Source organism: Streptomyces sp. NBC_01116 (assembly GCF_041435495.1).
Classification (GTDB): Bacteria; Actinomycetota; Actinomycetes; order Streptomycetales; family Streptomycetaceae; genus Streptomyces.
Genome location: NZ_CP108644.1, coordinates 6232707 through 6344382, shown reverse-complemented (window position 1 = coordinate 6344382; position 111676 = coordinate 6232707). Strand labels below are relative to the sequence as shown.

The following is a 111676-nucleotide window of genomic DNA, read 5'->3' as shown; positions in this document are numbered from 1 at the left end:
ACGAACTGAACCGCCGGGAGTTCCTTCTCGGAGGTACGGGGACGGGATCCCTCCCGGGGGCTCAGGGGTGCGTGGCGAGGCGGGCGGCCAGGGCGTCGAAGAAGGCCTCCCAGCCGTCCTCCGCCGCCGCGTACTGCTCGGGGGTGAGGTGGCCGCCGCGCTGCTGGAAGGCCAGCTCGGTGGTCCCGTCGCCGAGATCGCTGAAGGTGACGGTGAGGACCTCGCCCTCGGCGTCCTCCGGCGCGGAGGCGTCCTTCAGGGTGAGGACGAGCCCGTCGGGCTCGCTCACCTCGCGGTAGACCCCGCCGAAGGGCATCTCCACGCCCGGCATCACGATGACCAGGCTCCACGCCCCGCCGGGCCGCACGTCCATCGCCACCCGGTCCAGGGGCACCTCCGCCTCACCTCCGTACCAGGCGGCGAAGTCCTCCGGTGAGGTCCAGGCGGCGAAGACGCGCCGCTGAGGGGCGTGCAGGACGCGGGTGAGGTCGATGCCCTCGCGGGTGCCACCGGTCATGATCACGGTCCTTGTCCGATCCGGCCGTCCGCGCCGCCGGAGCGCCGGGCGCGGGGGTGTCCGCCTCCAGCTTGCCCGGCCCGCGGCCCGCCTGCCACGCCGGTCAGGGGGCCAGCAGTCCCGCGAGGGTGTCGTACGTCCTCTCCCACCCCCAGGCCTCGCGGACCCACGCCCGGCCCTTCTCCCCCATCGCCCGCGACCCCGCCCGGTCCCGCAGCAGCTCCACCAGCCGGTCCGCGACGGCGGCGACGTCCCGCCCGTCGACCACGTGTCCCGTCTCCCCGTCCCGTACGGTGTCCGGCGCGCCGCCCGAGTCGCCGACGAGGACCGGCAGCCCGGCGGCGGCCGCCTCCAGGAAGACGATGCCCAGCCCCTCCACCTCCAGGCCCCGTCTGCGGGTGCGGCACGGCATGGCGAAGACGTCGCAGGCCGCGTAGTGCTCCGGCATCGCCGTGTGCGGCTGCCCGCCGGCCAGGACCACCGCGTCCGCGACCCCGGTGTCCGCGGCGAGCCGGCGCAGGGTCCGGGCGTGGGGTCCGTCGCCGGTCAGCAGGAGCACGGCGTCGGGTACCGCGCGCCGCACGGCGGGCAGGGCGCGGATCAGGGTGTCCTGGCCCTTGCGGGGGACGAGCCGCGCCGCGCAGAGGATCACGGGCCGCCCGCCCAGGCCGTACCGCTCACGGACGCCGCCCGCCGGAGGGCGCAGGCCGCCCCGCGCCCCGGACCGCTCGACATCGCAGGCCTCCTCCCGTACGGCCTCGCGCGCCCCCTCCCGTACGCGGAACGCCTCCGCGTCCACCCCCGGGGCCAGGCGCACCATGCGGCGGGCGGCGGCCGGGCCCAGTGCGGCGGCGATGGGGGCGCGGGTCGCCTCGCCCAGGTAGGTCACGGTGTCGGTGCGGTCACCGATCCGCCGGAGCAGGGTCCGGGCTCCGGGCGTGCGGGCCCACCACACCTCGTGCCCGTGCGTCGTGGCCACGGCCCGCCGCACCCCGCTCTCCCGGCGCAGCCGGTCCGCCAGCAGCCCGAGCGGTGCGGCGGCCCCGAACCAGACGCTGTCGCAGCCGTGGTGGCGGGCGATCTCCACCGCGCGGGCGGCGACGCGCGGGACCGGGAGCAGGGTGCGGGCCGGATCGCGGACCACGGGGTGGGGCAGGGCGGCGTCATGGGCGGCCGCCCCGGGTTCGGCGGAGGTGTAGACGACGACGGAGTCCGTGGGGAACCGGCTGGTCATGGCGTGGGCGAAGGTCTCGATGCCGCCCTGGCGCGGCGGGAAGTCGTTGGTCACCACGAGGGTGCGGCGGCGCGTCATCGGGAGCCCTGCTTCCGTACGCGTACGCGTGCGAGTGCGCGCACGGGGTCGACGACGCGTTCGCGCACCCGCTCACGTACGCGGTGGGAGTGGGCGGGCGGCTGCCGGGCGAGGGCCCAGGCCGCGAGGACCACCGGGTGCACCAGATAGCCGAACCGGCTCGCGGGCATGAACGCGATGGCCAGGAGCAGTCCGAGCGCGAGCCGCGCGGCGGCGGCGGACGCCGTCGCCGGGGGCCGGACGAGCAGGGAGACGGCGAGGAGCAGGGCGCTCACCCCGAGCAGCAGGAGCGCCAGGGTCCGGCCGCCGGGGACGTGGGTGGCGAGCAGATGGCCGGGGAGCGGGCTGGCGGCGGACGAGACGGCTCCGGTGAGCCCGAGGGGGAAGTCGACGACATGGGCCCGGAAGGCTCCCGGGTCGCGCAGGGCTGCGGGCAGGACGAGCACGGCGGCGGTGAACAGGGCGACGAGCCCGCAGCGCAGGGCGGCGCGACTCCGCAGGCGGCCGTCGCCCCCGGGGGCCGTGGCGAGCAGCGCGAGGGCCACCGGTACCGCCGGCCACGCGGTCCACTTGAGGGCGGCGGCCAGACCGAGCGCCAGTCCGGCCGCGCCCGCCCGCCCCTGCCCCGCACGAGCCAGCCCCAGGCACATCAGCCCGGCCACCGGCAGATCGACCCCGCCGACCGCGAGCGGCAGCGCCACCAGGGGGCAGGCGGCGAGCCACCGGGGCGCCTCCACGCGGGCCGCCGCCGGGAGGGCGAGGGCGAACGCGCCGAGGAAGGCGGCGCCCATCCACAGCCGGGGGTCGGTGAACACCCCGGGCCCGGCCACCGCCTCCGGTATCCCGAAGACCGCCATGCCGGGGAGATACGGGTTGAAGTCCTCGGGCACGGTGGGCCGTTCGCGATAGGGCGTGCCCTCGGAGAGCAGGAGCCCCGCCGAACGGGCGACGACGTCGACCTCCAACTGCGCCCGGTCCACGGCGAGAAGCACCAGCAGGGGCAGCAGCACCGCGCCGGTGACGGCGACCGCGCCGGCCGTACGGGGGCTCCGCCCGCGCGCCGCGAGCACCGCGGCGGCCGTGTAGCCGAGGGCCGCGGCGGCTCCCCAGACCCGGTGCGGGCCGAGCGAGGAGAAGGTCCCGAGCGCCAGGGCGGTGGCCGCGCAGAACGTCCACCAGGCCGCGTCGCCGGGCAGCGCGGAACGGTCCCGGTGCAGGTCGGAAGGGGTGGAGAGCGCGAAAGTGGCCATGCGTCCGAGGCTAGGAACGGGTCGTTCGCGGAACGTCACACCACCGTCCGGTCCCTGGGGTCAACCCGTGGCATGAGACGGCATCGCGAACTCCACCCCTGCTCCGATGCGCCGGCCCCACGGTTGGCGAAGAATCTCCGTATGACGCGCACCGTCCCGCCGGACCGCCCGGCCACCGCCACCGACGCCACGGCCGACGCCACGGCCATCGCCGCCGACGCCCGGCCCGTGGACCGGTCCGTCCGGCGACGGCTGCGGCACTGGACGGCGGAGCCCGCGTACGCCTGGCTGACCGGAGGAGCGCTGACGCTCTTCGCGGTCGTGGAGCTGGCCGTCGTACCGGGCTCGGCGATCACGGCCTTCGGGGTGCTGGTCTGCACGGCCTCGCTGACCCTGCGGGCGACGCGGCCCGCCGTGGGCTTCCTGACCGTGGGCGCGGCCCTCCTCAGCTTCGCGACCGACGGCAACATGGCGTACGCGACCATCGCCGGGTCCCTGATCGGCTGCTACACGCTCGGGCGGCACCGGGTGCAGCACCCGGCGGTGCTCGTGCCGGTCGGTTCGCTGGCCGCGCTCGCCGTCAATCTGGTGCACATCGACCGGTGGGCGCGGGACGGCTCCCCGGGGCTGCCCGCGCTCCAGGGCACCGACCGGTTCAGTCTGGGGCTGTACGCCGAGACGCTGGTGCTGACGGTGATGATCCTGGGTGCGGTGAGCACGGGTGACGCGGTGCGGGCGCGGGAGGAGACCCGGCACACCCGGGCCGCCGCGCAGTCCCGGCTGCTGGCGATGGAGCGGCGGCAGGCGGCCGAGGCGGAACGGGCCGCGATCGCCAGGGAGTTGCATGACATGATCGCGCACTCGGTGTCGGTGATCGCGGTGCGGGCCGAGAGCGCCACGTACACGACGCCGGGCCTCCCGCCCTCGGCGCGGGACGCCTTCCAGGAGATCGCGGGCACGGCGCGGTCCTCCATGGCGGAGCTGCGGCGGCTGCTCGGAGTGCTGCGGACGGGCGACGGCCCCGAAGCGGCGCCGCTCACCGCCCCGCAGCCCTCGCTGGCCGGTCTCGACGACCTCCTCGACCAGCACCGGGCGGCGGGCGGTGCGGCCGAGCTGCGGGTCACCGGCGAGCGGGCCCCGCTGCCCGCGTCCTGGGAGCTGTCGGCGTACCGGATCGTCCAGGAGGCGCTGACGAACGCCCGACGCCATGCGCCGGGTGCGCACACGATCGTGGAACTCCGCTACCGGCCGGGCCTGTTGACGGTCCGCGCGACGGACGACGGGCCGGGCCCCGATCCCTCCGGCGGCTCCGGACGGCCGGGGCACGGCCTGGTGGGCATGGCCGAGCGGGCCGCGCTGCTGGGCGGCGGACTCACCACCGGCCGGGGCCCGGCCGGCGGCTTTCTCGTGGAGGCGGAACTTCCGTGGTGATCCGGGTGCTGGTGGCCGACGACCAGGCCGTCGTGCGGACGGCGTTCGCCGGCCTGCTGAACACGCAGGACGACATCGAGGTGGTCGGGGAGGCGGAGGACGGCGAGCAGGCCGTGCTCAGGGCGGCCGAACTGCGTCCCGATGTGGCGCTGTTGGACATCCGCATGCCCAGGCTCAGCGGCATCGACGCGGCGCGCGTCATCGTCGCCGCGTCGGGCGGGACGACCAGGGCGCTGATGCTGACGACGTTCGGCCTGGACGAGTACGTGTACGACGCGCTCACCGCCGGGGCCAGCGGCTTCCTGCTCAAGGACGCCACCTTCCCCGAACTGCTGCACGCGGTACGGGTGGTGGCGGACGGCCACGCCCTGCTGGCTCCCGAGATCACCGGGCGGCTCATCGCGGAGTTCACCCGGCAGCGGGTCAGCGCTCCCCCGCCGCGCTCGATCGACGGGCTGACCGCGCGCGAGGCGGAGGTGCTCGTCCTGATCGCCCGGGGCCTGTCCAACGCGGACATCGCCGCCCGGCTGACCATCACCGACCACACGGTGAAGACCCACATCAACCGGCTGTTCGCGAAGATGGACCTGCGGGACCGGGCCCAGGCGGTCATCCTGGCGTACGAACTGGGGCTGGTGGTGGCGGGGGCCCAGGCTCCCTGAGCCCTCAGGAGGCGTCCGCCCCGGGACCGTCCGCCCCGGCCGCCAGCACCACCGTCTCCGCCGCGTCGAAGCGGACGCCCACGACCGCGCCCTCGTCCGGGGTGTCCCGCAGGGCGCACTCGGCCTCCAGCACCGGCGCGTTCTCGGGCGTCAGGCGTACGGTCACGTGGTTCCCCCGGAAGGTGCGGACGCCGACCGTGCAGCGCAGGCCGTCCTCGGGGGCGCCGATCAGGACGCCGGCGGGCCGGACCAGCAGATCCACCTCGCCCTGCGGGGAGCCCTCGGGCACCGGGACCTTGCCCCAGGCGGTGGCGGCGGCCCGGCCGGTCACGGTCGCCCCGGTGACGTTGTCGAAGCCGAGGAAGCGGGCGACGAACGCCGAGGCGGGGCGCTGCCAGACGTCCAGCGGACCGCCCTCCTGCGCGATCCGGCCGTCCCGCATCACGACGACCCGGTCGGCGAGCGCGAACGCCTCGCCCTGGTCGTGCGTGACGGCCAGCACGGTGGTGCCCAACTCCTGGAACAGGGTGCGCAGTTCGACGACGAGCCGTTCGCGGAGGCTGCGGTCGAGCTGGCCGAGCGGCTCGTCCAGCATCAGGAGCTTCGGGCGCGGGGCCAGGGCGCGGGCCAGGGCGACGCGCTGCTGCTCACCGCCGGACAGTGCGGCGACCGCGCGGCGTTCGGCCCCGGGCAGGCCGACCAGCTCCAGCAGCTCCCGGACCCGGTGCTCGGCCTCGGCCCGCCCGACGCCGTGCATCCGGAGCCCGAAGGCGACGTTGGCGCCGACGTCCCGGTGCGGGAAGAGCTGGTGGTCCTGGAACATCAGGCCGAGGCCGCGCCGGTGCACCGGGACACCGCCCTGGTCCTGCCCGGCCAGCAGGACCCGGCCGCCGTCCATGGGCTGGAGTCCGGCGACGGCCCGGAGCAGGGTGGACTTCCCGCTGCCGCTGGGGCCGAGCAGGCAGACGATCCGGTGGTCGGCGACCTCCAGGTCGACCGCGTCCAGCGCCGTCCGCCTCCCGAACCGCACGGTGGCTTCCCGCAAGCTCAGCATGTCGTTCAGAACTCCCCGGATCGGTCGGTGCGGATACGTTCGAGGAGCAGCAGCGACACCGCGCACACCAGCATGAGAATCGTGCTGAGGGCCATCGCCTGCCCGTAGTTGAGCTCCCCGGACCGGCCCAGCAGCCGGGCGACGGCGACCGGCAGGGTCGGGTTGTCGGGTCGTGCGATGAAGACCGTCGCGCCGAACTCCCCGAGGGAGACGGCGAAGGCGAAGCCCGCAGCGACCAGCACCGCCCGCCGCACCAGCGGCAGATCGACCTCCCGCCAGGCCCGCAACGGGGAGGCCCCCAGCACGGCGGCGGCCTCCCGCAGCCGGTCGTCGACCGCGCGCAGCACCGGCAGCATGGTGCGTACGACGAAGGGGACGCCGACCAGCGCCTGCGCCAGCGGGACCAGGATCCAGGAGGTACGCAGGTCGAGCGGCGGCTCGTCCAGGGTGATCAGGAAGCCGAAGCCGACGGTGACGGCGGAGACCCCGAGCGGCAGCATCAGCAGCGCGTCGAAGCCGCGGACCAGCGGCCCGGCCCGCCGGGTCAGGGCCGCCGCCGCGAGCCCGCCGACGACGAGGGCGATGAGCGTCGCGACGAGCGCGTACCGCAGGGAGTTGCCGACGGCCTCCAGCGGCGGGACCAGGAAGGTGGAGGAGCCGCCGGACCCGGCCGACTGGAGGGCCTCGTAGTAGCCGAAGCCGTAACCCCCGGGCCCGTCGAAGGACCGTTCCACCAGCACACCGAGCGGCAGCAGGATCAGCAACAGTGCCGTGAGCAGTACGCCGCCGAGCAGCGCCCACTGTCCGGCTCCGCGCGGCCGGCGGGAGGTCTGCGCCGGGTCGACGAGCTTCAGCGCCCGCTCCCGGCGGCGTACGGTCACGGCGTGCACGGCGAGGATCGCACCGACCGCGGCGAACTGCACCAGGGTCAGCACGGCCGCCGTCGGCAGGTCCAGCAGCTGCGCGGTCTGCCGGTAGACCTCCACCTCCAGGGTGGCGTACGCGGGTCCGCCGAGGATCTGCACGACGCCGAAGGAGGTGAAGGTGAAGAGGAAGACCATCAGCGCGGCGGCGGCGACGGCCGGGGCGAGCGCGGGCAGCGTCACCCGGCGGAAGGCGGCGAACCGCCCGGCCCCCAGCACCCGCGCGGCCTCCTCCTGCCGCGGGTCCAGCTGGGACCAGAGCCCGCCCACCGTCCGCACGACCACCGCGTAGTTGAAGAAGACGTGGGCCAGCAGGATCGCCCACACGGTGGTGTCGAGGCGGACGCCCCACAGCTCGTCGAGGAGCCCGCCGCGCCCGAGCAGCGCCAGGAACGCGGTGCCGACGACGACGGTGGGCAGCACGAAGGGCACGGTGACGACCGCCCTCAGAACCTGCTTGCCGGGAAAGTCGAACCGGGCGAAGACATACGCCCCGGGCAGGGCGATCAGCAGGGTGAGGGCGGTCGAGGCGAGGGCCTGCCAGGTGGTGAACCAGAGCACGTCGAGGATGTCCGGGCGGGCCAGCACCTCGCCGATCCGCCCGAACTGCCAGTCGCCCCCCGCCTTGAGCCCGCGACCGACGATGGCGGTCACGGGATAGGCGAAGAACACCGCGAAGAACACCACCGGCACGGCCATCAGGCCGAGCCGCAGCGCTGCCCCGCGCCGCCCGGCCCCGCGTCGGGTCCGGGCGGCCTCGGCGGTCTTCGCCCCGGGGTCTACTTCAGGACCAGCGACTGCCACGACTGGATCCACTGCTCACGGTTGGCGGTGATCTTCTCGGGCGCGACGGTGGGAGGCGTGTCGATCCTCTCGCCGAACTTCGTGAACAGCTCGGGCAGGGCCGCGCCCTTCACGACCGGGTTCACGAACATGTTCAGCGGCATGTCCTCCTGGAACGTCTTGCTGATCATGAAGTCCAGCAGCGCCTTGCCGCCCGCCTCGTTCTTCGCCCCGGTCAGCAGCCCGGCGTACTCGGTCTGCCGGAAGCACGTTCCGGTGGCGACCCCGGTGGGGGCCTCCTTCGGCTGCGGGTCGGCGTAGAGCACCTCGACGGGCGGACTGGAGGCGTAGCTGACGACGAGCGGCCGGTCGGCGCCTGTCTTCTTGCCGCCCGCGGACCCGGAGAACTCCTCGTTGTACGCCTGCTCCCAGCCGTCGACGACCTTGACGCCGTTGGCCTTCAGCTTCTTCCAGTACGCCTCGTAGCCGTCCTCTCCCTCCGCGGCGATGGTGCCGAGCAGGAAGCCGAGACCGGGCGAGGAGCTCGCGGCGTTCTCGGTGACGAGGAGGTTCTTGTACGCGGGCTTGAGCAGGTCCTGGAAGGTCTTCGGCGGCGCGAGCTTCTTCTCGGCGAAGTACTTCTTGTCGTAGTTGACGCAGATGTCGCCGGTGTCGACGGGCGTGACACGGTGTTTCTCGTCCGTCTGCGTGTCCGCCGCGACCGTGTCCAGGCCCTTGGCCTCGTACGCGGTGAACAGGCCGTTGTCGAGGGCGCGGGAGAGCAGGGTGTTGTCGACGCCGAAGAAGACGTCGCCGCGCGGGGAGCCCTTGGTCAGGATCTCCTGGTTGAGCGCGGCCCCGGCGTCGCCGCTCTTGAGGATCTCGACCTTGTAGCCGGTCTCCTTCGTGAACGCCTTCAGCACCTTGTCCGAGACGTTGAAGGAGTCGTGGCTGACCAGGGTCACGGTCCTGGAGCCGGGGCCCTTGGACTCCCCGGAGCCGGCGGAACCGTCGTCGCCGCAGCCCGCGAGCACGGTGACGCCGAGCGCGGCGGCGAGCGCTGCCGCCGCGTACTTCGTGGTGGTGTTCATGTGATTCCTCCTGGAGGTGACCAGGAAGAGACGCGGCCCCGCCCGCTGTCCGGCGAACCGGAAGCGGGCAGGGCGCAACAGCTTGAGTAAGGTCCGAACTTCCTACCCGGAATGACCCGGGCGAGGTTCAGAGGGTCTGCGGCCAACCTGTCCTTGGTGCCGCACTCTCAGCGCTGTGGCGCTCCCCTGTCGGAATATGAAGTTGATTTCGGGCCCAGGCTACACCGGCGGTTTCCGGCCGCCCGTCCGACCTGGGCCCTGGCCCGAAAGGACCTAGCGCTCGGAGGCCGCCAGCTGCCCGCAGGCCCCGTCGATCTCCTGACCGCGGGTGTCGCGGACGGTGACGGGCACGCCGTGGGCCGCGATGGCCTCGACGAACGCCTTCTCGTCCTCGGGCCGCGAAGCGGTCCACTTGGAGCCGGGCGTGGGGTTCAGCGGGATCAGGTTGACGTGCACCCGCTTGCCCTTGAGCAGCCGGCCGAGCCGGTCGCCGCGCCAGGCCTGGTCGTTGATGTCCCGGATCAGGGCGTACTCGATGGAGATCCGGCGGCCGGACTTCTCGGCGTACTCCCAGGCGGCGTCCAGCACCTCGCGGACGTTCCACCGGGTGTTGACGGGGACCAGGGTGTCGCGCAGCTCGTCGTCCGGGGCGTGCAGCGAGACGGCGAGGCGGCACTTGAAGCCCTCGTCGGCGAAGCGCAGCATGGCCGGGACGAGGCCCACGGTGGAGACGGTGATCCCGCGCTGCGAGAGGCCGAGACCGTCCGGCTCCGGGTCGGTGAGACGGCGGATCGCGCCGACCACCCGGTTGTAGTTGGCGAGCGGCTCGCCCATGCCCATGAAGACGATGTTGGACAGCCGCGCGGGTCCGCCGGGCACCTCGCCGTCGCGCAGGGCGCGCATGCCGTCGACGATCTGGTGCACGATCTCGGCGGTCGACAGATTGCGGTCGAGGCCGGCCTGCCCGGTGGCGCAGAACGGGCAGTTCATTCCGCAGCCGGCCTGCGAGGAGATGCACATCGTGACGCGGTCGGGGTAGCGCATCAGGACGGACTCGACGAGCGTCCCGTCGTGCAGCTTCCACAGGGTCTTGCGCGTGGTGTCGTCGTCGCAGCTGATGTGCCGCATCACGGACATCAGGTCGGGGAACAGCGCCTCGGCGAGCTTGTCCCGCGATCCGGCCGGGATGTTCGTCCACTCGGCCGGGTCGTGCGCGTACCGCGCGAAGTAGTGCTGCGAGAGCTGCTGGGCGCGGAACGGCTTCTCACCGGTCGCGGCGACCGCTTCCTTGCGCTCGGCGGGCGTGAGGTCGGCGATGTGCCGCGGCGGCTTCTTGGATCCGCGGGGCGCGACGAAAGTGAGTTCTCCGGGCTTAGGCATGGTTCATCCAGTGTCGCAGACAGACGGGTGAGGGCCCGCCGCCCTGTGGACGACGGACCCTCACTCGTGAAACGTGCAGGTGGGACAGGGTGCGGGGATGCCGAAGCGGTCAGCCGGAGCCGACGAACAGCACCAGCAGCAGCCAGACGACCGGCGCGGTCGGCAGGAGCGAGTCCAGCCGGTCCATGATGCCGCCGTGGCCGGGGAGCAGGGTGCCCATGTCCTTGATCCCGAGGTCCCGCTTGATCATGGACTCGCCCAGATCCCCGAGGGTGGCGCTGGCCGCGACCGCGAGGCCGAGCAGCAGGCCCTGCCACCAGGCGCCGCCGTCGATCAGGAACTCCATGCACAGGGCGCCAGCGACCATCGCGAAGGCGACCGCTCCGAACAGGCCCTCGCGGGTCTTGCCGGGGCTGATGCGCGGGGCGAGCTTGTGCGTGCCGAAGCGCCAGCCGACCGCGTACGCCCCGGTGTCGCTGACCACCGTGAGGATCAGGAAGGTCAGGACCCGCCACGATCCGTCGTCCGCCGTCAGCATCAGGGCGACGAAGGTGGCCAGGAACGGTACGTAGAACGCCGCGAAGACCCCGGCGGTGACGTCCTTGAGATAGCCGTCCGGCGGCTCGGTCATCCGCCAGACGAGCACCGCGAGGGCGGTCAGCGCCATCGCGATCCAGGCGCCCTCGGGCCCGCGCGCGTAACCCGCGACGACCATCGCCGCTCCGCCGACGGCCAGCGGCACCAGGGGCGCCTCGATGCCCTTGCGCTCCTGGAGGCGCGAGGTCAGCTCCCAGAGGCCGACGACGACCGCGGCCACTATCACGCCGATGAAAGCGGCCTTCACGATGAACAGCGAGACGCCGATGACGGCGCCGAGACCCACGGCCACCCCTATGGCGGCGCGCAGATCACGCCCCGCGTGCTTCTTCTGCGGCGGGGGCGGCAGCGGGGTGGACATGGGCTCCTGCGGCTTCTCGTCACGGAACAGGGGGCCGCTGACGTGAGCGGCATCCCTGTCCCGGTCCTCGCGGCTCTGTGCGTCTCTACCTGCGTCGGGAACGTCCGGCACGTTGGGCATGGGCCGAGTCTGCTGGGCGCCATGCACATCGTGGGCCGGACCCGCCGGGGCCGCCCTCATCTCGGGCGTGCCCCAGTAACCGGCTCCTTGCGGGGCACCCCAGGAAGAGTCGTTCATCAGACTTCGAGCAGCTCGGCTTCCTTGTGCTTGAGCAGCTCGTCGACCTGCGCGACGTACTTCGCGGTGGTGTCGTCGAGCTCCTTCTCCGCGCGACGCACCTCGTCCTCGCCGGACTCCTTGTCCTTGACGAGCTTGTCGAGGGTCTCCTTGGCCTTGCGGCGGATGGAGCGGATCGAGATCTTGGAGTCCTCGGCCTTGGTCTTGGCGACCTTGATGTACTCCTTGCGGCGGTCCTGGGTGAGCTCGGGGAACGTCACCCGGATGATATTGCCGTCGTTGCTCGGGTTGACGCCGAGGTCGGAGTCGCGGATCGCCTGCTCGATGTTGCGCAGCGCGGTCTTGTCGAACGGCGTCACGACGGCCATCCGCGCCTCGGGAACCGAGAACGAGGCCAGCTGGTTGATCGGGGTCAGCGCGCCGTAGTAGTCGGCGACGATCTTGTTGAACATCGCCGGGTGCGCGCGGCCGGTACGGATCGCGGCGAAGTCCTCTTTCGCGACGACAACGGCCTTCTCCATCTTCTCCTCGGCCTCGAGGAGGATTTCTTCGATCACCACGTGCTCCTGCGTGTCTTGGGTGGGCCCGGCGTCGTCATCGCCTGGCCCTGCGGGTCCTGCGTCGCGTCCTCACCTGCACGGTGTCCGACCGGCAGGCCGTTGTCCATCCTGGGGGGCCGTCAGGCCCGGGTGCTCTCGTCGCTCACGAGCGTGCCGATCTTCTCACCCTTGACCGCGCGAGCGATATTGCCCTCGGTCGTCAGCTCGAAGACGAGGATCGGGAGCTGGTTGTCACGGCAGAGCGTGATGGCGGTGGCGTCCGCGATCTTCAGATTGCGGGCGATCACCTCGCCGTACTCCAGCGCGTCGAACTTCACCGCGTCGGGGTTGGTCTTCGGGTCGGAGTCGTAGACCCCGTCCACGCCGTTCTTCCCCATGAGCAGCGCCTCGGCGTCGATCTCCAGGGCGCGCTGCGCGGCGGTGGTGTCGGTGGAGAAGTACGGCATGCCCATACCGGCGCCGAAGATCACCACGCGCCCCTTCTCCAGGTGCCGCACGGCGCGGAGCGGGATGTACGGCTCGGCGACCTGGCCCATGGTGATGGCGGTCTGGACGCGCGAGTCGATGCCCTCCTTCTCCAGGAAGTCCTGGAGCGCCAGGCAGTTCATGACGGTGCCGAGCATGCCCATGTAGTCGGACCGGGCCCGGTCCATGCCGCGCTGCTGGAGCTCGGCGCCGCGGAAGAAGTTGCCTCCTCCGATGACGACCGCGATCTGGGCTCCGTCGCGTACGACGGCGGCGATCTCGCGGGCGATGGTGTGCACGACGTCGGGGTCGACGCCGAGACCGCCGCCGCCGGCGAATGCCTCACCGGAGAGCTTCAGCATGAAGCGCCCGGAACCCTTGTCGTCGTCGCGCTGGTCGTCGGCCTGAATGGCGTCCGCGCCCTTGTCCATGGAAATTCTCCTCGTGCACATACGAAGAAGGCCATTGCCGGTGGGTCTGGTGTCCCTACAGCGGCAATGGCCTCCTCGTCAGATCTGCGGTCGTCCGGCGTGGGTGCGGCCGTCGACTGCACCAGACCCTATCGGGTCCGGCGCTGTTCGCCCGGACGGACTCAGATGCCGACCTTGATGCGCGAGAAGCGCTTCAGGGTGACACCGGCCTCGTCCAGGACCTTCTGGACCGACTTCTTGGCGTCCAGCGCGTACGGCTGGCCCAGGAGGGTGGCCTCCTTGAAGAAGCCGTTGACCCGACCCTCGACGATCTTCGGGAGCGCGGCCTCGGGCTTGCCCTCGGCGCGCGTGGTCTCCTCGGCGACGCGGCGCTCGGCCTCGACGACCTCGGCCGGGACGTCCTCGCGGGACAGGTACTTCGGGGCGAACGCGGCGATGTGCTGCGCGATGCCCTTGGCCAGCTCGGCGTCGGCCTTGTCCAGCTCGACCAGAACACCGATCTGCGGGGGCAGGTCGGGCATGGTGCGGTGCATGTACACACCGACGTAGGCGCCGGTGAACTGCGCGAAGCGGTCCAGCACGATCTTCTCGCCGAGGTTGGCGTTGGCCTCGTCGACGAACGCCTGGACGGTCTTGCCGGCCTCGATCTCGGAGGCGAGGAGCGCCTCGATGCCGGCCGGGGAGGTCGCGGCGACGTGAGCGGCGAGGGTGTTGGCGACGGCCTGGAACTTCTCGCCCTTGGCGACGAAGTCCGTCTCGCACTTCAGCTCGAGGAGGACGCCGGACGTCTGGTCCTCGGAGATGAGGGAGACGACGGCACCGTTCTCGGCAGAGCGGCCCTCGCGCTTGGCGACGCCCTTCTGACCCTTGATACGGAGCGCCTCGACGGCCTTGTCGACGTTGCCGTCGGCCTCGTCGAGCGCCTTCTTGCAGTCCATCATGCCGGCGCCGGTGAGCTCGCGGAGCTTCTTGACGTCAGCGGCGGTGTAGTTCGCCATGAGTCTGTATGTCTCTCTCGAAGTCTGAAAGATCTACGGGTGAACGGCGGGGGCGACGCTTGTGGCGTCGGCCCCCGCCGTCAGCAGCCGTGACGGGTGTCAGGCCTGCTCGGCGTCCGCGTCGGCGGCCGGAGCCTCGACAGCGGCCTCGGCCTCGGCGACGGCCTCGGCCGGCTTCTCGGCGTCGGCGACCTTCTCGGTCTCGGCGGAGGACTGGACCTCGGCGGCAGCCGCGGTCTCGTCCTTCTTGTCGTCCTCGAGCAGGTCGCGCTCCCACTCGGCGAGGGGCTCGCCGGCGGCCTTCTCGCCCGGCTTCGAGTCACCGGTGGCGGCACCGGAGCGGGCGATGAGGCCCTCGGCGACGGCGTCGGCGATCACGCGGGTGAGCAGGGTGACGGAGCGGATCGCGTCGTCGTTGCCCGGAATCTTGTAGTCGACCTCGTCGGGGTCGCAGTTGGTGTCGAGGATCGCGACGACCGGGATGTGGAGCTTGCGCGCCTCACCGACGGCGATGTGCTCCTTCTTGGTGTCGACGATCCAGACGGCGCTGGGCACCTTCTGCATCTCGCGGATACCACCGAGGGTCTTCTCCAGCTTGGCCTTCTCGCGCGAGAGGACCAGGAGCTCCTTCTTGGTGAGGCCGGAGGCGGCCACGTCCTCGAAGTCGATGAGCTCAAGCTCCTTCAGACGCTGAAGGCGCTTGTAGACGGTGGAGAAGTTGGTGAGCATGCCACCGAGCCAACGCTGGTTGACGTACGGCATGCCGACGCGCGTCGCCTGCTCGGCGATGGCCTCCTGGGCCTGCTTCTTCGTACCCACGAACATGATGGAGCCGCCGTGGGCGACGGTCTCCTTGACGAACTCGTAGGCGCGGTCGATGTACGACAGCGACTGGAGCAGGTCGATGATGTAGATGCCGTTGCGCTCGGTGAAGATGAAGCGCTTCATCTTCGGGTTCCAGCGACGGGTCTGGTGACCGAAGTGGACGCCGCTTTCCAGCAGCTCCCGCATCGTGACGACGGCCATGGCCGTACTCCTTGAGGTGCTCGGTTATCGCGACCGCAGGTTTGCGCTCGCGCCTGACGCCCCGACGCGCCGTGCCACGAGGGACCGAGGAGCGCGGCCACCTCCGAGAAGAGGGAGGTGGCGGGGCGTGCGAAGTCGACCCGGTGACCCGGATCGCCGTAAGAAGTGTACGGGACCGGTCGGGTGCCTGGTGACGGCGATGTCCACGACCGGGTGACGGCGGCACCCCGGCCGGTGGCGATGAGGTCCCCGGCCGGGTGGCCGCGTTATCCACAACCAGCGGGTGGTCCACAGAAACGGTCCGCGATCCCCGGAATCCCGGACTCCGGGCCATCGTGGCGGCATGCGCCATCAGCCCGGCCGACGCCGCTCCCCCGCCCGCCGCACCCCGTTCCTGCTGCTCCTGGTTCTCCTGCTGTACGTGCTGCTCCCGGCCGCGCGCCCGGCCCCGGGCGGACCGGCTGTGCCCGCCGCCGCTGTGGCGTCCTCGCCGGGAGCGGGTGCCGCCACAGACGGCAGCACGGACGGCGGTGCCCGGAGCTGGCCGCTGACGGGGAGGCCCCCGGTGTTACGGGGATGGGAGCCGCCCGCCGGTCCGTACGGGCCCGGACATCGCGGCGTGGACCTCGCGGCGCGGCCGGGCGCCCGGGTACTGGCGGCGGCCGACGGCCGGGTGTCGTTCGCGGGGCGGGTGGCGGGGCGCGGGGTGGTCGCCGTCGAGGTGGCCGGCAGCGGCTCGCCGCCGCTGCGCACCACCTACGAACCGGTGCGGGTGCTGGTCGAGGAGGACGCGAGCGCCCGGGCCGGGCAGCCGGTGGGGGTGCTGGAGGAAGGGCCGTTCCACTGCGCGGGGGGCTGTCTGCACTGGGGGCTGCGACGCGGGGACGCCTATCTGGACCCGCTCTCCCTGCTGCCGCCCTCACTGCTGCGGAGAGGCCCCTCGCGGCTGCTGCCGGTGTTCGGGGTGCCGGAGCCGGACGCCGTCCGGGTCAGCCGCTCACACCGCGCAGGACCATCGCGACGACGGTGTCCGCGATGACGCCCGGCTCCTCCGCGACGCCGAGTTCGATCCGGCGCACGGCGGCGTCGACCGAACCCTGCATGAGCATGGCGGCCAGCCTCGGCTCTGTGTGGCCGAGGTCGCCGAGCGCTTCGACGATCATGGCGATCAGCCCGCCGTGCGCGGCCCTGATCTTCTCCCGGGCGCCCGCGTCCAGCTCGCTCGCGGAGATCGCGACGACCGCGCGGTGGCGGCGGTCCCCGACGAGGTCGAGCTGTCGGCGCACATACGCCTCGATCTTCGCCTCGGGCGTCTCGGCGCCCTGCATGGCGTTCTCGACCTCGGCCGCCCAGACGGGGAAGTCGACGGCGCACAGCTCCTCGACGACGGCGGCACGGGAGCGGAAGTACTCGTACACGGAGGACCGGGCAAGGCCCGTGCGCTCGGCGAGCGCGGGGAAGGTCAGCGCCTCCGTACCGCCCTCGGACAGCAGGGAGCGCGCGGCGTCCAGGAGGGCGCCGCGCTGCATGGTCCGGTGCTCGGCCACGGAGGCCGCTCGAATCCTGGGCACGCCTCCACTCTACGGCGGCAGGCGTACGGGGGAAGGGCACGGCCGCCGATCGGACGGCCGGGAGTGCGGCAAAGGGGACGTCAGCGGCCCGCGTCGGCCAGCTTCGCCCGGAGCTGGAGCACGGACTTGGTGTGGATCTGACTGACCCGGCTCTCGGTCACCCCGAGGACGTTGCCGATCTCCGCGAGGGTGAGCCCCTCGTAGTAGTAGAGGGTCACGACGGTCTTCTCGCGGTCGGGCAGGGTGTTGATGGCCCGCGCGAGCAGTCTTCTCAGCTCCCGGTCCTCGGCGACCTCCACCGGATTGTCGGCGGCGGTGTCCTCCAGGGTGTCCATCAGGCTCAGCCGGTCGCCGCCCTCGCCGCCGACGTGCAGCAACTCCTCCAGAGCGACCACGTTCGCCAGCGACAACTGGCTGAAAACCGCGTGCAGTTCCTCCAGCGCGATGCCCATCTCCGAGGCGACCTCGGCCTCCGACGGTGTACGCCGGAACTGCGCCTCCAGCGTGGCGTACGCGCGCTCCACGTTCCGCGCCTTCTGCCGGACGGACCGCGGGATCCAGTCCAGGGCCCGGAGTTCGTCGATCATCGCACCGCGGATCCTGGTGATCGCGTACGTCTCGAACTTGATGGCCCGTTCGATGTCGAACTTCTCGATGGCGTCGATCAGTCCGAAGACGCCGGAGGAGACGAAGTCGGCCTGCTCGACGTTGGACGGCAGCCCCACGCTCACCCGGCCCGCGACGTACTTCACGAGCGGCGAGTAGTGCAGGATCAGCTGCTCCCGCAGCCGCTCGTCGCCCGTGGTCTTGTAGGAACGCCACAACTCGTCGAGGGAGGAGGGGGCGGGAGGGCGCACAGTGCCACGCGCAACCGGTGGTACTGCCGCGCGGTCAGACCCGGAGGTGTGCTGGGGCATGTGGTGCCTTGAGCCGTTCTGCCGTGAAGTGCTGGGGGACGTGTGTCTGGGGCGGAATCCTTGTGAGCGTAGCGTGACTATGACGTCGCGGTCCGCGCAGGACGGGAGATCCCTGCCGCCTGATCGCGTGCCGCCGCTCACGCCGTACACGCCCGCCGGGAGCCGGGGCCGACGCCGTGGGCGCGGGCCCCGAACAGGTCACCGATCGATCGTGCGAGGTCATCGGCCTTACCTTTTCACCCGAATGCTCCAGGTCAAGTACCGCCTCGCCGCGCGTCGTCGTTGCGTGCCGACGAATGCGTCAACCGCCAGCTGTCGCCTTCCCGTTCGACGAACCCCAGTGAGTGCAGTTCGTACAGTCGACCGAGCGTCTCATCGGCGGACGTCCCCGCGGTGCGGGCGAGGTCACGGGGGTGGGCGACGCCGTGGTAAGGAAGCGCGTCGAGGACCCGCGCGGCGACCGCGTCCAGGTGGTCCCGGGGCAGCACCGGACCGCGGCGGACCGGCGGGAGGTCGCCGATGTCCCCGACCAGCTCGACGACTTCGTCCGCGTCGGTGACGAGCACGCCCTCGCCGCGCAACAGCTCGTGGACCCCTGCCGACAGGCCGCTGGTGGCGGGGCCGGGGACTCCCATCGCGAAGCGGCCGAGCCGTTGCGCCTGGCGGGCGGTGACCAGCGAACCGCTGCGGTATTCGGCCTCGACCACGACCGTCCCCCTGGTCAGGGCGGCGATGACGCGGTTGCGCAGGATGAATCGGCTGCGGGTGGGATGGGAGGACGGGGGCAACTCGGCCACGATGAGCCCTTGTTGTGCCATCCGCCCGAGCAACTCGGCGTGCCCGCGCGGGTAGGGGACGTCGACACCGCAGGCCAGCACCGCCGTCGTCGCGCCGCCCGCCGCCAACGCGCCGCGGTGGGCGGCCCCGTCCACCCCGAACGCCGCGCCCGACACCACCACCCAGCCCCGCTCGGCGAGCCCGGAGCCGAGGGCAGCCGCCATGTGCGCCCCGTACGGTGTGCAGGCCCGCGCGCCGACCACCGCGACCGAGCGCAGGGACCAGAGCCGCAGATCGGGCCGCCCCCGCACCCAGAGCCCGACCGGCCGCGCGTCGCCCAGGTCGTCCAGCTGACTCGGCCACTCCCGGTCCCCCGGACAGACGAAGCGCCCGCCCGCCCCGGCGACCGCGGCCAGGTCCCGCGCCGGCTCCACGGCGGCGGCACGCAGCCGGTAGCCCCCGAGCCGTGCGGCGGTCATCCCGGGCAGCTTCTCGGCGGATCCGTCCTCGACGGTGAGCCGCCGCAGCAGTTCTACGGCACCGGTCCGCCGGAGCCAGCGCCCGGCGCGCTCGTCCCCCGGCTCCAGCACCCGGGTCAGCGCGGCCCTGGCCAGCCGCTCCGCGGACCTGTCCCGGCTCGGGTCCGGGCCCGCCTCCTGGCCGACGTCGCGGTCCCAGCCGTCGCCGTGATCGACGTCGCGGTCCCGGTCCTCGCCGTGATCGACGTCGCGGTCCCGGTCCTCGCCGTGATCGACGTCGCGGTCCCGGCCTTCGTCGCGGCCGGGGACGCGGCCCGCTCCCTGCCGCCGCTCCCCCGTCAGCCCGGTCACCGCTGCCCCGTCCCCATCGGCACCCCGCGCTGGATGCCCGTCCGCAGCTCCAGGGCGACCGCCACGTCGGAGGCGTCCGGGCGGTCGGCGCCCCGTAGGTCCGCCACGGTCCACGCCACCCGCAGCACCCGGTCCAGTCCTCTGGCCGTGAGGTTCCCCCGCTCCAGGTCCCGCTCCGCGGCCGCCAGCGCTCCCGGGGCCACGAGCAGCCGGGTCCGCAGTTCGTGGCCCGGCACCTCGCTGTTCGTGGTCCACGGGGTGCCGGCCAGCCGCTCGGCCGCTCGCGCCCTGGCCTCCCGCACCCGTGCGGCGACGGTCGCCGTCGACTCACCGCGGCCGCCCTGCCCCAGGAGGCCCGCACGGTCGACCGGCTCCACCTCGACCCGCAGGTCCACCCGGTCGAGGAGAGGCCCGGACAGGCGCGCCTGATAGCGGCGGACGACCGAGGGCGGGCACTCGCAGCCCGCCCCGGTGAGGGTGTGCCGGCCGCAGGGGCACGGATTGGCGGCCAGCACCATCAGGAAGCGGGCCGGCAGCCGCACCACCCCGGCGGCCCGCGCGACCACCACATGGCCCGACTCCAGCGGCTGCCGCAGCGCGTCGAGGGCCTTGCCCGAGAACTCGGGGGCCTCGTCCAGGAAGAGCACCCCGCGGTGGGCCAGGGAGACCGCCCCGGGCCTCGGCATCCCGTTGCCGCCGCCGACCAGGGACTGCATGGTCGCCGAGTGGTGCGGGGCGCAGTAGGGCGCCCGGGCGACGAGCGGTTCACCCGGGGGGAGGATGCCCGCCACGGAGTGGACCGCCGTCACTTCGAGGGATTCCTGCCGGGTCAACGGCGGCAGGATCGACGACAGCCGCTCGGCCAGCATGGTCTTGCCGGCGCCCGGCGGGCCCGAGAACAGCAGGTGGTGTCCCCCGGCAGCGGCCACCTCCAGGGCCTGGCGCGGGCGCGGCTGCCCGGCGACGTCCGCCAGGTCCGGCCGGTGCCCGTCGCCCCGCCCGGCGGCCGGGGCGAGCCCCGTACCGAGGCCCGTGCCGGGGATCATCAGCCCGGCCAGCATGGCGTCCGGGCGTCCCTGGCCCTCGACCGGTTCCTCGGGCACCGGCTCGTCGCACAGGACGGCGATGAGCTGGCGCAGACTCCGGACGCCGAGGACCGACACCCCCGGCACCAGGGCCGCCTCCCCGGCCGTCTGTTCGGGGACGACCACCTGTTCGTACCCCGCTTCGGCCGCCGCGAGGACCGCGGGCAGCACGCCCCGTACCGGACGCACCCGGCCGTCCAGACCCAGCTCGCCGATCATCACCATGTCGGCGATCGTGGCCGGGTCGATCCGCTCCGCCGCGCCGAGGACCGCACACGCCACGGCGAGGTCGAACCCCGAACCGCTCTTCGGCACGGAGGCCGGGGAGAGCCCGACCGTGAGCTTCTTCTGCGGCCACTCGGCACCGGAGTTGACCACGGCGGCCCGCACCCGGTCCCGGCTCTCGATCAGGCTCTTGTCCGGCAGTCCGACCAGGGTGAAGGCCGCCACGCCCGGCTCCAGGTCCGCCTGGACCTCCACCACCACGCCCTCGACGCCGACCAGCGCCACGGAACACGCTCGCGCGAAGCCCATCAGGACACCCCCCGGGCGTGCTCCGTGACCGGGGCTCCGCGCCGGGGCACGATCACCCCGATCAGGTCAATGCGGACCCCTCCGGGCGGTGGCCCGCCGTGCCGGTCGAGCCAGATCTCGGCGAGCCGTCGCAGCCGGTCCGCCTTGGCCGGGCCGACCGCCGCCATGGGGTGCTCGAACCCCGGCGACCTGCGCGTCTTCACCTCGCAGAAGACCAGGGCGTCGCCGTCCCTGGCCACGATGTCGATCTCTCCGGCGCGACAGCGCCAGTTGCGCTCGACCACCGTCATCCCGGCTTCGGCCAGCAGTCGCGCCGCCAGGTCCTCGCCGTACCGCCCGAGTGCCCCCCGTGCGTTCATATCGGCACCACCTCCGGCACCGACTGTGCCCCGGCCCGCCCCAGGATGTGGATCTTGGTGGACAACTCCGCGGATGTGGAAAACCCGGCCACCCACACGGGTGACCGGGTCGTTCCTGCGACGCGCGTATCGGGGCCCGGCACCGGGCGGCGCGGGGTCAGCCTCCCGGAAGTTCCAGATCGCTCTTGTTGAGCTCTTCGATGTTGACGTCCTTGAAGGTCAGCACGCGGACCTGCTTGACGAACCTCGCGGGCCGGTACATGTCCCAGACCCAGGCGTCCGCCATGGACACCTCGAAGAAGACCTCACCCTGGACGGAGTGCACCTGCATCTCGTAGTCGTTGGTGAGGTAGAAGCGCCGTTCGGTCTCGATCACATATTTGAACAGACCGACGACATCGCGGTACTCCCGGTAGAGCTTCAGCTCCATCTCGGTCTCGTACTTCTCGAGGTCCTCGGCGCTCATGGCATGTTTCCCCTTCAGCCGTGCGTGCCCCCATTGTGCGTCAGCCTCCGGCGCCCCTGGACGATTAGACGATTTCGGGGGCCAGAACCAGCGGATCGCGCGGGGGACCCTCGTCGAGAAGCCTGCGGAGCAGCTCGGCGAGTCTGGTCGGGTACACCGTCTCACGCGTCGCGAGCAGTTCGGCGGAAGTCCACCACCTCAGACCGGCGACACTGCGCAGTTCCAGGTCGGTGAGGCCCTGCGGGGCCGTCGCGGTCTGCGTCGTACGGGCCAGGTAGTACCACTCGTCCTGGTCCCAGCGCCGACCGTCGAACGGGAAGGAGCAGATCCGGGTCCAGAGCAGCGGGCCGAGCTCGATGTCGGTGATCCCGGTCTCCTCGGCGAGCTCGCGGCGTGCCGCCTGCTCCCGGGTCTCCTCGCCCTCCAGGCCGCCGCCCGGGGTGAACCACCAGGTGTCGGCCGGGTCGTCCGGCTCATGGCCGTGCAGCAGCAGGACGCGGTCGTCGGGGTCCAGGAGGACCACCCGGGCGACCCTGCGGGCCCCGGAGGTCACCGGCCCCCTCCGGCGGGCGTCCTCCGGCGGGCGAGCCGCGCCGCCACGGGCCCGTACACCGCGCCGCCGAGGATCAGTGCGACTCCCACCAGGATCGCGCCGAGCTGGAGCGACAGCGGCCCGGCGGCGGACACCCCGCCGGGCAGCGCGGCGAACGAGGAGGGCCGGTCGATCATGCCGTCCATCGGCCAGGCCACCGCGTCCACCCGGGCCTGCACGGCGCTCAGCGGCACGGAGCCCCCGTCGGCGTCCTGGAGGTGGACCCGGGAGTCCAGGGAGGTGGCCCGTTCGTCGCCGAGCAGGAATATCCGGCCGTCGGGCACGGTGGCGGAGAAGTCCTGGGGCGAGGCCGGCGCCTTCGTGCCCGGTCCCCGGCCGAGGTAGGGCTCGTCGACGGGGGTTCCGTCGACGGTGAGCCGTCCCTCCCGGTCGCAGCAGGCCACCTTGTCGCCGCCGACCCCGACGACGCGCTTCACCATCGGTGTGGCGCCCCACAGCTGGTCGGTGAAGACCACCACGTCACCGCGCCGGACGTCGGCGCCGTCTATCCGCTCGGCGAGCACCCGGTCACCGGGCCGCACCGTGGGGGCCATCGAGTCGGTGGGAACCGTGTAGGGCTGGTAGACCACCGCCGCCCAGACGAAACCGCCGAGGAAGAGCACACAGCCGACGGCCACGGCCAGGCCCGACACCATGGCGCCGAACCGGCCGCGGCCGTCTTCCTCGCGTCCTGTACCGCTCATCCCAGCGCTCCCCCGTCGGAGATCGACAATCGCTGATCCGAGTCGGCACCCTACCCGGCGGTACGCCCGGCGGTCAGCCTCCGGCGGCGCCACAACACGAGGGGCACCGCTCCGGCTACGCCCAGTGCCGCCGGCGCCATCGCGGCGGCCGCGTTCAGACCGGGCTGGTCGAAGGTGTCCGGGACCGGGAGGGTCGACCAGCGGCCCAGCGGCCAGGCGACGACGACGGCACGGCCGACGACCTCGTCCGTGGAGACCGTGCCCTGTCCCGGGAGCTCCTGGTGGTAGCGCGAGTCCAGGGAGTTCTGCCGGTGGTCGCCCATGACGAAGATCCGGCCGTCGGGGACCTTGATCGGGCCGAAGGGCTTGTCGTTGCACGGGGTGTTCCCGGGGAAGATGAACGACTTCTCGTCCAGGCTCTTCCCGTTGACCGTGACCGGGCCGTTCTCCTTGCACTCCACGGTGTCGCCGCCGACCGCGATGACCCGCTTGATCAGGTCCTTCTCCTCGGAGGAGGGCATCAGACCGATGAAGCTCAGGAACTTCTGCACCGCGTTGGGCTCCGGGGTCACGGTGTCCTCCAGCCAGCCGCCCGGGTCGTGGAAGACCACGACCTCGCCGCGCTCAGGCTCCGAGCCGAACCACGGGGTCAGCTTGTCGACCAGCACCCGGTCGCCCCGCTGCAGAGTGTTCTGCATGGAGTCCGAGGGGATCGAGAACGCCTGGACCAGGAACGTCTTGATCAGCAGCGCCAGAACCAGCGCGATACCGACCAGCAGCGGCAGCTCGAGCCAGAAGGAACGTTGCCTCCTGGCCGGCCTGCCGCCGTCGCCGTCGCCGCCCGGGGTGTCGCCCTCACCCTCCGGCGGGACCGCCGCCCCGCCCGCGGGAGACTCGTCGCGCTCCGGCCGGTCCTCGGGTTCGTCGTGTCCGGATCGTGCGCCGACCGCCAAATCCCCCACATCCACTCCTCAATACGTGCCACTGCCCGCGCCCGATCCGGTGCAGGCCCACCACTCCCATAACGAGCGGGAGTTCCGCAGGGGTCGGGAGCCGGACCATTCCATAGGGATCCGGAGGTGCCACACTATTCGACGGGGCCGAAGCCGCCGCCTCCGATGCGCGCGCGTCCGGGACCGCGCTGAACGCGTCGCGTTGTTCCAGGGTGCTCCAGTGGCCGAACGGCCAGGCGATCACGACGGCCCGCCCCACCACCTCCTCCTCGGAGACCGTGCCCCGGTCCGGTTCGTCGAGGTGGAAGCGCGAGTCGGCGGAGTCGGACCGGTGGTCCCCCATCATGAACAGCCGGCCCTCGGGAACCCTCACCTCGAACGAGATGGTCGAGGGCCGGTCGTCGGGGTGGAGGTACGTCTCGGCCAGCGGTACGCCGTTGACGGTGACCCGGCCGTCCTCGCCGCAGCACTTCACGGTGTCGCCGCCGACCGCGACGACGCGCTTGATCAGGTCCTGCTCGTCGTCGGACGGCAGCAGTCCGATGAAGGTCAGCAGGTCGGTGACCTGCTTGACGCCGATCGGCGGGTCCCCCTTCTCCCCGGGGCTCTCCTGCTGGAGCCAGCCGCCGGGGTCCTTGAACACCACGACGTCGCCGCGCTGCGGCTTCGACCCGAACCACGGGGTCAGCTTGTCCACGAGGACGCGGTCGCCGATCCGGATGGTCTGTTCCATCGACCCGGAGGGGATCACGAACGCCTGCACCAGGAACGTCTTCAGGACGAGCGCGATCAGCAGCGCCACGACCACGAGGACCGGTACCTCCCTCACCGCGGACCCGCGACGCCGGCGCCGGACCTTCCTGGCGAGCCGGCGGCGTTCCGCCCGGGTGGGCAGCGAGCGCGGCCCGGTGGGCGAGGACGCGTCGGAATCGGGTGCGCCGCGCGGACGCCCGCGGTTACCCATGCGCCGCGCCGGGCGCCCGTACGCCGTCGAAGGCGCCGGTCCCCGCCAGCGAACCCGTCCGGGCGGGCGGCCAGCCCAGCCAGTCCACCCGTCCGGTCACCCGCTCGACGGGGACCATCCCGCCCCCGGGCGAGCCGAGGTGGTCCCGGGAGTCGCTGGAGCGGCTGCGGTGGTCGCCCATCATCCACAGGGTGCCCGCGGGCACCACGATGTCGAAGGGCACCCGGGAGGCGGTGTCACCGGGGTACAGATACGGCTCGTCCACCGTCACGTCGTTGACCGCGAGCCGTCCCCGCGCGTCGCAGCAGACGACGCGGTCGCCGCCCACGCCCACCACCCGCTTCACGAAGTCGGTGTCGGCGGGCTCCGCGAACCCCAGGGAGGACGCCGCCCCGCGCACCAGCCCGGTCAGCGGGTTCGCGTCGAGGTCCTCCCGCACGAACGAGCCGGTGCCGTCGAAGACCACCACGTCGCCGCGCCGGGGCTCGGCGCCGGAACGGTAGGCCAGTTTGTTGACGAGAACCCGGTCACCGACCTTCAGCGTGGGCTCCATCGAGCGGCTGGGGATCAGGAAGGGCTGGACCACGTAGGAGCTGAACAGCAGCAGGACGACGGTGGCCAGGACTGCCCCGACGAGGACCCGCCGCCAGGGCAGGACGGCAGCGACCCGGGTCCTCGTACGCGAAAAGCGCGACCTCTCCCCGGACCCCGCGTCGGGTTCCGGGGAGCGGTCGCGCTCCGAGTGCTGTGCTTGCGTGTCCATCGCGGGCGAAGCTTATCCGGCCACCCTGTGGACGGGTCACCCCCAGGGGGACGACCTGGCGACAGCTCAGTTGTCGCGCTTCTCCTTGATCTTCGCGGCCTTGCCGCGCAGCTCACGGAGGAAGTACAGCTTGGCGCGACGGACGTCACCGCGGGTGACGAGCTCGATCTTCTCGAAGATCGGGCTGTGCACCGGGAAGGTGCGCTCGACGCCGACGCTGAAGGAGACCTTGCGGACCGTGAAGGTCTCGCTGACGCCCGAGCCCTGGCGGCGGATGACAACGCCCTTGAACTGCTGGATACGGGAGCGGTTGCCCTCGATCACGCGCACGTGGACGTTGACGGTGTCACCGGGGCGGAACGCCGGGACGTCCGAACGGAGGGTGGCGGCGTTGACGCCATCGAGCAGGGAAGCCATGGTTTCTGCTTTCTTCGCCGATGCCACAGGTCATCGACGGGATGTCGTTGAAGAGTTCGGAGTGCTGATCGCGTCGGGCGGGCGTCTTTCCCCCTGTGGCAGGGGCGCACACCGGACGTACAGCAGCGGCCTATTCTTCCACGGCGGTGGGCCTGCGCCAAAATCGGCCGCCGGGCTCCGGTGCGAAGCCGAGGATGGAGAGGATCTCGCGGTCCTTCTTGTCGAAGGCGCTCGCCTCGCACCGCTCGATGAGGTCGGGCCGGTTGAGTGCCGTGCGGGCGAAGGCCTGGTCCCGCCGCCAACGGGCGATCCTGCCGTGGTGGCCGCTGAGCAGGACGTCCGGGATGGAGCGGCCGCGCCACTCGGGCGGCTTGGTGAAGACGGGGCCCTCCAGGAGGTTGGCCATCGCTCCGGGTGCGAAGGAGTCGTCCCGGTGGGACTCGGCGTTGCCGAGGACGCCGGGCAGCAGCCGGGCCACGGCCTCCGTGATCACCAGGACAGCCGCTTCCCCGCCGGCCAGCACGTAGTCCCCGATGGAGACCTCGACGACCCGCAGCCGGGTGGCGTACTCGTCGATCACCCGGCGGTCGATGCCCTCGTACCGGGCGGGCGTGAAGACGAGCCAGGGCTCGGCGGAGAGTTCGACGGCCAGTTCCTGGGTGAACGGCCGGCCGCTGGGCGTGGGCACGACGAGCACCGGGGAGTGTGCTCCGGCCTCGTAGCCGTCGGCCAGGGCCTCGTCGAGCGCCTCGCCCCAGGGCTCGGTCTTCATGACCATGCCGGGGCCGCCGCCGTAGGGGGTGTCGTCGACCGTGTTGTGCCGGTCGTACGTCCACTCCCGCAGGTCGTGGACGTGGACGTCCAGCACGCCGCGGGCGCGGGCCTTGCCGACGAGGGAGACGTTCAGCGGCTCCAGGTACTCCGGGAAGATCGTGACGACGTCGAGCCGCATCAGGCGTCGCCCTTCGGGGCCTCGTCCGCGTCCCCGGGAGCCTCTTCCTCTTCGTCGCGCGAGGAGGCGACCACGGCCTCGCTCTCGTCGATCAGGCCGGGCGGCGGGGTGATGACCGCGCGCTGCTCCTCCAGGTCGATCTCGGTGACGATCTCCTCCACGAAGGGGATCATCACCTCGCTGCCGTCGGGGCGCTCCACGATGAACAGGTCCTGCGAGGGAAGGTGGGAGATCTCGGTGATCCGGCCGATTTCGGTGCCGTCGGCGAGCACCACGTCGAGGTCGATCAGCTGGTGGTCGTAGAACTCGTCCTCGTCCTCGGGCAGCTCCTCCGGGTCCACCTCGGCGATCAGCAGGGTGTTGCGCAGCGCCTCGGCTCCGGTGCGGTCGCGCACCCCTTCGAAGCGCAGCAGGAGCCTGCCGCTGTGGACCCGGCCCGTCTCGATCGTCAGCGGACCCGTCGCCGCCGGTTCGGTGGCCAGGACGGCGCCGGGTCCGAGCCGCAGCTCCGGCTCGTCCGTTCGTACCTCGACGGTGACCTCGCCCTTGATGCCGTGGGCGCGGCCGATCCGCGCGACTACCAACTGCACGCTGTTCTCCGATTGGTGGGGTGGGGACGTCGACCTGTCGGAAACGTCCGGGTGGCCGACGACAAAGGCCGGGGACGGCCCGAAGGCCCTCCCCGGCCCTGGCCGGTGTTCAACTCGCTGTATCAGCGAACCTGGTCCACATCGACGAGGTCGACGCGGATCCCACGGCCGCCGATGGCACCCACGACCGTGCGCAGAGCGCGAGCGGTGCGGCCGTTACGGCCGATCACCTTGCCGAGGTCGTCGGGGTGGACCCGGACCTCCAGCACGCGCCCACGACGCAGGGTGCGCTCGGCAACCTGCACGTCGTCGGGGTTGTCGACGATGCCCTTCACGAGGTGCTCGAGAGCCTCCTCGAGCATGCTCAGGCCTCGGTCGACTCGGTGGACGCGGGGGCGTCAGCCGCCTCGTCCGCCTTCTTGTCGGCCTTCTTGGCCTTGGGGGTGATGGCCTCACCCTTGGCCTCGTCACCGTCCGAGGACAGCGCCTCGAACAGCGCGCGCTTGTCAGCCTTGGGCTCCGGCTGCAGCAGCGGCGCGGGGGCCGGGAGGCCCTTGTGGGCCTGCCAGTCACCGGTGAGCTTCAGGATCGCGAGAACCGGCTCGGTCGGCTGGGCGCCGACGGACAGCCAGTACTGCGCGCGCTCTGCGTTGACCTCGATGCGCGAGGGGTTCTGCACCGGGTGGTACAGGCCGATCTCCTCGATGGCCCGGCCATCACGGCGGGTACGGGAGTCGGCGACGACGATGCGGTAGTGAGGCGAACGGATCTTGCCCAGACGCTTCAGCTTGATCTTGACTGCCACGGAAGTGGTGTCTCCTGGTCTCAGACGTGGTTGGGCACAACTAGATGCCACGTGGGGTTGCGGTACTCGGAGTGCCCGATGGACGCGTCAGCCGGAGGAGAGAGGGGTCCTGTGCGACTGTCGAGTACAGCTAGCCATTGTGCCACACCACATCGGCTCACCCCACCGCGACCGCCGCTTCCGGAATCCGGAACGGCTTGCCGCAGCCGCCGCAGACGATCGGCGCCTGCGCCAGGACCGACGGGACGACGCGGACGTTGCGTCCGCAGTCGCAGACGGCCTTGACCCGCACACCGCCTCCGGAGGAACCGTGCCGGGCGGCAGGTCCGCGGAAGGAGCGCTTGGTGTCGGCGGCGGTGGCGACGGTGTGCGCCTTGAGGGCGCGCTGCAGCCGTTCGGTGGTCGGACGGTACCGGCGCTTGGCTTCCGGATTCAGCGTGACCAGCGAGAATCCGCTGCTGGGGTGGGGCTCCTCGGCATGATCGAGGCCCAGCTCCTCGGCGATCGCGAGGAAGCGTCGGTTGTGGTAACGGCCGGCGCGGGAGGTGTCTCGGACTCCTCTCGCGGCGGCGATGCCGTGGACTGCCTCATGGAGCAGTCGCTCGAAGGAGAGCTCGGCGCCACAGGCGGACGAGGACTCTCCGATCAGGGACTCGGGCGCGGCAAGATCGGGCAGCTCGGGGTGGTACCGCTGAATGTCGGCCCACGCCTGTGCCAGCTCTGCGGCAAGTACAGGTGGTGTCGTGCTCACGTCGTGACAACGAGCCCGAGGGCCCCGGTGTTCCTATTCCGGGGCATCCCAAATAATTTGCACGTACCAGTCAGTTGCCCTTGATGCGTCCGGACGCGGGCGGGTGCGCAGAACTGCGGAGAAGACGCACAGCTCACACCAAGGTGGTGCACAGCGTGCGGTACGCCCGGAGCTTCGGATGTGAGGTGCGCGGGCGGCCGGCGCTCCTGACGAATCCGCCCGAAAGGCTACCCGCCCCGCCGTTCGACGTGCCCGGCGCGAGGTGTCGGGTAAGACTGGTCGGAGAGCAGACGTGGCACGGGGCGCACGAACGGGGCACGCAAGCACTGCTCCACAACCCCCTGGACGGAACGGCGGATGCGCAGTTCTCTGGCTACGGGGGTGCGGAACACACGCACACGGGGGACGTCCACTCGGGCACGACCGACCTCTTGGCGGATTGGGGCACTTTCCATGACACCAACGCTCGTCCGGAACCAGCCGGCCGCGGACGCCTCCGCACCGGCGGACGCCGGTACCCGCGCACGCGACTGGGCAGAGATCCAGGAACGCATGCTCGCGCCGCTGTACGAAGCGGTGTACGACCGGATGGAGGTCGGGGCCGCCACCCGGATGCTGTCCCTGGGCTGCGGCTCGGGCCTCGCGATGCTCGTCGCGGCGGCCCGGGGGGCGCACGTCACGGGTGTGGACTCCGACCGGGAGCGCCTGGCGCTGGCCCGGGCGCGGCTGCTGCCCGACGCCGACTGGGACGACGCACCCGCGCACTCCCCGCATCCGGCCCGCCGTCGGGCCCGGCTGCTGGAGGACTGGCGGCCCGCACCCGCCGGCGCGGACGGCGCCCCGTACGACCTGATCACGGTCTTCGAGCCGATCGGCTGTGCGGCCGGGGACTCCGAGGGGCTGGTCCCGGCGCTGCGGTCGGCCGTGCCGCTGGCGGTCCGGGGCGCCTCGGTGGTGCTGACCGGATGGGGGCCACCGGAGCGCTGCGCGACGGCCGCGGTGCTGCGGGTGGCCGCGCGGCTCGCGGAGTCGGCGCGTCCGCCGCGTACCGACCCGGACGGATGGCGGCCGACGCTCCGGGACGATCTGGAGGACGTGGCGGCGCGGGCCGGGCTGAAGCCGGACGGTTCGGGGCGGGTGTCCTGCCCGTTCGGCTACGCGGACGTGAACAGCGCGGTGCGCGGCCTGCTGTCCACCGGGCTGTTCGACGCCGCCGTACGGGCCACGGACCGCTCCCAGGTGGAGAAGGAGGTCGCGGAGGCCCTGCATCCGCACCGGCGGCAGGACGGCACGGTGTGGATGCCGAACGTCTTCCGCTATCTGGTCTGCGTGACCTGAGCCGCTGTCCGGCCTGCGCGACCTGAGCCGCTGTCCGGTCTCCGTGACCCGGGCCGACGGACAGCACGACACGCGTGAGGGGCGCCCTTGAGAAAGGGCGCCCCTTACGCGTGGTGCTCGGCCCGCGCTACATGAACTTCTTGAACTCGTCCGGCAGCTCGAAGTTCTTGTCCTCCTGGGCGGGCAGACCGAACGCGCCGCCCTGGGCCGCCTGCTCGCGGCGCTCGGCGGCGGCCTCCTCGGCCTTGCGCTTCATGGGGTTGCCGCTCTTACGCTTGCCCTTGGCCTGCTTGACCTGCTTCTTCTGACGGCCGGGGCCGCCACCCATGCCGGGCATGCCCGGCATCCCGGGCATGCCGCCGCCCTGGGCCATCTTCGACATCATCTTGCGGGCCTCGAAGAAGCGCTCCACCAGGCTCTTGACCGCGGAGACCTCGACGCCCGAGCCCTTGGCGATACGGGCGCGGCGCGAACCGTTGATGAGCGTCGGCTCGGCGCGCTCCTTCGGGGTCATCGACTTGATGATCGCGGCGGTGCGGTCGATGTCGCGCTCGTCGATGTTGTTGATCTGGTCCTTGATCTGCCCCATGCCGGGCAGCATCCCGAGCAGCTTGGAGATCGAGCCCATCTTGCGGACCTGCTCCATCTGGGCCAGGAAGTCGTCGAGGGTGAAGTCCTTGCCACCCTTGCTCGACTGGAGCTTCGAGGCCATTTTGGCGGCCTCTTCCTGGCTGAACGTCTTCTCCGCCTGCTCGATCAGGGTGAGCAGGTCACCCATGTCGAGGATGCGGGAGGCCATCCGGTCCGGGTGGAACGCGTCGAAGTCCTCCAGCTTCTCGCCGTTCGACGCGAACATGACCTGCTTGCCCGTGACGTGGGCGATCGACAGGGCGGCGCCACCGCGGGCGTCGCCGTCGAGCTTGGAGAGCACGACGCCGTCGAAGCCGACGCCGTCGCGGAAGGCCTCGGCGGTGTTGACCGCGTCCTGGCCGATCATCGCGTCGACGACGAAGAGGATCTCGTCGGGGCTGACGGCGTCGCGGATGTCCGCGGCCTGTTGCATCAGCTCCTGGTCGATGCCGAGGCGTCCGGCGGTGTCGACGATGACGATGTCGTGGACCTTGGCCTTGGCGAACTCGATGGAGTCCTTGGCGACCTGGACCGGGTCGCCGACGCCGTTGCCCGGCTCGGGGGCGTACACCGCGACGCCGGCGCGCTCGGCGACGACGCTGAGCTGGTTGACGGCGTTGGGGCGCTGGAGGTCGCAGGCGACGAGCAGCGGGGAGTGGCCCTGGCTCTTGAGCCAGAGGCCGAGCTTTCCGGCCAGCGTCGTCTTACCGGCCCCCTGGAGGCCGGCGAGCATGATCACGGTGGGCGCGGTCTTGGCGAACCGAAGCCGCCGGGTCTCGCCGCCGAGGATGGAGACGAGCTCCTCGTTGACGATCTTGACGACCTGCTGGGCGGGGTTCAGCGCCTGGGAGACCTCGACGCCGCGCGCCCGCTCCTTCACGTTGGCGATGAAGGCCCGGACCACGGGCAGGGCGACATCGGCTTCCAGCAGGGCGATACGGATCTCGCGTGCCGTGGCGTCGATGTCCGCCTCGGACAAGCGGCCCTTGCCCCTGAGGTTCTTGAAAGTCGCGCTAAGGCGGTCGGAGAGAGTATCGAACACGGCGCTCGTCGGTCCTCAGGGTCGGGGGCGGGGCAGGTCAGTCGCCCTCCAGGGTATCCGTCCCCCGGGGAACGCCAAGCCCTCGCCCGGAACCTGCCGGACGAGGGCCGGTCGTACGCGGTCAGCCGAGCGCCTTCTCGACCTCCCGGGCGATCTCGGCGGCCCGGTCCGGGGACAGCGGTTCGCCGTCGGTCCCGGTGACGTAGAAGGCGTCCACGGCGTTGGCGCCGAGGGTGGAGACGTGGGCGCTGCGCACCCGTACCGCGCTCTGTTCCAGGGCCCGGCCGATCCGGTGCAGCAGGCCCGGGGCGTCCTGGGCGCGGACCTCGATGACGGTGGCGCGGCGGGAGCCGGCGGCGGCCACGGTCACGCGGGGCGGCGGGGCCTTCACGCCGCGCCGACGCGGGTAGGCGGCTTCGCGCTCGGCGAGGCGGGCCCGGATGTCCAGGGATCCGTCGAGGGCGCGTACGAGGTCGGCGCGGAGGCGGGCGACCTGCGGGAGGGACCCGTACTCGGCGGCGACCCGCCAGCTGAGCAGCAGCAGGTCCGCCCGCTCCCCCACCTCGTTGGGCAGCTCCACCGCGCGCAGGTCGGCGGCGCGCACGGTGAGGCGGTGCAGGGCGAGGACTCCGGCGGCGGCGGGCAGGACGCCGGGGCGGTCGGGCAGGGCGATGAGGAGTTCGACGCCGACGGGTTCCACCGCGCCGTCCCCGGCGGGTTCCTCGGGCCGGGCGTGCAGGGCGAGGACGGGTTCGCCGGTGCGCAGGGCCTCGATGGTGAGGCGTTCGTGCTCGGCGCTGGGCGCGGCCTCCTCGGGCTCCTCGGGTGCCTGACCGGCGAGGACGGCGGCGACGCGTCGGACGAGGTCGGTCACGAGGGAGGCGCGCCAGGAGCTCCAGGCGGCGGGGCCGGTGGCCAGCGCGTCGGCCTCGGTGAGGGCGTGCAGCAGTTCCAGGGTGGAGGCGCTGGAGACGGCTTCGGCCACCGACCGCACGGTGGCGGGGTCGTCGAGGTCGCGCCGGGTTGCGGTCTCGACGAGCAGCAGATGGTGGCGTACGAGGGTGGCGATGACGCCCACGTCGTGCTTGTCGAAGCCGATCCGGGTGGCCATGTCCCGGGCGATGACCTCGCCGGCCACGGAGTGGTCGCCGGGCCAGCCCTTGCCGATGTCGTGCAGGAGGGCCGCGACCAGGAGGAGGTCGGGGCGGTGGACGCGGCGGGTGAGGGAGGCGGCGCGGACGGCGGTCTCCACGAGGTGGCGGTCGACGGTCCAGGTGTGGACGGCGTTGCGCTGGGGGCGGCAGTGGACGCGTTCCCAGTCGGGCAGCAGCCGGGTGACGATCCCTTCCGCTTCGAGCGCCTCCCAGACGCCGACGGTGGCCTCTCCCGCGCCGAGCAGGGTGACGAGTTCCTCGCGGGCCTCGGGGGGCCAGGGGACCGGCAGCGGCTGGGCGGTGGCCGCCAGGTGGCGGACGAGGTGGCGGGAGAGCGGGAGCCCGGCCTCGGCGGCGGCCGCGGCGGCGCGCAGGGTGAGGACCGGGTCGCGTTCGGGGCGGGCGGCGCGGGCGAGGACCACTTCGCCGTCCGCGTCCACCACGCCGTCGGCGAGCGGGGTGCGTTCGGTGACGGCCTTGGAGCCGAGACCGCCGCTGAGCAGCGCGCGGAGCCTGGGTCGGGCGGAGCGGGCGCGCAGGACCCGGTCGACCTCGCGCCAGGTGACGTCGGTGGCGTACGAGACGGTGCGGGCGGCCTCGTAGACCTTGCGGAGCAGGGTGTCGGCGTCGAGGAGGCCGAGTGCCCGGGCGACCTGGTCCTGTTCCTGGAGGGCGAGGCGGTCGGTGGCGCGCCCGGTGGTGAGGTGGAGGGCGTCGCGGGCGTCCAGGAGGGTGCGGCGGGCCTCGACAAGGCCTTCGCGGGGGGCGTCGGCGACCCAGGACGCGGCCACCGCGCGCAGGGCGATGGCGTCGCGGAGGCCGCCGCGGGCCTCCTTCAGGTCGGGTTCCAGGAGGAACTGGAGCTCGCCCGTCCGCTCGGCACGTTCCCGGCAGAGCTCGTGGAGGGCGGGGAGGCGTCTGGGGGCCTGGTTGCGCCAGTCGGCAAGGATCCCGGTGCGCAGGGAGGCGACGAGGCCGAGGTCGCCGGCGACGGGGCGGGCGTCCAGCAGGCCGAGCTGGACCTTGAGGTCCTCGCCCGCGGTCCTCCTGGCCTCGCCGGGGGTGCGTACGGAGTGGTCGAGGGCCAGGCCCAGGTCCCAGACCGGGTACCAGATGCCGTCGGCGAGGGCGGCGAGGGCCGCCGCGTCGGCGCTGCCGTCGTGCAGGAGGAGCAGGTCGAGGTCGCTGCGCGGGGAGAGCTCGCCGCGGCCGTAGCCGCCGACGGCGACGAGGGCCGCGCCCCTTACCCCGGCGCGGGTCGCGGCTGCGGTGAACAGGCCGGTGAGCCAGTCGTCGGTGAGGCGGGCGAGGGCCGCACGGCGCGGCGGCCCGGACCGCGCCTCCTGCTGGAGGAGGCGCAGCCGGGCCGCCGCGTAGCCGCTGGGTCCCGAGCCTTCGGTTTCGGTGGTCACTTCGGTACTCGTCACCCAGCTGCCTTCCGTTTGCGGGCCGTAGGTCAGAGGGCGTCCGGGCCGCGCTCGCCGGTCCGGACGCGGACGGCGGTCTCGACCGGGACGCTCCAGACCTTCCCGTCACCGATCTTGCCGGTACGGGCGGCCTTGACGACGACCTCGATGAGCTGTTCGGAGTCCTCGTCCTCGACGAGGACCTCGATGCGGATCTTGGGGACCAGGTCGACGGTGTACTCGGCGCCCCGGTAGACCTCGGTGTGGCCGCGCTGCCGCCCGTAACCGCTGGCTTCCGTGACGGTCAGCCCCTGGACGCCGAAGGCCTGGAGGGCCTCCTTGATCTCGTCCAGCCGGTGGGGCTTCACGACCGCGGTGATGAGCTTCATGCGTCCACCTTCTTTGCCTTCGGTGCTGCCGTCGGGTCCGTCGCGGGGGCGGTGGTGCGGGAGACCGTGCCGCCGCCGGCGCCGCTGAAGTCGTACGCCGTCTCGGCGTGCTCGACCTGGTCGATGCCGGAGATCTCGTCGTCCTCGGAGACCCGCATCCCGATGGTCCGGTCGAGCAGGAGGGCGATGAGGGCGGAGACGACCAGAGAGTACGCGAGGACGGCGACGACGCCGATGGTCTGCTTGCCGAGCTGTTCGAGGCCGCCGCCGTAGAAGAGGCCCTTGGCGTCGGACTGGACGCCGCCGGTGGCGAAGAAGCCGACCAGGAGGGAGCCGATGATGCCGCCGACGAGGTGGACGCCGACGACGTCCAGGGAGTCGTCGTAGCCGAACCGGTACTTCAGGCCGACCGCCATGGCGCACAGGACACCGGCGATGGCGCCGATGGCGATCGCGCCGAGCGGGGAGACGGAGCCGCCCGCCGGGGTGATGGCGACGAGTCCGGCGACCGCGCCGGAGGCGGCGCCGAGGGTGGTGAAGGAGCCGTGGCGCAGCTTCTCGTAGACGAGCCAGCCGAGCACGGCCGCGGCGGTGGCGACCTGGGTGTTCAGGAACATGACCGCGCCGACGCCGTCGTCGTTGCCGAGCCAGGATCCGGCGTTGAAGCCGAACCAGCCGAACCACAGGAGGGCCGCGCCGAGCATGACGAGCGGCAGGCTGTGGGGCCGCATCGGGTCCTTCTTGAAGCCGACGCGCTTGCCGATGACCAGGATGACGCCGAAGGCGGCGGCACCGGCGTTGATGTGGACGGCCGTACCGCCGGCGAAGTCGATGACGCCCATCTCGAAGAGCCAGCCGCCGGCGCCCCAGACCCAGTGGGCGACGGGGAAGTAGACGACGGTGACCCACAGGACGATGAACACCGCCCAGGCGGTGAACTTCACCCGGTCGGCGAGGGCGCCGCTGATCAGGGCCGGGGTGAGGACGGCGAACATCAGCTGGAAGACGGCGAAGACGTAGACCGGGATGGTGTAGCCGTCCCAGAGTTCGGTGACGCCGATGCCGCTGAGGCCGACGTAGTCGGAGCTCCAGCCGATGACCGAGCCGACGTCGGTGCCGAAGGCGAGGCTGAATCCGTAGAGCACCCACAGGACCGTGACGATCCCGAGGCTGATGAAGCTCATCATCAGCATGTTGAGGGTGCTCTTGACGCGGACCATGCCTCCGTAGAAGAAGGCCAGACCGGGGGTCATGAGCATCACCAGGGCCGAGCAGATGAGCATGAACCCGGTGTTGGCGGCAGACAGCCCGGGGGCGTCTGCGGCAAGCGTCGTGATGCCTGGGGGCATCGGCGTCTCCTCGTCGTCGGTGCGGCCGCGGCGTGCGGGGGAATGCTGCGGGACCACTGGGAAGGTGCGGGCCGGCCGATGGGTCGGGTGCGGGCCGGTTATGAGCCACGAGGTTGGCCGAGCGCCGTTTCCGGGGATGCCGCACGGTGTTTCGCGAGCGTGACGAAGAGGGAGCGCGTGTTACGGCGACATGAATCCGGGGTGGCTCCTCCGATGTGCTGCCCAGCGTCTTTCGCGCGTACCGGACCCCGCGAGCCCGTCCTGGTCCGAACGCGAGGCCCCAGCATGCAGCGCACGCCGCATACGGTGCGGTTGAAACGCCCAGGAGCCGGGAGAACACGAAACCGGCCACGGCGGCCCTCCGGGTGACCGGGCGATGGGGGAGCCGGGTCGGGCTGTGCGGAGGGGGCGCCGCGGCCGGGGCCGGGGGGGGGCCGGTCAGACCGCTTCGGCGGTCTCCGGCAGCTGCTCGTGGAGCAGCTCGGTGAGCCGGGCGACGTCGGCGACGTCGCCGAAGTCCCTGGCAGCGGTGTCGACGGTCTTGCGCAGGCGGGTGTTGACCCGCTCGGAGCGGACCTTCTTGGCGATCTTCAGGGCGCGGGCGGCGAGCACGGTGGACTGCTCGGGCTCGCGCTGGAGGAGATGGACGGTGGCCATGCCGATGAGGTTGAGCGCGTAGGAGCGCTGGTGCTCGTCGTCCTCGCCGAACAGCTCGACGGCCTTGTCCATGACGGGCTCGGCGAGCGAGGCGTACGTGGGGCTGCGGCCGGCGACATAGGCCAGGTCACGGTAGGAGTGGGCGTTCTCCCCGTTCAGCTCGGCCTCGGAGAAGAAGCGGATCCAGTCGGGCTCGGGCTCGCCGTCGAGACCGGCGTCCAGGAAGGTGTCCTCGGCCATCCGGACGGCCCGCTTGCACTTGCTGGGCTGGCCCATGTTGGCGTAGGCGCGGGCCTCCATCGCATACAGCATCGCCTGCGTACGGGAGGTGGCGCAGTCGCGGCTGCCGTACTGCGCGAGGTGGATCAGCTCCAGGGCGTCGTCGGGGCGGCCCAGGTGAATCATCTGGCGGCTCATGCTGGACAGGATGTAGCTGCCGAGCGGCTTGTCCCCGGCCTCCTTGGCGGCGTGCAGGGCGAGCACGAAGTACTTCTGGGCGGTGGGCTGGAGGCCGACGTCGTAGCTCATCCAGCCCGCCAGCTCGGCCAGTTCGGCGGCGCAGCGGAAGAGGCGCTGGGCGGTGGGCCCCGGCTGGGGCTCCTGGAGCAGGTCGGTGACCTCGTGCAGCTGCCCGACGACGGCCTTGCGGCGCAGTCCGCCGCCGCACTGGGCGTCCCACTGCCGGAACATCGCGGTGGTCGACTCCAGCAGGTCCAGCTCGGGCCGGGAGAGCCGGGAGGGGCGGTGGGCGGCGGACTGGGGCTCCGGCTCGCCGGGGCTCTGGGCGGGCACGGGCACCAGCCAGCGCTGCATCGGCTCGATGAGGGCGGGCCCCGCGGCCAGCGCCAGCGAGCTGCCGAGGAAGCCGCGCCGGGCGAGCATCAGGTCGCTGCGGGAGAACTCGCTGAGCAGGGCGACGGTCTGGGGGCCGGCCCAGGGCAGGTCGACTCCGGCCACCGAGGGTGACTGGTGGGCGGTGCGCAGACCGAGCTGCTCGATGGCGACGACGGCGCCGAAGCGCTCCGAGAACAGCTCGGAGAGGATGCGCGGGATCGGCTCACGCGGCTGCTCCCCGTCGAGCCAGCGCCGCACCCGGGAGGTGTCGGTGCTGATGTGGAGGGCGCCCATCTGCCGGGCCCGCCGGTTCACCTGACGTGCCAGCTCCCCCTTGGACCAGCCACTGCGCACGAACCACGACCCCAACTGCCCGTTGGGCCGCTTCCCCGCATCCGTGTCGCCTGCGCCGCTGCCACTCACTGGAACGCCCCCCATCCCGCCGAAACCTCATCGCGCGAACCATTATCAGAATGCCGTGCATCGGTGCTGTCCGTACGGGAGTTGGGGCCCCCATCAAGCTGACGGCCATCACCGAACATCATCGAACAGGAAATCGGGTTGCCTGCGGCATACCCGTGGGTGCACATACTTCCAGGGTTCGTGTACCGACGGTAATCCTACGATCACCCCTACCGCGAGGGAGATTGCGGAAACGCCACCATTCGCCACCCCTTCGAATGAACCCGACTGCCCCTGAGCGCGATTGACTTGAACGACCAGGACCGAGGGCGAGCGGATGGAAGCACTCGGGGGCGCGCACTCCGTGGCGCACTCCCTTTCGCACCACCGCGCACGCCACTCGATCGAGTTTCAGCGACGGAGGGTTACCCGGGCGACGCGGGTCGTAACCACCGGCGAGCCGGACCCGTTGGAGGGGGCATGGGCTTCACGATCGGCGGCATCCGGGAGATGCGATCCGGCGCGCGGCGACGCCACCGCGGCACCGAGGGCACGTCGGTGGCCGAGTACACCGGGCTGTGGGGCTGGGCGGTGGCCCCCGGGGCGCGGGCCGAGGCCGGTTCCTGCTCGTGCGGCGAGCCGGCCTGCCCGGCCCCGGGGGCCCATCCGCTGGACTTCGCCCGGGAGGTGCCGGCGGGCGCCGGCCTGGACCACGCGTCGGACGCCTGGGCAGAGACGCCGGGAGCGGCGATGCTGCTGCCCGTGGGGCGCGCCTTCGACGTCCTGGAGGTCGCGGAGCAGGCGGGACGGCGCGCCCTGGTGCGGATGGAGCGGATGGGGCTGCCGTCGGGGCCCGTCGCCGTCACGCCGACCGGGCGGGCGCAGTTCTTCGTCGCCCCCGGGGCCGCCGCCGAGCTGCCCGAGCTGCTCTACCGGATGGGCTGGGACGACGCGGGCCTCGATCTGCGCGCCCTCGGTCCCGGAACCCACATCACCGCCCCGCCCTCCGACCTCGGCGGCCTCGGCCCGGTCCGCTGGCTGCGGCCCCCGCTGCTGGACACGGCGGCCGCTCCCCCGCAGGCACGGCTGCTGCTGGGGACACTGGCGTACGTCTGCCACCGCTCGTAGCCCCGGGGCACGGGAACGCGCCGGGGCACAGAAACGCCCCGGGGCACGGAAACAGCGGACGGGCGGCAGGCTCCTCGCAGGAGCCGCCGCCCGTCCGCCGTACCGGCTGCGCGGTGGGTCAGTCGCCGATCAGGGCGTCCACGAAGGCGCCCGGCTCGAACGGGGCGAGGTCGTCCGCGCCCTCGCCGAGGCCGATCAGCTTCACCGGTACGCCCAGCTCGCGCTGGACCGCGATGACGATGCCGCCCTTGGCGGTGCCGTCGAGCTTGGTGAGGACGATGCCGGTGATGTCCACGACCTCCGCGAACACCCGGGCCTGGACGAGGCCGTTCTGTCCGGTGGTGGCGTCGAGGACGAGCAGGATCTCGTCCAGCGGGCCGTGCTTCTCCACGACGCGCTTGACCTTGCCCAGCTCGTCCATGAGGCCGGTCTTGGTGTGCAGCCGGCCCGCGGTGTCGATGAGCACGACGTCCGCGCCCTCGGCGATGCCCTCCTTGACCGCGTCGTAGGCGATCGACGCCGGGTCGCCGCCCTCGGGCCCGCGCACCGTGCGCGCGCCGACCCGCTCGCCCCAGGTCTGGAGCTGGTCGGCGGCGGCGGCGCGGAAGGTGTCGGCCGCGCCGAGGACCACGCTGCGGCCGTCGGCGACGAGGACCCGGGCCAGCTTGCCGGTGGTGGTGGTCTTGCCGGTGCCGTTGACGCCGACGACCATGACGACGCCGGGGGTCTCGACGCCGCCCTCGGTCCTGACCTCGCGGTCGAAGTCGGGGCCGAGCAGCGTGATCAGCTCTTCGCGGAGCAGGGTGCGCAGATCCTCCGGGGTGCGGGTGCCGAGCACCCGGACGCGCTCGCGGAGCCGCTCGACCAGTTCCTGGGTGGGGGCGACGCCGACGTCGGCGGTGAGGAGGGTGTCCTCGATCTCCTCCCAGGTGTCCTCGTCGAGGTTGTCGCGGGAGAGCAGGGTGAGGAGCCCCTTGCCCAGCGAGTTCTGCGAGCGGGCGAGCCGGGCCCGCAGTCGGACGAGCCGGCCGGCGGTGGGCTCGGGGACCTCCAGCGCGGGCGGCGCGGGGGCCTCGGCGACCGGGGCCTCCTCCGCGGGCGCGGTGGCGTCCGGGAGGCCGACTTCGTCGATGGTGCGCCGCGCTTCGTCGCGCGGCGTCTCGGCCTCCTCGCCGACCTGAGGTTCGGCGGGAGGAGTGATGGTCGGCGTGCTCGGCGGCGGGGGAGGCAGCTTCTTCTTGCGGCTGCCGACCACGAGCCCGCCGACCAGGCCGACAGCGACCAGGGCGATGACTACAGCGAGGATGACGATTTCGACGAGTTCCATAACCCGTCCAGTATCGGCCACGGCCGTGCCGCGGGCGCGGCCCCTGCTGGCCCTCCGGCGATCCACCGGGGCCATATGCACCTTTTGGCGGTAATTCGAACACCGACCCCTACACTTCTGACGCCGCGTCAGCTACGGTGCCGCCGCCCGTCCGATGTCCGCCCGCTTGCCCGTCCACCCGCTCGCATGCCCGCCTGCCCGCATGCCTGCCGCCTCGGCGAAGGGACGCCTCCGATGGCCTTCACAGTGGTCCGGTTCAATCTCGTCGACCCCGAAGCCGACCCCGTATCGCTCTCGGCCCGCTACCGCGCCGCCCTGGAGATGGCGGCGTACGCGGACGAGCACGGCGTCGACACGGTGCAGACCGAGGAGCACCACGGGGTGGCGAACTCCTGGCTGCCCTCTCCGTTCACCTTCGCCGGGGCCGTCTTCGGCGCCACGCGCCGGATCGCGGTGACGGTCTCGGCGGTCATCGGCCCGCTGCACGATCCGCTGCGCCTCGCGGAGGACATCGCGGTGCTGGACCTGCTGAGCGCGGGCCGGCTGGTGACGGTCGCGGGGATCGGCTACCGCCCCGAGGAGTACGAGCGGGCCGGGGTCGAGTGGGGGCGGCGCGGCAGGCTCCAGGACGAGCTGCTGGAGACGCTGCTGGCGGCGTGGACCGGGGAGCCGTTCCCGTACCGGGGCCGTACGGTACGCGTCACCCCGCGCCCGTACACGCGCCCGCACCCGATGCTGCTGGTCGGCGGCAGCTCACGGGCGGCGGCGCGGCGGGCGGCCCGGCTGGGGCTGCCGCTGTTCCCGAGCGCGCATCTGCCGGAGCTGGAGGCGTACTACCACGAGCGGCGCGCGGCCCACGGGACGGAGGGCTTCTGCATGATGCCCGCGGAGCGCACACCGCTGCTGCACGTCTCCGAGGACCCGGAGCGGACGTGGGCGCTGTACGGCGAGCACCTGCTGCACGAGGCGCGCACGTACGCCTCCTGGCAGTCCGAGGACATCCGCTCGGCGGTGCGCTCGGCGGCGGTGACGGTGGCGGAGCTGCGCGAGGAGGGCGTCTACCGGATCGTCACGCCGGACGGGCTGAAGGCCCTGGAGGCGGAGAGCCTGGTGCTGCACCCGCTGTGCGGCGGGATGCCGGTGGAGGAGGGGTGGCGCAGCCTGCGGCTGTTCTGCGAGGCGACCGCCTGACACTCGCCGGAAAGCCGACGGCCCCGGCTCGGTGAGCCGGGGCCGCGCGGTTCGAAGAGAGGGGCAGCGGGGGATTTAGCCCATCTCTTCCAACGCCTTGCCCTTGGTCTCCTTCACGAACTTGAGCACGAAGGGGATCGAGAGCACGGCGAAGCAGGCGTAGATGATGTACGTCCCCGAGAGGTTCCAGTCGGAGAGGCTCGGGAAGCTGGCGGTGATCGCCCAGTTGGCGATCCACTGGGCGAACACGGCGACGCCGAGGGCGGCCGCGCGGAGCCGGTTCGGGAACATCTCGCCCAGGAACACCCAGACGACGACACCCCACGACAGGGCGAAGAAGAGCACGAAGACGTGGGCGGCGATCAGCGCGACCGTGCCCTGCGTGGTCGGCAGCTTGCCGTCCACCAGGTCCGCGGAGAACGCCCACGCCTCGACGGCGAGCGCGACGGCCATGCCGACCGAGCCGACGAGGGCGAGCGGCCTGCGGCCCACCCGGTCCACCAGCACCATCGCGATCACCGTGCCGATGATGTTGATGATCGAGGTGGTGAACGAGTAGAAGAACGAGTCGGTCGGGTCGATGCCGACGGACTGCCACAGCGTCGCCGAGTAGTAGAACGCGACGTTGATGCCGACGAGCTGCTGGAACATCGACAGGCCGATGCCGACCCAGACGATGGGCAGGAAGAAGAAGCGGTTGCCGAGCAGGTCCTTGAAGGAGGACTTGTGCTCGCGGTGCATGGCGGTCTCGATCTCGGCCACCCGGGCGTCGAGGTCGATGTTCTCGCCCTCGACCTCTTCGAGGATCTTGCGGGCTTCGGCCTTCTTGCCGACCGAGATGAGGAAGCGCGGGGACTCGGGGATGGCGAAGGAGAGCAGCCCGTACAGGATGGCCGGGACGACCATCACGCCGAGCATCCACTGCCAGGCCTCCAGGCCGAGGATCTTGCCGCGCTGGTCGCCGTCGGCGATCTGGAGGAGGGCGTAGTTGACCAGCTGGGAGATGGCGATGCCGATGACGATCGCGGCCTGCTGGAAGGAGCCGAGCCGGCCGCGGTAGGCGGGCGGGGAGACCTCGGCGATGTAGGCCGGGCCGATCACGGAGGCCATGCCGATGGCGAAGCCGCCGATGATGCGCCACATCGCCAGGTCCCAGAGCGCGAACGGCAGCGCGGAGCCGATCGCGCTGGCCGTGAAGAGCACCGAGGCGATCTGCATGCAGCGGATGCGGCCGATCCGGTCCGCGATCCGGCCGGCGGTGGCGGCACCGATCGCACAGCCGATCAGCGCGATGGCGATGACCTGGGCGAGCGTGCCGGAGCCGATGTCGTACCGGTCGCGGATCGCCTCGACGGCCCCGTTGATGACGGAGCTGTCGTAGCCGAAGAGGAAGCCGCCCATCGCCGCGGCCGCGGTGATGAAGATGACATGGCCGAGGTGGTCCGGATGGGCCGCCCGGGCCCCGGACTCGGGTCCGTTCGCAGTGCTGGTCACGTGAACTCCTGATGCCTGGCCGCAAGTCAGACGTGGGGGATGAGCCTTCCCAGTGGGGCACAACATTCGGCCCGCCACCACTTGAAGGCGAAATCAACCTTGCAGAGGCTATGCGTTCAAGAGGCGAAGTCAAACAGCGGGTCTGTCCCCGTGTACCCAGGAGTGCACAAAAGGTGCCTTGAACTTCTGATGATTCGGTAAAAAGTCAGCGCAGCCGCTGGCTGATGACTTTCGAGACCCCGTCGCCCTGCATGGACACGCCGTACAGCGCGTCGGCGACCTCCATCGTCCGCTTCTGATGGGTGATCACGATCAGCTGGGAGCTCTCCTGGAGCTCCGCCATGATCCGGATCAGCCGCTGCAGGTTGGTGTCGTCGAGCGCGGCCTCGACCTCGTCCATGACGTAGAACGGGCTGGGCCGGGCCTTGAAGATCGCGACCAGCAGCGCCACCGCCGTCAGGGACCGTTCGCCGCCCGACAGCAGGGAGAGCCGCTTCACCTTCTTGCCCGGCGGACGCGCCTCGACGTCCACCCCGGTGGCGAGCATGTTGTCCGGGTCGGTCAGGACGAGCCGCCCCTCGCCGCCGGGGAAGAGCCGCGAGAAGACCCCCTCGAACTCGCGGGCGGTGTCCCGGTAGGCCTCCGTGAAGACCTGCTCGACCCGCTCGTCGACCTCCTTGATCACCTGGAGCAGATCGGCCCGGGTCTTCTTCAGGTCTTCAAGCTGCTCGGAGAGGAACTTGTGCCGTTCCTCCAGCGCCGAGAACTCCTCCAGGGCGAGCGGATTCACCTTCCCGAGTTGCTGGTACGCCCGTTCGGCCGACCGCAGCCGCTTCTCCTGCTCGGCCCGCAGATACGCCTTCGGCCGGTTACGGGGATGCTCGGAGTCCTCCGGCAGTTCCTCGCCCTCGGCGGCGGGCGACGGCGGCACGAGCTGGTCCGGCCCGTACTCGGAGACCAGCCCCGCGGGCTCCACGCCCAGCTCCTCCAGGGCCTTCGTCTCCAGCTGTTCGATCCGCAGCCGCTTCTCCGCGCCCAGCACCTCGCCCCGGTGGACCGAGTCGGTGAGCTTGTCCAGCTCGCCCTTCAGCCCCCGGCCCCGGTCCCGCTCGACGGCCAGCTCGCGCTCCCGCTCGCCCTTCGCCGCCTCGGCCGCCGTCCGCTCCTGGTCGGCCCGTACGAGGGACACCTCCACGTGCGCCAGCAGCTGACGGGCGCCCGAAGCCACGGCGGAGGCGACCTCGGCCTCGTACCGCAGCCGGGCCCGGCGCTGCTCGGCACGGGTGCGCGCCTCCCGTTCGACGCGGGCGGCCCGGTCCAGCGAGTCGGCGCGGCCGGCCAGCGCCTTGACCCGCTCCTCGTGCGTACGGGCCTGGAGCCGGGCCTCCATCTCGGTCTGGCGGGCGTTGGCCCCGTCGGCGGCGAGCCGGTCCCGCCGGGACGTGTCGGGCTCCTCCTCCGCCGGGGTCTCCTCGGCGACCAGCAGCCGTTCGGCCAGCTCCTCGGCCTCCTCCGTCGCCCGCTCCAGGGCCTCCTGGGCGCGGGCGGCGGACGCGGTCATGCGCTCGGCCTCACCGGCCGCGCCCCGGGCCTGCCCGGCGAGCCGCCCGAGCTGCTGGGCGACGCCGGACTTCTCCCGCTCGGCCGCCCGGCGGCGCTCCCCCAGCTCCTCGACGAGCGCGGTCCGCTCCGTGCGCCGCTCCCCCGCCAGGCGCTGCGCCTCGGCCAGCTCCTCGCACCGCACGGCGAGGCCGGCCAGCTCGGCGGCGGCCTCGTCGACGGAGGCCTGCACCTCCAGGAGGCTGGGCGCCCCGGCCGACCCGCCGTGTGCGAAGTGGGCGGAGAGCACGTCGCCCTCAGCGGTCACCGCGGTGACCCCGGGGTGCGCGGCCACCAGGTCCTCGGCGTCCTCCAGCGTCCCGACGACCACCATGTTCTGAACCAGGCTGCGTACGGCCCCGAGCAGCGCGGCGGGCCCGCGCACCAGATCGGCGACGGCGGGCGCGGCGAGGGCGGTGGCCGTCCCGGCACGGTCCGCCGGATGTGCCGCGGCGTCCGTGCCGCTCCGCGCCGCCGACTCGACGCCCGCGCCCCCCTGTGCGGGCAGCACGGCGGGGGCGGGGCTCTCCGCCGTATCCCGTACGGAGGTCTGCTCCGGCAGGTGCCGGGGCGCGGCGGCGCTGTCCGCGAGGACCGCGCTTCGGGCGCCTTCCACGCTTTCCGCGCTCGGCACGCTGTCCGCGCCCAGCAGCATCGCCGCGCGCCCCGCGTCCCGTTCGCGCAGCAGCCGGATCGCGTCGGCGGCCGTGGCCGGGTCCGTGACGGCCACGGCGTCCGCCGCCGCACCGAGGGCGGCGGCGACCGCGATCTCGTAGCCGGGCTCGACGGTCAGCAGTTCGGCGGCCGGGCCGAGAAGTCCGGCCGGCCGGTCCCGGGCCCCGAGCAGCGCGCCCGTGCCGTCCTTGCGGCGCAGCCCCAGGGACAGCGCCTCGTGCCGGGCCGCGACCGCCGCCCGCCTGCGCTCGGCGGCGGTCGCCTCTTCGCGCGCCGTGCTGTGGGCGGCCCGGGCCTCGGCGAGGGCCTGCTTGGCCTCCTCGTGGCGGGCGGACAGCTCCTCGTCGGCGCCGTCCAGCCCCTCGACCTCGGCCTTGAGCTGCTCGTACTCCTCCTGGGCGCTCACCGCGCGCTCCTGCGCCTCGTCGCGCGATGCGGCCAGCCGGTCGATCTCGGCCTGTGCCGAACCGGCCCGGCTCCGGGCCGCGTTGACCTGGCCGTTCAGCCGGGCGAGCCCCTCGCGCCGGTCCGCGATGGCGCGGGCCGCGTCCTTGAGCCGGCGTTCCTCGGCGGCCAGCTCGCGTTCCAGGTCGGCGCGGTGGGCGACCGTGTCCTCCAGCGCGTGCTCGGCCGCCTCCAGGGCCGCCGTCAGCTCCGCCTCCTGCTCGCGGATCCGGGCGGCCTCGCGCTCCAGGTCCTCGGGGTCGCGGCCCCCGCGCTCCTCGGCGGGCGCCTCGGAGGCGCTGCGGACCCGCGCGTCGGCCAGCGAGATCGTGCCGCGGACCCGCTCGGCCAGCTGCGACAGCTCGTACCAGGTCTGCTGGGCGCGCTGGAGCCGGGGCGCGAGGCGGCGCACCTCGCCCTCCAGCTCGGCCTCGCGGGCGAGCGCCGTCCTCAGCTCGGCCTCGGCCGTGTCCTTGCGCTTCTTCAGCTCCGCCTCGTCGGCGATCTCGTCGCGCAGCGCGTCCCGCAGGGTCACCAGGTCGTCCGCGAGGAGCCTGAGCCGGGCGTCGCGCAGGTCGGCCTGGATGACGGCGGCCCGGCGGGCGACGGCGGCCTGCCGGCCGAGCGGCTTGAGCTGGCGGCGCAGTTCGTCGGTGAGGTCCTGGACCCGGGCCAGGTTGGCGCCCATCGCGTCCAGCTTCCGCAGCGCCTTCTCTTTCCGCTTGCGGTGCTTCAGGACGCCGGCGGCCTCCTCGATGAAGGCCCTGCGGCCCATCGGGTCGGCGTGCAGCACGGAGTCCAACTGGCCCTGCCCGACGATGACGTGCATCTCCCGGCCGATGCCGGAGTCGGAGAGGAGTTCCTGGATGTCGAGCAGCCGGCAGGTGTCGCCATTGATCTGGTATTCGCTGCCGCCATTGCGGAACATGATCCGAGTGATCGTCACTTCGGCGTACTCGATAGGCAATGCGCCGTCGGAATTGTCGATGGTCAGCGACACTTCGGCGCGGCCCAGCGGGGGCCGCCCGGTCGTCCCGGCGAAGATCACGTCTTCCATCTTGCCGCCGCGCAGGGATTTGGCGCCCTGTTCCCCCATGACCCAGGAGAGCGCGTCCACCACATTGGATTTGCCGGATCCATTGGGACCGACGACGCAGGTGATCCCCGGTTCGAACCGCAGGGTGGTGGCGGACGCGAACGATTTGAAACCACGCAGGGTCAGGGCCTTGAGGTGCACGCCGCCGGACTCTACCTTTCACTCTCGGTTTCGCTGATGAAGGTGCAGGGCACATCAGACGGTAGGCGAAGGCCGGTACGCCCGGGGTGGGGGTCGGGCAAAGAAAAAGGGACGCCGAAGCGTCCCTGTGAATCTTGCTGGTGTATCGGTGAATCCAGCTGTAGTCCCGCGCTGTGCATCGCAGAACGACCGGACAGCGATGTCCTCGGCGATGCGAGGACCCCGGTGTTCGGGGACGGCGATCCGTGACGCGAGACGAATCAGAGATGTTCCGAGGCTACTGAGCGTGCCCGGCCCGACCGGCCCGAGAGGGCCAGGGTGGTCAGGTCAGCGCAGGCTCGCCCTGGGGTACGTCGATGTCGATGCTGTCGAGCAGCGACTCCTGGTGCTGGGCGGCGGCGTTGAGCGCGTCGTTCTCGTCCTGGATCCGGTTGAGCTCGGATTCCAGGTCCTGGACGCGCTGCTGGAGCCGTCGCATCTCGGCGAGGAGTCGCGGGTCGGAACCGCCGACGTAACCGAGAAGCGCCTTTGCCATGATGGATGGTCCTCCACAATGAGTGACCGACCGATGCGGTGTGGGTCGTCGAGGGATCGCACCCGCGGTGCTCGGCAGGGCTCTGTCACCACTGCGGTTCTGCTGCTAATCAGCTCTACCGAACAGCTAAGGTGCGCGGGGTTTTCAGCGTCTCACCAAAAAGTTTGACGGTCAACACGATCACACCCTGTGTACCCGGGCGTCCCGGGGGCACGCCGCCGGACGATCATGCGGCGCGGCTCTCCTGCGGGACCCCGAGGGGTGCGCGGATCTTCGTCGATGCCGCAGCCTTGCACGACATCCCGCATCTGGCAACCATCGGCCTCCACCGGGTCCCGCCGCAGGTCATTTCGGGTGCGGAGGCCGAGCGGGCGTTCCGGTGACCGTTCGGTACGGGGCGTTCACCGAGCGGATCGGGCGGTCCGGCGCGGGACCCGATCAGCGAATGGCGAATCCGTCGTATCCACCGCGCGGGATGTCCCAGATCTCAGTCACTCCGTCCACGCGCCCGGGTGTGTCGTCGGACCGCAGCCAGTCGAGCAGGCGGTGGCAATTCTCACGCGGCCCTTCGGCCACGATCTGCACCCTTCCGTCGTCGAGATTGAGGGCGAACCCGGTGAGACCACCGATCTCCAGAGCATTTGCCCTGGTGAACCAGCGGAACCCTACTTGCTGTACTCGGCCGCGTACCCAGACCACGAGGCGCGCTTCTTCGTTCATGCCCGAACGCTAACCGGCCAATTGCCCGTGAAGCACGTCGCCCCCTTTCGGCCATGGGCTACAGTCCCGTCGGAACAGCCTCACTCGATCGGGTGAGTATCGGATGGGTGTCAGGCTGGTCGACCGAAAAGTCGATCAAGCGGCGGTATTCACTCAGCGTGCCACCGAATTCGATCAACGAGGCAGTCGAGCGACGTCGCCAGGGCGTCCGGAGCACCAGGAAGGCACAGCGCATGGGACGCCACCGACGATCCGCCGCAGGCCCCGCCGCTGAAGAACCCGCGGCCGGGACCGCTTCCCGAGGCCGGGGCACGCGCCGCAGGAAGTCCGCCGTGCCGATCCGCACCGGGCTCCTCGGCGTCTCGGCGGCCGTGGCCGTCGGCGCGGTCGCCGTCGCCTCGGGACTGCTTCCCGGCGGCGACACCTACACCTCCGGCAACACCACCGCCGCCGACCAGGTGCGCAGCGGCGGCGCCCCGGACCTGCTGACGCAGGGCGGCAGCTCCACCGCGCCGGCCGACCGGTCCTCGTCCCCGACCGGCCGGGGCTCCGAGCGCCCCGAGGCGCCGAGCACGGCTCCGTCGAAGACACCCTCCAGGACGCCTTCGGCCTCGCCCTCGAAGACGCCGTCGAAGTCGGCCGCACCCGCCACGTCGAAGAAGCCGGCGGCCACCCCGTCCGAGAGGGCGAAGGCGCCCGCCGCCCCGAAGGCCCCGGAGAAGAGCGCCCCGGCGAGCAGGGCCCCGGCCCCGCCGAAGACCTCCGCCGCCCCGCCGCCCAGCAAGAAGCCGAGCCCCTCCCCCACCGACGCCTCCGCGCGCAGCGAGGTGCTGGCGCTGGTGAACCAGGAGCGCGCGAAGGTCGGCTGCTCCCCGCTGAGCACCAGCGCCCCGCTCACCTCGCTAGCCCAGAACTTCAGCGAGGACATGGCGGCCCGCGGCTTCTTCGACCACACGGACCCGGACGGCGACACGCCCTGGGACCGGGCCGCGCAGGCCGGTGTGCAGGGGCTCGGCGCGGAGAACATCGCCCGCGGCCAGGCCGACGCCCAGGCCGTGATGGAGGGCTGGATGAACAGCGAAGGCCACCGGGCGAACATTCTCAACTGCGATTACAAGACCATCGGCATCGGTGTCCACGAGGGCTCCGGCGGTCCCTGGTGGGTCCAGAACTTCGGCTTCTGACCCACCTCCACGGTCCACTTGCTCCCGCACCGCGCTCCCTCGGGGTGAGCGCGGTGCGGGAGTAAGCTTTTGCCATGGCCAGTGATACGGACCGTCTCGCGTTCGACGTCTTCTCCCGGGAGTGCCCCTCGCGCTCCACGCTGGAGCACGCCACCGGGCGCTGGGGCAGCCTGACGCTCGGCGCCCTGTACGAGGGAAGCCTCCGGTTCAACGAGCTGCGCCGCCGGGTCGACGGGGTCAGCGAGAAGATGCTCGCCCAGACCCTGCACGCGCTGGAGCGGGACGGGCTCGTCCTGCGGGAGGCCCAGCCGGTCAACCCGCCCCGGGTGGACTACGAGCTCACGCCGTTCGGCCGCGAGGTCACGGAGAGGCTCCTCGGGCTGATCCGGTTCGTCGAGGGGCGGATGGACGACGTGCTGGCCTCCCGTACGCGTTACGACGAGGCGCGCGGCGGGCGCTGACAGCGCGGGCAGTAGTAGCTGGAGCGGTTCATCCAGGCGCGGCGGCGCATCGGGGTGCCGCACCGGTGGCAGGGCTCGCCCTCCCGGCCGTACGCGTCGAGCGACCGGTCGAAGTAGCCGGACTCGCCGTTCACGTTGACGTACAGGCTGTCGAAGCTGGTGCCGCCCTGGGCGAGTGCCGCGTTCATGACGTCGCGGGCGTGGCCGAGCAGCTCGGCGGACCTGGGGCGGGTCAGGGTCGCGGTCGGCCGGTCGTAGTGCAGCCTGGCGCGCCAGAGCGCCTCGTCCGCGTAGATGTTGCCGACGCCGCTGATCAGCGACTGGTCGAGCAGGGCGCGCTTGACCGTCGTACGGCGCAGCCGCAGCGCGGTGTGGAACGCGGCGTCGTCGAAGAGCGGGTCGAGGGGGTCCCGGGCGATGTGCGCGATGGTGTCCGGCAGGCCGTCGGGGGTGTTGTCGTGGAGCGAGAGCCCGCCGAAGGTCCGCTGGTCGACGAAGCGCAGCTCGGTGCCGAGCGCGTCGTCGAACCGCATCCGGATCCGCAGGTGCTTCTCGTCGGGCGCGTCCGCCGGCCGCACCAGCAGTTGTCCGCTCATGCCGAGGTGTCCCAGCAGCGAGGCGGAGGCCTCGTCGATGGGCACCCAGAGGTACTTGCCGCGGCGCATCGCCGCCCCGAAACGGACTCCGCGCAGCCGCGCGGCGAAGTCGACGCCGCCCGCGAGGTGCCGGCGGACCGACCGCGGGTGCAGGACCTCGACCTCGCTGACGGTACGGCCGCTGACCCAGCGTTCCAGGCCCCGCCGGACGACTTCCACCTCGGGCAGCTCGGGCACGGTGCACCACTCCAGACACGACGACGGTAGTACGGGAGCGGCTCTTCCGCGGAAGCCGCCCCCGGGGACAGGGAAAACCCCCCGGCGCGCGTGGCACCGAGGGGTTCCCGTTTCGCTTCAGGCCGGAGCGGCGTCCGTGTTCGGCGACGGATCGGCAGGGGTGTCGGCGGCCCCTCCGTCGGCCGCGGACTTCTCCGCGGCCTGCCGTGCCTCCGCGGCGGCGCTGATCTCGCGCCAGGCGGACTCGGCCGCCTGCTGCTCCGCTTCCTTCTTGCTACGGCCGGTGCCGGTGCCGTACGAGACACCACCGACGCGAGCGGCAGCAGTGAAGGTCTTCTCGTGATCCGGACCGGTCTCCGTGACGAGGTACTCGGGGACTCCGAGGCTCTCGCTCGCGGTGAGCTCCTGGAGGCTGGTCTTCCAGTCCAGGCCGGCGCCGAGGTTCGAGGACCTGTCGATCAGCGGGTCGAAGAGCCGGTGGACCAGCTCCGAGGCCGCGCTGAGGCCCTGGTCGAGATAGACCGCGCCGATCACTGCTTCCAGTGTGTCGGCGAGGATGGAAGCCTTGTCCCGGCCCCCCGTGCCCTCTTCACCGCGGCCGAGCCGGATGAAGGAGCCGAGTTCGAGGCCGCGGCCCACTTCCGCAAGCGCACGCGAGTTGACCACCGCGGCCCGCAACTTGGCCAGCTGGCCTTCGGGCAGGTCGGGGTGGGTGCGGTACAGCGTGTCCGTGACCACCAGGCCGAGCACCGAGTCCCCGAGGAATTCGAGCCGCTCGTTGGTGGGCAGACCGCCGTTCTCGTATGCGTACGAACGGTGGGTCAGCGCACGCACCAGAAGGGCGGACTCGAGGTGATACCCGAGCCGCCCTTCCAGAAGCGTGTGGGACGAGGCTGTGTTGACGTTGTCTGCCTGCTTCTTGGCGCTGGACAACTCAGACATCGGGCCTCTCACCAGCCGCTCAGACCTCGAGGACCTGGCGCTTGTTGTAGGTGCCGCAGCTCGGGCACGCAATGTGCTGGAGCTTGGGCTCCTGGCAACGCTCGCACGAAACCAGGGTGGGGACCGCAGCCTTCCACTGCGACCGGCGGTGGCGCGTGTTGCTGCGCGACATCTTCCGCTTCGGAACAGCCACGGCTACTTCTCCTGCTTCTCGTCGACGCCAGGTTCGGCGCCGCCCATGTTGTCCTTCTCGCCGTCCTGAACGGTATCGGCGAGTCCTTGCAGTGCCGCCCAACGAATGTCGACGGCGTCGTGGTGGTGGTCCGGATTCTCGTCCAGCCTGATTCCGCATTCGGAACACAGACCGGCGCAGGTCTCCTTGCACACCGGCTGCATGGGCAGTGCGAGCACTACCGCGTCACGCAGCATTGACTCGAGGTCGAACAAGCCGTCCTCGAGGAAGAACCTGTCCTCGTCGTCCTCGGCGTCGTCGGCCGGTTCCGCCGCACTGCTGCGGCCCCGGTCATCGGCGTCAGGGTACGAGAACATTTCCTGGAAGTCCGCGTCGACCTCTACGGTCAGCGGCTCCAGACACCTTACGCACTCCCCCTCGGCGGTTGCACGGGCGGTGCCTGTGACAAGCACCCCTTCCATGACCGATTCGAGGCGGAGGTCCAGCTCCACCGGGGCGCCTTCCGGCACGCCGATGACGCCGTCGATCCCCAGGACCGGTGAACCGGGTGCCTCCACCGAGCGGGTCAGCCGCTTCAGGGCACCGGGACGCCGGCCCAGCTCGTGCGTATCGAACACGAGAGGGTTGCGGTGGTCGAGGTGGCCGTTCAGGGCTTTTCCTGCTTTCGAATCATGGGTGTCGTGCTGCGAAGGGAGGGTCGTCTGCGGTCCGGGGTCGAACCGGCTCCGTTCCGGAGACGAAACGGGCAGCCGAGATCGCGGACCTATGTGCGACCGAGGATTCAGGATACTGGACGGACCGCTCAGCACCCAATCGGGGCAACCCCGACCGGGGTCAGCGGCCCTGTTCGTACCGGCGCAGCTGTTCCAGGTCGATCATGCTGGTGTCGAAGAGGCTGGTCTCGTCCAGCGCGCCACCGCCCTGCTGGTCGGCCGTCTGCGGCTGGGCCTGCTGGGGCTGGGACTGGGACTGGGCCTGCTGGGGCCAGCCGTAGTCGGGCTGGGTCCCCGGCTGGGGCGGGTACCCGTTCGGGTCGTAGCCGCCCTGCTGCTGGTACGCCGCGTACGGGTCGGGCTGCTGCTGGTAGCCGTACGCGTCCTGGACGCCCTGCTGCGGCGGCGGCTCCTGGTAGCCGTACGCCGGCTGCGCGTAGCTCGGCTCGCCCTGCGGCGGCGCGGGGTACGGGGGCCGCTGGGGCGCCTGCCGCGGCGGTGGCGCGAGCTCGGCGAGGCCGGCCAGGTAGTCGGCGTCGCTGGTGTGCCCCTGCCCGCCCGCGGCGTCCTGGGCGGCCATGTGCGCGCCGAGGTCGTCGCTGGCGACCCGGCCGTGCAGCTTCTGGCGGCCCCGGCCGACCGCCTCCAGGGTCTTCGCGAGGACGGCCTCGAAGGCGCCGAACTTGGCGTCGACGTAGGCGTCGGCCCGCTGCCGCAGGGTCTCCGGGTCGGCGCTGCGCTCGGGGGCCTCGGCGAAGTCGGGGTCCTGGTAGCCCTGCTCGTCCAGGCCCTGGCCGCGGCCGAGGAGCTTCTCGCGGCCCCGGTCCACGGAACCGATGGTCTTGGTGAGGACGACCTCGAAGTTGGCGAGCTTGCTGTCGACGTAGTCGTCGGCCTCGGCCCGGACCTCCTCGGCCTCGCGGCGGGCCTCGGACAGGATCCGGTCGGACTCGCTCTGCGACTGGCGGGCGATCTCGGTCTCGGAGATCAGCGAGGCGCGCTGGGCGTGGGCCGACTCGATGATCCGCTCGGCCTCCTGCCGGGCCTGCACGGCGAGCTGCTCCTGGCCGCCGATCAGCTCCTGCGCCTGGGCGAGGGAGCCGGGCAGGGCCTGGCGCACTTCTTCGAGCATGGCGAGCAGCTCGGCGCGGTTGACCACGCACGAGGCCGACATGGGCATGGATCGGGCGCTCCCGACCGCGTCGACGATCTCGTCGAGCTTCTTCTGCACGTCCACCGTGTGCTCGCCACTCTCTGCTGCTCTGTTGAAGCTGCTGCTCCGTTGGAGACGGACGGGACGACTGTAAGGCCAGTCGGCCACCGCCCGACACCTGGTGACGGGCCGTCAGCGGCTCAGCGTTCGCCCAGCCGCTTCACGAGCGCCTCGTGCACGGTCGGCGGCAGCAGGTGGGAGACGTCGCCGCCCCAGGTCGCCACCTCCTTGACCAGCGAGGACGACAGGAAGCTGTACGTCGGATTGGTCGGCACGAAGAGCGTCTCGACGCCGGAGAGGCCGTTGTTCATCTGGGCCATCTGCAGCTCGTAGTCGAAGTCGCTGACGGCCCGCAGGCCCTTCACGATCGCCGGGATCTCCCGCTGCTTGCAGAAGTCGACCAGCAGGCCGTGGAAGGACTCCACCTCGACGTTGCCGAAGTCGGCGGTGACCTCGCGGATCAGCTCGATCCGCTCGTCGACGGCGAACAGCCCCTTCTTGGACTGGTTGATCATCACCGCCACATGCACCACGTCGTACAGCTTCGAGGCTCGGCCAATGATGTCGAGATGTCCGTTGGTGATGGGGTCGAACGACCCCGGACAGACGGCGCGGCGCACTGTGATTCCCTCGCTCTCCGGTCCGGTCATCGTGCGTCTTCGCACGTGGTGGCGGCGCGACCGTACCAAAGCGTTCCCTCGCCGTAACGACGGGACCGCAGTGGCTCGAATCCGGCGGGCCAGCCGAATTCTCCGCCCCGGGTGCTGCGTTCCACGGTGACGAGCACATCGTCGCTGAGCCACCCCTGAGCACGGAGTGTGAGCAGGATCTCGCGGAGATCGTCATCGGTGACGGCGTACGGCGGGTCCAGGAAGACGATGTCGTACGGGTCGGCGGGCGCCGGTCCTGTCACGATCTGCTCGGCTTTGCCGGTGCGGACCTCGGCGCCGGGGAGACCGAGGGTGCGGACGTTGTCGCGGACGGTGCGGACGGCCTTCGGGTCGGCCTCGACGAGCAGGGCGTGGACCCCGCCGCGGGAGAGCGCTTCGAGGCCGACGGCGCCGGATCCGGCGTACAGATCGGCGACCCTGACCCCCTCCAGGGTGCCGAGCAGCGCTTCCCAGGTCGAGAAGAGGCCCTCGCGCGCACGGTCGGAGGTGGGGCGGGTGCCGGTGCCGGGCGGGACGGCCAGGCGGCGTCCGCCGGCCGAGCCGGCGATCACGCGGGTCATGGGTGTGGGGTCCTCGGGGTCGGGGGCGTACGGCGCACGGGGCCGTCGGCGGTCGGCACGCGCGCCGGGCGCGTGCCGTACGTCCACGATATGGCGTGCGGCACGCACCGGCCCGACCGGCAGGACGCCCCCACGCCCTCACCCCTTGTCGAGATACTCCTCGCGGTCCTTGTCCAGGAGGGCGGCCAGCACCGTGCGCAGCTCCGGCAGGTGCTCCAGCTCCGGGTCGGCGGCGACGACCGCGACGGCCTCCTCCCGGGCCGCGGCGATCACCTCCTCGTCGTCGATGACGGTGAGCATCCGCAGCGATGAGCGCACTCCGGACTGGGCCTGGCCCAGCACATCGCCCTCGCGGCGCTGCTCCAGGTCGATGCGGGAGAGCTCGAAGCCGTCGAGGGTGGCGGCGACGGCGGAGAGCCGGGCGCGGGCGGGGCTCGCCTCGTGGGCCTCGCTGACCAGCAGGCAGAGCCCGGGGGCGGAGCCACGGCCGACGCGGCCGCGGAGCTGGTGGAGCTGGGAGACGCCGAAGCGGTCGGCGTCCATGATCACCATGGCGGTGGCGTTGGGGACGTTGACCCCGACCTCGATGACGGTGGTGGCGACCAGGACGTCGACGTCCCCGGCGGCGAAGCGGCGCATCACGTCGTCCTTCTCGTCGGGGTGCATGCGGCCGTGCAGCACTTCGACGGTCAGCCCGGCCAGCGCGCCCTTGCGCAGCTCATCGGCGATCTCCAGGACGGCGAGCGGCGGGCGCTTGTCCGGATCCTCCTCGGCGGCCTTCTTCTTGGCCCTGCCCTTCTTCTCCTCCTCCGCGTCGTCGCCGATGCGGGGGCAGACCACGTACGCCTGGTGGCCGTTCTCGACCTCCTCGCGGACGCGTTCCCAGGCGCGGCTGAGGAAGTGCGGCTTGTCCTTGGCGGGGACGACGTGGCTGGCGATCGGGGAGCGGCCGGCCGGGAGCTGGTCCAGGACGGAGGTCTCCAGGTCGCCGAAGACCGTCATCGCGACCGTACGGGGGATGGGGGTGGCGGTCATGACGAGGAGGTGGGGCGGCTGCTTGCCCTTCGAGCGCAGGGCGTCGCGCTGTTCCACGCCGAAGCGGTGCTGCTCGTCGACCACGACCAGGCCCAGGTCGTGGAACTGCACCTTGTCCTCGATGAGGGCGTGGGTGCCGATGACGATCCCGGCCTCGCCGGTGACCAGGTCGAGCAGGGCCTGACGGCGGGCGGCCATGCCCATGGAGCCGGTGAGCAGGACGACCTTGGTCCCCCGGTCCGAGCCGCCGAGCATGCCGCCCTCGGCCAGCTCGCCCATCATCTCGGTGATCGAGCGGTGGTGCTGCTGGGCGAGGACCTCGGTGGGGGCGAGCATCGCGGCCTGGCCGCCCGCGTCGACCACGGTGAGCATGGCGCGCAGCGCCACCATCGTCTTTCCGCTGCCCACCTCTCCCTGGAGGAGGCGGTGCATCGGATGCTCGGTGGCCAGGTCGTCGAAGATCTCCTTGCTGACCTTCTCCTGGCCCTCGGTGAGGGTGAAGGGCAGCTTGGCGTCGAAGGCGTCCAGCAGGCCGTCCGGAGTGGGGCGGCGGGCGACGGCGGGCAGCTGGGTGTCGGCGTACCGGCGGCGGGCCAGGGCGACCTGGAGGACGAACGCCTCGTCCCATTTGAGGCGGGCCCTGGCGTCCTCGACGTCCGCCCTGGTCTGCGGCCGGTGCACCTTGAGCAGGGCCTCGGGCAGCGGGGTGAAGCCCCGGCCCTCGCGCAGGGAGGCGGGCAGCGGGTCGACCGCGTCCTGAGCGCTCGGCAGCACGGCGTCCACGGCCTTGGCGATCCGCCAGGAGTCGAGCTGCTTGCAGGCGGGGTAGATCGGCAGCAGCCGCCCGGCGAAGGCGTCCACGGCCTCGGTCGCCTCGTCGGCGTCGGAGGCGTCGAGCAGTTGGTACGTGGGGTGGGCCAGCTGCATCTTGCGGTTGAAGACGGAGACCTTGCCCGCGAACATCGCCTGGCGGCCCGGGAGCAGCTCCTTGTGCGGCTTGTGGACGCCGTGGCCGAAGAAGACCAGCTGGAGGCGGCCGCTGCCGTCGGTCAGGGTGACCTCCAGGCGTTTGCCCCGGCCGTTGTTGAACATCAGGATCCGGGCGTCGGCGACCTGGGCGACGACCGTGACGTGCTCGTCCAGCGGGAGGTCTGCCAGCGCGGTCAGCTTGCCGCGCTCCTCGTACCGCCGCGGGTAGTGGTGCAGCAGATCACCGACCGTGTGCAGGTCGAGGTGTTCGGCCATCACCTTCGCGGTGGCTCCGCCGAGCAGCTTCTTCAGAGGTTCATCGAACGAGGACACGCGATCCATTGCACACCACGGCACTGACAGCTGTCCGCCGGGCGCGGCGGCGGGGCGGCTACTCGACGCCGATGAGCAGCGGTGCGCGCTGATGCCCGCCCCGGTAGACCACGGTGTCCACGGCGAGGTAGCCCTCGCGCACGTGGTCCTCCAGCGCTTCGGCCAGCGAGTCGGGGACGTCCTCGCCGAGGACGAGGGTGACCAGTTCGCCGCCCGCCGCCAGCATCCGGTCGAGGACGGTGCGGGCGGTGGCGGGGACGTCGGCGCCGATCACGGCCACGTCGCCGTCGATCAGTCCGAGGATGTCCCCGGCCTGGCAGATCCCGGCCATGGTCCACGACTGGCGCTCGGCGACGGCCAGTTCGGCGTAGCGGGTGGCGCCGGCGGCGGCGGTCATGGCGACCACGTCCTCGTCGAAGCCCCGGTCGGGCTCGTGGACGGCGAGGGCGGCGATGCCCTGGACGGCGGCCCGGGTGGGGACGAGGGCGACCCGGACCCCCTCGGTCCTGGCCTGTTCGGCGGCCGCGGCGGCGGTGTGGCGCAGGGCGGCGTCGTTGGGCAGCAGCACCACCTCGCGGGCGTGGGCGCGGCGGATGGCGTCGACCAGTTCGCCGCTGGCGGGCGGTTCGCCGGGGCGGGCGATCACGGTGGTGGCGCCGGCCTCGGTGCAGAGCCCGGCCAGTCCGTCGCCGGGGACCACGACGACGACGGCGCGCTGGGCGGGTTCGGCCTGGACGCGGAGGTCGTGGCCGCTCTCGGTGGCGAAGTGGGTGATCCGGATCCGGTAGGGCCGCCCCGCCTCGACGCCCGCCTCCACGGCCGCCCCGGCGTCGTCGACGTGGACGTGGACGTGCCAGAGGCCGTCGCCGCCCACCACGACCAGGGAGTCGCCGAGCGCGTCGAGCCGGGTGCGCAGCCGGGCCACCTGCTCGTCGCGGGCCTCCAGGAGGTAGATCACCTCGAACGCGGGCCCGGCGGCCCCGTCCTCGGGGCAGTCCGCCGGCCCCTCCCCCGCGGGAGCGCCCGACTCCACCGGGGTGCCGCCCACCGGGAGGCCCACCACGGAGCCGCCGTCCACGGGCGCGGGCGTCCTCCCGGGCCCGGTGCGGGGCCCCCGTACCGGAGCCTGCCCGGTCACGGTCTCCACCAGCGCGCCCAGGACCGCGACCAGTCCCCGGCCCCCGGCGTCGACCACGCCCGCCCGGCCGAGGACGGCGAGCTGCTCGGGCGTCCTCGCGAGGGCCGCGAGTGCTCCGGCGTACGCGGCGTGCACGACGGCGCGCAGGTCTGTGTTCTCGCCCGCTGCGGCCCCGCCCACGGCGGCCTCTCCCGCTGCGGCCTCGGCGGCGGCAGCGGCGACGGTGAGCACGGTGCCCTCGACGGGGTGGGCGACTGCCCGGCGGGCGGCGTCGGCGGCCCGGGCGAGGGCGAGGCTCAGGTGAGCCGCGTCACCGCCCTCGGCCAGCACCCCGGCCATGCCGCGCAGCAGCTGGGCCAGGATCGTGCCGGAGTTCCCGCGGGCGCCGATCAGGGCGCCGTGCGCCATGGCGCGTACGGCGTCGGCGGTGGCGGGCGCGGTGGCTCCGGTCTCGTGCGCGGCGAACACCGCTTCGACGGCCGCGGCGGCGGACTCGACGGTCAGATAGAGGTTGGTGCCGGTGTCCCCGTCGGCGATGGGATAGACGTTGATCGCGTCGATCTCCGCGCGCTCCCGGCCCAGGGCCTCCAGGGCCAGTGAGCACCACGTGCGCACCGCGACGGCGTTCAGATCGTCGGGGAGCTGCGGCACCGATGGTCCTCCTCGATCGGCCGTGGCGACGGACTGCACCGCAGGTTAGCCCGCCTGCCGGGGTTCCGGTCCGGACAGGGGGCGGGCGGGGCGGGGGGCCGACCCGTGGTAGTTTCGTATCTCCGAAGCAGGCGTTGTATGCTGCTCCGGTTGCCCGATGAGAGTCGGGCCATTCCTCCGGTACCGCCACTTCAGTCAAATGATTCCGGCGCGCCGGATTTCACTGTAAGTGCATCTGAAGTCTTTGGAGTGACCCGTGGCTGCCAACTGCGACGTTTGCGGCAAGGGGCCGAGCTTCGGCAACAGCATTTCGCACTCGCACCGCCGTACGTCCCGTCGCTGGAATCCCAACATCCAGCGCGTGCGTGCCGTGGTCGGTCGGACGCCGAAGCGGCTCAACGTCTGCACCTCGTGCATCAAGGCCGGCAAGGTCGCGCGCTGACGTCCCCGTCGTAGCGCAGCCTGCCGGTTGCCCAAAAAGCCGGTCCACCTCGGTGGACCGGCTTTTTGCTGTGCCCGGGCGCCGGTCAGGCGGCCTGGTCGGTGCCGGCCGGGCGGGTCTCCCAGCCGTGGTCGACGGGGCCGATGCCGCCGCCGAGCGGGAAGCCGGCCTCGATCGCGCCGGTGACGTACGCCTTCGCGTCCCGTACCGCCGTGGGCACGTCCTTCCCGAGCGCGAGCCCGGAGGCGATGGCGGAGGCCAGGGTGCAGCCGGTGCCGTGGGTGTGGCGGTTGTCGTGCCGGGGGGCGCGCAGCCAGTGTTCCGTGCTCCCGTCGGTGAGCAGGTCCACCGCCTCACCGGGCAGGTGGCCGCCCTTGATGACGACCCAGCGGGGTCCGAAGGCGAGGATCTCCTCGGCGGCCCGGCGCATCCCGCTCTCGTCGGTGACCGTGACCCCGGTGAGCTGGGCCACTTCGTCGAGGTTCGGGGTGGCGACGGTGGCGACGGGCAGCAGCTTCGTGCGTACGGAGTCGAGTGCCTCGGCGGCGAGCAGCGCGTCGCCGTGCTTGGAGACGCCGACCGGGTCGACGACGACCGGGGCGTCGGTTCCGGCGAGGAGTTCGGCGACGGTCTCCACGAGGGCGGCGGAGGCGAGCATGCCGGTCTTCACGGCCTGGACGCCGATGTCGTCGACGACGCTGCGGTACTGGGCGCGTACGGCGTCCACCGGAAGCTCCCACGTGCCCTGGACGCCGAGGGAGTTCTGCGCGGTGACGGCGGTGAGCACGCTCATGCCGTGCACGCCGAGCGCGAGCATCGTCTTCAGATCGGCCTGGATTCCCGCACCGCCGCCGGAGTCGGATCCGGCGACGGTGAGCACGCGGGGCGGTACAGCGGTACGTATGGGCATACGCAGCAATCTAGCGGCAGCGCCGACGGACCGGCCGCCCGTGGCCGAGGGCTGTCCCGCTCAGTGGGTGTCCTCGATGGAGCCGAAGTGGTCCCAGCCGCCCTTGCTGGTCCAGGGCGCTCCGTCGACGGTGACCTGGGGCAGGGCGGAGGGGTTGAGGACCTCGCCGATCACCTTCCAGCGGGCGGGCAGCTTCACGTCCGGCGGGAAGGTCGCCACGATCGCGTGGTCCTCTCCCCCGGTCAGCACCCACTGGAGCGGGTCGACGCCGACGGCCTGGCCGATGTCGGACATCTGCGAGGGGATGTCGATGAGGCCGGAGCGCAGGTCGATGCGGACCTTGCTGGACTCCGCGATGTGCCCGAGGTCCGCGACGAGGCCGTCGCTGACGTCGGTCATCGCGGTGGCGCCGAGCCCGGCGGCCGCGGGGCCCGCGTGGTACGGCGGTTCGGGCCGGCGGTGGGCCTCGACGAAGGCGCGGGGCGAGCGGAAGCCGCGGGAGAGCACGGCGTATCCGGCGGCGGACCAGCCGAGCCAGCCGGTGACCGCGACGACGTCGCCGGGGCGGGCGCCGGCCCGGGTGACCGGTTCGTGGTTGCGCAGGTCGCCGAGGGCGGTGATCGCGACGGTGATCGTGTCGCCGCCGACCACATCGCCGCCGACCACGGCAGCGCCCGCCACCTGGCACTCGTCGCGCAGCCCGTCCATCAGCTCGGCGGCCCAGGTGACGGGGAGGTCGGCGGGGACGACGAGGCCGAGGAGCAGCGCGGTGGGCACGGCGCCCATGGCCGCGATGTCGGCGAGGTTCTGGGCGGCGGCCTTGCGGCCGACGTCGTACGCCGTCGACCAGTCGCGCCGGAAGTGCCGGCCTTCCAGCAGGATGTCCGTACTGGCCACGACCCTGCGGTCGGGGGCGGCCACGACCGCGGCGTCGTCGCCGGGCCCCAGCCGTACCGCCGGAGTGGTGGTGAGCCGGGACGTGAGCTCTCTGATGAGCCCGAACTCCCCCAACTCGCCCACGGTTCCCTTCACCGAGTCTCACCTCTCCTTTATCGCCCCGGACACCCGTCCGGGCCCCCGGTCGCGAGCCGTCTGTGCTGTCGGTACCGTCAAGAGATACGTCAACTTCTGCGCCCTGTACGCCACGCTGTGGACGTCATCCGGCCCGTAGGTCTCCCCGTGGCCCGCGGCAACGCGATAACGTGGCGTCCCTTTCCCCCACATGATCCTCGTGGCCGCCCTGGAGGTTCCGTGGTACAGGCGTACATCCTCATCCAGACCGAAGTGGGCAAGGCGTCGATCGTCGCCGACACCATTTCCAAGATCCCGGGAGTCATCCAGGCAGAGGACGTCACCGGTCCGTACGACGTGATCGTGCGGGCCCAAGCAGACACGGTCGATGAACTCGGCCGCATGGTGGTCGCCAAGGTGCAGCAGGTGGACGGCATCACACGAACCCTGACCTGCCCGGTCGTCCACCTCTGACCCCCGTCTAGGCTGGGCCGGTGACGTCATCCGCCCGCCGTTCCCCCCGCTCGATGTTCCTCGGTCCGTCCGCTGCCGTGCTCGTCCTGGCCGCGGCGGGCTGTTCCCTCAGCGACGCGGAGCCCTCGATCACGGTTCCCACGCCGTCCTCGGAGGCCGCAGCGTACTGCGAGGCCCTGCACGAGGAACTGCCGGAGACCGTCCTCGAACTGGAACGCAGCGACCCCTCCCCGGATTCGGAGCTGACCGCCGGCTGGGGGGACGGGGCGATCGTACTGCGCTGCGGGGTCCCCCGGCCCGCCAAGATGGACGACCCCCAGTCGCAGGGCGTCGAGGCGGACGGCGTGCAGTGGATGCTGGAGGAGCCCGAGGGCTCCGGTCCGCGGTTCACGACCACGTACCGCAAGGCGTACGTCGAGGTCACGCTGGACTCGACGTACGCCCACGACATCACGCCGCTGGCCTCGTTCGCCGGCCCGGTCTCGAAGACGGTACCGAGCAAGTTCTGAGGGCCGTCGGCTCCGTCAGCGCAGTCCGGTGGAGCGGCTCAACGCGGCCTGGATCAGCCGGTCGACCAGCTCCGGGTAGCTGACGCCGCTCTCCTGCCACATGCGCGGGTACATGGAGATCGGGGTGAAGCCCGGCAGGGTGTTGATCTCGTTGATGACGAAGGAGCCGTCCTCGGTGAGGAAGAAGTCGGCGCGCACCAGGCCCTCGCAGGAGACGGCGTCGAAGGCCGCGACGGCGAGGCGCCGCACCTCGGCGGTCTGCTCCTCGGTGAGCGGAGCGGGCACGAGCCCGGCGGCCGAGTCGATGTACTTGGCCTCGAAGTCGTAGAAGTCGTGTGCGGTGACCGGCGGGATCTCGGCGGGCACGCTGGCGCGCGGGCCGTCCTCGAACTCCAGCACCCCGCACTCGATCTCGCGGCCGCGCAGCAGCGACTCGACGAGGAACTTCGGGTCGTGGCGGCGGGCCTCCTCGATCGCCTCGTCGAGGCCTTCGACGGAGTCGACCTTGGTGATGCCCATCGAGGAGCCGCCGCGGGCGGGCTTGATGAACAGCGGCCAGCCGTGCTCGCCGGCGAAGTCCACGATCCGCTTGCGGGCGGCGGCGGGGTCGTTGTCCCACTCGCGGGGGCGGACGACCTCGTACGGGCCGACGGGCAGGCCGAAGGAAAGGAAGACGCGCTTCATGTACTCCTTGTCCTGGCCGACGGCGGAGGCGAGGACGCCCGCGCCGACGTAGGGCACACCGGAGAGTTCGAGGAGGCCCTGGAGGGTGCCGTCCTCCCCGTACGGACCGTGCAGCACGGGGAAGACGACGTCGACCTCGCCCAGTGCCTTGGGCACGGAGCCGGGTTCGCTGTAGAGGACCTCACGGCTGCCGGGGTCCACGGAGAGCACGACGCTGCCCTCGGCGGACTCGGTGAGCAGGTCCACGTCGGGGACCTTGCGGTCGGTGATGGCCATGCGTTCGGGCTCGTCGGCGGTGAGCGCCCAGCGGCCGTCCGTCGTGATGCCGATCGGCAGGACGTCGTACTTCGTCCGGTCGATGGCCCTCATGACGGCGCCGGCCGTGACGACCGAGATGCCGTGTTCGGAGCTGCGGCCGCCGAACACGACAGCCACGCGGGGCTTGCGGCGCTGCGGCTCAGGGCTCTCGGCGCGCTCAGGGCTCTGGGGGAGGTTCTCGCTGCTCATATCGCGATGAGCGTACCTGCTGGTAAGGGCGACGTCAGCGTCGCTCGGCCTTGGCGCTCCGCGACATCAGCTCCTTGACGGCGACGACCGGGGACTTGCCCTCGTGGACGATGGAGACGACGGTCTCGGTGATGGGCATGTCGACGCCGTGCCTGCGGGCCAGGTCGAGGACCGATTCGCAGGACTTGACGCCCTCGGCGGTCTGCTTGGTGACGGCGATGGTCTCCTGGAGCGTCATACCGCGGCCGAGGTTGGTGCCGAAGGTGTGGTTGCGCGAGAGCGGCGAGGAGCAGGTGGCCACCAGGTCGCCCAGGCCCGCGAGTCCGGAGAACGTCAACGGGTCCGCGCCCATGGCCAGGCCCAGTCGGGTGGTCTCGGCGAGGCCCCGGGTGATGAGGGAGCCCTTGGTGTTGTCGCCGAGGCCCATGCCGTCCGCGATGCCGACGGCGAGGCCGATGACGTTCTTCACGGCGCCGCCGAGCTCGCAGCCGACCACGTCGGTGTTGGTGTACGGCCGGAAGTACGAGGTGTGGCAGGCGGCCTGGAGGCGCTGGGCGACGGACTCGTCGGCGCAGGCGACCACGGCCGCGGCGGGGCGTCGCTCGGCGATCTCCTTGGCCAGGTTGGGTCCCGAGACGACGGCGATGCGGTCGGCGGAGACCTTGGTGACGTCCGCGATGACCTCGCTCATCAGCTCCGCGGTGCCCAGCTCGACGCCCTTCATCAGGGAGACCAGGACGGTGTCCGGCTCCAGGTGCGGGGCCCAGTCGGCGAGGTTGGCGCGCAGCGTCTGGGAGGGCACGACGAGGAACGCGAACTCCGCCCCGCGCAGGGCCTCGGCGGCGTCGGTGGTGGCGCGGACGGTGTCGGGGAGCGCGATGCCCGGGAGGTAGTCCGGGTTGGTGTGCGTGGTGTTGATGGTCTCGGCGACCTCGGCGCGGCGGCCCCAGAGGGTGACCTCGCAGCCCGCGTCGGCGAGGATCACGGCGAAGGCCGTACCCCATGAGCCGGTTCCGAAGACGGCCGCTTTTACGGGGTGCGTCACGTGGGTCCCTTTCCCTGGGCCCTGCGCCGTTGTTCAGCACGGGCTTTGCGGTGATCGTAGAGCTCGGCGGGCGCCTTCTCGCCGCGGAGGTCCTCCAGCTCGCGGGTGACCGCCGCCATGATGGCCTCGGTGGCCTCGCGGAGCACCTCGGAGGTCGGCTCCAGACCGTGGAACCGGCTGAGGTCGACGGGCGGTCCGGCCTGCACCTGGAGCGTCTTGCGGGGGAACAGCCGGAACTTGTTCTCCTTGGCGTACGGCGGCATCGCGAGGTTGGCGCCCCACTGGGCGACGGGGATGACGGGCGCCCTGGTCATCAGGGCGACCCGGGCGACCCCGGTCTTGCCGGCCATCGGCCACATGTCGGGGTCCCGGGTGAGGGTGCCCTCGGGGTAGAAGGCGACGCACTCGCCGCGCTCGATGGCGTCCACCGCGGCCCGGAAGGCGTCCAGGGCGTTGGTGGTCTCGCGGTAGACGGGGATCTGGCCGGTGCCGCGCAGCATCATCCCGACGAACGGGGTGCGGAAGAGGCCGGCCTTCGCCAGGAGCCTCGGCACCCGCCCGGTGTTGTACTGGAAGTGGCCGTAGGAGAGCGGGTCCAGATAGGAGTTGTGGTTGACGGCGGTGATGAATCCGCCGTCGGCCGGAATGTGTTCCATCCCCCGCCAGTCGCGCTTGAACAGAACCACCAGTGGCGGCTTGGCGATGACCGCCGCCAGGCGGTACCAGAAGCCGATTCTGCGGCGGGACACTCGGACACCTTCCTTAAGGATTTCGACCTGCAGCCTGGCTACTGACGGTCAAGTCTCGCCCCAGGCCCCTGCTCTGTCGAGAACACCGTACGCCTCACGTTCGGTAGCGGACCTCCAGGTTGTCGTACCGGCAGGCGAGAATAAGTCCTGACGCGTACGGAGGGGGAGATCGCCACGAACACCGATCCGGCCGGGCCCTGGTCCCTGGTCGTTCCGCTGAAGCCGCTCGCCCGGGCCAAGAGCCGCCTGGGGCGGGCGGCGGGCGAGGATGCGCGGCCCCGGCTGGCCCTGGCGTTCGCCCAGGACACGGTGGCCGCGGCGCTGGCCTGCTCCGGGGTGCGGGATGTGGTGGTCGTCACGGACGACGCCGTGGCCGCGGCGGCTCTTTCCGCGCTCGGGGCGCGGATCGTGCCGGACGTTCCGGGGGCCGGTCTCAACGCCGCGCTCGCGCACGGCGCACGCTCCGTACGGGCCCTGCGGCCCGCCGCCGCGGTGGCCGCGCTCAACGCGGATCTGCCGGCACTGCGCACCGACGAATTGGCGCGGGTGCTCGATTTTGCCTCCGCTTTTCCCAGCGCTTTTCTGCGGGACGCGGCCGGAATCGGAACGACATTTCTGACCGCCGCGAGCGGTACGGAATTCCGTCCGGCTTTCGGCGGTCCGTCCGGGGCCCGGCACCTGGCGTCGGGTGCGGTGGAAATAGCGCTGTCCGGCGTCGACTCGGTGCGCCGTGACGTGGATACGGGCGAGGATCTGCGGGTCGCCCTGGCCCTGGGGGTGGGGTCGCACACGGCGCGGATCGCGGCCGCGCCCGCCCCGTCCCACGACCGATAGGCTGCCGCCCATGCAGGCGACCTCGTACACGTACGACCCCGAGACCCGCAGCGGCAGCGTGCTGCTGGACGACGGCACCCCGGTGGACTTCGACGCCCCGGCCTTCGACGCGGGCGGCCTGCTGCTGCTGCGTCCGGGGCAACGGGTGCGGATCGAGGGCGAGGGCGAGGGAGCGGCCCTGCGGATCACGCTGGTGACCCTGCAGACGTTCTGACCCCGCCCCCGACCGGAGCGGGACCGCTGGGCCGAACGGGGTCCGGACAGCCCGCGGGCCGGGCTCCCCCGGAGGGGAGCCCGGCCCGGCGCGTTGTGAGGAGCGAGCGGGTGCCCGGTCTCACTTCTTGCGTGCGGTGGCCTTCTTGGCCGTGGTCGTGCGCGCCGTGGTCTTCTTCGCGGGCGCCTTCTTCGCCGTGGTCTTCTTGGCGGGCGCGGTCTTGCTGGGCGAGGCCTTCTTGGCGGTCGTCGCGGCCTTCTTCGCCGGAGTCGCCTTCTTGGCGGCCGCGGAGGCCTTCTTGGCCGTCGCGGTGGTCTTCTTCGCGGTGACCTTCTTGGCTGCGGCGGTGGTCTTCTTCGCCGGAGTCGCCTTCTTGGCGGTGGTCTTCTTCGCGGTGGCCTTCTTGGCGGCCGACTTCTTGGCGGCGGCGGCCTTCACCGTCGTACGGGCGGCGGAGGAGCCGCCCGAGAGGCTGCCCTTGGGGGCCTTCTTGACGGCCACGTCGTTCTTGGGGAGCTTCTTCGAGCCGCTCACCAGGTCCTTGAAACCCTGGCCCGCGCGGAAGCGGGGCACCGAGGTCTTCTTGACCCGGACGCGCTCACCCGTCTGCGGGTTGCGGGCGTACCGGGCGGGGCGGTCGACCTTCTCGAACGAGCCGAAGCCGGTGACCGAGACACGGTCCCCGGCCACAACGGCACGGACGATCGCGTCGAGTACCGCGTCGACAGCGTCTGCGGCCTGCTGACGGCCGCCGACCTTGTCGGCAATCGCTTCTACGAGCTGCGCCTTGTTCACGTCTTCCCCTTCGGAGACATTGCCAGAACGAAAGTGTTCAAGCTTTTTCGCACGTTAGGCAGATATATACCGCAAATCAAACACGAAACGGGCTAATCACCCTAGTGCCGCAACGAAGTCGACCGATGCGCAGTTCCACGTGTCAGTCACCTTCGGGGAATCGGCCCTCATCGAGGTCCTTCATCATCCGGTCCAGACGCCTTGCCGCGTCCGGGAGATCGTGCTTCGCCGCGGCCGTGACGACCAGCAGCTTCCGGGTCAGCGCCATCCGTACGCTCTCCGGGACTTGCAGTGCACGCACCTTCGCGTGCGCTTCCTTCAATCGGTCGGCGACTTGGCCATAGAGCTTGAGTTGGCTGTCGCGTTCCATGCACCGATTGTGCCATCTGGGGCGAGTTGTCGCCCGACGGGGTCTCAACAAGCGACTGCGCCCCCTGCCGGGAGGCAGGGGGCGCAGTCCTGGAAAAGCGCTGCTCAGGCGGCAATGGTACGCGGCTTGAAGGCGGGCCTGGCCGCCTCGTACGCGGCGATGTCCGCTTCGTTCTGAAGGGTGAGGCTGATGTCGTCGAGGCCGTTGAGCAGCCGCCAGCGGGCGTTCTCGTCGAGCTCGAAGTCGGCGGTGATGCCCTCGGCACGGACCTGGCGCGCCTCCAGGTCGACGGTCACCTCGGCGGTCGGGTCGGCCTCCGTCAGCTCCAGGAGGGCGTCGACGACCTGCTGCTCCAGGACCACGGTGAGCAGCCCGTTCTTCAGCGAGTTGCCGCGGAAGATGTCGGCGAAGCGGGAGGAGACGACGGCCTTGAAGCCGTAGTTCTGCAGGGCCCAGACCGCGTGTTCGCGGGAGGAGCCCGTACCGAAGTCGGGACCGGCGACCAGGACCGAGGCGCCCTGGCGCTCGGGGCGGTTGAGGACGAAGTTCTCGTCCTTGCGCCAGGCTTCGAAGAGCCCGTCCTCGAAGCCGTCGCGGGTGACCTTCTTCAGCCAGTGCGCGGGGATGATCTGGTCGGTGTCGACGTTGCTGCGGCGCAGCGGAACGGCCCGGCCGGTGTGCGTGGTGAAGGCTTCCATAGCTATCGGACTCCGGCGGGGGTACGGGTGTCGGACAGGTCGGCGGGCGAGGCCAGATGGCCCAGCACGGCGGTGGCGGCGGCGACCTGGGGCGAGACCAGGTGGGTGCGGCCGCCCTTGCCCTGCCGGCCCTCGAAGTTGCGGTTCGAGGTGGAGGCGGAGCGCTCGCCGGGGGCCAGCTGGTCGGGGTTCATGCCGAGGCACATCGAGCAACCCGCGTGCCGCCATTCGGCGCCGGCCTCGGTGAAGACCTTGTCCAGGCCCTCGGAGACGGCCTGGAGCGCGACCCGGACCGAGCCGGGGACGACCAGCATCCGTACTCCGTCGGCGACTTTGCGGCCGTCCAGGATCGAGGCCGCGTTGCGCAGGTCCTCGATGCGGCCGTTGGTGCACGAACCTACGAAGACGGTGTCGACGTTGATGTCGCGCAGCGGCTGCCCGGCGGTCAACCCCATGTACTCCAGGGCCTTCTCGGCGGCGAAGCGCTCCGAGGCGTCCTCGTACGAAGCGGGGTCGGGGACGGTGGCCGACAGGGGTGCGCCCTGGCCGGGGTTGGTGCCCCAGGTGACGAACGGGGCCAGTTCGGTGGCGTCGATGACGACCTCGGCGTCGAACACCGCGTCGTCGTCGGAGCGCAGGGTCTTCCAGTACGCGACGGCGGCGTCCCAGTCCTCGCCCTCGGGGGCGTGGTCGCGGCCCTTGAGGTAGTCGAAGGTGGTGGCGTCCGGGGCGATCATGCCGGCGCGGGCACCGGCCTCGATCGACATGTTGCAGATGGTCATCCGGGCCTCCATCGAGAGCTTCTCGATGGCGGAGCCGCGGTATTCGAGGATGTAGCCCTGGCCGCCGCCGGTGCCGATCCGGGCGATGATCGCCAGGATCAGGTCCTTCGCGGTGACCTCGTCGGGCAGTTCGCCCTCGACCGTGATGGCCATGGTCTTCGGGCGGGCCAGCGGCAGCGTCTGGGTGGCGAGGACGTGCTCCACCTGGCTGGTGCCGATGCCGAACGCCAGCGCGCCGAACGCGCCGTGCGTGGAGGTGTGGGAGTCGCCGCAGACCACGGTGGTGCCGGGCTGGGTCAGCCCCAGCTGCGGGCCCACCACGTGCACGACGCCCTGCTCGACGTCGCCCAGCGGGTGCAGCCGCACGCCGAAGTCCGCGCAGTTCTTGCGCAGGGTCTCCAGCTGGGCGCGCGAGACCGGGTCGGCGATCGGCTTGTCGATGTCGAGGGTCGGGGTGTTGTGGTCCTCGGTGGCGATGGTGAGGTCGAGGCGCCGTACCGGACGTCCGGCCTGGCGCAGCCCGTCGAAGGCCTGCGGGCTGGTCACCTCGTGCAGCAGGTGCAGATCGATGAAGAGGAGGTCGGGCTCGCCCTCCGCGCGTCGGACGACATGGTCGTCCCAGACCTTCTCCGCGAGTGTCCTACCCATCGCTTTCCCTCCGGCCGGCGTCGTCGCCGGCCCAACTAGAGATTCGGTGTGCCCCCGTCCGGACCCCCGTGCGGGGCGGTGGCCGCGAGCCGTTGTGCGGCCGCCCCCACAGGTTCGCAACTTCCGCCGGAAATTGAACTTGCGTTTCACAGAGTGAGACGGGAGTATCGTCGTATGGACAACTCTAGCGGCGTCGGCGTTCTCGACAAGGCAGCTCTGGTATTGAGCGCCCTGGAGTCCGGTCCGGCCACCCTCGCCGGGCTGGTCGCGGCGACCGGGCTCGCACGGCCCACGGCCCATCGACTGGCCGTGGCACTGGAACACCACCGGATGGTGGCGAGGGATATGCAGGGCCGGTTCATTCTCGGCCCCCGGCTGTCGGAACTGGCAGCCGCGGCGGGCGAGGACCGCCTGCTGGCCACGGCCGGACCGGTGCTCACCCACCTGCGCGACATCACCGGCGAGAGCGCTCAGCTCTACCGACGGCAGGGCGACATGCGCATCTGCGTGGCGGCGGCGGAACGGCTGTCCGGGCTCCGGGACACGGTGCCGGTCGGCTCGACCCTCACGATGAAGGCGGGCTCCTCCGCCCAGATCCTGATGGCCTGGGAGGAGCCGGAGCGCCTGCACCGGGGCCTCCAGGGCGCGAGGTTCACGGCGACGGCGCTCTCCGGCGTACGGCGGCGGGGCTGGGCCCAGTCGATCGGCGAGCGGGAGCCGGGCGTCGCCTCGGTCTCCGCTCCGGTGCGCGGCCCCTCGAACCGCGTGGTCGCGGCGGTCTCGGTCTCCGGGCCGATCGAGCGGCTGACCCGCCACCCGGGCCGAATGCACGCCCAGGCGGTCATCGACTCGGCGGCACGGCTCAGCGAAGCCCTGCGCCGCACGGGCTGAGGCCGCACGCCACCTCCTCCTGACCGAACTCCCGGAAGGCCGCCCCAGCGTCGTGGCGGCCCTTTTTCCTGTCCGGGCCCTTGCCCTCGCAGGGCGCAACCACGGTGCCGGGCAGACGACTTGGGGCGGAGCCTCCTCGCTCCGGACAAGCGCGAAGGCCCTCCACCGAGGTGAAGGGCCTTCCCGTACTGCTCTGTTGTACCCCCGACCGGATTCGAACCGGCGCTACTGCCGTGAGAGGGCAGCGTGCTAGGCCGCTACACAACGGGGGCTTGTTTACTGCTGACTTGCGCTGGGCTACCAGGACTCGAACCTAGAATGACGGTACCAGAAACCGTAGTGTTGCCAATTACACCATAGCCCATGGTGTGACAAGTACCCCCGACCGGATTCGAACCGGCGCTACTGCCGTGAGAGGGCAGCGTGCTAGGCCGCTACACAACGGGGGCCCTAGCGATCCTGCATCGAGAGCGATGGGTGCGACCCATGATGTTCTCGCGGGAAGGATCTGTACCCCCGACCGGATTCGAACCGGCGCTACTGCCGTGAGAGGGCAGCGTGCTAGGCCGCTACACAACGGGGGCTTGTCCTGCTGATCTTGCTCGTACTGCTGGTCTTGCGCTGGGCTACCAGGACTCGAACCTAGAATGACGGTACCAGAAACCGTAGTGTTGCCAATTACACCATAGCCCACTGAAATGCAACCCCTGGTGGGGGCTTCATCTCTGTCTGCGCTTCCCGGCCGGATCTTTCGGCCCGCTCGGGCGGCGCAGAAAGAACATTACCCGAAGGTGTCCGGCGCTCCAAAACGGGTATCGCCCGCCAGCAGACCGGGCAGCTGGTCGAGCCCGGTGATCGTCACGAGATCCGGCCTCCCGCCCGTGCCCAGCCGGTCGAGCCAGATGCCCTTCAGCCCGGCGGCCACGGCCCCGCCGGCGTCGATGTCGGGCTCGTTGCCCACATACACCACCTCGTGCGGCTCCAGCGCGAGCGCCTCGCAGGCCGCGTGGAAGGCGCCGGCCTCCGGCTTGGAGATCCCCAGCTCCACCGCGCAGACCAGCGACTCGAACCGGTCGCGGACGCCGAGCGCGGTGAGCTTGTGGTGCTGGTGCCGGGTGTTGGCGTTGGACAGGATCCCGTGCCGGTAGTCGCGGGCCAGCAGGTCCAGTACGGGCAGGACGTCCGGGAAGAGCGCCCAGGCGGCCTCGTAGTGAGCGGCGTGACGCCCGAACCACGCCTCGGCGTCGGCGTCCTCCAGATCCCGTGACAGGAACTCCCGCACCCGGTCCCGCCGCTGCCCGCGGAAGTCCGTCTCCCCGGCGGTCATGCGCGCCCAGTGCCGGACGCTCAGCGCCCGCCAGGCGTCGAGGGCCACGTCCACCGAGGCGTACGCCTCGGGCAGGCCCTCGCGCTCCAGGTGCTGCCGCATTCCGGTGCGGTCGGCGCTCGAGTAGTCGAAGATCGTGTCGTCGATGTCCCACAGCACGGCTCGGATCGGCATGGACCTCACGGTAGCCGTCCGACATGGTCCGCGGAGGCAGAAAACCGAGGAGGGCCGCGGCCGGCCGGCCGCGGCCCTCCTCGGAGGTGTGGTGTCGCCTACGCGGTCAGCTTCGCCAGGGCCGCGTCCACCCGGGCCAGGCTCCTGTCGCGTCCCAGGATCTCCAGGGACTCGAAGAGCGGCAGGCCGACGGTGCGGCCGGTGACGGCGACGCGGACCGGGGCCTGCGCCTTGCCGAGCTTGAGGCCGTGGGCCTCGCCGGCGGTGAGGACGGCGTTCTTCAGGGACTCCGGGTCGCTCCAGTCGGCCGCTTCCAGGTTGGCGCGGGCCGTGGTCAGGAGCGCGGCCGGGTCGCCCTTCATCGCCTTGGTCCAGGACGCCTCGTCCTCCACCGGCTCGTCGAGGAAGAGGAAGTCGACGTTGTCGGTGATGTCGGAGAGCACCGTGACCCGGGTCTGGGCGTACGGGGCGATCCGCGTCCACTTCTCCGCGTCGAACGCCTCCGGGGCCCAGGGCGCGAACGGGGCCTTCAGCCAGGGGCCGCAGGCCTCGGTGAAGTCCTTCACGTCCAGCTTGCGGATGTGCTCGGCGTTGATGTGCTCGCACTTCTTGAGGTCGAAGCGGGCCGGGTTGGCGTTGACGTCCTTGATGTCGAACGCGGCGACCAGCTCGTCCATCGAGAAGATGTCGCGGTCCTCGGCGATCGACCAGCCGAGCAGCGAGAGGTAGTTCAGCAGGCCCTCGGGGAGGAACCCGCGCTCGCGGTAGAGGTTGAGCGAGGCCTGCGGGTCGCGCTTGGAGAGCTTCTTGTTGCCCTCGCCCATGACGTACGGCAGGTGACCGAAGGCCGGGGTGTCCTTGGCGATGCCCAGCTCGATGAGCGCCCGGTACAGGGCGATCTGGCGCGGGGTGGAGGAGAGCAGGTCCTCGCCGCGCAGGACGTGGGTGATCTCCATCAGGGCGTCGTCGACCGGGTTGACCAGCGTGTAGAGCGGGGCCCCGTTGGCGCGGACGATGCCGTAGTCCGGGACGTTCTCCGGCTGGACGGTGATGTCGCCGCGGACCAGGTCGGTGAAGGTGATGGCCTCGTCGGGCATCCGGAAGCGGACGATCGAGGTGCGGCCCTCGGCCTCGTACGCGCTCCTCTGTTCGGCGGTGAGGTCGCGGCAGTGGCCGTCGTAGCCGGACGGCTTCCCGGCGGCGCGGGCGGCGTCGCGGCGGGTGTCCAGCTCCTCGGTGGTGCAGTAGCAGGGATAGGCGTGTCCGGCGGCGAGCAGCTTCTCGGCGACGTCCTTGTACAGGTCCATCCGCTGCGACTGGCGGTAGGGGGCGTGCGGGCCGCCGGTCTCGGGGCCCTCGTCCCAGTCCAGGCCCAGCCAGCGCATCGAGTCGAGCAGCTGCTGGTAGGACTCCTCCGAGTCGCGCGCCGCGTCGGTGTCCTCGATCCGGAAGACCAGGGTGCCCTGGTGGTGCCGGGCGAAAGCCCAGTTGAACAGGGCCGTGCGGACCAGGCCCACGTGGGGGTTGCCGGTCGGGGAGGGACAGAAACGTACACGGACTGGTGTGTTAGCCACGCTTGATCACCTTGTTGGTGAGAGTGCCGATGCCTTCGATGGTGACGGCGACCTCGTCGCCGACGTGCAGGGGGCCGACCCCCGCGGGGGTGCCCGTGAGGATCACGTCGCCCGGGAGGAGCGTCATGGCCTCCGTGATGTGGACGACCAGGTCCTCGATGGACCGGACCATGTCGCTGGTGCGGCCGAGCTGTCGCTGCTCGCCGTTGACCGTCGCCTGGATGGTGAGGTCGTGGGGGTCCACGTCGGTCTCCACCCAGGGGCCCAGCGGGCAGGAGGTGTCGAAGCCCTTGGCGCGCGCCCACTGCTTCTCGCGCTGCTGCACATCGCGGGCGGTGACGTCGTTGGCGCAGGTGTAGCCGAGGATGACGTCCTTCACGCGCTCGCGCGGGACCTCGCGGCACATGCGGCCGATGACCACGGCCAGCTCGGCCTCGTGGTGCAGCTCCTGGGAGAAGGAGGGGTACTCGATCGCGTCGCCGGAGCCGATCACCGAGGTGGTGGGCTTGAAGAAGGTGATCGGCGCGTCGGGGACCTCGTGGCCGAGTTCGGCGGCGTGCTCCGCGTAGTTGCGGCCGATGGCCACGACCTTGTTGGGGAGCACGGGCGGCAGCAGCCGGACCTTGTTCAGCGGGACCTTGGTGCCCGAGAGCTCGAAGTCGGCGTACGGAATGCCCTTGATGATGTCGAGGACGAGGTCACCGGATTCCACGGTGCCCTGTCCCTCGACGGCGCCGAAGGCGACATTGCCGTCGATGGAGAACCTGGCGATGCGCACGGGATGCTGTCGCCCCTCACTTGCTGGCTGGCTGAAGACTGATGCTCCAGGCTAACGCCGATGAGGGGGACAGCCGCGCGCCTGGCGGGGCCGCTACCGGGCGGCCGCGACCGGGGCTTCCATGAGGATGGTGCGGCGCGGGTTGGCCGTCACGGTCGGCAGGTCGGCGGCGTGCTCCGGCTGGGGGGGCGTCTGCAGCGCTTCGGCGTCCTTGAGGTGCGCCAGCGTGGTGCGCCGGGGGTTGGCAATGTTGCGGAACATCGTCGTCGTCTTCATCTGCCGTCAGGACCCTGTCGGTGAGGGCGTCGCTCGTCGCGACGCCGGCTTGTCGGATTCGCCATCCCTGTAAAGCGTCAGGCTAAACATCCGATTCCCCGCCGGAGCCGCGATGAGGCAACGATCATCGTGTGAGTTTGCTCACGAACTATTCGACAATTGACCCATTACGGACAGTTGACCGTGGTCCAGAAAGCGGACATTGCATCCCTGAATCCACCATTCCGCTCCTGATCGTCGCGTCTGGGACACCCCCCACCCCTAGGCGCTTCCTCCGTAATCGACCGTTTTCATCACGATCGCGCTCCACTGCTTGTTACTCGCCCATCACAACGTGTCACCCAGGTCACAGCCCGGTACTTGGGCCTTGTTGGAGATCCTGCACTGTGCTGGAATTCCACGCACCGCCGCGGGTTTCAGGCCGGCGCGCAGGGGCGCAACGCAGCGCCGAGTGGCGGCGGGAGGGGGAAGTACGCCGGTCACTCATACGACCACCATGGGGCGCGTCCAGTGCCCCACGACGCCGACACCGTCTCTGTCCGCACACGCGGGCGGGACGCCTGGTCCAGAGGTTGCGACGCTAGTGCAGGGACGTTTCAAGAGGGATGGCAGCGCTCCGGCGGAACAGGAGCCGCGCGGCGGGACCGACCGCGGTTCCTCGCCCCAGCACGCCCAGAACCCCGGGCCGGCCGGTGCCGGCGACAACGGCGACCGTGCGCAGGGCTCGGGTTCCACGACGAGCGGCGGCGCGGAGCCGAACACGCCCGCACAACCGCGCGGCCCGGTCGACACGGGTTCGCGTGTGGCGCTCCGTAACTGGAGCATCAGCACGCGCCTGGTCTCCCTCCTCGCCCTCCCCGTGGTCGTCGCGACCAGCCTGGGCGGCCTGAGGATCAACGAGTCCATGACCGACATGCAGCAGCTGGAGCACATGCAGCTGCTGACGAGGATGACCAAGCAGGCGACCTCCCTCGCCCAGGCGCTGCAGGTGGAGCGCGACCAGTCGGCCGGTCCGCTGTCGAACAAGTCCAAGCCCACCGACTACAAGGTCACCGGGCCCCGGGACAAGACCGACCGGGCCAAGGACGCCTTCCTCGACGAGACCGACTCGATCGGTGGCTCCGAGGGCGACGAGGCGCTCGACAGCATCCACGCGAGCATCTCGCAGATCGCCTCCCAGCTCGGCAACATCCGTGCGATCCGCAAGACGGCGTACGAAGAGGGCGCGCCGAGCCTCAACACCATCGACCAGTACAACCAGCTGATCACCTCGCTGCTGAGCCTCTCGCAGGACATGGCGCAGGCGACCAGCAACCCGGACATGATCAAGCGGACCCGGGCCCTGGCGGCGTTCTCCTCCGCCAAGGAGTACGCCTCGGTCCAGCGAGCGGTCATCGCCGCGGCGCTGCCGGGCGGTTCGGTCAAGGAGCCGCACCTCAACCCGAACGACCGTCAGTTCGGCGAGAACGCGCTCCACAAGGAAGACCGGGCCCTGCGCTCGTTCAAGACGATCTACGGGACGACCGGCGAGAGCGCCGAAGAGCTCATGACGTCCCTGGACAACGGGAACCCGGAGATCAACGCCGGGAACATGTACGCCAAGCGCATCCTCACCACCACGAACGACATCGAGGGCAACCAGGTCCGGTCGTACCTGGACTGGTACGACCAGAGCACCATCAAGATCAAGGCCATGGAGACGATCGAGGCCACCCTCCTCAGCGACATGGAGGCCAAGGCCCGGGAGCTGCGCCAGGCCTCCCAGCGCGACGCGATCATCAACGGTGCCGTCATCTTCATCGTGCTCGGCGTCTCGCTCGTCGGCGCCTTCGTGGTGGCCCGCTCCATGATCCGTTCGCTGCGGCGTCTGCAGGACACCGCCACCCGGGTCGCCCAGGACCGGCTGCCCGAGCTCGTCAAGCAGCTCTCCGAGACCGACCCGCAGGACGTCGACACCTCGGTCGAGTCGGTCGGCGTGCACTCCCGGGACGAGATCGGCCAGGTGGCCGCGGCCTTCGACGACGTGCACCGCGAGGCCGTCCGCCTCGCCGCCGAGCAGGCCCTCCTCCGGGGCAACGTCAACGCGATGTTCACCAACCTCTCGCGCCGTTCCCAGGGCCTCATCCAGCGCCAGCTCTCGCTCATCTCCGAGCTGGAGTCCCGCGAGGCCGACCCGGACCAGCTGTCCTCGCTCTTCAAGCTCGACCACCTCGCGACCCGTATGCGCCGTAACGGCGAGAACCTCCTCGTCCTCGCGGGCGAGGAGCCGGGACGCCGGTGGACCCGGCCGGTCCCGCTGGTCGACGTGCTCCGCGCCGCCGCCTCCGAGGTGGAGCAGTACGAGCGCATCGAGCTGACCGCGGTGCCCGCCACCGAGGTCGCGGGCCGGGTCGTCAACGACCTCGTGCACCTGCTCGCCGAGCTGCTGGAGAACGCGACGTCGTTCTCCTCGCCGCAGACGAAGGTCAAGGTCACCGGTCACGCGCTGCCCGACGGGCGCGTGCTCGTCGAGATCCACGACACCGGCATCGGCCTCTCCCCCGAGGACCTCGCCGCGATCAACGAGCGGCTCGCGCAGCCGCCCACCGTGGACGTCTCCGTCTCCCGCCGCATGGGCCTGTTCGTGGTCGGCCGGCTGTCGCTGCGTCACGGCATCCGGATCCAGCTGCGCCCCTCCGACTCCGGCGGTACGACCGCGCTGGTCATGCTGCCCGTCGACGTCGCGCACGGCGGCAAGCAGCCCCCGTCCAAGCAGGGCCCCGGGCAGCAGCCCGGCGCCCCGGGCGGTCTCCTCGCGGGCAACGGGAACGGCGCGGGCGCCGGCCAGCGCGCGGGCCTGGGCGGCGGACCGGGCGGTCCGGGCGCCAAGAGCCTCGGCGGTGGACCGGGCGGTCAGCGCGGCCAGGTCGGCGCGGGCTCCGGTCCCCGGGCGGCGCTGCCGGCCCGGGACAGCGGAGCGGGCCGTCCGCAGGGTCCCCAGGGCGGCGGGCAGCCGAACGACGGCGGCCCCGGCCAGGAGTTCCCGGGTCAGGGCCCGGCGCCCCAGCGCCAGGGCGGCGGCCTCTCCGGCGCCTTCGGCAACAGCGCCCGGCTCGGCGCCCGCGGCGCCCAGGGCGGTCCGCAGGGCGAGGCCCCGGGCCGCGGTGACGCGACCAACCTGTTCGGGCACAGCGCTCCGCCCTCCCCCGGGCAGAGCGGGCGCCCGGGTCAGTTCGCACCGCCGAACCAGCAGAACCCGTCCGGCTGGCAGAACCAGTCGAACCAGCAGCAGAACCAGGGCCCCGGAGCGCAGCAGCCCCAGGGCCGGCAGGAGCAGGGCGGCTTCCAGCAGCCCGGCGGCCCCGGCCGTCAGCTGCCGCCGCCCGGTGGACCGCGTGCCGAGCTGCCCGGGGGCAACCCGCAGCCGCAGCGGCCGGCGACCACCAGCTGGGGCGCGGACACGCCGCGCGGTCACGAGGAGCACGACGCGACCGGGCAGTTCGCCCGTCCGGCGGACCTCGGCCGGGACCAGTCGTTCGACGCCCCGCTGAGCCGGCGGCCGTCGGACGACCGCCAGGGCCCCGGAGCGACCTCCGAGTTCGCCCGGCCCGACTTCCCGGCGCCGGGGACTCCCCTGGACGGTTCGTACCCGCAGGGTGCTCCGCAGGGCCAGGACCCGGCGAGCACCGCGCAGTTCGCGCGGCCCGACTTCGGTGCCCCGTACCAGCCCCAGCAGGGGCAGGGCCGGCCGGACCAGGGCGAGCACCTGCCCGCGCCGCGCCAGCGCGGCCCGGAGGGTTCCGACTTCGGTGCGCCGCGTCCGTCCGCCTCCCCGGCGGGCGAGGCTCCGTACCGTCCGGCGCTGCCGCAGCAGCCCCAGCAGCCGGAGGCCCTGCCGCCGGCCGGTCCGGGGGACGGGCGTACGCCGCTGTACGACACCCTGGAGACGAACTGGTTCCACGGTCCGGGCCAGGGCGGCCAGCAGCAGCCCGCCGAACCGCAGGCCCCGGCCGCTCCGGAGTCCTCCGGTGTGCCGGTCCCGCCCATGCCGCAGCGTGGTGCGGCCGACCCCTCGGTCACCAGCTCGTGGCGGGCCTCGCCCAACGACGAACTCGTACGTCAGGCCGAACGGGTCAAGAAGCCCGCCGCCGGCGGGGTCACCACTTCCGGGCTGCCCCGCCGTGTTCCCCGCGCCAATTTGGTTCCGGGGACCGCACAGCAGCAGAATCACCAGTCCGGACCACAGGTTTCGCGCGCGCCCGATGACGTGCGCGGTCGTCTGACCAATCTCCGCCGGGGCATCCAGCAGGGTCGGCAGGCCAACAACGGCCCGCAGACCGGCAGTATCCATCTCGGCCCCACTCACCAGCAGGAGCGTTAGTTGAGCCCCATGAGTCAGGCCGCGCAGAATCTGAACTGGCTGATCACCAACTTCGTGGACAACACCCCAGGGGTGTCCCACACGGTGGTGGTCTCCGCGGACGGCCTGCTGCTGGCGATGTCCGAAGGATTCCCGCGCGACCGCGCCGACCAGCTCGCCGCCGTCGCGTCCGGCCTCACCTCGCTGACCGCGGGTGCGTCCCGGATCTTCGAGGGCGGCGCCGTCAGTCAGACGGTTGTGGAGATGGAGCGGGGATTCCTCTTCCTCATGTCCATCTCCGACGGTTCGTCACTGGCCGTTCTGGCCCACCCGGACGCCGACATCGGTCTGGTCGGGTACGAGATGGCCCTCCTGGTCGATCGTGCGGGCACGGTCCTCACGCCCGACCTCCGCGCCGAACTCCAAGGCAGTCTGCTCCACTAGGCGGCCGTCCAGCGGATTCACGACACGATCCCCCCAGGTAATGCCCACAACCCTCACCCGTCAGGCCGCCTTAGTCCCCTCACCGGCCCCTTGCAGACGGCAAGCCGAGAACCTGCTGTCACGCCCGGAGGATTCATGACCCCGCCACCCGCCTCACCCGATCCGTACGGCGCACTGCACCACGCGTCGTACGACGGGGAAGGCGACCAGCCGCTGGTTCGTCCTTATGCCATGACCGGCGGCCGGACCCGGCCGCGCTACCAGCTCGCGATAGAGGCACTGGTCAGCACGACGGCAGACCCCGCGCATCTGGGGACCCTGCTCCCCGAGCACCAGCGGATCTGCCACCTCTGCCGTGAGGTCAAGTCGGTGGCGGAGGTGTCGGCGCTGCTGTCGATGCCGCTCGGCGTCGCCCGGATCCTGGTGGCGGACCTGGCGGAAGCCGGCATGGTGGCCATCCACCAGCCGGGCAACGGAGAGGCCGGCGGCACGCCGGATGTGACACTGCTCGAAAGGGTGCTCAGTGGACTTCGCAAGCTCTAGCGGCGGTACGGGCCGTGCCACCACCTCGGCGAAGATCGTGGTGGCGGGCGGCTTCGGCGTGGGTAAGACCACGTTTGTCGGTGCCGTTTCGGAGATCAACCCGCTGCGCACCGAAGCCGTGATGACGTCCGCGTCCGCGGGCATCGACGATCTGACCCACACCGGGGACAAGACCACCACGACGGTGGCCATGGACTTCGGCCGCATCACGCTCGACCAGGACCTGATCCTGTACCTCTTCGGTACGCCCGGCCAGGACCGCTTCTGGTTCATGTGGGACGACCTGGTCCGCGGCGCCATCGGCGCCGTCGTCCTCGTCGACACCCGCCGCCTCGCCGACTGCTTCCCCGCCGTCGACTACTTCGAGAACAGCGGGCTCCCCTTCGTCATCGCCCTCAACGGCTTCGACGGACACCAGCCCTACACCCCCGACGAAGTACGCGAAGCGCTCCAGATCGGGCCCGACGCACCCATCATCACGACGGACGCCCGGCACCGCGCGGACGCCAAGAGCGGCCTGATCACGCTCGTCGAGCACGCGCTGATGGCACGTCTGAAGTAGTTCTTCCACCAGGCGCAAGTCGATATCGCCATACGGAAGTTGCAGTAGTCACGCGGGGGCGGCCTGTGTCGTTTGACACGATCCGCCCCCGCGTTCATAACGTTTCGAGAGAGAATTGACTCCACGCCGCCACCCGACGCATCCATTCGGTGCCACTGCGCTCACATGAGCCCCGCCTTTTGACGGGGCTCGCTCTTTATGCCCGTTTTATCTGAGGTCTGGGCCACTCGGAACCGCCGATTCCGACTGTTTGGAACGGGGCCCGTCCCCGTGCTGCAATTCGACGAACTCCCCAGTAGTACGGCCCTGAACGAATAATCCGGCACAGCGTAGGTGCCGACGCCGAGAGGTTGTTGGTCGAGTGAGGCGAAGCAACGAGGGCTCCGCGGCGCAGCCCGAGCGGGGCAACTTCACCCCGCCGTCGCGCGCTGTGGCGTCCCCTGCGGATCTGCCCGGCACGGAGCCGACCGGCGGTGGCAGCACCAGCCGGATGGCCCCGCGCAACTGGCGGGTGGCCACCCGGCTGAACGCGATCCTCCTGATCCCGGTGCTGGTCGGCCTCGTCATGGGCGGCTTCCAGGTGAAGGGCTCCGTCGACACCTGGAGCCAGGCCCAGGAGGCCGAGAAGATCGCGGTCGTCGTGCGCGCCGCCTCCGACTACGGGCAGGCGCTGCTGAACGAGCGGGACCTCACCGCCGAGCCGCTGCTCTCGGGCGACCGTGACGCCGATGTGGTCGAGCAGACCCGGGCCACCACGGACGACGCGGCGCGGAAGTTCGACGCCGCGGTGGAGGGGATGCCGGCGAAGCCGGGCCTGGAGCGCCGCCTGAAGCTCTTCAAGGCCGAGGAGCCCAAACTCCCCGAGCTGCGCAAGGCCGCCTACGCGAGGGCCCTGGACCCGGTGAAGACCGAAGAGGGCTACACCCAGGTCCAGCACTCGCTGATGGAGTTCTCCAACGAGCTCGGCCTCGGCACCGGCAACATCACCAGCTACGGCCGTACCGTCTACGCGATCGAGCTGTCCAAGGCTGCAGAATCGCTTCAGCGCTCGATCGGCATGCACCTCCTGGTGCGCCCGAGCAAGAAGCCGGGCACGTACGACGAGCAGGTCAAGGCCTTCGGTTCGTACAACTACCTGGAGCAGATCGCGCTGGGCGAGTTCAACTCCGGCGGCACCCAGGCCGATGTCGACCGCCTCAAGCAGGTCATGGCCGGCAAGGCCGCCGAGGGCGCCAAGCAGCTCAAGGCGGCGAAGGAGCGGGCCGAGGCCGCGGGCACGCCCTTCGTGGCCCCGCCGAGCATCGACGGCTCGGTCTTCGACGGCATGGCCCGGGAGATCGGCAAGGGCCAGGACCCCGAGGCGCTGGCGGCCAAGGGCGTCACGCCCGAGACCTGGATGGCGGCGGCGACCGCGAAGTTCGAGGGGTACGCGACCGTCGAGGACGAGCTGGTCACCAAGGCGGTGGACGAGGCCGCGAACATCTCCTCCGACGCCAAGACCGACGCCATCGTCAACGGACTCATCGTCGTCATCGCGCTGCTGGCCGCCTTCGTGCTGGCGGGTCTCATGGCCCGCCAGATGAGCCGCTCCATGCGCCGGCTGCGTACCGCCGCCTTCGGTATCGCCGAGCAGCGGCTGCCCTCCCTCGTCGACCAGCTCTCGCGCACCGACCCGGGCCGGGTCGACACCCGGGTGCAGCCGATCCCGATCACCACGCAGGACGAGATCGGCGAGGTCGCCCGCGCCTTCGACCAGGTGCACCGCGAGGCCGTCCGGCTCGCAGCCGAGCAGGCCATGCTGCGGGGCAACGTCAACGCGATCTTCACGAACCTCTCGCGCCGCAACCAGTCGCTCATCGAGGGCCAGCTGACCCTCATCACCGACCTGGAGAACAACGAGGCCGACCCGGACCAGCTGGAGAGCCTCTTCAAGCTGGACCACCTGGCCACCCGTATGCGCCGCAACGGCGAGAACCTCCTCGTCCTCGCGGGCGAGGAGCCCGGCCGCCGCTGGAACCAGCCGGTGCCGCTGGTGGACGTCCTGCGGGCCGCCTCCTCCGAGGTGGAGTCCTACGAGCGCATCCAGCTGACCGGTGTGCCGGAGAGCGAGATCCACGGCCAGGCCGTCACCGACCTCGTGCACCTCCTGGCCGAGCTGCTGGAGAACGCCACCACGTTCTCCTCGCCGCAGACCAAGGTCAAGGTCACCGCGACCCGGCTGCCCGACGGCCGCGTCATGGTCGAGATCCACGACAAGGGCATCGGCCTCACCGCCGAGGACTTCGCCGACATCAACCACAAGCTGGCCAATCCGCCGACCGTGGACGCCGCGGTGTCGCAGCGCATGGGCCTGTTCGTGGTCGGCCGGCTGGCCGACCGGCACGGGATCCGGGTCCAGCTGCGTCCCTCGGGCGAGCAGGCCGGGACCACCTCGCTGGTCATGCTCCCGGACGCCATCACCCACGGTGGCGGTGGTGAACCGGGCTCCGGCCAGGACGACTTCACCGTCTCCTCGATCATCCCCGAGCAGCAGCAGGGCTTCGAGCAGGCGCCGCAGCAGGTCCCGATGCGCACGGCCGCGGAGCTCGGCTTCGACGACACGCGCTACGAGGCCCCGGTGGACCCGTCGCAGCTGGACCCGGTCGGGCGTTCGCTGATGCGCGAGGAGCGCAGGGCGGCCCTGGAGGCCCAGACGGGCCCGGGCGGCCCGTTCGGGGACGACGACCGGGAACACCGGGGCTACGCACCGGAGTCGTACGCGGGCGACCCGTACGGCGGTCAGCAGCAGCAGGGTTACGCCGACGCGGGCTACGGCCAGGACCAGTACGGGCAGCAGCAGCCGCAGCAGCAGCCGTACCAGGGAACGTACGAGCAGCAGCAGTACGGTGCCGAGGACGGTTACGCGCAGCAGCGGGACCAGCAGGCGCAGCAGCACCGGGGAGACGGCTATCCGGAATCGGCATATGCCGATCAGCATGCCCGGCAGGGGCAGTACGCCGACCCGTACGCGGCTTCGCCGGACCAGTCCCACCAGGATGACTGGCCTGTTCAGAGTGGTTTCCCCCACGCTTATGAGCCGATTGCGCCCGCCGAATCGGAATCTGTTCCGAGCACGCCCGCGGAGCCTTCGGAGCGCGTAGGCTTCGACCGTCCGGGGCCCACCCCGAACGTCGGCCACGAGCTGACCGAAGCCGGTCTGCCGCGCCGAGGCGGTCAGCAGCACTGGCAGCCCGGTCCCGGCGGCCGTGGCAACGACCAGCCCGATCCGACTCCGGGGCCCCCGCCGCAGCAGGAAGAGCGGCTGGACCCGCAGACGGACGGGGACGGCTCCGACGACTGGCGCTCGACGAACGACGAGCGCTGGGAGCGGGCCGAGAAGCTCCGTGAGCCGAAGGCGGGCGGAATCACCCCCTCCGGCCTCCCCCGGCGGGTGCCCAAGGCCAACTTGGTCGAGGGCACGGCGGAGCAGACCCAGCAGGGCGGCCCACAGGTCTCCCGCGCGCCCGAGGACGTCCGCGGCAGGTTGAGCAACCTGCGGCGGGGTGTCCAGCGGGGACGCAGCGAGGGTTCGGACACCAGTACCACCTACAACCAGGAGCGTTAGTGTGAGCCCGATGAGCCAGGCGGCGCAGAATCTCAACTGGTTGATCACCAATTTCGTGGACAACACCCCCGGGGTGTCGCACACGGTGGTGGTCTCCGCCGACGGACTCCTGCTGGCGATGTCCGAGGGTTTCCCGCGCGACCGCGCCGACCAGTTGGCGGCCGTCGCCTCCGGTCTGACGTCGCTGACCGCGGGTGCCTCGCGGATCTTCGAGGGCGGCGCCGTGAATCAGACCGTTGTGGAGATGGAGCGTGGATTCCTCTTCATCATGTCCATCTCCGACGGATCCTCACTCGCCGTTCTGGCCCACCCGGATGCCGATATCGGTCTGGTCGGGTACGAAATGGCCCTTCTGGTGGACCGCGCGGGCAGTGTCCTGACTCCGGACCTCCGCGCCGAACTTCAGGGAAGTCTTCTTAACTAGTAGACAGACAGTGCGTTTCTCGCCACCGCGCCATAAAGTGCGGTGGCGCGGCCCCACTGGGATCGGTGACCGGCAGTCGGAGGAGGAGACGTGGCAGCACCCACAGGTGGGCACCCCTACAACGGTGACCAGAGGGTTCCGGGTGAGCACGGTGACAACCGTTTCGGCTTCCCTGCGGCACCTGGCGGGCAGGGCCCAGGCCAGTACCAGCCATATCAGCAGCCGCAGCACCGACAGCAGCAGGGCGCTCACGGTGCGCAGGAGTCCGAGTGGCCCCCGCAGCAGCCGGGGGCCGGGTGGCCGCAGCAACCGCAGCAGCCCCAGCGCTACGACGCGCCCCGGCAGCCGCGCATTCAACCGGTGCAGCAGCAGCGCGCTTCCGAGCCCGCCAAGCCCGCCGCGCACAATCCGCTGGTCCGTCCCTACGCCATGACCGGTGGGCGGACCCGGCCGCGTTACCAGCTCGCCATCGAGGCGCTGGTCAGCACCACGGCAGATCTGTCGCGGCTGCAAGGGCAGTTGCCCGAGCACCAGCGGATCTGCCGGCTCTGCATCGAGATCAAGTCGGTCGCCGAGATCTCGGCCCTTCTCTCGATCCCCCTCGGCGTTGCCCGGATCCTCGTCGCCGACCTGGCCGAGGCCGGACTCGTCGCTATCCATCAGCCCGGCGGCGACGAGGCCGCCGGCGGCCAGCCAGATGTGACACTGCTCGAAAGGGTGCTCAGTGGACTTCGCAAGCTCTAGCGGCGGAGCGGCCCGCTCCACTACCTCGGCGAAGATCGTGGTGGCAGGGGGCTTCGGCGTGGGTAAGACCACGTTTGTCGGTGCCGTTTCGGAGATCAACCCGCTGCGCACCGAAGCCGTGATGACGTCGGCCTCGGCGGGCATCGACGATCTGACCCACACCGGGGACAAGACCACCACGACGGTGGCCATGGACTTCGGCCGCATCACGCTCGACCAGGACCTGATCCTGTACCTCTTCGGTACGCCCGGCCAGGACCGCTTCTGGTTCATGTGGGACGACCTGGTCCGCGGCGCCATCGGCGCCGTCGTCCTCGTCGATACCCGCCGCCTCGCCGACTGCTTCCCCGCCGTCGACTACTTCGAGAACAGCGGGCTCCCCTTCGTCATCGCCCTCAACGGCTTCGACGGACACCAGCCCTACACCCCCGACGAAGTACGCGAGGCGCTCCAGATCGGGCCGGACACCCCGATCCTGACGACGGACGCCCGGCACCGCGCGGACGCCAAGAGCGCGCTCATCACGCTCGTCGAGCACGCCCTGATGGCACGGCTGCGCTAGGTCCTGTCGTCGAACTGCCGTCGTCGCCCGGAGGGCGGCCCTGCGGGGTCGGGTGCGTGCTCCCGGTGCGCCGGGTGCGGGTCCTCGTACTGGACGTACTCGGGCCTGTGCCCGGTGCGGCGAGAGCACGTGCATGGCGCCGCGGGACAGGCGGCAGTTCGACGACAGGGCCTAGGTCCTGTCGTACACGGAAGGGCCCCGCACTCCGAGGAGTGCGGGGCCCTTCTCCGTACGGCCTGCGAGGGGGTCAGCCCTGCCAGCTGTGCGGTGCGCGGAAGCCGGGCGTGCGCTCCAGGCGGCGCCAGCCGGCGGTGTCACGGCCGCGGTGGGCGGGGGCGGGCGGCTGGGAGGCGGCGCGGGCCATCAGGACGGCGGTGATGGCCGCCAGCTCCTCGGGGTCGGCGTGACCCTTCTCGACGCGCAGGACGGACTCGGCGGACGTCAGGCTCATGGTGGGGTGTCTCCGTCTTCTCGGCAGGGTTTCGTGGACCGTGCGGCGCGTCGCGCCGCCGCGGAGGACGACTACTGCGGGGGGTTGCCGTGCTTGCGGGACGGCAGGTCGGCGTGCTTGTTGCGGAGCATGGCGAGCGAGGCGATGAGCACCTCGCGGGTCTCGGCGGGGTCGATGACGTCGTCGACGAGACCGCGCTCGGCCGCGTAGTAGGGGTGCATCAGCTCGGCCTTGTACTCCTTGACCATGCGGGTGCGCATGGCTTCGGGGTCCTCGGCGTCGGCGATCTGCCGGCGGAAGATGACGTTGGCCGCGCCCTCGGCGCCCATCACCGCGATCTCGTTGGTGGGCCAGGCGTAGGTGAGGTCGGCCCCGATGGACTGGGAGTCCATGACGATGTACGCGCCTCCGTAGGCCTTCCGCAGGATCAGCGAGATCCGCGGCACGGTGGCGTTGCAGTAGGCGTAGAGCAGCTTCGCTCCGTGGCGGATGATTCCACCGTGCTCCTGGTCCACGCCCGGCAGGAAGCCGGGGACGTCCAGAAGAGTGATGATCGGGATGTTGAAGGCGTCGCACATCTGCACGAAGCGCGCGGCCTTCTCGGAGGCCTCGATGTCCAGCACGCCCGCCAGCGCCTGCGGCTGGTTGGCGACGATGCCGACGACCTGGCCGTCCAGGCGGGCCATCGCGCAGATGATGTTGCGGGCCCAGCGCTCGTGGATCTCCAGATAGTCGCCGTCGTCGACGAGCTCCTCGATCACCTTGTGCATGTCGTACGGGCGGTTGCCGTCGGCCGGGACGAGGTCCAGCAGGACGTCGCCGCGCCGGTCGGCGGGGTCGTCGCTCTGCGTCGTGGGCGGGTTCTCGCGGTTGTTGGAGGGCAGCATCCCGATGAGGTAGCGGACCTCGGCGATGCAGGTCTCCTCGTCGTCGTACGCGAAGTGCGCGACGCCGGAGGTCTCGGCGTGCACGTCCGCGCCGCCGAGGCCGTTCTGGGTGATCTCCTCGCCGGTGACCGCCTTCACGACGTCCGGTCCGGTGATGAACATCTGCGAGGTCTCGCGGACCATGAACACGAAGTCGGTCAGAGCGGGGCTGTAGGCCGCGCCGCCCGCGCACGGGCCGAGCATCACGCTGATCTGCGGGATGACACCGGACGCCCGGGTGTTGCGCTGGAAGATGCCGCCGTAGCCCGCGAGCGCGGAGACGCCCTCCTGGATGCGGGCGCCGGCGCCGTCGTTCAGGGAGACCAGCGGGGCCCCCGCCGAGATGGCCATGTCCATGATCTTGTGGATCTTCGTGGCGTGCGCCTCGCCCAGCGCCCCGCCGAAGATCCGGAAGTCGTGCGCGTAGACGAAGACCGTGCGGCCCTCGACCGTGCCCCAGCCGGTGATGACACCGTCGGTGTACGGCTTCTTCGCCTCCAGGCCGAAGCCGGTCGCCCGGTGCCGGCGCAGCTGCTCGACCTCCTTGAACGAACCCGGGTCCAGCAGCAGCTCGATCCGCTCCCGCGCGGTCAGCTTCCCCTTGGCGTGCTGCGCCTCGGTCGCCCGCTCACTCGGTCCGCGCCGCGCCTGCTCGCGCAGGGCCAGCAGTTCGGCCACCCGGCCTCGGGCGTCGCTCGGCTCACCCTGGGTTTCGTCCACAACGGTCATGTACCGACCCTACGAACACCGACCCAGAAATCGTGCCGTCGACTCCGTACAGTCTCCTGCCCGGTTTCGTGGTGGGAGTGAACAGAACCGCGGCACCGTGTAGGCGATCCACCAGCGAAACGCCGCATCGCGCTGTATGAACTCTACAAAGACCAGGATGTGCGCTGGGCCACAGGCGGAGGAACGGAACGTGACGCCCACCCGACGGCTCCGGCCTCCCCGAAGTATGCCGCAGGGCCCGCGCCGCACGCCGCAGGGGCGGCCCCGGTCGCCCGGAGCCACCCCTGCCCGCGTCGGTCTCCCGGGTCAGCTTCCGCAGTGGAAGCGGGCATCGCCCCAATCGGCGTGGTCGTTGCCGTTGCCGTCGCCGCCGTCCTGGACGAGCAGCTCGACGTACTTCGCGCCGGTGACGTCGGCGGTGAGCTTCCAGGCCGGGTCGGCCGCCCCCAGCACGGGTGACGCCACCTTCTCCGTACCGTCGGCGGTCACCGAGAACCGCACACTGCCCCGGGTGGCCTGGGCGTCGTCCACACCCACCTCGGCGGTGAAGGAGGCGCACTTCCCGCCCAGGTAGTAGCGGATCCTCGCCGGGGCGTGCGTGCCCAGGCCCTTGGCGTAGGCGACGCCGCCGATCTTCAGGGGGCCGCCGTCACCGGCCCCGGCATCCCCGTTGGACCGGTCGCGCTCGACGGGGCCCCAGCCGTTGTCCGAGGCGGTCCAGCCGAGATCACTGGCCCAGCTGTCCGCGGTGGGCGGCGGCGGGAGCGTACGGACGGAGGTTCCCGCGGCGAGCGTCCTGGCCGCTCCCCCGACGGTGTACGTGGCCTTCGCGTCCAGCGCGTACGTGTCGTAGGGGGCGTCGACCGGCGGGGTGACCCGCCAGCTGCCGGTGGCCTTCGCGCCGGGAGCGACCGAGTCGAAGGCGACCGCGCCGACGGGCTCGGCCTTCCAGCCCTCGGGCACGGTCAGCGCGAGCTTCACGCCCGTGGCGGCGCTCGCCTCGTCGTTGCCGAAGGTCGCCCTGACCGTGTTCGGGGCCCCCGGCTCCAGGGTCTCGGCGTCGGCGCTCACGCCGAGCGTGCCGCAGACGGCCTCCTGCCCGGCGGGGGCCGGCCCGAGGTCGGTCACGCTGAAGCCGTCGAGCACGAAGTCCGCGCCCTCGGGTGCCCCGGGCAGCTTGCGCAGCCCGGTCCAGGTGTCGCCGCAGCCCGCGGTGATCGTCCGGCTGAACTGCCCGGTGGTGCGCTGCTCCCCGATCGGGGTGGCGCGGGTCTCGGTCGACACGGCCCTGCCGCCGGCGACCCGGTCGTATCCCTCGACCCAGCTGTAGGCCCCGGCGTGGCTGGACTGGTAGGCGAACGCGACCTCGTACCGGTGGCCGTCCTTCATCGGGACGGTCCAGGGCGCGGTGCGGTAGACCAGTCCGGTGTTCTCCTCGTGGGACTTCAGGGACTCCTTCCCGCCGAGCACGTCGTCGACCCGCTTCCCGTTCCAGCCGGCCTGGGTGTACGGGGCGTTGAGCTGCGCGATGCTGGTGCGGGGGTCGGTGGAGCCGCCCGCGTTGCCCTTGAGGAAGGGGCCCCAGCCCTGGTCGACGGCCTCGAAGTCCTCGTACGCCACCGTGCCGGCGCGGGTCGCGGGGGCGTTCCGGACGATCCGTACGTCGTCGGCGCGGACCTTCGCCGTGGAGCCCGCCGCCGCCTCGATGCGCAGGGTGGTGCGGCCGTTCGCGGGTGCGGTGAAGGTGACCTTGGCGCGCTGGAAGGAGGTGCCGTGCCAGTCGGACGCGGCGACGTAGTCCTTCGCCGTGGAGCGCTCGACGGTGACGGACCTCCCTCCGGCGCCGAGGGTGGTGCGCCGGCTCTCGCCGGGCTCGACCTCGATCAGGGCGGAGGCGGTGTAGCGCTTGCCGGGCGTGAGCCCGGTGACGGTCTGGGAGAGCGCGGCCGCCCCCGAGCCGGAGAGTTCGGCGCTGTTGCGGCCCTGCTCGTCGGTGTCGCGGACGGCGGCGCCCGTCTTCGTCCAGCCCTTCAGGTCACGGCCGTTGAAGCCGGGGTCCTTCAGCCCGGTCCCCTTCCCCCAGGCGGCCTCCCGCTCCTTCGGCGCCCGGTCGGGGTAGAGGACGTAGGCCTGTCCGGCGGCGGCGGTCAGCGTGACCTTCCCGTCGGCGGGGCGGACGGTGGTGACCTTCTCCCGGCCGTTGTCGGTCAGCCGGTAGAGGGTGTACGCGCCCTTGCCCGGCACCTCCCAGGTGCTGGAGCCGCCGGTCGCGCTGTAGTGGTAGAGCTTCTTGCCGCCGTCCCACGGCAGCAGGTAGTCGGTGCCGCTGAGCACCTTGCGGCCCTGGTCGTAGAAGGTCCGCTTCCCGTCCTCGACGGTGCCGCGCACCCCGCCGGTGAAGGTGATGTCGTTGCCGTCCCAGCGGGTGATCCGCTGCTGCTGGAGGTATTTCGCGGGCAGGTTCTTCTGCCAGATGTTGGCGGTGAAGGCGTTCCAGTCGGTCTCGCCGGTCCAGCCCTCGAAGTCCTCCAGGGCGCTCTGGCCGAGGACCGGGTGGTTGTTCCAGATGTCCTTCTCGCCGTTGCGGATGAACCGGATGATCTGCGAGTTCAGGCCCTTGTTGGTGGCCCCGCCGTAGTTGAGGTCGTTGGCCCAGTGCGACCAGAGCGAGGCGCGCTCGAACTTGTCGGCCCACTCGGTGCCGACGGTCCAGCCCTGCTTCTGCACGGCCTGGATCGTCTTGTCGGCGATCCAGCCGTGGCTGTAGTAGACGTCGATGTAGAGGAAGTCGAGGTTCTCGTCGGTCTCGTCGCGCAGTTGCCGGAAGCGCTTCTCCAGGTCGCCGCTGTTGATGTCGCGGCGCTGGTCGATGTAGTAGCTCTGGTTGAGCCAGTTCCAGCCGGGCCTGGTCTTGTCGACGAGCTGCTCGGAGAAGGCGTTGGCCTCCGGGTAGGACTCGGTGGCGTTCACGTGGACGCCGAAGTCGGCGCCCCACTTCTCGCCCTCCTCGAGCAGGGTGTTGAGGTCCTTCAGCCCGCCGGCCCGCTTGTTGTAGTTGCCGCCGTAGTCCGGGTGGGCGGAGTCGTGGCCCTCGGAGCCGTACCCCTTGAGGACGGCGAGCTGGCCGAGGCCGTCGGTGGCCTTCGAGATCCGCTTGACGTCGTCCAGGGTGCGCAGGAACGGGTGGGTGGCCTGGCTGGCGAAGTTGAACGGGATGTGGGTGACGACCCGGTTCGCGGTGTCCTCGCTGCCCGGCGCGGTGACGCCGATGGTGCGGAAGGCGACGGCCCCGTCCTGCCAGTCGACGGCCTTGTCTCCGTTGGCGTCGGGGGTGACGACGACCTTGGCCCACGGCAGGTTCTCGCCGCGCTCGGGCTTCGGCGCGCCCTCGCCCCGGTAGGTCCACTGGCCGGACCAGACGCCGACCCGGACGCCGCCGTCCTCGGTGCGCGCCTGGTGCCAGAAGCGGGCGTCGTCGCCGCCGGTGGCCCCGGCGGGCTTGTCGTACGAGGAGTTGGACTCGATCGCGGCGGCGAGCGAGCCATTGTTGAGGATCGCGTAACTGGCGCCGACGGGCGCGGAGTCGGGCTTCGTCCCGCCGGTGACCTTGCCGAAGACGTCGGCGGTGCGGGTGGAGTCCGGGTCGAGCTTCGTGAAGGCGGTGGCGGCCCCGGTCTCGGCTGAGCCGACCGAGACCAGGTCGTGCCCGGGGATGTCGATGGTCCCGACCCGGAAGGCCCCGGTGTCGCGGACGGCGGTCACCCTGAACGTGGTGGCGCGCCCGGAGACGGTGAGCGAGGCGTCGATCTCGACGCCCGGAAGGCCCTCGAAGGCGAGGGTGTAGCGGGCGGCGGAGCGGGTGACCTTCGGCTTGCCCTTGAGCTTCACCGGACGGGCGGTCCCGTTGAGGGTGACGGCGGTGACCGGCCGGGTGGAGCCGAGCAGTTGCTCGCCGCTCGCCCGGTCGGTGTAGGACAGGACGCGCGGGAAGTCGTCGGCGACGGCCACGGCGAGCCGGTCGGACGTGATGACGGCGGATCCGGCGGACTCCGCCGCCCCGGCCGGGGCGGGGGACGGATCGGCGGCTGCGGCGGGGAGGGCGGCCCCGTTGAGCGCCAGAACGGCTGCTGAGGCCGCGGCGACCAGGCCGGGGCGAGGGAATCTTGGCGACATGGCCCCTGAGTAGTCGCCGTGTCCGGACACCGTCAACGAACTTCGGCCCCGGCGGCCGACTCCGTCCAACAACCCCGGTGCGTTAGTCCAAGTCAGGAGAGTGCGGGGCCGGCCGGGTCCTCGTTCACCTCTTGGCGGTCGGCACCTCCGGGCGGTCACGGCTCGCACCCGCTCGGTTCCGTCAAGTACCGCTTCGAGGCGTCGAGTTGTGAAGACTCAGCATTTTTGAGAGCGCTCTCAGTCACACCTCTTGACGCTTGTTGCGGGCCTCGCGAGAGTGGTGCGCACCGCAGGCACCCCCACGGTCCTGTCCCTCCCCGCGCCACCCCCCGACCTCCCGCCTGCGGCCCCCCACCACCTCGGGAGTCCCCTCGTGATCTCACGCCGAATGTTCCTGACCGGCGCCGCCGCCTCGGCCGCGGCGCTCACGTACCCCGCCTGGGGCACCGCTCTGAGTCCCCGCGCCTCGGCGGCCCCGGCCACCTGCGAACTGGCCCTGGAGAACAAGTCGTTGCCGGGTACGGTGCACGCGTATGTGACCGGCCACGAGCTGGGCACCGACCGCTGGGTGCTGCTCAAGCCGGACGGCGGTGTCTACCGCCCCGGCTCCCCCGGCGCCCCGCAGACCCCGCTGCCCGTGGACTGCGCGATCCCGCTCAAGGGCGCGGGCGCGGGTCCGGTCGTGCTGACCCTGCCGCAGATGTACGGGGCACGGGTCTACTTCGTCCGCGACGACAAGCTGGACTTCTACCTCAACCCGGGCCCCTCGCTGGTGGAGCCCGCCTTCGCGACGCCCACGGACCCCAACTACGGGCGCGTCTGGTCGTTCTGCGAGTTCACCTTCAACACGCAGCAGCTGTACTCCAACATCAGCTACGTCGACCTGGTGACGGCCCTCCCCATCGGCATCACGCTGGAGGGCGACGCGACGCACACCGTGGCCCCGCTCCCGGACGGCGCGGTGCAGCGGATCGCGGACGACCTCACCGCCCAGGCCGCCGCCGACGGGCAGCCGTGGGACAAGCTGATCACCCGGAGCGGGGACGGCGGCGTCCTGCGGGTCGTCTCGCCGCAGAACATCATGGCCCCGTACTTCGACCGGCCCGCCGAGATGCCGTTCCGGGACCTGTTCACCGCCCAGATCGACGAGGTCTGGGAGAAGTACCGCTCCGAGGACCTGCGCATCGACCTCCAGGGCGGCCGGGGCACCCTGGCGGGCCGGGTCAGCGGGGACACGCTGACCTTCGAGGGCGGCCACACCTTCGTCAAGCCGCAGACGAAGGACGTCTTCACCTGCAACCACGGCCCGTTCACCAACAACCCGGGCGACTCCGACGACAAGAAGGCGATCCTGGCCCGGCTGGCGGCGGGCTTCAACCGCTCGATCATGCTGAGCCATCCGAGCCAGCCGAACGGCACGTCGACGGCGGACTACTACCGGGGGCCGGTCACCAACCACTGGTCCCGGGTGGTCCACGCGAACAGCCCGATCGGTTACGCGTTCCCGTACGACGACGTCCGCCCGGACGGTGAGCCGGACGTCTCGGGCGCGGCGCACGACGGGAACCCGCGCCGCTTCACGGTGAGCGTGGGGTCGTGACGCCCGGACGGTAGGCGCGTGTGCCCCCGCCCGTGCTCCGGGCGGGGGCACGGGCAGGTCCGGCCGGCGCCTTCGGGCCATCCGATACCTCGTCGGCTGACACGTCGTGCGGCGTTCTTGACTTCGCCCCGGCGCCCCGGGACGGTTCCGTATGCGAACGAACCGACTCCCCCGCCGCGTGCTCGCGGCGGTCGCCGCCGGATTCCTGCTCACCGCAGCGGCTCCGGCGCACGCGGACCCCGCCCCGCCGCCGTCACCCGCCCCACAGGCCCCCGGCGCGCACGGCCTGCGCGCCTTCCAGCAGAGCTACGGCCTGCCCCCGACCGGCCGGGTGGACACCGCCACCGCGCAGCTGCTCAGGACGGCCCCGGACAGCGAGCTGCGGGTGTTCTTCGCCGCCCCGGTCGATCTCGGCCCGGAGCAGCTGGCCCACGCCCGGACGGTCATCGGCGTCGGGAAGGGGGCGGAACTCTCCGAGGAGGCCCAGGTCATCGCCCTGATGACGGCCATGCAGGAGTCGAAGTTCGTCAACTACACGTCGCCGGTCGACCACGACTCGCTCGGCGTCTTCCAGCAGCGCCCCAGCATGGGCTGGGGCACGCCGGCGCAGATCACCCACGTGCCGACCGCGTCCAAGTCCTTCTACGGGCTGCCCTCGCCCAGCGCCAACCCGGGGCTGCTCCAGATCGACGGCTGGGAGTCGATGCAACCCGGCGACGTGTGCCAGGCGGTCCAGCGGTCCGCGCACCCGGACCGGTACGCGCAGTGGGAGGACTTCGCCCGGGACCTGCTGGAACAGGAGGGCCCGGACGCCGACCCGATCCCGTGATCCCGTAGGGCGGTGAAGGGGCGGGAGGCGGTGGGGGCCGCCCCCGGTGCGGGGCGGCCCCCTCGGCCGTCGCCGCTGTCAGCAGCCGCCGCAGTTGTAGTACGTCACGTCCCAGTGGTTGCCCTCGTCCGCGTAGATGTTGCCGGACCCGGACTGGTACTGGCGCGCGCCGTCGCCCCGCGTGCCGATGTAGGTGAAGGTGCCGGTGACGTAGTTGTTCAGGCAGGTGCTCTTGGCGAAGTCGAGCTTGTAGCCGTTCCAGTGGGAGTACGTGCCGCCGGCGTGGCCGGTCTCCGTGCCTCCGGTGATGTTGAGCGCGCAGCCGGTGGCGCTCTTGAGGGTCTGCGCGCCCTGGGCGCTGGCCAGGTTGAGCTGGTCGAACGACGTGCAGGTGGGGTTGTCCCGGTTGGAGCAGCCACCGGAGGACGACCAGGTGACCCCGGACGAGCTGAACCGGGAGGTCGCCTGCGCGTGGGTCAGCTTGGTCACGGCGTGCGCCTCGGTGGCGCCGCTGCCGAGAGCGCCGACGCCGGGCGCGAAGAGGGCGCCGAGGACGAGGGCCAGGGCGGTGAGGGCGGAGCGGAGTAGTGGACGGGTCACCATGGGGGGATTCCTCCTGCTCATGACAAATCAGGGGGCGTACGGGCGCGGAGCCGCGCACGCCGGGCAGGGAGATAGTGCCCGAGCTCTACGCGCGTCCGCCAGAGGGCGGCACGCACCGGGATGCCGAAGAGACGCCTCGCCGTGCGGGTCAACCGCGGCCCGCACGCCGGCCGCCCTCGGCGAGAAGGCCGAACGCATCGGCGGCGTACGCGTGGAACGGGAGATCATCCAGGACACCCTGGCCCGCGCCCTCATCGACTCCGGCGACCCCGCCCGCGCGGCCGCCCTGCTCCACCACCACCGCCACGAGGACCTGCTCCTGCCCCCACACCCGGAGTAGATGTTGAACTTTGAACTAGATGCGGTTACAGTCGAACTCGTTGAAGGTTGAACAACACCTTCGGCGCCGCTCGATCCGTCCCCGTAACGCATCCCCGAGGAGGAGCCATGGCTCTGTTCACCCGCAAGTCGACCGCCGCCCCCACCGTCACCGAGGCCCCCGCGGTGGACCCGGCGCTGGCCGCCCTGACCGGCACGTACACCCTTGACCCCGCGCACAGCAGCATCGGCTTCACCGTGCGCCACGCGATGGTCACGAACGTGCGCGGCTCCTTCGGCGAGCACGAGGGCACCCTGGTGGTGGACGGCACGGACCCGGCGAACTCCTCCGCCTCCATCGACGTGAAGATCGGCAGCGTCGACACCGGCATCGCCGACCGCGACGGCCACCTGGTCAGCGGCGACTTCTTCGACGCCGAGAAGTTCCCCCTGATGACGTTCCGCTCGACGAAGGCCGAGCAGCTGGGCGGCGAGGCGTACCGGATCACCGGCGACCTGACCATCAAGGACGTCACGCGCCCGCTCGCCATCGACCTGGAGTTCAACGGCTCCGCCACCGACGTCTACGGCAACGAGCGCGTCGGCTTCGAGGGCAGCGCCGACATCCTGCGCTCCGACTGGGGCCTGACCTGGAACGCGGCGCTGGAGACCGGCGGCGTGATGGTCAGCGACAAGGTGAAGCTGACCTTCGACATCTCCGCGATCAAGGCCGCCCCGGCAGCCTGACCCCCTCCGTACGCACGCGCGGCGCCCCGCACCCGGTACTCCCGGGGACGGGGCGCGCGGTACGTTCAGGACTACTTCGCGACCTTCTCCGCGAAGAGCGGGACGACCTTCTCCAGTGCGTACGAGACGGACAGGACCGAGTCCGTGGCGAAGGCCTGGGAGATGTCCTTGTCGTCGAAGACGAGGTCGTTGCCCGCCTTGACCGACGGGACCGCCTTGTACAGCGGGTCGCCGCTGATGTCGGTGGCCGGGATGCCGATCGGCGCCATGACCGTGAGGTCGGCGTCGAGCAGGTCCAGGTTCTCCTTGGAGACCGGGACGGAGAAGCTCTCGCCGGCCTTGGCCTCGGCCTCCGGGTTGTTCTCGAAGCCGAGCCGCTCGACGAAGTCGACGCGCCCGGTGCCGCCGACGTAGACGCCGAAGCCCTCCGAGGTGCGCGAGCCGAGGGTGATGGTCCTGCCCTTGAACTCGGGGTGGGCCTGCGCGGCGGCCTCGAACTTCTTCTCGGTCTCCGCGATCAGCTTCTCGCCCTTCTCCGGTACGCCCATGGCGGCGGCGATCATCGTGGTCTGCTGCTCCCACGAGAGCTTGTACTGGTCGCCGCCCTTGGGCACGCCCACGGTCGGGGCGATCTTCTTCAGGGTGTCGTAGCGGGTCTGGTCGCCGCTGGACTTGGTGTCCAGGATCAGGTCGGGCTGGAGCGAGGCGATCTTCTCGAACTCCGGCTCCATCGTGCCGATTAGCTCGGGCTTTTTGTCGTACATGCCCTTGGCCCACGGGCCGACGCCCTCGCCGCCGAACGGCAGCCAGTCGCTGGCCCCGACGGGCTGGCCGCCGAGCGCGAGGACGGTCTCGGCGTCGCCCCAGCCGAGCGCGACGATGCGCTGGGGCTGCTTGTCGACGGTGACCTCACCGAACTTCGTCGCCACCTTCGCGGGGAAGGCGCCCGCGGAGGCCCCTCCGGAGGCGGAGGAGGAGGCGGAGCTGTCGGAACCGTCCGACGAACCGCAGGCCGAAAGGCCGACGAGCAGGGCGGCGACAGCGCCGGCCGCGAGGAGGGGGGTGCGGCGGGAGCGCCGGGCGCGGGGAGCGGAAGCGTTCATAGCCTTTAGGTTAGCCTCACCTAATGACAACGGTGCCATCGGGTGGGCGATGCGGTTCCGTACGGCCTCAGGCGGCCGGGTCCTTCACGTGGTGGCGGCCCAGCGGTACGACCATCGGGGTGGCCGACGCCGGGTCCTCGATCACCGAGCAGCGCATGCCGAAGACCTCGCCGACCAGCTCCTCCGTGACGATGTCGACCGGCCGGCCCTCCGCGACGATCCGCCCCGCCTTCATGGCGATCATGTGGTCCGCGTACCGGCACGCCAGGTTGAGGTCGTGCAGCACGGCCACCATGGTGACGCCCTGCTCGCGGTTGAGGTCGGTGAGCAGGTCCAGGACGTCCAGCTGGTGGCTGGCGTCCAGGAAGGTCGTCGGCTCGTCCAGCAGCAGGATGTCCGTGCGCTGGGCCAGCGCCATCGCGATCCACACCCGCTGGCGCTGACCGCCCGACAGCTCGTCCACCGACCGGTCGGCGAGTTCGAGGACGTCCGTCGACAGCAGGGCCGCCGCGACCGCCTCGTCGTCCTCGGCGCTCCAGCGACGGAACCAGCCCTGGTGCGGATAGCGGCCGCGTCCGACCAGGTCGGAGACCGTGATGCCCTCCGGGGCCGTGGGGCTCTGCGGCAGGATCCCGAGCACGGCGGCGACCTCCTTGGTCGGCGTCTCCTGGATGGACCGGCCGTCCAGGAGCACCGCCCCGGCGGTCGGGGCCAGCAGCCGGGCCATCGCCCGCAGCAGCGTCGACTTCCCGCAGGCGTTGGGGCCGACGATGACGGTGATCTTCCCGGGCGGCACCGCCACGCTCAGGCCGGGGACGATCTCGCGTTCGCCGTAGCCGAGCCGGACGTCCCGGGCTTCCAAGGTGTGCTCGGCCACGAGGGGGCCATGCCTTTCGTCGTCCTTGTCCTTCTGAACTGTCTGTTCCGTCCCGGCCCGCTTCGCCATGTCAGCCCCCGCCGCCCACGCGGTTGGCGCGGGCCAGGAGCAGGAGCAGATACGGGGCGCCGATGATGCTGGTGACCACGCCCACCGGCAGCTGGACGGAGGGCAGCGCGTGCTGCGCCGCGAAGTCGGCGACCAGGACCAGCAGCGCCCCGGTCAGGGCCGCCTGCGGCAGGGCCGCACCCCGGCCCGGGACCAGGCGGCGGGCGATCGGGGCGGCGACGAACGCCACGAACCCGACGGGTCCGGCGGCGGCGGTCGCGACCCCGGCGAGCGCGGTCGCGCAGCCCAGCAGCGCGAGCCGGCCGCCCTCGACCTTCGCGCCGAGCCCTGCGGCGGCGTCGTCCCCGAGCTGGAGCGGGCGCAGCACGTGGGCGGCGAGGACGGTGAGCGGGACGAGGACGCCGAGGGCGATGAGCAGCGGCCACACCTGGCCCCAGGAACGGCCGTTGAGGCTGCCCGCGAGCCAGCGGAACGCCTCCTGCGCGTCGGTGACCTCGGAGCGGGCCATCACGTACCAGACGATGCTGGAGAGCCCCATGCCGACGCCGATCCCGACGAGGACGAGGCGCTGGCCGGCGATGCCCTGCCGCCAGGCGAGCAGGTAGATGGCCGCCCCGGCGACCAGCGAACCGGTGAGGGCGCTCGCGGAGAGGGCGAGCCCGCTGACCTGGAAGAGCAGGGCGGCGGTGACGGCGACCGCGCTGGCCCCGGCGCTGATGCCGATGAGGTCGGGGCTGGCGAGCGGGTTGCGCAGGACGGTCTGGAAGACGGCTCCGGAGAGGCCGAAGCCCGCGCCGACGAGGATCGCGAGGAGGGCGCGGGGCAGCCGCAGTTCCAGGACGACGAACCGCGATCCGCCGTCCCCGCCGCCGAACAGGGTGGCGACGACCTTCCCGATCGGCATCACCATGTCGCCGAAGCCGAGCGAGAGGCCGAACACGACGATCACGGCGGCCAGCAGGGAGGCGCCGACGAGGACGGAGCGCCGCAGGCTCCGCCCGCGTACGGCGGACACCTGGCGTACGGCGTCGGCGAGCCGCTCCCTGTCCGCGCGGGCGGCGTCCTCGGCGAGGACGGTCTTCCGGCTCACAGTTCCACCAGCTTCCTGCGGCGGACCAGCCAGATGAAGGGGATGCAGCCGATCGCGGCCGTGATCACGCCGACCTGGACCTCTCCGGGCCGGGCGACGACCCGGCCGACGATGTCGGCGACGAGGAGCATGACCGGGGCGAGCACCATGCTGTACGGGAGGACCCAGCGGTAGTCGGGTCCGGTGATGAGGCGGGCGGCGTGCGGTACGGCGAGCCCGACGAAGCCGATGGGCCCGGCGACGACGGTGGCCGCGCCGCACAGGATCACCACGGCGAGGGCGGACACCATCCGAATGGTCCCGACGCGCTGGCCGAGGCCGCGGGCCAGGTCGTCGCCGAGGGAGAGGGCGTTGAGCTGCGGTCCGAGGGCCAGTGCGAGGACGACGCCGGCCGCGATGAACGGCGATACCTGCCACAGCACCTCGGCGGACCGGGCGGTCAGCGCGCCGAGCTGCCAGAACCGGAACTGGTCGTAGCTGCCCCGGTCCTGGAGGAGGATCGCGCTGGTCACCGAGGTGAGCACGGCACTGGTCGCGGCCCCGGCGAGCGCCAGTTTCACCGGGGTGGCGCCTTCCCGCCCGAGCGAGCCGACCCCGTACACGAGGAGGGCGGCGAGCAGCGCGCCGAGGAAGCCGAACCAGATGAACTGGGTGGCGACCGTGAACCCGAGCAGGGTGATCGAGCAGACGACGGCCACGGACGCGCCCGCGTTGATGCCGAGGAGCTGGGGGTCGGCGAGGGGGTTACGGGCGACGCCCTGCATCACCGCGCCCGCGAGGCCGAGCGCCGCACCGGCGAGCAGCCCGGCGACGGTGCGCGGGATGCGGACCTCCTGGACGATGAGCTGCCCCTTGACGGAGACGTCCGGGTCGAGGACTCCGTCGACGACGTCCCGGAAGGGCACGTCGCCGGAGCCGATGGCGAGGCTGGCGACCACGGTGAGGAACAGCACGGCGAGGGCGGCGAGGAGACCGAGGGCGAGCACGGGGCGGCTGCGCTTGCGCCGCGCTTCCTTGCCGGCGGCCGGCTGCTTCTCCTTCTCCAGGAGAGCCGGGCCGCTCACGACCCGGCCACCGGGGCGGCCGGAATGCGGTGGTGCACTGTTCGTTCCTCACGCTGGTTCGTCGGCGCCGGGGCTCCCCCGGGCACGGGTGACGCCCTCGTCGGCCGGTCCACCCCGGACGGGGAACGCAAGGGGGCCCAAAGTAAGGTCACCCTAACAGCGCCTGTTCGACCGTGCGCTGCCGCACCCCACGAGCTCCGGAGCACTTCCTTGTCGTACGCCGCCGCCCCCGTCGCCCCCGCCACCGGCCCACTGGCCGGGGCCGTGCCCCTGGGCTCGGCGGACGAACTGCGCGAGCTCCTGGGAACGCCGCACCCGATCGTCATCGACAAGGTCCACGACCGGCTCACCGAGGACGACCTGGACCTGCTGGCCCGCTCGCCGCTGTGCACCATGGCCACGTCGGACGCGGCCGGCAACTGCGACGCCACCCCGCGCGGCGACGCCCCCGGCTTCACCCACGTCCTGGACCCGGGCACCATCGCCCTCCCCGACCGCCCGGGAAACCGCCGCGCGGACAGCTTCCACAACATCCTGGCGAACCCGCGCGTGGGCCTGCTCTACCTGATACCGGGCGCGATGGACGTCCTGCGCATCAACGGCCGCGCCCGCATCGTCACGGACGCCCCGTTCTTCGACGCGATGACGCTGAAGGGCCAGCGCCCGAAGCTCGCCCTGGTCGTCGAGATCGACGAGATCTTCCGCCACTGCCCGGCGTCGCTGAAGCGGTCGGGGGTGTGGGCGCCTCAGACGTGGGCGGTGGGCCCCGTCGGCGAAGACTGAGCAGTGCTGTTGCGACCACGGCAGGGGCAGAGGGCCGGACGGCGGAACCCAGCAGTGCCCCCGTGTTGGCCGAGGGCATTCCGCAACCCCGGTCGCTCTGTCGGTCCGGGTCGCTAGCATCCACGGCATGATCAGCGATCCCGTGGCCGGGCTGCGTCTTCCGGGCGCACCGACGGTGGAGCACATCGACTTCGAGGTCCTCGACCGATTCCGCTTCGCGGACGGCGGGGGGTTCCCGGATTCCTACCGGGCGTTCGTGCGCCACGCGGGGTGGGGGCGCACCTTCGGGATGTGGCTGTTCTACCCCCCGGTCCTGCCGGGGTACGCCGACGGCCTGCACGGTCGGGGTGAGCGGCTCACGGCGCGTTTTCGCGCGAGCTACCGAGCGGGCGAGACCGAGGGGTTCGACTGGATGATCGAGCCGGACGGCCACTGGTCGCTGCCGGCCGACCTGGAGGTCTTCGCGTGGAGCGAGAACGGCGACGCCCTGTTGTGGAACACCGCATCCCGCGACGTGGACGGGGAGTTCGCCGTCTGGGAGTCGCGTGGTGTCGACTCGCTGCACCACCTCGGCGCGGGTCTCCGTCAGGCGCTGCCGCTGGTGCGCGCCCGCTCCGGCCACTCCTCCGGACCCCGTCCGTTCGCCGTGGAGCCACTCCCCGCCGTGCGACTCTGAACAGGCCGAAGCGCCGATCGTGGCCGATGGGGGCTCGGCGCGGCGGGCGGGCCCTCCGGGCGAACCCCCGGGCCCACCCGCCGTCGCCCCCTACCGCCCCGCCGGAACCGGCTCGCGCCGCATCACCCACAGCGCCGGCCCGCCCCCCGGAAGCTGAGCTTCCGCCAGCACCGTGAAGCCGAAGTGCTCGTAGAAGGGCAGGTTGTCCGGCTTGGAGGACTCCAGGTAGACCGGCAGGCCCGCCGCGTCGGCCTTGGCCAGCCCGGAACGCAGCAGCGCCGCCCCGTGCCCCTCTCCCCGGGCGGCCGGGTCCGCGCCGACGACCGCGAGGTACCAGTGCGGCTCCTTGGGGCCCTGCGCGGCGGCCGCCGCGACCGCCTCCCGGAACAGCGGCGCCCGGTCCCCGAGGATCTCCTCCAGCTCCGCGACCGTCTCCGCATCGGGAACCGCCTTCTCCTGCCCCTCCGGCGCCACCCAGAACGCGGCCGCCGACGCGGTGCGCTCGCACACTCCGTGGCGGCCGTACTGCCGGGTGAAGATCGTGGTGAAGTAGCGGACCAGGTCGGGCTCGCGCGAGGCTCCGCCGGGGAAGAACCACCCCATCATCGGGTCGTCGGCGAAGGCGCGGGCCAAGGTGCGGCCGATCGACGGAGCATCGTCGAGCGTGGCCGCCTGAGGCGTGTTCCTTATCGACATACGGGTCATTCTGCACCGTGATGATCATGAGCGGTGAAGGGGGTCCCGGATGCCCGCCCCGGGCACGGGGGCTAGCCTCCCGGCATGAGTCGGCGACTGGCCGCGTACGCGGTGTGCATCGAGGACGGGCGGGTGCTGCTCGCGCTTGCCGTGGGTCGGGGCGGCGAGAGGACCTGGACCCTCCCGGGCGGCGGGGTCGAGCAGTCGGAGGACCCGTACGACGCGGTGATCCGGGAAGTCGCCGAGGAGACCGGCCTGGAGGCCGTGGTCGAGCGTCTGCTCGGCGTGGACTCGCGGGTGATCCCCGCGAGCGAGCGGCGTCGGCCCGGTGCGCCCGAGCATCAGAACGTCGGCGTCTTCTACCGCGTACGCGTCACCGGTGGCCGACTGCGGCCCGAGCCGAACGGCGACACCGCCGAGTCGGTGTGGACCCCGCTTGCCGAGGTCGCCGGCCTGCGCCGGTCGTCGCTGGTGGACGTCGGGCTCGACCTGGCGCGCGCCCTGCCGCCCTCCGGGCACGTCTCCCCGGTACCGGTCGGCGGCCTGATCCAGCACTGAGTGATCCGTACGGAGAGGCGGGAGCACGGTGGCGGGCCGCTGCGGCTTCCCCATGAGGGCCCCGACCTTCGGCCCGGGGAGGAAACGGCGAGGTCCTCGCCCCGCCGGTCCGGCGGGGCGAGGACCTTGCCGTACGGCCGGGCCCGCCTCAGGCCTTGTGCTGCATCGACGAGCGCGCCGGGTTGCCCTGCTCGCCCGCCTTCGGGTCCTTCTCGCCCGCCTTCGCGCGGACGCCCTGCTCGACGCGCTTGCCCAGGGTGGCGTCCACGTTCGTCCAGTACTGGAACGCCCGCTTCAGCACCGGTTCGGTCACGCCGTTCAGCAGGTGGCCGACGATGTTGTCCACCAGCCGGTCCCGCGCCGCGTCGTCCAGGACCTCGCGGACCATCGTGCCCGCCTGGCCCCAGTCGTCGTCCTCGGCATGGTCGACGTAGGCGGCCCGGGTGATATCGCCGTCGGCGTACCAGCTCGGCGGGGTGCCGTAGCGCTCCGTGTCGGCCGCCGGGCCGCCCTTGGAGTTCGGGGCGTAGACGGGGTCGGTGGTCTTCCGGTACGCCATCGCCCCGTCCTTGGAGTACGTGTGCACCGGGACGACGGGGGCGTTGACGGGGAGCTGCTGGTAGTTGCCGCCGATGCGGTAGCGGTGCGAGTCCGCGTAGCTGAACAGCCGGGCCAGCAGCATGCGGTCCGGGCTCGGGCCGATGCCGGGGACCAGGTTGTTCGGCTGAAAGGCCGCCTGCTCGATCTCGGCGTGGTTGTCCGTGGGGTTGCGGTCCAGCGTCATCCTGCCGACCTCGATCAGCGGGTAGTCGCCGTGCGGCCACACCTTGGTCAGGTCGAAGGGGTTGAACCGGTAGTCCTTCGCGTCCTCGTACGGCATGATCTGGACCTTCAGCGTCCAGCTCGGGAACTCCCCGTCGCGGATGTGCTCGAAGAGATCACGCGTGTGGTAGTCCGTGTCCGCGGCGGCCATCTGGTCGGCCTCGTGCTGCGTGAACGTCTCGATGCCCTGGTCGGTCTTGAAGTGGTACTTCACCCAGAACCGCTTGCCCTCGGCGTTGATCCACATGTACGTGTGCGAGGTGTAGCCGTTCATGTGGCGCCAGGTCCGCGGGATGCCCCGGTCGCCCATCAGCCAGGTGACCTGGTGGGCCGACTCGGGCGAGAGGGTCCAGAAGTCCCACTGCATGTCGTGGTCGCGGAGGTTGTTGTCCGCGCGGCGCTTCTGCGACCGGATGAAGTGCTGGAACTTCATCGGGTCCTTCACGAAGAACACGGGGGTGTTGTTGCCCACCATGTCGTAGTTGCCCTCGCTGGTGTAGAACTTCACCGCGAAGCCGCGCGGGTCCCGCCAGGTGTCCGGGCTGCCCCGCTCCCCGGCGACGGTGGAGAACCTGATGACCAGGTCGGTCGTGGTGCCGGGCTGGAACAGTGCGGCCTTCGTGTACGGGGAGACATCCGCGGTCACCTCGAACTTGCCGAAGGCGCCGCTTCCCTTGGCGTGCGGCTGGCGTTCGGGGATGCGTTCGCGGTTGAACTGGGCCATCTGCTCGATCAGGTAGGAGTCCTGGAGCAGGATCGGCCCGCCCGGGCCGACGGTGAGCGAATGCTCGTCGCTCTCCACCGGGGCGCCGGAGTCGGAGGTGGTCGGCTTGCGCGAGGTGTCGGTCATGTCGTCGTTTCCTCTTGTCCTCTTGTTCGTCTTCCGCGGACGTGTCGGCGGTGGCTCCCCCTACGGCTGCCCTACTTGCCCTCTGCCAATGTAGGCAAACCTGGATGAATTGACTCGCCGAGGAACGGCGCCCCCGGGGTTTTCGAGCCGGGTCAGCGCGATCGCTGTCCCGCGACCAGCCGGTAGACGAGCAGGACGATCACCGAGCCGACGACGGCGGCGATCCACGTCGACAGGCTGAAGAATCCGTCGATCGAGTCGACGCCGAAGATCACCTTGCCGAGCCAGCCGCCGAGCAGCCCGCCCACGATGCCGATGACGATCGTGACGAGGCAGCCCCCGGGGTCCTTGCCCGGCGTCAGCGCCTTGGCGATGAGCCCCGCGAACAGGCCGATGAGGATCCAGGCGATGATGCCCACGGAAAACTCCCTTGATGGTGCCGAGGCCCGGCCACCCTCGTGGTGCCGGGACCCTCCGCGTATCCCCTCAACCGGAACTCACACATCCGCCCGGCCCCGCCCGTCACCCGGGAGCCCCGTCATTGACCTGCCTGCGTTACGCCGGACGGGCGGGGGACGCGGACCGGCACGGGCAGTCGCCCGCACCCGGGGTGGGCCGAGCCGGCTGAGTACGTTCGCCCCCCGACCCGAGTACGGCAACCCACCCCGTGGGCCGCCCGACCGTGCGAGGCTGCACCCCACGGAGCCGGGGGGCTCCGATCACCCGGTCCCGGGTGATGCCGACGGGGTGGGACGGGGACGGGCCATGGATCTGTTCGATGCGGAGCTGGGCGGGCGGGACGAGCCTTCGGCGGGACCCGGGGGCAGCTGCTCCTGGGTCACCGCCGTGATCCTCGGCATCCTGGTGCTGCTGGCGGTGCTGGTGCATACGTTCTTCGGATGGGCCCGCGACCTCCTCGGGGCCCTGATCCCGTGACGTCGCGTGGCGGCGCACCGCTCAGCCGCGCCGCCGCGCCTCCACCGCGTCGCGGGTGTCCTCGGTGATCAGGTCGCCGTTGATCGCCGCCGCAGCCATGAGGCCGGCCGCGGCGGCGCCGATCACCTGTTCGGTGAGGCGGGTGACGTTGCCCGCCGCCCAGACTCCGGGGACCTCGGTCGCGCCGGTCGGGTCGGTGGGGATGTACGTACCGATCACCTCGCCGCCCATCTCCTGCGCCACCGGGGCGAGCCCCAGCGATTCCAGCACGGCGGAACGCGCGACGAAGCGCGCCTGGACCACCAGTGCCTCGCGCGGGATCACCCGGCCGCCGTCCAGCCGTACGCCGGTGAGCCGGTCGTCCTCGACCTCCAGGCCCGTCACCTCGCCGTCCACCACGGCCACACCCCGGGCGGCCAGCTGCTCGTACTCCTCGTCCGTGGGCTCCGGGCCCGTGTGGCGGAAGAGGGTGACGTCCTCGCTCCACTGCCGCCACATCAGCGCCTGGTGCACGGCGAGGGCCCCGGTGGCGAGTACGCCGATCGGGCGGTCCGCCACCTCGCGGCCGTGGCAGTACGGGCAGTGCAGCACCTCACGCCCCCAGCGCTCCGCCAGGCCGGGCACGGACGGCAGCTCGTCGACGAGCCCCGTCGTCACCAGCAGCCTGCGCGCCTCGACGCTCCGGCCGTCCTCCGTCACCACCCGGAAGCCCCGCTCCCCCGGCAGCGTCTCCGCCGAGGCCACCCGGCCCTCGGCGATCTCCGCCCCGTACCCGGCGGCCTCGCCCCGGCCGATCGCCAGCAGCTCACCGGGCGGGGTCGACTCGCGTCCCAGGTAGTTGTGCACGTGGGACGCGGGCGCGTTACGGGGCTCGCCCGCGTCGATCACCAGGACCGAGCGCCGGGCCCGCGCCAGGGTCAGCGCCCCGCTCAGACCGGCGGCCCCGCCGCCCACGATCACCACGTCGTACCGCTGCTGCTTCATGTCGTCGCTCCTGCTCGTCATGCGGACCACCTCCGGTTGATGGAGATGGTGCGCGCGACCAGGCCGAAACGACAAACATCCTTGCCGAAACAGCAAGCAACAGTCACGTAAGGGCGAACTCGCACCACACGGTCTTGCCGGGGTTCCGCTCCTCCACTCCCCACTTGTCCGCCAGCGCCGCGACCAGCAGCAGCCCGCGCCCGCCCTCGTCGTCGGCCCCCGGCAGACCGTCCGCCGGGCGCACCTCGCCGTCACCACTGTCGTGCAGCTCGACGCGGAGCGCGTTCTCGATCCGCTCCAGGTAGATGTGGACCTTGAAGCCGCGCCCCGGGGGGACGCCGTGACGCAGGGCGTTGGTCGCCAGCTCGGTCACGCAGAGCAGCACATCGTCCGTGCGCTCCTCGCACTTCCACTCGACCATTGCCTTACGGGCGAACTTGCGTACGACCGGGATCGACCTGCGCTCACGGCAGTAGAAGGCGGCGCGGAAGTAGGGGAGTTGAGTTGTCTCGTTCATACTTCCACGCTCACACGGAGTTACTAGGCTTCAGCAGAGCGGAGGGGCGTACAACGCATTTGTACGGCTTCCGACAGATCGATCGCGGTACGAGAGGGAGAGTCGGCTTATGCAGCCAGGAAAGCGGAACAGGCGGGTCAGCTCGTGGCACGTGATCGGGGCGCAGCTCGGCCACTTCCGCCAGCGAGCAGGGCTGACGCAACCGGTTCTTGCCGAGCGGTTCGGGGTCGGCGAGGACACCATCGCCTCCATCGAGCAGGGGCGACGAGCCCTGAAGCTGGACTTCGCCATCGAACTGGACGAACTACTCGGCACCAAGGGGGCGTTAGAAGTCGCAGTGAAGAAGGTGCCGAGGGAGGAGCGCTACAAGGCCTTTGCGCAGGACTTCGTGGAGTACGAGCAGGACGCGGTCAGCCTGTCCTGGTACGAGACTCAGCTCGTACCAGGGCTGCTCCAGACGGAGAGGTACGCGCGGCTCATCTTCTCCTGCCACTACCCACCTCTCGAAGTGGACGAGATCGAGAACCGAGTGGCCACCCGACTCGAACGACAGAAGTTGCTGGAGCGCAAGCCTCGCCCCATCCTCCATTTCATCCTGGAGGAGAGCATCCTGCACTCCGAGCTGGGCGATCCCGAGGTCATGCGGGAGCAGCTTCTCCACCTGCGGCGCTGCATGGATCTCCCGTTCGTCAGCATTCAGATCATGCCGCGAAAGACTCCCAAGCACGCCGGTCTTGCCGGACCGCTCGTTCTCCTGGAGACACAGGACCACGATCAGCTCGCCTACGCCGAGATGCACATGCGGTCCGAGCTGTACGACGATCCGGCCCACGTCAGCGCTCTCATGCAGAAATATGGGATGCTGCGGTCGCAGGCGCTGACCGCCGAGGAGAGCGCCCGGCTTCTGGACGCACTGCTTGCCGCACTGCTTGGAGAGACATGACCAGCGCAGCACACCTGACGGCTCACCGCACCGCCCTCCACTGGTTGAAGTCGAGCTACAGCAGCGACCAGGGCGGAGCCTGCGTCGAAGTCGCCGCCCACCCCACCGCCGTCCACGTCCGCGACTCCAAGGTGACCGACGGCCCCGTCCTCACCGTCGAGCCCGCCGCCTGGAGCGCCTTCGTCCACGGCAGCAGCACCGCCCTCTGAAGCAGTCGGCCCGCCCCGCCCCCGGCCGTCAACTCGGCCGGGGGCGGAGCGGTTTCCGTCCGGGCGGACGGATCAGTAACGCACCCACAGCTCGTACACGCCCGGCTTGCCCGCGAACGGGTTGCAGATGAAGACGCGGCTCCAGAGAGCGTTGTCGGCGCCGGCGTTCCCGACCGCCTGGCACTCCGCCAGGCTGCCGTGATGGCTGCGGAGGAAGAAGCCGGGGCCCGTCGCGGAGGCGGTCGACGCGGTGCCGAGCAGCATCGCGCCTGCGGTCGCCACGGTCACCGCGAGAGCGGCTATACGTCTGTGCATGCCGGTAACTCCCTTTTCAGTCGACGCACATGACAGTGCATCAGTGAATGGTCAGAGCCGAACCGATCAGCGCGCGCCGCCGAGAGAAAGCTAGCGAGCCGGGCGCGCCCGCACAATAGGTCTGGACCATTAAGGCATCGCATATGCCCCATGGCCGTAAACCTCTGCCGTGCCGCATATTTCGTGCGGCCAGCTCAGGCCCCGGCGGTCCGCTCCACCGGGATCCACAGCTCCGCCTCCGCCCGCTTCCCCTCCTCCGTCAGCCGCACCCGCAGGATCTCCGGGCCGGGCCGGGAGGCGTACGGGTTCGACGGGAACCACTGGGTGAACACGTCCCGCCAGAGGTACTGGAGGGCCCCCGGGAACTGCCCCTCGTTCTCGAAGACCGCCCAGGCCCCTGCCTGTACGTCCAGGGCGTCCAGGTCCTCAGGAGGCTCCGCGCCACTCACCACCCCGTGGTAGTAGTCGAGTTCGGTGCCCTCCGCGCGGCTCGGGTCGAGCTGGTCGCTCACCCCGACGATGCCCGCCGGCTCCTGGTCCGAGAGGGCCGCGATGCGGTCCAGCTCCTCCCGCCCAATCCCCCGGATGAACTCCGCGATGGCCGGATTCGGCCCCTCGTGGACGAGCGGGACGCGGGCCCTCCTGCCCACCACCCGGAACGCCTCCTTCTCCACCAGCTTGTACCGCATGGCCGCACTCCCTTCGACGACGAGTCGGAAGGTCAGCCGTTGCTGCGACCGCAGAACCGCGCCGGTACGCCGGGCCTCGCCGGGGCCGATGCCGTGCACGGCCCGAAAGGCGCGGGCGAAGCCCTCCCCCGTGTCGTAGCCGTACCGCACCGCAACGTCCAGCAGGGTCCGGTCGGGGTCGCCGAGCACCTCGGCTCCCGCGACCGTCATGCGGCGGCGACGGATGTACTCCGCCAGCGGGAGCCCCGCGAGCGCGGAGAACATCCGGCGGAAGTGGTACTCCGACGTCATCGCGATGCGGGCCAGCTCCGCCGCCTCGATGCGCTCACCGAGGCGTGCCTCGATGTGCTCCATCGCGTCGTTCAGTCGTTCCAGCAACGGCCGGCTCCTTCCCTTGCTCGTTCACCGTAGGAAGGAACCAGGGTGCCGGACCCGACCGTCCGTGCCCGCGTCGGTCGGGTCGGGTCGGTCGGGTCGGCCGAGTCAGGTGGGTCGGGTCGGTCCTGTGGTCAGGCCGACGAAGGGTCACGTCCCGGGCTTCGTTATCAGTTCGACCAGGGCCGAACAGCTGTCCGCGCCGCGCCCCGCCTCCACGCCCCGCCGGAACAGGTCGACGACGGCGGCCGGAATGACCGTGTCGACGCCCGCGTCGGCATGGGTGTGCAGGACGTGCTCGGCGCTCGCCAGCCCCATGGCCAGGCGGTCGACGTCTCCCAGGTGCATTCCGGCGTCGATGCGCTCGGCGTAGAAGGCGAACGTCTCCGAGAGCGAGTTCGTCGTTTCGGCGGTGCTCGGCAGGATGTCGGCCGCTGTCAGACCGTTCGCGCGGGCGAGGGCGATCGCCTGCCAGAAACTCAGCAGCGAGGTCCAGAACACGACCATGCCGATCTGGTAGTGGAGCGCGGCGAGCCCCGGGTCCTCGCCCTGGTGGTCGACCCGGCCCGTCAGCGCTTCGAGCACCGGCCGGTGCCGGTCGAACGCCTCGCGCGGCCCGCTGTAGAAGGCCTGCGACTCGGGCTGCCCGATCCCCGGGGGCGACGCGTTGACGCCGCCGGTGATCTGGACGGCTCCGCGCCCGGCCGCCCAGCGCGCTCCGGCGCGGGCCTCCTCCGGTGTGGCGGAGGTGAGGTTGAGCAGGACCCGGCCGTCCAGGACCTGCGTCGCGGGCTCCAGTACGGCGTTGACCGCCGCGTAATCCGTGAGGCTGATGATGACCGCCTCGTTCGCCGCGACGGCGTCGGCAGGGCTCCGCGCGAGTACCGCTCCTCGGGCCACCAGGTCGTCCGCGCGGGAGGCGGTGCGGTTCCAGACGGTGACCGCGTACCCGCGGTCGAGTAAGGCCGCGGCCATCGCCCGGCCCATGGGGCCCAGCCCGATGACGGTGACCGCGTTCGGTGCGTTCGGTGCGCTGTTCATTGCCTGCCTCCAACAGGGGCGGTCGGGACGCGGCGTCAGAACCTGCCTCGACCCGCCCCGGCCCGCCATGACCCGCCCGACTAAAACGATCGCTCTATTTAGAGCACGCGGAAAAGCTAGCACAGCTCTGGAACGAACGCTCTACCCAGCACCCGCTACAGTGACGGCATGCAGACCAGCACCCGGGACCGGATCGTCGTGGCGACCGCGCGCCTCATCCAGCGGCAGGGCTAC

Annotated in this window: 111 protein-coding genes, 5 tRNA genes and 1 riboswitch (2 of these 117 only partly in view); of the genes, 34 read left to right on the top strand and 82 right to left on the bottom strand. The window is 71.5% G+C overall.

All coding sequences use genetic code 11. The features are described from left to right. Positions 1-9: the 3' end of a hypothetical protein gene (locus OG245_RS28115; RefSeq protein ID WP_371626183.1), read on the top strand. It extends 1152 nt beyond the left edge of the window; only the last 9 of its 1161 coding nucleotides appear in the window; its start codon lies off the left edge, out of view; it ends in the stop codon at positions 7-9. Between the two features lie 52 nt (positions 10-61). Here the strand turns inward: OG245_RS28115 and OG245_RS28110 are convergent, their stop codons facing one another. From OG245_RS28110 to OG245_RS28100, 3 genes are all read right to left on the bottom strand, one after another. Beyond that, positions 62-517: an SRPBCC domain-containing protein gene (locus OG245_RS28110; RefSeq protein WP_371626182.1), complete on the bottom strand. Its 456-nt coding sequence runs from the start codon at positions 515-517 to the stop codon at positions 62-64. 103 nt (positions 518-620) lie between these two features. Then, complete coding sequence (locus tag OG245_RS28105; protein WP_371626181.1) at positions 621-1829, bottom strand: glycosyltransferase family 4 protein; 1209 nt, start codon at positions 1827-1829, stop codon at positions 621-623. After that, the gene (locus OG245_RS28100) at positions 1826-3079 is read right to left on the bottom strand and encodes a hypothetical protein (RefSeq protein WP_371626180.1); all 1254 of its coding nucleotides are present in this window, start codon (positions 3077-3079) and stop codon (positions 1826-1828) included. The genes OG245_RS28105 and OG245_RS28100 overlap by 4 nt, the downstream gene beginning before the upstream one ends. Positions 3080-3220: 141 nt before the next feature. Here OG245_RS28100 and OG245_RS28095 point away from each other — a divergent pair, with 141 nt between their 5' ends. Further along, positions 3221-4510, top strand: a complete 1290-nt coding sequence (locus tag OG245_RS28095; RefSeq protein WP_371626179.1) for a sensor histidine kinase — start codon at positions 3221-3223, stop codon at positions 4508-4510. Further along, on the top strand, positions 4504-5172 hold the full coding sequence (locus OG245_RS28090) for a response regulator (protein ID WP_371626178.1): 669 nt from the start codon (positions 4504-4506) through the stop codon (positions 5170-5172). The genes OG245_RS28095 and OG245_RS28090 overlap by 7 nt, the downstream gene beginning before the upstream one ends. Positions 5173-5176: 4 nt before the next feature. Here the strand turns inward: OG245_RS28090 and OG245_RS28085 are convergent, their stop codons facing one another. From OG245_RS28085 to rpsB, 9 genes are all read right to left on the bottom strand, one after another. Beyond that, a complete protein-coding gene (locus tag OG245_RS28085; RefSeq protein ID WP_371626177.1) occupies positions 5177-6226 on the bottom strand; it encodes an ABC transporter ATP-binding protein in 1050 nt (349 codons plus the stop codon). Between the two features lie 5 nt (positions 6227-6231). Continuing rightward, positions 6232-7848 carry an ABC transporter permease gene (locus OG245_RS28080; protein ID WP_371628012.1) on the bottom strand — a complete coding sequence of 539 codons (1617 nt, stop codon included), beginning with the start codon at positions 7846-7848 and terminating at the stop codon, positions 6232-6234. Positions 7849-7928: 80 nt separating this feature from the next. After that, entirely contained in the window at positions 7929-9023 is a 1095-nt protein-coding gene (locus tag OG245_RS28075) for a thiamine ABC transporter substrate binding subunit (protein ID WP_371626176.1), read from the bottom strand. An 81-nt stretch (positions 9024-9104) separates the two neighbouring features. Then, a riboswitch (TPP riboswitch) is annotated at positions 9105-9221 on the bottom strand. Between the two features lie 75 nt (positions 9222-9296). Beyond that, complete coding sequence (gene rlmN, locus OG245_RS28070) at positions 9297-10403, bottom strand: 23S rRNA (adenine(2503)-C(2))-methyltransferase RlmN (protein ID WP_371626175.1); 1107 nt, start codon at positions 10401-10403, stop codon at positions 9297-9299. Positions 10404-10512: 109 nt separating this feature from the next. After that, positions 10513-11598, bottom strand: a complete 1086-nt coding sequence (locus OG245_RS28065) for a phosphatidate cytidylyltransferase (protein ID WP_371626174.1) — start codon at positions 11596-11598, stop codon at positions 10513-10515. After that, complete coding sequence (gene frr, locus OG245_RS28060) at positions 11598-12155, bottom strand: ribosome recycling factor (RefSeq protein WP_018960718.1); 558 nt, start codon at positions 12153-12155, stop codon at positions 11598-11600. The genes OG245_RS28065 and frr overlap by 1 nt, the downstream gene beginning before the upstream one ends. Before the next feature lie 122 nt (positions 12156-12277). Next, a complete protein-coding gene (gene pyrH, locus OG245_RS28055; protein ID WP_371626173.1) occupies positions 12278-13054 on the bottom strand; it encodes a UMP kinase in 777 nt (258 codons plus the stop codon). A gap of 161 nt (positions 13055-13215) precedes the next feature. Further along, on the bottom strand, positions 13216-14052 hold the full coding sequence (gene tsf / locus OG245_RS28050) for a translation elongation factor Ts (RefSeq protein WP_371626172.1): 837 nt from the start codon (positions 14050-14052) through the stop codon (positions 13216-13218). A 99-nt stretch (positions 14053-14151) separates the two neighbouring features. Then, a complete protein-coding gene (rpsB, locus tag OG245_RS28045; protein WP_371626171.1) occupies positions 14152-15078 on the bottom strand; it encodes a 30S ribosomal protein S2 in 927 nt (308 codons plus the stop codon). Positions 15079-15421: 343 nt separating this feature from the next. Here rpsB and OG245_RS28040 point away from each other — a divergent pair, with 343 nt between their 5' ends. Further along, positions 15422-16117, top strand: coding sequence for a murein hydrolase activator EnvC (locus OG245_RS28040; protein ID WP_371626170.1), 696 nt, complete (start codon positions 15422-15424; stop codon positions 16115-16117). Here OG245_RS28040 and OG245_RS28035 read toward each other — a convergent pair. From OG245_RS28035 to OG245_RS27955, 17 genes are all read right to left on the bottom strand, one after another. Continuing rightward, positions 16068-16625, bottom strand: coding sequence for a TetR/AcrR family transcriptional regulator (locus tag OG245_RS28035; protein WP_371628011.1), 558 nt, complete (start codon positions 16623-16625; stop codon positions 16068-16070). The two genes, OG245_RS28040 and OG245_RS28035, sit on opposite strands and share 50 nt — an antisense overlap. A gap of 104 nt (positions 16626-16729) precedes the next feature. Beyond that, positions 16730-17566 carry an RNA polymerase sigma factor WhiG gene (gene whiG / locus OG245_RS28030; RefSeq protein WP_003965944.1) on the bottom strand — a complete coding sequence of 279 codons (837 nt, stop codon included), beginning with the start codon at positions 17564-17566 and terminating at the stop codon, positions 16730-16732. A gap of 254 nt (positions 17567-17820) precedes the next feature. Continuing rightward, complete coding sequence (gene dprA / locus OG245_RS28025) at positions 17821-18933, bottom strand: DNA-processing protein DprA (protein ID WP_371628010.1); 1113 nt, start codon at positions 18931-18933, stop codon at positions 17821-17823. Between the two features lie 236 nt (positions 18934-19169). Next, positions 19170-20792: a YifB family Mg chelatase-like AAA ATPase gene (locus tag OG245_RS28020; protein WP_371626169.1), complete on the bottom strand. Its 1623-nt coding sequence runs from the start codon at positions 20790-20792 to the stop codon at positions 19170-19172. Then, the gene (locus OG245_RS28015) at positions 20792-21151 is read right to left on the bottom strand and encodes a YraN family protein (RefSeq protein WP_371626168.1); all 360 of its coding nucleotides are present in this window, start codon (positions 21149-21151) and stop codon (positions 20792-20794) included. Before OG245_RS28015 ends, OG245_RS28020 begins: the two co-directional genes overlap by 1 nt. Positions 21152-21308: 157 nt before the next feature. Beyond that, entirely contained in the window at positions 21309-21617 is a 309-nt protein-coding gene (locus tag OG245_RS28010; RefSeq protein ID WP_003965949.1) for a DUF2469 domain-containing protein, read from the bottom strand. A 64-nt stretch (positions 21618-21681) separates the two neighbouring features. Then, positions 21682-22170 carry an NUDIX hydrolase gene (locus OG245_RS28005; RefSeq protein ID WP_371626167.1) on the bottom strand — a complete coding sequence of 163 codons (489 nt, stop codon included), beginning with the start codon at positions 22168-22170 and terminating at the stop codon, positions 21682-21684. After that, positions 22167-22913, bottom strand: coding sequence for a signal peptidase I (lepB, locus tag OG245_RS28000; RefSeq protein ID WP_371626166.1), 747 nt, complete (start codon positions 22911-22913; stop codon positions 22167-22169). The genes OG245_RS28005 and lepB (OG245_RS28000) overlap by 4 nt, the downstream gene beginning before the upstream one ends. A gap of 50 nt (positions 22914-22963) precedes the next feature. After that, complete coding sequence (gene lepB / locus OG245_RS27995; protein ID WP_371628009.1) at positions 22964-23866, bottom strand: signal peptidase I; 903 nt, start codon at positions 23864-23866, stop codon at positions 22964-22966. Further along, the gene (gene lepB, locus OG245_RS27990) at positions 23769-24830 is read right to left on the bottom strand and encodes a signal peptidase I (protein WP_371626165.1); all 1062 of its coding nucleotides are present in this window, start codon (positions 24828-24830) and stop codon (positions 23769-23771) included. The genes lepB (OG245_RS27995) and lepB (OG245_RS27990) overlap by 98 nt, the downstream gene beginning before the upstream one ends. Continuing rightward, positions 24823-25593, bottom strand: coding sequence for a signal peptidase I (lepB, locus tag OG245_RS27985; protein ID WP_371626164.1), 771 nt, complete (start codon positions 25591-25593; stop codon positions 24823-24825). Before lepB (OG245_RS27985) ends, lepB (OG245_RS27990) begins: the two co-directional genes overlap by 8 nt. 66 nt (positions 25594-25659) lie before the next feature. Next, complete coding sequence (rplS, locus tag OG245_RS27980) at positions 25660-26010, bottom strand: 50S ribosomal protein L19 (RefSeq protein WP_003965955.1); 351 nt, start codon at positions 26008-26010, stop codon at positions 25660-25662. Positions 26011-26140: 130 nt separating this feature from the next. Next, positions 26141-26962, bottom strand: a complete 822-nt coding sequence (gene trmD / locus OG245_RS27975) for a tRNA (guanosine(37)-N1)-methyltransferase TrmD (protein WP_371626163.1) — start codon at positions 26960-26962, stop codon at positions 26141-26143. Further along, complete coding sequence (gene rimM / locus OG245_RS27970; protein ID WP_371626162.1) at positions 26962-27552, bottom strand: ribosome maturation factor RimM; 591 nt, start codon at positions 27550-27552, stop codon at positions 26962-26964. Before rimM ends, trmD begins: the two co-directional genes overlap by 1 nt. Positions 27553-27674: 122 nt before the next feature. Next, positions 27675-27914 carry an RNA-binding protein gene (locus tag OG245_RS27965; RefSeq protein ID WP_003965959.1) on the bottom strand — a complete coding sequence of 80 codons (240 nt, stop codon included), beginning with the start codon at positions 27912-27914 and terminating at the stop codon, positions 27675-27677. Between the two features lie 2 nt (positions 27915-27916). After that, positions 27917-28357, bottom strand: coding sequence for a 30S ribosomal protein S16 (gene rpsP, locus OG245_RS27960; RefSeq protein WP_371626161.1), 441 nt, complete (start codon positions 28355-28357; stop codon positions 27917-27919). A 157-nt stretch (positions 28358-28514) separates the two neighbouring features. Further along, a complete protein-coding gene (locus OG245_RS27955; RefSeq protein WP_003965961.1) occupies positions 28515-29108 on the bottom strand; it encodes a hypothetical protein in 594 nt (197 codons plus the stop codon). A gap of 453 nt (positions 29109-29561) precedes the next feature. Between OG245_RS27955 and OG245_RS27950 the strand changes: the two genes are divergently transcribed. Beyond that, the gene (locus OG245_RS27950) at positions 29562-30446 is read left to right on the top strand and encodes a methyltransferase domain-containing protein (RefSeq protein ID WP_371626160.1); all 885 of its coding nucleotides are present in this window, start codon (positions 29562-29564) and stop codon (positions 30444-30446) included. A 127-nt stretch (positions 30447-30573) separates the two neighbouring features. Here OG245_RS27950 and ffh read toward each other — a convergent pair whose 3' ends face one another. The 5 genes from ffh to OG245_RS27925 form a co-directional block, all read right to left on the bottom strand. After that, a complete protein-coding gene (gene ffh, locus OG245_RS27945; RefSeq protein WP_371626159.1) occupies positions 30574-32118 on the bottom strand; it encodes a signal recognition particle protein in 1545 nt (514 codons plus the stop codon). Positions 32119-32239: 121 nt separating this feature from the next. Then, positions 32240-34699, bottom strand: coding sequence for a [protein-PII] uridylyltransferase (locus tag OG245_RS27940; RefSeq protein ID WP_371626158.1), 2460 nt, complete (start codon positions 34697-34699; stop codon positions 32240-32242). A gap of 29 nt (positions 34700-34728) precedes the next feature. Then, entirely contained in the window at positions 34729-35067 is a 339-nt protein-coding gene (locus OG245_RS27935) for a P-II family nitrogen regulator (RefSeq protein WP_007452846.1), read from the bottom strand. After that, positions 35064-36416, bottom strand: a complete 1353-nt coding sequence (locus tag OG245_RS27930) for an ammonium transporter (RefSeq protein WP_371626157.1) — start codon at positions 36414-36416, stop codon at positions 35064-35066. Before OG245_RS27930 ends, OG245_RS27935 begins: the two co-directional genes overlap by 4 nt. Positions 36417-36854: 438 nt before the next feature. After that, entirely contained in the window at positions 36855-38330 is a 1476-nt protein-coding gene (locus tag OG245_RS27925) for a hypothetical protein (protein WP_371626156.1), read from the bottom strand. A 459-nt stretch (positions 38331-38789) separates the two neighbouring features. On the opposite strand from OG245_RS27925, the gene OG245_RS27920 reads away from it, so the two are divergent. Continuing rightward, complete coding sequence (locus OG245_RS27920; RefSeq protein ID WP_371626155.1) at positions 38790-39437, top strand: bifunctional DNA primase/polymerase; 648 nt, start codon at positions 38790-38792, stop codon at positions 39435-39437. Positions 39438-39555: 118 nt separating this feature from the next. Here OG245_RS27920 and ftsY read toward each other — a convergent pair whose 3' ends face one another. After that, positions 39556-40764, bottom strand: coding sequence for a signal recognition particle-docking protein FtsY (ftsY, locus tag OG245_RS27915; protein ID WP_371626154.1), 1209 nt, complete (start codon positions 40762-40764; stop codon positions 39556-39558). A 234-nt stretch (positions 40765-40998) separates the two neighbouring features. On the opposite strand from ftsY, the gene OG245_RS27910 reads away from it, so the two are divergent. Next, positions 40999-41955 carry an LLM class flavin-dependent oxidoreductase gene (locus tag OG245_RS27910; RefSeq protein ID WP_371626153.1) on the top strand — a complete coding sequence of 319 codons (957 nt, stop codon included), beginning with the start codon at positions 40999-41001 and terminating at the stop codon, positions 41953-41955. A gap of 75 nt (positions 41956-42030) precedes the next feature. On the opposite strand, the gene OG245_RS27905 is transcribed toward OG245_RS27910, so the two are convergent. The 4 genes from OG245_RS27905 to OG245_RS27890 all read right to left on the bottom strand — a co-directional run bounded on the left by OG245_RS27905 (position 42031) and on the right by OG245_RS27890 (position 48659). Beyond that, positions 42031-43449 carry a sugar porter family MFS transporter gene (locus tag OG245_RS27905; RefSeq protein ID WP_371626152.1) on the bottom strand — a complete coding sequence of 473 codons (1419 nt, stop codon included), beginning with the start codon at positions 43447-43449 and terminating at the stop codon, positions 42031-42033. A 205-nt stretch (positions 43450-43654) separates the two neighbouring features. Continuing rightward, the gene (locus OG245_RS27900) at positions 43655-47404 is read right to left on the bottom strand and encodes an AAA family ATPase (RefSeq protein ID WP_371626151.1); all 3750 of its coding nucleotides are present in this window, start codon (positions 47402-47404) and stop codon (positions 43655-43657) included. Positions 47405-47726: 322 nt separating this feature from the next. Further along, entirely contained in the window at positions 47727-47939 is a 213-nt protein-coding gene (locus tag OG245_RS27895) for a hypothetical protein (RefSeq protein ID WP_003965973.1), read from the bottom strand. 438 nt (positions 47940-48377) lie between these two features. After that, positions 48378-48659 (bottom strand): acylphosphatase, encoded by a 282-nt coding sequence (locus OG245_RS27890; RefSeq protein WP_371626150.1) that lies wholly within the window; start codon positions 48657-48659, stop codon positions 48378-48380. 233 nt (positions 48660-48892) lie between these two features. Here OG245_RS27890 and OG245_RS27885 point away from each other — a divergent pair, with 233 nt between their 5' ends. Both OG245_RS27885 and OG245_RS27880 read left to right on the top strand, forming a co-directional pair. After that, positions 48893-49843, top strand: coding sequence for a CAP domain-containing protein (locus tag OG245_RS27885; RefSeq protein WP_371626149.1), 951 nt, complete (start codon positions 48893-48895; stop codon positions 49841-49843). Positions 49844-49917: 74 nt separating this feature from the next. Beyond that, complete coding sequence (locus OG245_RS27880; protein ID WP_371626148.1) at positions 49918-50304, top strand: winged helix-turn-helix transcriptional regulator; 387 nt, start codon at positions 49918-49920, stop codon at positions 50302-50304. On the opposite strand, the gene mutM is transcribed toward OG245_RS27880, so the two are convergent. From mutM to OG245_RS27835, 9 genes are all read right to left on the bottom strand, one after another. Then, a complete protein-coding gene (mutM, locus tag OG245_RS27875; RefSeq protein WP_371626147.1) occupies positions 50277-51137 on the bottom strand; it encodes a bifunctional DNA-formamidopyrimidine glycosylase/DNA-(apurinic or apyrimidinic site) lyase in 861 nt (286 codons plus the stop codon). The genes OG245_RS27880 and mutM overlap by 28 nt on opposite strands. A 117-nt stretch (positions 51138-51254) precedes the next feature. Beyond that, positions 51255-52079 (bottom strand): ribonuclease III, encoded by an 825-nt coding sequence (gene rnc / locus OG245_RS27870; RefSeq protein WP_003965979.1) that lies wholly within the window; start codon positions 52077-52079, stop codon positions 51255-51257. A 19-nt stretch (positions 52080-52098) separates the two neighbouring features. Continuing rightward, positions 52099-52272, bottom strand: a complete 174-nt coding sequence (gene rpmF / locus OG245_RS27865) for a 50S ribosomal protein L32 (RefSeq protein WP_003965982.1) — start codon at positions 52270-52272, stop codon at positions 52099-52101. 2 nt (positions 52273-52274) lie between these two features. Then, positions 52275-52889, bottom strand: a complete 615-nt coding sequence (locus OG245_RS27860; protein WP_371626146.1) for a DUF177 domain-containing protein — start codon at positions 52887-52889, stop codon at positions 52275-52277. A 217-nt stretch (positions 52890-53106) separates the two neighbouring features. Beyond that, the gene (locus OG245_RS27855) at positions 53107-54222 is read right to left on the bottom strand and encodes an ATP synthase F0 subunit B (RefSeq protein ID WP_371626145.1); all 1116 of its coding nucleotides are present in this window, start codon (positions 54220-54222) and stop codon (positions 53107-53109) included. 116 nt (positions 54223-54338) lie between these two features. After that, a complete protein-coding gene (coaD, locus tag OG245_RS27850) occupies positions 54339-54818 on the bottom strand; it encodes a pantetheine-phosphate adenylyltransferase (RefSeq protein ID WP_371628008.1) in 480 nt (159 codons plus the stop codon). A 26-nt stretch (positions 54819-54844) separates the two neighbouring features. Continuing rightward, the gene (gene rsmD, locus OG245_RS27845; protein WP_371626144.1) at positions 54845-55429 is read right to left on the bottom strand and encodes a 16S rRNA (guanine(966)-N(2))-methyltransferase RsmD; all 585 of its coding nucleotides are present in this window, start codon (positions 55427-55429) and stop codon (positions 54845-54847) included. 138 nt (positions 55430-55567) lie between these two features. Then, on the bottom strand, positions 55568-57775 hold the full coding sequence (gene recG, locus OG245_RS27840) for an ATP-dependent DNA helicase RecG (protein WP_371626143.1): 2208 nt from the start codon (positions 57773-57775) through the stop codon (positions 55568-55570). A 49-nt stretch (positions 57776-57824) separates the two neighbouring features. Next, positions 57825-59555, bottom strand: a complete 1731-nt coding sequence (locus tag OG245_RS27835; protein ID WP_371626142.1) for a DAK2 domain-containing protein — start codon at positions 59553-59555, stop codon at positions 57825-57827. 256 nt (positions 59556-59811) lie between these two features. Between OG245_RS27835 and rpmB the strand changes: the two genes are divergently transcribed. Next, on the top strand, positions 59812-59997 hold the full coding sequence (gene rpmB, locus OG245_RS27830) for a 50S ribosomal protein L28 (RefSeq protein WP_003965989.1): 186 nt from the start codon (positions 59812-59814) through the stop codon (positions 59995-59997). A gap of 85 nt (positions 59998-60082) precedes the next feature. On the opposite strand, the gene thiD is transcribed toward rpmB, so the two are convergent. Further along, positions 60083-60907 (bottom strand): bifunctional hydroxymethylpyrimidine kinase/phosphomethylpyrimidine kinase, encoded by an 825-nt coding sequence (gene thiD, locus OG245_RS27825; RefSeq protein WP_371626141.1) that lies wholly within the window; start codon positions 60905-60907, stop codon positions 60083-60085. Positions 60908-60967: 60 nt separating this feature from the next. Beyond that, on the bottom strand, positions 60968-61939 hold the full coding sequence (locus OG245_RS27820) for a thiamine-phosphate kinase (protein ID WP_371626140.1): 972 nt from the start codon (positions 61937-61939) through the stop codon (positions 60968-60970). Between the two features lie 219 nt (positions 61940-62158). On the opposite strand from OG245_RS27820, the gene OG245_RS27815 reads away from it, so the two are divergent. Beyond that, positions 62159-62392: an Lrp/AsnC ligand binding domain-containing protein gene (locus tag OG245_RS27815; RefSeq protein ID WP_003965992.1), complete on the top strand. Its 234-nt coding sequence runs from the start codon at positions 62159-62161 to the stop codon at positions 62390-62392. Between the two features lie 20 nt (positions 62393-62412). Next, on the top strand, positions 62413-62901 hold the full coding sequence (locus OG245_RS27810) for a DUF3515 domain-containing protein (RefSeq protein WP_371626139.1): 489 nt from the start codon (positions 62413-62415) through the stop codon (positions 62899-62901). Positions 62902-62916: 15 nt separating this feature from the next. On the opposite strand, the gene OG245_RS27805 is transcribed toward OG245_RS27810, so the two are convergent. The 3 genes from OG245_RS27805 to OG245_RS27795 are packed head-to-tail and all read right to left on the bottom strand — an operon-like array spanning position 62917 to position 65886. Beyond that, on the bottom strand, positions 62917-64092 hold the full coding sequence (locus OG245_RS27805; protein WP_371626138.1) for a D-alanine--D-alanine ligase family protein: 1176 nt from the start codon (positions 64090-64092) through the stop codon (positions 62917-62919). Positions 64093-64126: 34 nt separating this feature from the next. Further along, positions 64127-65137: an NAD(P)H-dependent glycerol-3-phosphate dehydrogenase gene (locus OG245_RS27800; protein WP_371626137.1), complete on the bottom strand. Its 1011-nt coding sequence runs from the start codon at positions 65135-65137 to the stop codon at positions 64127-64129. Continuing rightward, positions 65134-65886, bottom strand: coding sequence for a lysophospholipid acyltransferase family protein (locus tag OG245_RS27795; protein ID WP_371626136.1), 753 nt, complete (start codon positions 65884-65886; stop codon positions 65134-65136). The genes OG245_RS27800 and OG245_RS27795 overlap by 4 nt, the downstream gene beginning before the upstream one ends. Before the next feature lie 147 nt (positions 65887-66033). On the opposite strand from OG245_RS27795, the gene cofC reads away from it, so the two are divergent. Both cofC and OG245_RS27785 read left to right on the top strand, forming a co-directional pair. After that, a complete protein-coding gene (gene cofC / locus OG245_RS27790; protein ID WP_371628007.1) occupies positions 66034-66720 on the top strand; it encodes a 2-phospho-L-lactate guanylyltransferase in 687 nt (228 codons plus the stop codon). Between the two features lie 10 nt (positions 66721-66730). Next, complete coding sequence (locus OG245_RS27785; RefSeq protein WP_032790675.1) at positions 66731-66934, top strand: hypothetical protein; 204 nt, start codon at positions 66731-66733, stop codon at positions 66932-66934. Between the two features lie 120 nt (positions 66935-67054). Here OG245_RS27785 and OG245_RS27780 read toward each other — a convergent pair whose 3' ends face one another. The 4 genes from OG245_RS27780 to leuC form a co-directional block, all read right to left on the bottom strand. Continuing rightward, the gene (locus OG245_RS27780; RefSeq protein ID WP_097867892.1) at positions 67055-67729 is read right to left on the bottom strand and encodes an HU family DNA-binding protein; all 675 of its coding nucleotides are present in this window, start codon (positions 67727-67729) and stop codon (positions 67055-67057) included. A gap of 142 nt (positions 67730-67871) precedes the next feature. Beyond that, on the bottom strand, positions 67872-68099 hold the full coding sequence (locus OG245_RS27775; RefSeq protein WP_026291031.1) for a hypothetical protein: 228 nt from the start codon (positions 68097-68099) through the stop codon (positions 67872-67874). A gap of 104 nt (positions 68100-68203) precedes the next feature. Further along, positions 68204-68797 (bottom strand): 3-isopropylmalate dehydratase small subunit, encoded by a 594-nt coding sequence (gene leuD, locus OG245_RS27770; RefSeq protein ID WP_371626135.1) that lies wholly within the window; start codon positions 68795-68797, stop codon positions 68204-68206. A 2-nt stretch (positions 68798-68799) separates the two neighbouring features. Next, positions 68800-70227: a 3-isopropylmalate dehydratase large subunit gene (leuC, locus tag OG245_RS27765; RefSeq protein WP_371626134.1), complete on the bottom strand. Its 1428-nt coding sequence runs from the start codon at positions 70225-70227 to the stop codon at positions 68800-68802. Positions 70228-70401: 174 nt separating this feature from the next. On the opposite strand from leuC, the gene ndgR reads away from it, so the two are divergent. After that, on the top strand, positions 70402-71118 hold the full coding sequence (ndgR, locus tag OG245_RS27760) for an IclR family transcriptional regulator NdgR (protein ID WP_003966003.1): 717 nt from the start codon (positions 70402-70404) through the stop codon (positions 71116-71118). 199 nt (positions 71119-71317) lie between these two features. Here ndgR and OG245_RS27755 read toward each other — a convergent pair. The 9 genes from OG245_RS27755 to OG245_RS27715 form a co-directional block, all read right to left on the bottom strand. Continuing rightward, positions 71318-71390: transfer RNA gene (locus OG245_RS27755), tRNA-Glu, on the bottom strand. Positions 71391-71410: 20 nt separating this feature from the next. Next, positions 71411-71482, bottom strand: a tRNA-Gln gene (locus OG245_RS27750). Between the two features lie 12 nt (positions 71483-71494). Continuing rightward, a tRNA-Glu gene (locus tag OG245_RS27745) sits at positions 71495-71567 on the bottom strand. Positions 71568-71629: 62 nt separating this feature from the next. Then, positions 71630-71702, bottom strand: a tRNA-Glu gene (locus tag OG245_RS27740). Between the two features lie 37 nt (positions 71703-71739). Beyond that, positions 71740-71811, bottom strand: a tRNA-Gln gene (locus OG245_RS27735). A gap of 88 nt (positions 71812-71899) precedes the next feature. Next, the gene (locus tag OG245_RS27730; protein WP_371626133.1) at positions 71900-72619 is read right to left on the bottom strand and encodes an HAD family hydrolase; all 720 of its coding nucleotides are present in this window, start codon (positions 72617-72619) and stop codon (positions 71900-71902) included. A gap of 98 nt (positions 72620-72717) precedes the next feature. Beyond that, entirely contained in the window at positions 72718-74193 is a 1476-nt protein-coding gene (gene gltX / locus OG245_RS27725; protein ID WP_371626132.1) for a glutamate--tRNA ligase, read from the bottom strand. Beyond that, positions 74186-74971: a fumarylacetoacetate hydrolase family protein gene (locus tag OG245_RS27720; RefSeq protein ID WP_371626131.1), complete on the bottom strand. Its 786-nt coding sequence runs from the start codon at positions 74969-74971 to the stop codon at positions 74186-74188. Before OG245_RS27720 ends, gltX begins: the two co-directional genes overlap by 8 nt. Positions 74972-75064: 93 nt before the next feature. Continuing rightward, entirely contained in the window at positions 75065-75247 is a 183-nt protein-coding gene (locus OG245_RS27715) for a hypothetical protein (RefSeq protein ID WP_371626130.1), read from the bottom strand. Between the two features lie 583 nt (positions 75248-75830). Here OG245_RS27715 and OG245_RS27710 point away from each other — a divergent pair. From OG245_RS27710 to OG245_RS27675, 8 genes are all read left to right on the top strand, one after another. Then, a complete protein-coding gene (locus OG245_RS27710) occupies positions 75831-79607 on the top strand; it encodes a nitrate- and nitrite sensing domain-containing protein (RefSeq protein WP_371626129.1) in 3777 nt (1258 codons plus the stop codon). 9 nt (positions 79608-79616) lie between these two features. Then, positions 79617-80030 carry a roadblock/LC7 domain-containing protein gene (locus OG245_RS27705; protein WP_006127850.1) on the top strand — a complete coding sequence of 138 codons (414 nt, stop codon included), beginning with the start codon at positions 79617-79619 and terminating at the stop codon, positions 80028-80030. Positions 80031-80165: 135 nt separating this feature from the next. Further along, positions 80166-80573: a DUF742 domain-containing protein gene (locus OG245_RS27700; RefSeq protein WP_266709549.1), complete on the top strand. Its 408-nt coding sequence runs from the start codon at positions 80166-80168 to the stop codon at positions 80571-80573. Then, the gene (locus tag OG245_RS27695; RefSeq protein WP_003966011.1) at positions 80554-81135 is read left to right on the top strand and encodes an ATP/GTP-binding protein; all 582 of its coding nucleotides are present in this window, start codon (positions 80554-80556) and stop codon (positions 81133-81135) included. Before OG245_RS27700 ends, OG245_RS27695 begins: the two co-directional genes overlap by 20 nt. Positions 81136-81496: 361 nt before the next feature. Further along, the gene (locus tag OG245_RS27690) at positions 81497-84739 is read left to right on the top strand and encodes a nitrate- and nitrite sensing domain-containing protein (RefSeq protein WP_371626128.1); all 3243 of its coding nucleotides are present in this window, start codon (positions 81497-81499) and stop codon (positions 84737-84739) included. A 10-nt stretch (positions 84740-84749) separates the two neighbouring features. Then, on the top strand, positions 84750-85163 hold the full coding sequence (locus OG245_RS27685; RefSeq protein WP_006127847.1) for a roadblock/LC7 domain-containing protein: 414 nt from the start codon (positions 84750-84752) through the stop codon (positions 85161-85163). Between the two features lie 90 nt (positions 85164-85253). Continuing rightward, complete coding sequence (locus tag OG245_RS27680; protein WP_371626127.1) at positions 85254-85907, top strand: DUF742 domain-containing protein; 654 nt, start codon at positions 85254-85256, stop codon at positions 85905-85907. Next, positions 85888-86469, top strand: coding sequence for an ATP/GTP-binding protein (locus OG245_RS27675; protein WP_014048542.1), 582 nt, complete (start codon positions 85888-85890; stop codon positions 86467-86469). The genes OG245_RS27680 and OG245_RS27675 overlap by 20 nt, the downstream gene beginning before the upstream one ends. A gap of 247 nt (positions 86470-86716) precedes the next feature. On the opposite strand, the gene OG245_RS27670 is transcribed toward OG245_RS27675, so the two are convergent. The 3 genes from OG245_RS27670 to OG245_RS27660 form a co-directional block, all read right to left on the bottom strand. Further along, entirely contained in the window at positions 86717-86920 is a 204-nt protein-coding gene (locus OG245_RS27670) for an acyl-CoA carboxylase subunit epsilon (protein WP_371626126.1), read from the bottom strand. A 71-nt stretch (positions 86921-86991) separates the two neighbouring features. After that, complete coding sequence (locus OG245_RS27665) at positions 86992-88575, bottom strand: acyl-CoA carboxylase subunit beta (RefSeq protein ID WP_371626125.1); 1584 nt, start codon at positions 88573-88575, stop codon at positions 86992-86994. A gap of 306 nt (positions 88576-88881) precedes the next feature. Then, positions 88882-92748, bottom strand: coding sequence for an endo-alpha-N-acetylgalactosaminidase family protein (locus tag OG245_RS27660; protein ID WP_371626124.1), 3867 nt, complete (start codon positions 92746-92748; stop codon positions 88882-88884). A 388-nt stretch (positions 92749-93136) separates the two neighbouring features. On the opposite strand from OG245_RS27660, the gene OG245_RS27655 reads away from it, so the two are divergent. Both OG245_RS27655 and OG245_RS27650 read left to right on the top strand, forming a co-directional pair. Beyond that, complete coding sequence (locus OG245_RS27655; RefSeq protein WP_371628006.1) at positions 93137-94348, top strand: glycoside hydrolase family 64 protein; 1212 nt, start codon at positions 93137-93139, stop codon at positions 94346-94348. Between the two features lie 151 nt (positions 94349-94499). Continuing rightward, on the top strand, positions 94500-95177 hold the full coding sequence (locus OG245_RS27650) for a peptidoglycan-binding domain-containing protein (RefSeq protein WP_371626123.1): 678 nt from the start codon (positions 94500-94502) through the stop codon (positions 95175-95177). Between the two features lie 78 nt (positions 95178-95255). Here OG245_RS27650 and OG245_RS27645 read toward each other — a convergent pair whose 3' ends face one another. Next, positions 95256-95780 carry a hypothetical protein gene (locus OG245_RS27645; protein WP_371626122.1) on the bottom strand — a complete coding sequence of 175 codons (525 nt, stop codon included), beginning with the start codon at positions 95778-95780 and terminating at the stop codon, positions 95256-95258. Positions 95781-95991: 211 nt separating this feature from the next. Here OG245_RS27645 and OG245_RS27640 point away from each other — a divergent pair, with 211 nt between their 5' ends. Together OG245_RS27640 and OG245_RS27635 are read left to right on the top strand one after the other, a co-directional pair. Then, positions 95992-96120: a hypothetical protein gene (locus OG245_RS27640; protein WP_371626121.1), complete on the top strand. Its 129-nt coding sequence runs from the start codon at positions 95992-95994 to the stop codon at positions 96118-96120. A 107-nt stretch (positions 96121-96227) separates the two neighbouring features. Then, positions 96228-96845, top strand: a complete 618-nt coding sequence (locus OG245_RS27635; protein WP_371626120.1) for a YceI family protein — start codon at positions 96228-96230, stop codon at positions 96843-96845. Between the two features lie 71 nt (positions 96846-96916). Here OG245_RS27635 and OG245_RS27630 read toward each other — a convergent pair whose 3' ends face one another. The 4 genes from OG245_RS27630 to OG245_RS27615 all read right to left on the bottom strand — a co-directional run bounded on the left by OG245_RS27630 (position 96917) and on the right by OG245_RS27615 (position 101048). Beyond that, positions 96917-97948, bottom strand: a complete 1032-nt coding sequence (locus OG245_RS27630; RefSeq protein WP_371626119.1) for an iron-siderophore ABC transporter substrate-binding protein — start codon at positions 97946-97948, stop codon at positions 96917-96919. A 67-nt stretch (positions 97949-98015) separates the two neighbouring features. Then, positions 98016-98825: an ABC transporter ATP-binding protein gene (locus tag OG245_RS27625; protein WP_371626118.1), complete on the bottom strand. Its 810-nt coding sequence runs from the start codon at positions 98823-98825 to the stop codon at positions 98016-98018. 70 nt (positions 98826-98895) lie between these two features. Continuing rightward, complete coding sequence (locus OG245_RS27620; protein ID WP_371626117.1) at positions 98896-99984, bottom strand: FecCD family ABC transporter permease; 1089 nt, start codon at positions 99982-99984, stop codon at positions 98896-98898. Next, positions 99981-101048 carry a FecCD family ABC transporter permease gene (locus OG245_RS27615; RefSeq protein ID WP_371626116.1) on the bottom strand — a complete coding sequence of 356 codons (1068 nt, stop codon included), beginning with the start codon at positions 101046-101048 and terminating at the stop codon, positions 99981-99983. The genes OG245_RS27620 and OG245_RS27615 overlap by 4 nt, the downstream gene beginning before the upstream one ends. 210 nt (positions 101049-101258) lie before the next feature. Between OG245_RS27615 and OG245_RS27610 the strand changes: the two genes are divergently transcribed. Both OG245_RS27610 and OG245_RS27605 read left to right on the top strand, forming a co-directional pair. Continuing rightward, positions 101259-101831: an MSMEG_1061 family FMN-dependent PPOX-type flavoprotein gene (locus tag OG245_RS27610; protein WP_371626115.1), complete on the top strand. Its 573-nt coding sequence runs from the start codon at positions 101259-101261 to the stop codon at positions 101829-101831. 127 nt (positions 101832-101958) lie between these two features. Then, on the top strand, positions 101959-102507 hold the full coding sequence (locus tag OG245_RS27605; protein WP_371626114.1) for a hypothetical protein: 549 nt from the start codon (positions 101959-101961) through the stop codon (positions 102505-102507). 90 nt (positions 102508-102597) lie between these two features. On the opposite strand, the gene OG245_RS27600 is transcribed toward OG245_RS27605, so the two are convergent. Beyond that, entirely contained in the window at positions 102598-103212 is a 615-nt protein-coding gene (locus OG245_RS27600; RefSeq protein ID WP_371626113.1) for a GNAT family N-acetyltransferase, read from the bottom strand. Between the two features lie 75 nt (positions 103213-103287). On the opposite strand from OG245_RS27600, the gene OG245_RS27595 reads away from it, so the two are divergent. Next, positions 103288-103761 (top strand): NUDIX hydrolase, encoded by a 474-nt coding sequence (locus OG245_RS27595; protein WP_371626112.1) that lies wholly within the window; start codon positions 103288-103290, stop codon positions 103759-103761. Between the two features lie 148 nt (positions 103762-103909). Here the strand turns inward: OG245_RS27595 and OG245_RS27590 are convergent, their stop codons facing one another. Both OG245_RS27590 and OG245_RS27585 read right to left on the bottom strand, forming a co-directional pair. Continuing rightward, a complete protein-coding gene (locus OG245_RS27590; protein ID WP_371626111.1) occupies positions 103910-105433 on the bottom strand; it encodes a catalase in 1524 nt (507 codons plus the stop codon). A 152-nt stretch (positions 105434-105585) separates the two neighbouring features. Then, complete coding sequence (locus tag OG245_RS27585) at positions 105586-105852, bottom strand: GlsB/YeaQ/YmgE family stress response membrane protein (RefSeq protein WP_018960114.1); 267 nt, start codon at positions 105850-105852, stop codon at positions 105586-105588. A 346-nt stretch (positions 105853-106198) separates the two neighbouring features. On the opposite strand from OG245_RS27585, the gene OG245_RS27580 reads away from it, so the two are divergent. Continuing rightward, positions 106199-106369 (top strand): hypothetical protein, encoded by a 171-nt coding sequence (locus OG245_RS27580; protein WP_371626110.1) that lies wholly within the window; start codon positions 106199-106201, stop codon positions 106367-106369. 21 nt (positions 106370-106390) lie between these two features. Here OG245_RS27580 and OG245_RS27575 read toward each other — a convergent pair whose 3' ends face one another. Together OG245_RS27575 and OG245_RS27570 are read right to left on the bottom strand one after the other, a co-directional pair. Continuing rightward, positions 106391-107374 carry an NAD(P)/FAD-dependent oxidoreductase gene (locus OG245_RS27575; RefSeq protein ID WP_371626109.1) on the bottom strand — a complete coding sequence of 328 codons (984 nt, stop codon included), beginning with the start codon at positions 107372-107374 and terminating at the stop codon, positions 106391-106393. Between the two features lie 82 nt (positions 107375-107456). Further along, positions 107457-107870, bottom strand: a complete 414-nt coding sequence (locus OG245_RS27570) for an ATP-binding protein (protein ID WP_371626108.1) — start codon at positions 107868-107870, stop codon at positions 107457-107459. A gap of 109 nt (positions 107871-107979) precedes the next feature. Between OG245_RS27570 and OG245_RS27565 the strand changes: the two genes are divergently transcribed. Both OG245_RS27565 and OG245_RS27560 read left to right on the top strand, forming a co-directional pair. Further along, positions 107980-108813, top strand: coding sequence for a helix-turn-helix domain-containing protein (locus OG245_RS27565; protein WP_371626107.1), 834 nt, complete (start codon positions 107980-107982; stop codon positions 108811-108813). Continuing rightward, entirely contained in the window at positions 108810-109022 is a 213-nt protein-coding gene (locus tag OG245_RS27560; RefSeq protein ID WP_371626106.1) for a DUF397 domain-containing protein, read from the top strand. Before OG245_RS27565 ends, OG245_RS27560 begins: the two co-directional genes overlap by 4 nt. 72 nt (positions 109023-109094) lie before the next feature. Here OG245_RS27560 and OG245_RS27555 read toward each other — a convergent pair whose 3' ends face one another. From OG245_RS27555 to OG245_RS27545, 3 genes are all read right to left on the bottom strand, one after another. Next, positions 109095-109337, bottom strand: coding sequence for a hypothetical protein (locus tag OG245_RS27555; RefSeq protein WP_215108366.1), 243 nt, complete (start codon positions 109335-109337; stop codon positions 109095-109097). Positions 109338-109531: 194 nt separating this feature from the next. Continuing rightward, positions 109532-110404, bottom strand: coding sequence for a GyrI-like domain-containing protein (locus OG245_RS27550; RefSeq protein ID WP_371626105.1), 873 nt, complete (start codon positions 110402-110404; stop codon positions 109532-109534). A 147-nt stretch (positions 110405-110551) separates the two neighbouring features. Then, a complete protein-coding gene (locus tag OG245_RS27545) occupies positions 110552-111442 on the bottom strand; it encodes an NAD(P)-dependent oxidoreductase (RefSeq protein ID WP_371626104.1) in 891 nt (296 codons plus the stop codon). A gap of 168 nt (positions 111443-111610) precedes the next feature. Between OG245_RS27545 and OG245_RS27540 the strand changes: the two genes are divergently transcribed. Further along, positions 111611-111676: the 5' end (the start) of a TetR/AcrR family transcriptional regulator gene (locus OG245_RS27540; RefSeq protein ID WP_371626103.1), read on the top strand. It continues 531 nt past the right edge of the window; 66 of the gene's 597 nt are visible here — the first part of the coding sequence; its start codon is at positions 111611-111613; its stop codon lies off the right edge, out of view.

Excerpts from the sequence above, each read along its gene's own strand:
- OG245_RS28110 (WP_371626182.1), bottom strand. The coding sequence starts at position 517 with ATGACCGGTGGCACCCGCGAGGGCATCGACCTCACCCGCGTCCTGCAC.
- OG245_RS28105 (WP_371626181.1), bottom strand. The coding sequence starts at position 1,829 with ATGACGCGCCGCCGCACCCTCGTGGTGACCAACGACTTCCCGCCGCGC.
- OG245_RS28100 (WP_371626180.1), bottom strand. The coding sequence starts at position 3,079 with ATGGCCACTTTCGCGCTCTCCACCCCTTCCGACCTGCACCGGGACCGT.
- OG245_RS28095 (WP_371626179.1), top strand. The coding sequence starts at position 3,221 with ATGACGCGCACCGTCCCGCCGGACCGCCCGGCCACCGCCACCGACGCC.
- OG245_RS28085 (WP_371626177.1), bottom strand. The coding sequence starts at position 6,226 with ATGCTGAGCTTGCGGGAAGCCACCGTGCGGTTCGGGAGGCGGACGGCG.
- OG245_RS28080 (WP_371628012.1), bottom strand. The coding sequence starts at position 7,848 with ATGGCCGTGCCGGTGGTGTTCTTCGCGGTGTTCTTCGCCTATCCCGTG.
- OG245_RS28075 (WP_371626176.1), bottom strand. The coding sequence starts at position 9,023 with ATGAACACCACCACGAAGTACGCGGCGGCAGCGCTCGCCGCCGCGCTC.
- rlmN (WP_371626175.1), bottom strand. The coding sequence starts at position 10,403 with ATGCCTAAGCCCGGAGAACTCACTTTCGTCGCGCCCCGCGGATCCAAG.
- OG245_RS28065 (WP_371626174.1), bottom strand. The coding sequence starts at position 11,598 with ATGAACGACTCTTCCTGGGGTGCCCCGCAAGGAGCCGGTTACTGGGGC.
- pyrH (WP_371626173.1), bottom strand. The coding sequence starts at position 13,054 with ATGGACAAGGGCGCGGACGCCATTCAGGCCGACGACCAGCGCGACGAC.
- tsf (WP_371626172.1), bottom strand. The coding sequence starts at position 14,052 with ATGGCGAACTACACCGCCGCTGACGTCAAGAAGCTCCGCGAGCTCACC.
- rpsB (WP_371626171.1), bottom strand. The coding sequence starts at position 15,078 with ATGGCCGTCGTCACGATGCGGGAGCTGCTGGAAAGCGGCGTCCACTTC.
- OG245_RS28040 (WP_371626170.1), top strand. The coding sequence starts at position 15,422 with ATGCGCCATCAGCCCGGCCGACGCCGCTCCCCCGCCCGCCGCACCCCG.
- whiG (WP_003965944.1), bottom strand. The coding sequence starts at position 17,566 with ATGCCCCAGCACACCTCCGGGTCTGACCGCGCGGCAGTACCACCGGTT.
- OG245_RS28020 (WP_371626169.1), bottom strand. The coding sequence starts at position 20,792 with ATGGGCTTCGCGCGAGCGTGTTCCGTGGCGCTGGTCGGCGTCGAGGGC.
- OG245_RS28015 (WP_371626168.1), bottom strand. The coding sequence starts at position 21,151 with ATGAACGCACGGGGGGCACTCGGGCGGTACGGCGAGGACCTGGCGGCG.
- OG245_RS28010 (WP_003965949.1), bottom strand. The coding sequence starts at position 21,617 with ATGAGCGCCGAGGACCTCGAGAAGTACGAGACCGAGATGGAGCTGAAG.
- lepB (WP_371626166.1), bottom strand. The coding sequence starts at position 22,913 with ATGAGCGGTACAGGACGCGAGGAAGACGGCCGCGGCCGGTTCGGCGCC.
- lepB (WP_371626165.1), bottom strand. The coding sequence starts at position 24,830 with ATGGGTAACCGCGGGCGTCCGCGCGGCGCACCCGATTCCGACGCGTCC.
- lepB (WP_371626164.1), bottom strand. The coding sequence starts at position 25,593 with ATGGACACGCAAGCACAGCACTCGGAGCGCGACCGCTCCCCGGAACCC.
- rplS (WP_003965955.1), bottom strand. The coding sequence starts at position 26,010 with ATGGCTTCCCTGCTCGATGGCGTCAACGCCGCCACCCTCCGTTCGGAC.
- trmD (WP_371626163.1), bottom strand. The coding sequence starts at position 26,962 with ATGCGGCTCGACGTCGTCACGATCTTCCCGGAGTACCTGGAGCCGCTG.
- OG245_RS27965 (WP_003965959.1), bottom strand. The coding sequence starts at position 27,914 with ATGCTCGAGGAGGCTCTCGAGCACCTCGTGAAGGGCATCGTCGACAAC.
- OG245_RS27950 (WP_371626160.1), top strand. The coding sequence starts at position 29,562 with ATGACACCAACGCTCGTCCGGAACCAGCCGGCCGCGGACGCCTCCGCA.
- OG245_RS27935 (WP_007452846.1), bottom strand. The coding sequence starts at position 35,067 with ATGAAGCTCATCACCGCGGTCGTGAAGCCCCACCGGCTGGACGAGATC.
- OG245_RS27930 (WP_371626157.1), bottom strand. The coding sequence starts at position 36,416 with ATGCCCCCAGGCATCACGACGCTTGCCGCAGACGCCCCCGGGCTGTCT.
- OG245_RS27920 (WP_371626155.1), top strand. The coding sequence starts at position 38,790 with ATGGGCTTCACGATCGGCGGCATCCGGGAGATGCGATCCGGCGCGCGG.
- ftsY (WP_371626154.1), bottom strand. The coding sequence starts at position 40,764 with ATGGAACTCGTCGAAATCGTCATCCTCGCTGTAGTCATCGCCCTGGTC.
- OG245_RS27910 (WP_371626153.1), top strand. The coding sequence starts at position 40,999 with ATGGCCTTCACAGTGGTCCGGTTCAATCTCGTCGACCCCGAAGCCGAC.
- OG245_RS27895 (WP_003965973.1), bottom strand. The coding sequence starts at position 47,939 with ATGGCAAAGGCGCTTCTCGGTTACGTCGGCGGTTCCGACCCGCGACTC.
- OG245_RS27890 (WP_371626150.1), bottom strand. The coding sequence starts at position 48,659 with ATGAACGAAGAAGCGCGCCTCGTGGTCTGGGTACGCGGCCGAGTACAG.
- OG245_RS27885 (WP_371626149.1), top strand. The coding sequence starts at position 48,893 with ATGGGACGCCACCGACGATCCGCCGCAGGCCCCGCCGCTGAAGAACCC.
- OG245_RS27880 (WP_371626148.1), top strand. The coding sequence starts at position 49,918 with ATGGCCAGTGATACGGACCGTCTCGCGTTCGACGTCTTCTCCCGGGAG.
- rnc (WP_003965979.1), bottom strand. The coding sequence starts at position 52,079 with ATGTCTGAGTTGTCCAGCGCCAAGAAGCAGGCAGACAACGTCAACACA.
- rsmD (WP_371626144.1), bottom strand. The coding sequence starts at position 55,429 with ATGACCCGCGTGATCGCCGGCTCGGCCGGCGGACGCCGCCTGGCCGTC.
- recG (WP_371626143.1), bottom strand. The coding sequence starts at position 57,775 with ATGGATCGCGTGTCCTCGTTCGATGAACCTCTGAAGAAGCTGCTCGGC.
- thiD (WP_371626141.1), bottom strand. The coding sequence starts at position 60,907 with ATGCCCATACGTACCGCTGTACCGCCCCGCGTGCTCACCGTCGCCGGA.
- OG245_RS27805 (WP_371626138.1), bottom strand. The coding sequence starts at position 64,092 with ATGAGCAGCGAGAACCTCCCCCAGAGCCCTGAGCGCGCCGAGAGCCCT.
- OG245_RS27785 (WP_032790675.1), top strand. The coding sequence starts at position 66,731 with ATGCAGGCGACCTCGTACACGTACGACCCCGAGACCCGCAGCGGCAGC.
- OG245_RS27775 (WP_026291031.1), bottom strand. The coding sequence starts at position 68,099 with ATGGAACGCGACAGCCAACTCAAGCTCTATGGCCAAGTCGCCGACCGA.
- leuD (WP_371626135.1), bottom strand. The coding sequence starts at position 68,797 with ATGGAAGCCTTCACCACGCACACCGGCCGGGCCGTTCCGCTGCGCCGC.
- leuC (WP_371626134.1), bottom strand. The coding sequence starts at position 70,227 with ATGGGTAGGACACTCGCGGAGAAGGTCTGGGACGACCATGTCGTCCGA.
- ndgR (WP_003966003.1), top strand. The coding sequence starts at position 70,402 with ATGGACAACTCTAGCGGCGTCGGCGTTCTCGACAAGGCAGCTCTGGTA.
- OG245_RS27730 (WP_371626133.1), bottom strand. The coding sequence starts at position 72,619 with ATGCCGATCCGAGCCGTGCTGTGGGACATCGACGACACGATCTTCGAC.
- OG245_RS27715 (WP_371626130.1), bottom strand. The coding sequence starts at position 75,247 with ATGAAGACGACGACGATGTTCCGCAACATTGCCAACCCCCGGCGCACC.
- OG245_RS27705 (WP_006127850.1), top strand. The coding sequence starts at position 79,617 with ATGAGTCAGGCCGCGCAGAATCTGAACTGGCTGATCACCAACTTCGTG.
- OG245_RS27700 (WP_266709549.1), top strand. The coding sequence starts at position 80,166 with ATGACCCCGCCACCCGCCTCACCCGATCCGTACGGCGCACTGCACCAC.
- OG245_RS27685 (WP_006127847.1), top strand. The coding sequence starts at position 84,750 with ATGAGCCAGGCGGCGCAGAATCTCAACTGGTTGATCACCAATTTCGTG.
- OG245_RS27670 (WP_371626126.1), bottom strand. The coding sequence starts at position 86,920 with ATGAGCCTGACGTCCGCCGAGTCCGTCCTGCGCGTCGAGAAGGGTCAC.
- OG245_RS27665 (WP_371626125.1), bottom strand. The coding sequence starts at position 88,575 with ATGACCGTTGTGGACGAAACCCAGGGTGAGCCGAGCGACGCCCGAGGC.
- OG245_RS27660 (WP_371626124.1), bottom strand. The coding sequence starts at position 92,748 with ATGTCGCCAAGATTCCCTCGCCCCGGCCTGGTCGCCGCGGCCTCAGCA.
- OG245_RS27655 (WP_371628006.1), top strand. The coding sequence starts at position 93,137 with ATGTTCCTGACCGGCGCCGCCGCCTCGGCCGCGGCGCTCACGTACCCC.
- OG245_RS27650 (WP_371626123.1), top strand. The coding sequence starts at position 94,500 with ATGCGAACGAACCGACTCCCCCGCCGCGTGCTCGCGGCGGTCGCCGCC.
- OG245_RS27645 (WP_371626122.1), bottom strand. The coding sequence starts at position 95,780 with ATGGTGACCCGTCCACTACTCCGCTCCGCCCTCACCGCCCTGGCCCTC.
- OG245_RS27635 (WP_371626120.1), top strand. The coding sequence starts at position 96,228 with ATGGCTCTGTTCACCCGCAAGTCGACCGCCGCCCCCACCGTCACCGAG.
- OG245_RS27630 (WP_371626119.1), bottom strand. The coding sequence starts at position 97,948 with ATGAACGCTTCCGCTCCCCGCGCCCGGCGCTCCCGCCGCACCCCCCTC.
- OG245_RS27605 (WP_371626114.1), top strand. The coding sequence starts at position 101,959 with ATGATCAGCGATCCCGTGGCCGGGCTGCGTCTTCCGGGCGCACCGACG.
- OG245_RS27600 (WP_371626113.1), bottom strand. The coding sequence starts at position 103,212 with ATGACCCGTATGTCGATAAGGAACACGCCTCAGGCGGCCACGCTCGAC.
- OG245_RS27595 (WP_371626112.1), top strand. The coding sequence starts at position 103,288 with ATGAGTCGGCGACTGGCCGCGTACGCGGTGTGCATCGAGGACGGGCGG.
- OG245_RS27590 (WP_371626111.1), bottom strand. The coding sequence starts at position 105,433 with ATGACCGACACCTCGCGCAAGCCGACCACCTCCGACTCCGGCGCCCCG.
- OG245_RS27580 (WP_371626110.1), top strand. The coding sequence starts at position 106,199 with ATGGATCTGTTCGATGCGGAGCTGGGCGGGCGGGACGAGCCTTCGGCG.
- OG245_RS27575 (WP_371626109.1), bottom strand. The coding sequence starts at position 107,374 with ATGACGAGCAGGAGCGACGACATGAAGCAGCAGCGGTACGACGTGGTG.
- OG245_RS27570 (WP_371626108.1), bottom strand. The coding sequence starts at position 107,870 with ATGAACGAGACAACTCAACTCCCCTACTTCCGCGCCGCCTTCTACTGC.
- OG245_RS27565 (WP_371626107.1), top strand. The coding sequence starts at position 107,980 with ATGCAGCCAGGAAAGCGGAACAGGCGGGTCAGCTCGTGGCACGTGATC.
- OG245_RS27560 (WP_371626106.1), top strand. The coding sequence starts at position 108,810 with ATGACCAGCGCAGCACACCTGACGGCTCACCGCACCGCCCTCCACTGG.
- OG245_RS27555 (WP_215108366.1), bottom strand. The coding sequence starts at position 109,337 with ATGCACAGACGTATAGCCGCTCTCGCGGTGACCGTGGCGACCGCAGGC.
- OG245_RS27545 (WP_371626104.1), bottom strand. The coding sequence starts at position 111,442 with ATGAACAGCGCACCGAACGCACCGAACGCGGTCACCGTCATCGGGCTG.